This is a genomic window from Cohnella sp. GbtcB17 (assembly GCF_019091135.1).
Classification (GTDB): Bacteria; Bacillota; Bacilli; order Paenibacillales; family Paenibacillaceae; genus Cohnella.
The window spans coordinates 1-115,343 of record NZ_JAGXJW010000019.1 but is presented as its reverse complement, the minus strand read 5'-3'; the positions used below and the strand labels follow the sequence as shown (position 1 = coordinate 115,343).

94 protein-coding genes (1 of these 94 running past the window's edge) are annotated in these 115,343 nt (G+C 60.3%); 34 read left to right on the top strand and 60 right to left on the bottom strand.

Going from position 1 to position 115,343, the window contains the following annotated elements:
* Positions 1-176, bottom strand: partial view of a hypothetical protein gene (locus tag KVT38_RS12755; RefSeq protein WP_217594103.1) — the 5' portion only. It extends 172 nt beyond the left edge of the window; 176 of the gene's 348 nt are visible here — the first part of the coding sequence; the start codon lies at positions 174-176; its stop codon lies beyond the left edge, outside the window.
* Between the two features lie 149 nt (positions 177-325).
* Here KVT38_RS12755 and asnB point away from each other — a divergent pair, with 149 nt between their 5' ends.
* Complete coding sequence (gene asnB, locus KVT38_RS12750) at positions 326-2,179, top strand: asparagine synthase (glutamine-hydrolyzing) (protein ID WP_217594102.1); 1,854 nt, start codon at positions 326-328, stop codon at positions 2,177-2,179.
* Positions 2,180-2,993: 814 nt separating this feature from the next.
* Here asnB and rdgB read toward each other — a convergent pair.
* Together rdgB and rph are read right to left on the bottom strand one after the other, a co-directional pair.
* Positions 2,994-3,656, bottom strand: a complete 663-nt coding sequence (rdgB, locus tag KVT38_RS12745; protein ID WP_217594101.1) for an RdgB/HAM1 family non-canonical purine NTP pyrophosphatase — start codon at positions 3,654-3,656, stop codon at positions 2,994-2,996.
* Positions 3,653-4,399: a ribonuclease PH gene (gene rph, locus KVT38_RS12740; RefSeq protein ID WP_217594100.1), complete on the bottom strand. Its 747-nt coding sequence runs from the start codon at positions 4,397-4,399 to the stop codon at positions 3,653-3,655. The genes rdgB and rph overlap by 4 nt, the downstream gene beginning before the upstream one ends.
* A 184-nt stretch (positions 4,400-4,583) precedes the next feature.
* Here rph and KVT38_RS12735 point away from each other — a divergent pair, with 184 nt between their 5' ends.
* Genes KVT38_RS12735 through KVT38_RS12725 form a run of 3 tightly spaced genes read left to right on the top strand, consistent with a single transcriptional unit; the run spans position 4,584 to position 8,181 of the window.
* Positions 4,584-5,900: a spore germination protein gene (locus KVT38_RS12735; RefSeq protein ID WP_217594099.1), complete on the top strand. Its 1,317-nt coding sequence runs from the start codon at positions 4,584-4,586 to the stop codon at positions 5,898-5,900.
* A gap of 32 nt (positions 5,901-5,932) precedes the next feature.
* Entirely contained in the window at positions 5,933-7,087 is a 1,155-nt protein-coding gene (locus KVT38_RS12730) for a GerAB/ArcD/ProY family transporter (RefSeq protein WP_217594098.1), read from the top strand.
* Complete coding sequence (locus tag KVT38_RS12725; protein ID WP_217594097.1) at positions 7,084-8,181, top strand: Ger(x)C family spore germination protein; 1,098 nt, start codon at positions 7,084-7,086, stop codon at positions 8,179-8,181. The genes KVT38_RS12730 and KVT38_RS12725 overlap by 4 nt, the downstream gene beginning before the upstream one ends.
* 29 nt (positions 8,182-8,210) lie before the next feature.
* Here KVT38_RS12725 and KVT38_RS12720 read toward each other — a convergent pair whose 3' ends face one another.
* Positions 8,211-9,293 carry a GerMN domain-containing protein gene (locus KVT38_RS12720; RefSeq protein WP_217594096.1) on the bottom strand — a complete coding sequence of 361 codons (1,083 nt, stop codon included), beginning with the start codon at positions 9,291-9,293 and terminating at the stop codon, positions 8,211-8,213.
* 171 nt (positions 9,294-9,464) lie between these two features.
* On the opposite strand from KVT38_RS12720, the gene KVT38_RS12715 reads away from it, so the two are divergent.
* The 6 genes from KVT38_RS12715 to KVT38_RS12690 all read left to right on the top strand — a co-directional run bounded on the left by KVT38_RS12715 (position 9,465) and on the right by KVT38_RS12690 (position 16,630).
* Entirely contained in the window at positions 9,465-10,019 is a 555-nt protein-coding gene (locus KVT38_RS12715; protein ID WP_217594095.1) for a phosphatidylglycerophosphatase A family protein, read from the top strand.
* A 211-nt stretch (positions 10,020-10,230) separates the two neighbouring features.
* Entirely contained in the window at positions 10,231-11,598 is a 1,368-nt protein-coding gene (locus KVT38_RS12710) for a YheC/YheD family endospore coat-associated protein (protein ID WP_217594094.1), read from the top strand.
* A complete protein-coding gene (locus KVT38_RS12705) occupies positions 11,573-12,892 on the top strand; it encodes a YheC/YheD family endospore coat-associated protein (protein WP_217594093.1) in 1,320 nt (439 codons plus the stop codon). The genes KVT38_RS12710 and KVT38_RS12705 overlap by 26 nt, the downstream gene beginning before the upstream one ends.
* Entirely contained in the window at positions 12,801-14,174 is a 1,374-nt protein-coding gene (locus KVT38_RS12700) for a YheC/YheD family endospore coat-associated protein (protein WP_217594092.1), read from the top strand. The genes KVT38_RS12705 and KVT38_RS12700 overlap by 92 nt, the downstream gene beginning before the upstream one ends.
* A complete protein-coding gene (locus KVT38_RS12695) occupies positions 14,174-15,352 on the top strand; it encodes a YheC/YheD family endospore coat-associated protein (protein WP_217594091.1) in 1,179 nt (392 codons plus the stop codon). Before KVT38_RS12700 ends, KVT38_RS12695 begins: the two co-directional genes overlap by 1 nt.
* A gap of 63 nt (positions 15,353-15,415) precedes the next feature.
* Positions 15,416-16,630: a YheC/YheD family endospore coat-associated protein gene (locus tag KVT38_RS12690; RefSeq protein ID WP_254639186.1), complete on the top strand. Its 1,215-nt coding sequence runs from the start codon at positions 15,416-15,418 to the stop codon at positions 16,628-16,630.
* Positions 16,631-17,121: 491 nt separating this feature from the next.
* Here KVT38_RS12690 and KVT38_RS12685 read toward each other — a convergent pair whose 3' ends face one another.
* The 10 genes from KVT38_RS12685 to moaA form a co-directional block, all read right to left on the bottom strand.
* Positions 17,122-17,790, bottom strand: a complete 669-nt coding sequence (locus tag KVT38_RS12685; RefSeq protein ID WP_217594090.1) for an HAD family hydrolase — start codon at positions 17,788-17,790, stop codon at positions 17,122-17,124.
* 174 nt (positions 17,791-17,964) lie between these two features.
* Positions 17,965-18,534, bottom strand: coding sequence for a manganese catalase family protein (locus KVT38_RS12680; RefSeq protein ID WP_217594089.1), 570 nt, complete (start codon positions 18,532-18,534; stop codon positions 17,965-17,967).
* 15 nt (positions 18,535-18,549) lie between these two features.
* Positions 18,550-18,777, bottom strand: a complete 228-nt coding sequence (locus tag KVT38_RS12675; protein ID WP_254639194.1) for a spore coat protein CotJB — start codon at positions 18,775-18,777, stop codon at positions 18,550-18,552.
* A 98-nt stretch (positions 18,778-18,875) separates the two neighbouring features.
* Positions 18,876-19,097 carry a spore coat associated protein CotJA gene (locus tag KVT38_RS12670; RefSeq protein ID WP_217594088.1) on the bottom strand — a complete coding sequence of 74 codons (222 nt, stop codon included), beginning with the start codon at positions 19,095-19,097 and terminating at the stop codon, positions 18,876-18,878.
* 162 nt (positions 19,098-19,259) lie between these two features.
* Entirely contained in the window at positions 19,260-20,297 is a 1,038-nt protein-coding gene (gene ytvI / locus KVT38_RS12665) for a sporulation integral membrane protein YtvI (RefSeq protein WP_217594087.1), read from the bottom strand.
* Between the two features lie 55 nt (positions 20,298-20,352).
* Complete coding sequence (locus tag KVT38_RS12660) at positions 20,353-21,705, bottom strand: hemolysin family protein (RefSeq protein WP_217594086.1); 1,353 nt, start codon at positions 21,703-21,705, stop codon at positions 20,353-20,355.
* Between the two features lie 71 nt (positions 21,706-21,776).
* Positions 21,777-22,931, bottom strand: coding sequence for a radical SAM/CxCxxxxC motif protein YfkAB (gene yfkAB, locus KVT38_RS12655; RefSeq protein ID WP_217594085.1), 1,155 nt, complete (start codon positions 22,929-22,931; stop codon positions 21,777-21,779).
* Positions 22,932-23,039: 108 nt separating this feature from the next.
* A complete protein-coding gene (locus KVT38_RS12650) occupies positions 23,040-24,140 on the bottom strand; it encodes an HD-GYP domain-containing protein (RefSeq protein ID WP_217594084.1) in 1,101 nt (366 codons plus the stop codon).
* 245 nt (positions 24,141-24,385) lie between these two features.
* Entirely contained in the window at positions 24,386-25,828 is a 1,443-nt protein-coding gene (locus tag KVT38_RS12645) for a bifunctional metallophosphatase/5'-nucleotidase (RefSeq protein WP_368859090.1), read from the bottom strand.
* A gap of 13 nt (positions 25,829-25,841) precedes the next feature.
* Entirely contained in the window at positions 25,842-26,846 is a 1,005-nt protein-coding gene (gene moaA / locus KVT38_RS12640; protein ID WP_217594082.1) for a GTP 3',8-cyclase MoaA, read from the bottom strand.
* Between the two features lie 142 nt (positions 26,847-26,988).
* Here moaA and KVT38_RS12635 point away from each other — a divergent pair, with 142 nt between their 5' ends.
* From KVT38_RS12635 to KVT38_RS12625, 3 genes are all read left to right on the top strand, one after another.
* Positions 26,989-27,744, top strand: coding sequence for a molybdenum cofactor biosynthesis protein (locus KVT38_RS12635; RefSeq protein ID WP_217594081.1), 756 nt, complete (start codon positions 26,989-26,991; stop codon positions 27,742-27,744).
* Positions 27,741-28,799: a ThiF family adenylyltransferase gene (locus tag KVT38_RS12630; RefSeq protein ID WP_217594115.1), complete on the top strand. Its 1,059-nt coding sequence runs from the start codon at positions 27,741-27,743 to the stop codon at positions 28,797-28,799. The genes KVT38_RS12635 and KVT38_RS12630 overlap by 4 nt, the downstream gene beginning before the upstream one ends.
* Before the next feature lie 118 nt (positions 28,800-28,917).
* Positions 28,918-29,964 (top strand): HD-GYP domain-containing protein, encoded by a 1,047-nt coding sequence (locus KVT38_RS12625; protein WP_217594080.1) that lies wholly within the window; start codon positions 28,918-28,920, stop codon positions 29,962-29,964.
* Positions 29,965-30,024: 60 nt separating this feature from the next.
* Here the strand turns inward: KVT38_RS12625 and KVT38_RS12620 are convergent, their stop codons facing one another.
* The 9 genes from KVT38_RS12620 to KVT38_RS12580 form a co-directional block, all read right to left on the bottom strand.
* Entirely contained in the window at positions 30,025-30,996 is a 972-nt protein-coding gene (locus KVT38_RS12620) for a C40 family peptidase (RefSeq protein WP_254639185.1), read from the bottom strand.
* Positions 30,997-31,122: 126 nt separating this feature from the next.
* Complete coding sequence (locus KVT38_RS12615; protein WP_217594078.1) at positions 31,123-31,848, bottom strand: glycoside hydrolase family 73 protein; 726 nt, start codon at positions 31,846-31,848, stop codon at positions 31,123-31,125.
* An 844-nt stretch (positions 31,849-32,692) separates the two neighbouring features.
* Positions 32,693-34,090, bottom strand: coding sequence for a Fe-S cluster assembly protein SufB (gene sufB, locus KVT38_RS12610; RefSeq protein ID WP_217594077.1), 1,398 nt, complete (start codon positions 34,088-34,090; stop codon positions 32,693-32,695).
* A 54-nt stretch (positions 34,091-34,144) separates the two neighbouring features.
* The gene (gene sufU, locus KVT38_RS12605; RefSeq protein ID WP_217594076.1) at positions 34,145-34,600 is read right to left on the bottom strand and encodes a Fe-S cluster assembly sulfur transfer protein SufU; all 456 of its coding nucleotides are present in this window, start codon (positions 34,598-34,600) and stop codon (positions 34,145-34,147) included.
* Positions 34,597-35,814 (bottom strand): cysteine desulfurase, encoded by a 1,218-nt coding sequence (locus tag KVT38_RS12600; protein ID WP_217594075.1) that lies wholly within the window; start codon positions 35,812-35,814, stop codon positions 34,597-34,599. Before KVT38_RS12600 ends, sufU begins: the two co-directional genes overlap by 4 nt.
* Positions 35,815-37,113 (bottom strand): Fe-S cluster assembly protein SufD, encoded by a 1,299-nt coding sequence (gene sufD, locus KVT38_RS12595; RefSeq protein ID WP_217594074.1) that lies wholly within the window; start codon positions 37,111-37,113, stop codon positions 35,815-35,817.
* A gap of 24 nt (positions 37,114-37,137) precedes the next feature.
* Positions 37,138-37,917, bottom strand: a complete 780-nt coding sequence (gene sufC / locus KVT38_RS12590; RefSeq protein WP_217594073.1) for a Fe-S cluster assembly ATPase SufC — start codon at positions 37,915-37,917, stop codon at positions 37,138-37,140.
* Positions 37,918-38,109: 192 nt separating this feature from the next.
* Positions 38,110-38,685, bottom strand: a complete 576-nt coding sequence (locus KVT38_RS12585) for a DUF1802 family protein (RefSeq protein WP_217594072.1) — start codon at positions 38,683-38,685, stop codon at positions 38,110-38,112.
* A gap of 151 nt (positions 38,686-38,836) precedes the next feature.
* Positions 38,837-40,273 (bottom strand): NAD-dependent malic enzyme, encoded by a 1,437-nt coding sequence (locus KVT38_RS12580; protein ID WP_217594071.1) that lies wholly within the window; start codon positions 40,271-40,273, stop codon positions 38,837-38,839.
* 227 nt (positions 40,274-40,500) lie between these two features.
* On the opposite strand from KVT38_RS12580, the gene mtnK reads away from it, so the two are divergent.
* Complete coding sequence (gene mtnK / locus KVT38_RS12575; RefSeq protein ID WP_217594070.1) at positions 40,501-41,715, top strand: S-methyl-5-thioribose kinase; 1,215 nt, start codon at positions 40,501-40,503, stop codon at positions 41,713-41,715.
* A 38-nt stretch (positions 41,716-41,753) separates the two neighbouring features.
* Positions 41,754-42,833, top strand: a complete 1,080-nt coding sequence (gene mtnA / locus KVT38_RS12570) for an S-methyl-5-thioribose-1-phosphate isomerase (protein WP_217594069.1) — start codon at positions 41,754-41,756, stop codon at positions 42,831-42,833.
* Between the two features lie 62 nt (positions 42,834-42,895).
* Here mtnA and KVT38_RS12565 read toward each other — a convergent pair whose 3' ends face one another.
* A complete protein-coding gene (locus KVT38_RS12565; RefSeq protein WP_217594068.1) occupies positions 42,896-43,222 on the bottom strand; it encodes a YunC family protein in 327 nt (108 codons plus the stop codon).
* A 189-nt stretch (positions 43,223-43,411) separates the two neighbouring features.
* Here KVT38_RS12565 and KVT38_RS12560 point away from each other — a divergent pair, with 189 nt between their 5' ends.
* Positions 43,412-43,834 (top strand): hypothetical protein, encoded by a 423-nt coding sequence (locus KVT38_RS12560; protein ID WP_217594067.1) that lies wholly within the window; start codon positions 43,412-43,414, stop codon positions 43,832-43,834.
* 33 nt (positions 43,835-43,867) lie between these two features.
* Here the strand turns inward: KVT38_RS12560 and KVT38_RS12555 are convergent, their stop codons facing one another.
* From KVT38_RS12555 to KVT38_RS12545, 3 genes are all read right to left on the bottom strand, one after another.
* On the bottom strand, positions 43,868-45,694 hold the full coding sequence (locus KVT38_RS12555; RefSeq protein WP_217594066.1) for a putative bifunctional diguanylate cyclase/phosphodiesterase: 1,827 nt from the start codon (positions 45,692-45,694) through the stop codon (positions 43,868-43,870).
* A gap of 143 nt (positions 45,695-45,837) precedes the next feature.
* A complete protein-coding gene (locus KVT38_RS12550; protein ID WP_217594065.1) occupies positions 45,838-46,230 on the bottom strand; it encodes a DUF423 domain-containing protein in 393 nt (130 codons plus the stop codon).
* 331 nt (positions 46,231-46,561) lie between these two features.
* The gene (locus KVT38_RS12545; RefSeq protein WP_217594064.1) at positions 46,562-49,018 is read right to left on the bottom strand and encodes a DNA topoisomerase 3; all 2,457 of its coding nucleotides are present in this window, start codon (positions 49,016-49,018) and stop codon (positions 46,562-46,564) included.
* A gap of 264 nt (positions 49,019-49,282) precedes the next feature.
* Here KVT38_RS12545 and KVT38_RS12540 point away from each other — a divergent pair, with 264 nt between their 5' ends.
* From KVT38_RS12540 to KVT38_RS12510, 7 genes are all read left to right on the top strand, one after another.
* Positions 49,283-50,905, top strand: coding sequence for a response regulator (locus tag KVT38_RS12540; protein ID WP_217594063.1), 1,623 nt, complete (start codon positions 49,283-49,285; stop codon positions 50,903-50,905).
* A gap of 1 nt (position 50,906) precedes the next feature.
* On the top strand, positions 50,907-52,694 hold the full coding sequence (locus KVT38_RS12535; protein ID WP_217594062.1) for a cache domain-containing sensor histidine kinase: 1,788 nt from the start codon (positions 50,907-50,909) through the stop codon (positions 52,692-52,694).
* A 2-nt stretch (positions 52,695-52,696) separates the two neighbouring features.
* Positions 52,697-53,680 carry a substrate-binding domain-containing protein gene (locus tag KVT38_RS12530; protein ID WP_217594061.1) on the top strand — a complete coding sequence of 328 codons (984 nt, stop codon included), beginning with the start codon at positions 52,697-52,699 and terminating at the stop codon, positions 53,678-53,680.
* 288 nt (positions 53,681-53,968) lie between these two features.
* Positions 53,969-55,252, top strand: a complete 1,284-nt coding sequence (locus KVT38_RS12525) for an extracellular solute-binding protein (RefSeq protein WP_217594060.1) — start codon at positions 53,969-53,971, stop codon at positions 55,250-55,252.
* A gap of 128 nt (positions 55,253-55,380) precedes the next feature.
* Positions 55,381-56,775 carry an ABC transporter substrate-binding protein gene (locus tag KVT38_RS12520; protein ID WP_217594059.1) on the top strand — a complete coding sequence of 465 codons (1,395 nt, stop codon included), beginning with the start codon at positions 55,381-55,383 and terminating at the stop codon, positions 56,773-56,775.
* Between the two features lie 83 nt (positions 56,776-56,858).
* A complete protein-coding gene (locus KVT38_RS12515) occupies positions 56,859-57,764 on the top strand; it encodes a carbohydrate ABC transporter permease (protein WP_217594058.1) in 906 nt (301 codons plus the stop codon).
* Positions 57,765-57,776: 12 nt separating this feature from the next.
* Positions 57,777-58,622 (top strand): carbohydrate ABC transporter permease, encoded by an 846-nt coding sequence (locus KVT38_RS12510; protein WP_217594057.1) that lies wholly within the window; start codon positions 57,777-57,779, stop codon positions 58,620-58,622.
* A gap of 72 nt (positions 58,623-58,694) precedes the next feature.
* Here the strand turns inward: KVT38_RS12510 and KVT38_RS12505 are convergent, their stop codons facing one another.
* Positions 58,695-60,368: an ABC1 kinase family protein gene (locus tag KVT38_RS12505; RefSeq protein ID WP_217594056.1), complete on the bottom strand. Its 1,674-nt coding sequence runs from the start codon at positions 60,366-60,368 to the stop codon at positions 58,695-58,697.
* A 13-nt stretch (positions 60,369-60,381) separates the two neighbouring features.
* Positions 60,382-60,702 (bottom strand): phasin family protein, encoded by a 321-nt coding sequence (locus KVT38_RS12500; RefSeq protein ID WP_217594055.1) that lies wholly within the window; start codon positions 60,700-60,702, stop codon positions 60,382-60,384.
* A gap of 209 nt (positions 60,703-60,911) precedes the next feature.
* Between KVT38_RS12500 and yhbH the strand changes: the two genes are divergently transcribed.
* Positions 60,912-62,057 carry a sporulation protein YhbH gene (gene yhbH / locus KVT38_RS12495; RefSeq protein WP_217594054.1) on the top strand — a complete coding sequence of 382 codons (1,146 nt, stop codon included), beginning with the start codon at positions 60,912-60,914 and terminating at the stop codon, positions 62,055-62,057.
* 81 nt (positions 62,058-62,138) lie between these two features.
* Complete coding sequence (locus KVT38_RS12490; protein WP_217594053.1) at positions 62,139-62,318, top strand: hypothetical protein; 180 nt, start codon at positions 62,139-62,141, stop codon at positions 62,316-62,318.
* Positions 62,319-62,333: 15 nt separating this feature from the next.
* Here the strand turns inward: KVT38_RS12490 and KVT38_RS12485 are convergent, their stop codons facing one another.
* The 10 genes from KVT38_RS12485 to KVT38_RS12440 all read right to left on the bottom strand — a co-directional run bounded on the left by KVT38_RS12485 (position 62,334) and on the right by KVT38_RS12440 (position 78,174).
* On the bottom strand, positions 62,334-62,945 hold the full coding sequence (locus tag KVT38_RS12485; protein ID WP_217594052.1) for a hypothetical protein: 612 nt from the start codon (positions 62,943-62,945) through the stop codon (positions 62,334-62,336).
* Between the two features lie 219 nt (positions 62,946-63,164).
* Positions 63,165-66,056, bottom strand: a complete 2,892-nt coding sequence (locus KVT38_RS12480; RefSeq protein WP_217594051.1) for a DUF5107 domain-containing protein — start codon at positions 66,054-66,056, stop codon at positions 63,165-63,167.
* The gene (locus KVT38_RS34735) at positions 66,034-67,971 is read right to left on the bottom strand and encodes a DUF5696 domain-containing protein (RefSeq protein WP_217594050.1); all 1,938 of its coding nucleotides are present in this window, start codon (positions 67,969-67,971) and stop codon (positions 66,034-66,036) included. Before KVT38_RS34735 ends, KVT38_RS12480 begins: the two co-directional genes overlap by 23 nt.
* A 47-nt stretch (positions 67,972-68,018) precedes the next feature.
* Entirely contained in the window at positions 68,019-68,795 is a 777-nt protein-coding gene (locus KVT38_RS12470) for a hypothetical protein (protein ID WP_217594049.1), read from the bottom strand.
* 82 nt (positions 68,796-68,877) lie between these two features.
* The gene (locus tag KVT38_RS12465; protein ID WP_217594048.1) at positions 68,878-70,875 is read right to left on the bottom strand and encodes a carbohydrate binding domain-containing protein; all 1,998 of its coding nucleotides are present in this window, start codon (positions 70,873-70,875) and stop codon (positions 68,878-68,880) included.
* 214 nt (positions 70,876-71,089) lie between these two features.
* Positions 71,090-71,980: a carbohydrate ABC transporter permease gene (locus KVT38_RS12460; RefSeq protein WP_217594047.1), complete on the bottom strand. Its 891-nt coding sequence runs from the start codon at positions 71,978-71,980 to the stop codon at positions 71,090-71,092.
* 15 nt (positions 71,981-71,995) lie between these two features.
* Entirely contained in the window at positions 71,996-72,898 is a 903-nt protein-coding gene (locus tag KVT38_RS12455) for an ABC transporter permease (RefSeq protein ID WP_368859088.1), read from the bottom strand.
* 70 nt (positions 72,899-72,968) lie between these two features.
* The gene (locus tag KVT38_RS12450; protein WP_217594046.1) at positions 72,969-74,690 is read right to left on the bottom strand and encodes an extracellular solute-binding protein; all 1,722 of its coding nucleotides are present in this window, start codon (positions 74,688-74,690) and stop codon (positions 72,969-72,971) included.
* Positions 74,691-74,788: 98 nt separating this feature from the next.
* Positions 74,789-76,408 (bottom strand): response regulator, encoded by a 1,620-nt coding sequence (locus tag KVT38_RS12445; RefSeq protein WP_217594045.1) that lies wholly within the window; start codon positions 76,406-76,408, stop codon positions 74,789-74,791.
* The gene (locus tag KVT38_RS12440; protein ID WP_217594044.1) at positions 76,405-78,174 is read right to left on the bottom strand and encodes a sensor histidine kinase; all 1,770 of its coding nucleotides are present in this window, start codon (positions 78,172-78,174) and stop codon (positions 76,405-76,407) included. The genes KVT38_RS12445 and KVT38_RS12440 overlap by 4 nt, the downstream gene beginning before the upstream one ends.
* A gap of 179 nt (positions 78,175-78,353) precedes the next feature.
* On the opposite strand from KVT38_RS12440, the gene KVT38_RS12435 reads away from it, so the two are divergent.
* Complete coding sequence (locus tag KVT38_RS12435; protein ID WP_217594043.1) at positions 78,354-79,793, top strand: SGNH/GDSL hydrolase family protein; 1,440 nt, start codon at positions 78,354-78,356, stop codon at positions 79,791-79,793.
* A 1,018-nt stretch (positions 79,794-80,811) separates the two neighbouring features.
* Here KVT38_RS12435 and KVT38_RS12430 read toward each other — a convergent pair.
* The 4 genes from KVT38_RS12430 to KVT38_RS35545 all read right to left on the bottom strand — a co-directional run bounded on the left by KVT38_RS12430 (position 80,812) and on the right by KVT38_RS35545 (position 86,677).
* Positions 80,812-81,678 (bottom strand): carbohydrate ABC transporter permease, encoded by an 867-nt coding sequence (locus KVT38_RS12430; protein ID WP_217594042.1) that lies wholly within the window; start codon positions 81,676-81,678, stop codon positions 80,812-80,814.
* A gap of 12 nt (positions 81,679-81,690) precedes the next feature.
* Entirely contained in the window at positions 81,691-82,599 is a 909-nt protein-coding gene (locus KVT38_RS12425; RefSeq protein WP_368859087.1) for an ABC transporter permease, read from the bottom strand.
* 77 nt (positions 82,600-82,676) lie between these two features.
* On the bottom strand, positions 82,677-84,260 hold the full coding sequence (locus KVT38_RS12420; RefSeq protein ID WP_217594041.1) for an extracellular solute-binding protein: 1,584 nt from the start codon (positions 84,258-84,260) through the stop codon (positions 82,677-82,679).
* Positions 84,261-84,454: 194 nt separating this feature from the next.
* Positions 84,455-86,677, bottom strand: a complete 2,223-nt coding sequence (locus KVT38_RS35545; RefSeq protein ID WP_217594040.1) for a helix-turn-helix domain-containing protein — start codon at positions 86,675-86,677, stop codon at positions 84,455-84,457.
* Positions 86,678-87,053: 376 nt separating this feature from the next.
* Between KVT38_RS35545 and KVT38_RS12410 the strand changes: the two genes are divergently transcribed.
* Positions 87,054-87,386 carry a hypothetical protein gene (locus tag KVT38_RS12410; RefSeq protein ID WP_217594118.1) on the top strand — a complete coding sequence of 111 codons (333 nt, stop codon included), beginning with the start codon at positions 87,054-87,056 and terminating at the stop codon, positions 87,384-87,386.
* A gap of 136 nt (positions 87,387-87,522) precedes the next feature.
* Positions 87,523-88,887: an SEC-C metal-binding domain-containing protein gene (locus KVT38_RS12405; protein WP_217594039.1), complete on the top strand. Its 1,365-nt coding sequence runs from the start codon at positions 87,523-87,525 to the stop codon at positions 88,885-88,887.
* 81 nt (positions 88,888-88,968) lie between these two features.
* Here KVT38_RS12405 and KVT38_RS12400 read toward each other — a convergent pair whose 3' ends face one another.
* From KVT38_RS12400 to KVT38_RS12345, 13 genes are all read right to left on the bottom strand, one after another.
* Positions 88,969-90,360 carry an extracellular solute-binding protein gene (locus tag KVT38_RS12400; protein ID WP_217594038.1) on the bottom strand — a complete coding sequence of 464 codons (1,392 nt, stop codon included), beginning with the start codon at positions 90,358-90,360 and terminating at the stop codon, positions 88,969-88,971.
* A 115-nt stretch (positions 90,361-90,475) separates the two neighbouring features.
* Positions 90,476-91,474 (bottom strand): hydroxyacid dehydrogenase, encoded by a 999-nt coding sequence (locus KVT38_RS12395; RefSeq protein WP_217594037.1) that lies wholly within the window; start codon positions 91,472-91,474, stop codon positions 90,476-90,478.
* Between the two features lie 4 nt (positions 91,475-91,478).
* Positions 91,479-92,519: a dienelactone hydrolase family protein gene (locus KVT38_RS12390; RefSeq protein WP_217594036.1), complete on the bottom strand. Its 1,041-nt coding sequence runs from the start codon at positions 92,517-92,519 to the stop codon at positions 91,479-91,481.
* Between the two features lie 184 nt (positions 92,520-92,703).
* The gene (locus KVT38_RS12385) at positions 92,704-94,005 is read right to left on the bottom strand and encodes a class II aldolase/adducin family protein (RefSeq protein WP_217594035.1); all 1,302 of its coding nucleotides are present in this window, start codon (positions 94,003-94,005) and stop codon (positions 92,704-92,706) included.
* 98 nt (positions 94,006-94,103) lie between these two features.
* Positions 94,104-95,222, bottom strand: a complete 1,119-nt coding sequence (locus tag KVT38_RS12380) for a Ger(x)C family spore germination protein (RefSeq protein ID WP_217594034.1) — start codon at positions 95,220-95,222, stop codon at positions 94,104-94,106.
* The gene (locus tag KVT38_RS12375; protein ID WP_217594033.1) at positions 95,219-96,313 is read right to left on the bottom strand and encodes a GerAB/ArcD/ProY family transporter; all 1,095 of its coding nucleotides are present in this window, start codon (positions 96,311-96,313) and stop codon (positions 95,219-95,221) included. The genes KVT38_RS12380 and KVT38_RS12375 overlap by 4 nt, the downstream gene beginning before the upstream one ends.
* A 12-nt stretch (positions 96,314-96,325) precedes the next feature.
* Positions 96,326-97,798 carry a spore germination protein gene (locus KVT38_RS12370; RefSeq protein WP_217594032.1) on the bottom strand — a complete coding sequence of 491 codons (1,473 nt, stop codon included), beginning with the start codon at positions 97,796-97,798 and terminating at the stop codon, positions 96,326-96,328.
* A gap of 168 nt (positions 97,799-97,966) precedes the next feature.
* A complete protein-coding gene (locus tag KVT38_RS12365; protein WP_217594031.1) occupies positions 97,967-98,734 on the bottom strand; it encodes a TIM barrel protein in 768 nt (255 codons plus the stop codon).
* A gap of 42 nt (positions 98,735-98,776) precedes the next feature.
* Positions 98,777-99,595 (bottom strand): phospholipase D family nuclease, encoded by an 819-nt coding sequence (locus KVT38_RS12360; RefSeq protein ID WP_217594030.1) that lies wholly within the window; start codon positions 99,593-99,595, stop codon positions 98,777-98,779.
* A 72-nt stretch (positions 99,596-99,667) separates the two neighbouring features.
* Positions 99,668-99,790 carry a hypothetical protein gene (locus KVT38_RS35175; RefSeq protein ID WP_256454848.1) on the bottom strand — a complete coding sequence of 41 codons (123 nt, stop codon included), beginning with the start codon at positions 99,788-99,790 and terminating at the stop codon, positions 99,668-99,670.
* 23 nt (positions 99,791-99,813) lie between these two features.
* Positions 99,814-101,004, bottom strand: coding sequence for a Ger(x)C family spore germination protein (locus KVT38_RS12355; protein ID WP_217594029.1), 1,191 nt, complete (start codon positions 101,002-101,004; stop codon positions 99,814-99,816).
* Positions 101,001-102,104 (bottom strand): GerAB/ArcD/ProY family transporter, encoded by a 1,104-nt coding sequence (locus KVT38_RS12350; RefSeq protein ID WP_217594028.1) that lies wholly within the window; start codon positions 102,102-102,104, stop codon positions 101,001-101,003. The genes KVT38_RS12355 and KVT38_RS12350 overlap by 4 nt, the downstream gene beginning before the upstream one ends.
* A gap of 17 nt (positions 102,105-102,121) precedes the next feature.
* Entirely contained in the window at positions 102,122-103,573 is a 1,452-nt protein-coding gene (locus KVT38_RS12345; RefSeq protein ID WP_217594027.1) for a spore germination protein, read from the bottom strand.
* Between the two features lie 145 nt (positions 103,574-103,718).
* Between KVT38_RS12345 and KVT38_RS12340 the strand changes: the two genes are divergently transcribed.
* Together KVT38_RS12340 and KVT38_RS12335 are read left to right on the top strand one after the other, a co-directional pair.
* Entirely contained in the window at positions 103,719-104,492 is a 774-nt protein-coding gene (locus KVT38_RS12340; protein WP_217594026.1) for a hypothetical protein, read from the top strand.
* Between the two features lie 4 nt (positions 104,493-104,496).
* Positions 104,497-104,934: a hypothetical protein gene (locus KVT38_RS12335; protein ID WP_217594025.1), complete on the top strand. Its 438-nt coding sequence runs from the start codon at positions 104,497-104,499 to the stop codon at positions 104,932-104,934.
* A 383-nt stretch (positions 104,935-105,317) separates the two neighbouring features.
* Here KVT38_RS12335 and KVT38_RS12330 read toward each other — a convergent pair whose 3' ends face one another.
* From KVT38_RS12330 to KVT38_RS12315, 4 genes are all read right to left on the bottom strand, one after another.
* A complete protein-coding gene (locus tag KVT38_RS12330; protein ID WP_217594024.1) occupies positions 105,318-105,965 on the bottom strand; it encodes a transcriptional regulator in 648 nt (215 codons plus the stop codon).
* A 164-nt stretch (positions 105,966-106,129) separates the two neighbouring features.
* A complete protein-coding gene (gene recQ / locus KVT38_RS12325; RefSeq protein ID WP_217594023.1) occupies positions 106,130-107,977 on the bottom strand; it encodes a DNA helicase RecQ in 1,848 nt (615 codons plus the stop codon).
* Between the two features lie 68 nt (positions 107,978-108,045).
* Entirely contained in the window at positions 108,046-110,409 is a 2,364-nt protein-coding gene (gene helD / locus KVT38_RS12320) for an RNA polymerase recycling motor HelD (protein ID WP_217594022.1), read from the bottom strand.
* Positions 110,410-110,541: 132 nt separating this feature from the next.
* On the bottom strand, positions 110,542-111,777 hold the full coding sequence (locus KVT38_RS12315; RefSeq protein ID WP_217594021.1) for a GIY-YIG nuclease family protein: 1,236 nt from the start codon (positions 111,775-111,777) through the stop codon (positions 110,542-110,544).
* A gap of 145 nt (positions 111,778-111,922) precedes the next feature.
* Between KVT38_RS12315 and KVT38_RS12310 the strand changes: the two genes are divergently transcribed.
* The 4 genes from KVT38_RS12310 to KVT38_RS12295 all read left to right on the top strand — a co-directional run.
* Positions 111,923-112,471 (top strand): RNA polymerase sigma factor, encoded by a 549-nt coding sequence (locus tag KVT38_RS12310; protein WP_368859086.1) that lies wholly within the window; start codon positions 111,923-111,925, stop codon positions 112,469-112,471.
* Positions 112,455-113,222, top strand: a complete 768-nt coding sequence (locus tag KVT38_RS12305; RefSeq protein WP_217594020.1) for a hypothetical protein — start codon at positions 112,455-112,457, stop codon at positions 113,220-113,222. The genes KVT38_RS12310 and KVT38_RS12305 overlap by 17 nt, the downstream gene beginning before the upstream one ends.
* Positions 113,223-113,333: 111 nt before the next feature.
* A complete protein-coding gene (locus tag KVT38_RS12300; protein ID WP_217594019.1) occupies positions 113,334-114,734 on the top strand; it encodes a SpoVR family protein in 1,401 nt (466 codons plus the stop codon).
* Between the two features lie 86 nt (positions 114,735-114,820).
* Positions 114,821-115,343 (top strand): SDR family NAD(P)-dependent oxidoreductase (locus tag KVT38_RS12295; RefSeq protein ID WP_217594018.1); only part of this gene is annotated, 523 nt, incomplete at its 3' end.

Genomic DNA, 115,343 nt, shown 5'->3' with positions numbered 1-115,343 from the left:
AGATAGGAATCCTCCTTCATCACGCGGACGAGCTGAAGCCTGCCGTCGTCCTCCTTGCGGAAGTACGCCAGCAGCCGCGGCGCGCGCGCAAGGTCGGTATGCACCTCCACCTCGCCGTACAGCTGTCTGCCCCTCGCCAGCACTCTTCGAAAAGCGGCGTGCCTCACCGTCAACATGGCCGCATTCCTCTCCTTTCGGGCGCCCGTTCTTATGTTTTCCGCAAGGACAGACATTTTACTCTGAATTCCGCATACACATCTTTTGATTGGTTTTGCCCCATTCATAAGGCAGCCAGGCAATACCAGCGGGGAGGTTGCGATAGGCCATGTGCGGAATAACAGGCTGGATCGATTGGAACCGGGACTTGACGCAACAGGCCGACGTGCTCGAGCGCATGACGGAAACGCTGGAGCTGCGCGGCCCCGACGCCTCGGGCACGTGGCTCTCCCGCCATTGCGCGTTCGGACACCGGCGCTTGTCCGTCATGGATCCGGCGAACGGCGCGCAGCCGATGGTACGTCCGTCAAAGGAAGCGGAGGACCACGACTGCGTCCTCGTTTATAACGGAGAATTGTACAATGCGCCGGAGCTCAAAAGGGAGCTGCTCTCCCTCGGCTACGCGTTCAAGACGAGCTGCGACACCGAAGTGCTGCTGCAAGCTTACGTCGAGTGGGGTCCGGCCTGCGTGGAACGGTTCAACGGCATTTTTGCTTTTGCCGTCTGGCACTCGCTCGACCAGACGCTGTTCGCCGCGCGCGACAGGCTTGGGGTCAAGCCGTTTTTCTACCGGCACGACGAGGGCCGGCTGCTGTTCGGCTCCGAGCCGAAGGCTGTATTGGCGCATCCCGACGTGGAGCCGGAGATCGACGGCGAAGGCCTCGCGGAGCTGTTCGTGCTCGGTCCCGCACGTACGCCGGGCCACGGCATCTGGCGCGGACTGTCCGAGCTGAAGCCCGGACAGACGCTCACGTTCGACCGCAACGGCCTGCGCATCCGGACGTACTGGCAGCTCGAGAGCCGGGAGCACGAGCACAACGAAGCCGCGACCGCCGCGCGCATCGGCGAGCTGCTCGCGGATACGCTCGAACGCCAGCTCGCCTCCGACGTGCCCGTATGCACGCTGCTGTCCGGCGGGCTCGACTCCAGCGCTTTGACCGCCCTCGCGGTTAACTACTACAATCGCACGGGGCAGGGCAACGTCGATACGTATTCGGTCGACTACGTCGATAACGACAAGCATTTCAAAGCGCATGCCTTCCAGCCGAACGCAGACGCGCCATGGATCGAGCGGATGGTCGAGCATCTGCGTACGGTCCATCATCCGATTCAGTTCGATACGCCCGAGCTCGTCGAAGCGCTCGAAGCCGCCGTCCGCGCGAAGGACTACCCGGGGATGGCGGATATCGACGCGTCCTTGTACCTGTTCTGTCGGGAAATCAAAAAAGGCGCGACCGTCGCGGTGTCCGGCGAAGCGGCGGACGGAGGGTTCGGCGGCTATCCGTGGTTTCATCGCAAGGACGCACTGGAAGCGAACACGTTCCCCTGGTCGCTGTCCGTGGACCTTCGGGAGAGCATCCTGTCTCCCGGCGTACTAGAGTCGGTCCGGCCGCGCGAATACGTGGCGGACCGCTATGCGCAGGCCGTGAGCGAGGTGCCCGCGCTGCCCGGCGAAAACGAGGAACAGCGGCTCATGCGCCGCATGTCGTACCTGAATATCACCCGTTTCATGCCGACCTTGCTGGACCGCAAGGACCGGATGAGCATGGCCGCGGGGCTTGAAGTGCGGGTGCCTTACTGCGACCACCGCCTGGTCGATTACGTATTTAACGTCCCCTGGAAAATCAAACAGGCGGGCGACCGCGAAAAAGGCATCCTTCGCAAGTCGCTCGAGGGCGTCCTGCCGCACGATGTGCTGTACCGCAAAAAGAGCCCTTATCCGAAAACGCACAATCCCAACTACCTGTCCGCTGTGAAAACGCGCCTGCTCGAGCGTCTCGACGACGCCTCGTCGCCGCTTCTGCAGCTGATCGACGGCAAAAAGGTCCGTCAAATCGCCGAGACGGCCGATGCGAGCACGAACCTGCCCTGGTTCGGCCAGCTCATGAGCGGCCCGCAGCTGTTTGCCTACTTGCTGCAGGTTGACTACTGGCTGCGCACGTACAAAGTGCGACTCGTTTAGTTTTAGACGACAAAAAGGATGGGGCAGAATCCAATCTGCGCCATCCTTTTGCGTGTTGATCGTTGGTTATCAGGTTGCCGTCGCCCACCGGACCGAAGAAGTTCTGATGGAGACTTCTTACGGGCTCACGGTGTAGCGACGAGCTAAAGTAGTCCTGACCGAGACTTCTTGCGGGCTCACGGTGCAGCGACGGACGCAAGTAGCTTGACCGAGATTACTTGCGGGCTCACGGTGCAGCCGCGGGCTGAAGTAGTCCTGACCGAGACTTCTTGCGGGCTCACGGTGCAGCGGCGGACTGAAGTAGTCTTGACCGAGATTACTTGCGGGCTCACGGTGCAGCGGCGGACTCAAGTAGTCTTGACCGAGATTACTTGCGGGCTCACGGTACAGCGGCGGACTGAAGTAGTCCTGACCAGGACTTCTTGCGGGCTCACGGTGTAGCGACGGGCTAAAGTAGTCTTGACCGAGATTACTTGCGAGCTAACGGTGCAGCCGCGGGCTGAAGTAGTCCTGACCGAGACTTCTTGCGGGCTCACGGCACAGCGGCGGGCTGAAGGGGTCCTGACCGAGACTTCTTGCGGGCTCACGGTGCAGCCGCGGACTGAAGTAGTCTTAATCGGGACTTCTTGCGGGCCCACGGATCAGCCGCGGGCTGAAGTAGTCCTAACCGAGACTTCTTGCGCGCTCACGGTGTAGCGGCGGGCTAAAGTAGTCCTGACCGAGACTTCTTGCGGGCTCACGGTACAGCCGCGGGCTGAAGTGGTCATGACCGAGACTTCTTGCGGGCTCACGATCCAGCGGCGAGGCCGCGCGATCAGCGATCCGCCCCGGTCCCTCCCAGAAGCTCCAGCAGCTTCGCCAGCGCCTGGCCGCGATGGCTGATCGCATTTTTTTCGCCGACGCTGAGCTCCGCCATCGAACGTCCGTGCGAAGGGAGCCAGAACAGCGGGTCGTAGCCGACCCCGCCCGCGCCGCGCGGCGCGCCGGTCACGATGCCTTCGACGGCACCCTCCGCGCTCAACGTGTCGCCGTCCGGCTTGTAAAGGACGAGGCAGCTGACGAAGCGCGCCGTGCTCAGCGCGTCCTCTGCGCCGCCGGCATCCGCAGCCGGCACGGTTGCGCCAGCCGCGCGCAGCTCGCGCACCAGCTTTGCGTTGTTGTCCGCGTCTGTCGCGCCTTCGCCGGCGTACCGTGCGGAGTATACGCCCGGCGCGCCGCCGTGCGCGTCGTCGCACAGGCCCGCATCGTCCGCGAGCGCGGGCAGGCCGGTCGCGAGTGCGACCGTTCGGGCCTTGATCGTCGCGTTCGCCTCGAACGTATCGCCGTCCTCCACGATGTCCGGGATATCCCGACCGCCTTCGAATTCGGTCAGGTCGGCCACGTTCACGCCGAGCGCCGCGAAAGCCGCCCTGAACTCGGCCGTCTTGCCTTTGTTGCGCGTGGCGACGAGCAGCGTATCTCCCGGCGCGAGCCTCATGTCCGCACCGTGCCGATCCGCGCGCCCGCTTCGCCCAGCGCCTGCTTCTGCAGCTCGATCAGCCTCGCGATGCCCGACTCCGCAAGCGCCAGCATGCGGTCCAGCTCGGCCCGCGAGAAAGGCTGCTCCTCGCCCGTCCCTTGAACCTCGACGAACGCGCCCGCGCCCGTCATGACGACGTTCATGTCCACCTTCGCCTTGGAGTCCTCGGCGTAGTTCAGGTCGAGCAGCGCGGCGTCGCCCAGGACGCCTACGCTGACCGAAGCCAGGTAGTCGGTCAGCGGATACTTCGCGAACGCGTTCGTGCCCGCGAGCTTGTGAACGGCGAGCGCCAGCGCGATGAAGGCGCCCGTGATCGAGGTCGTCCGTGTCCCCCCGTCCGCCTGTAGCACGTCGCAGTCCAGCGTAATCGTCCGCTCGCCGAGCGCCTCAAGGTTCACGACGGAACGCAGCGCCCGCCCGATCAACCGCTGGATTTCCATCGTGCGTCCGACCTGCTTGCCCTTCACCGATTCCCGCTGATTCCGCGAATGCGTCGCCCTCGGCAACATCGCATATTCGGCGGTGACCCAGCCCTTTCCCTGACCCTTCAGAAAAGGCGGCACGCGCTCCTCCACGGTAGCCGTGACAAGCACCTTCGTATCGCCCATCTCGATCTGTACCGAGCCTTCGGCGTATTTGTTCGGATTCAGCACGACGGCCATCGTTCTCAGCTCGCCGGGTTCTCTTCCGTCCGATCTCATGATTGCCATTCCTCCTTGAGCTAAAGCGGCGGGACAAGTTCCCCCCGACAAATCCATCCCATTTTACCAGAGTGCACGGGCAAAAGCATCTACGGGCTCATCGGCGGCGCGCGGGCTTGTCAACGAATGAGCTGCCGGATTCAGGGCAACCTAGCCGGGATTGGAAATGAAAGGAGGTCCCGCCATGCTCGAGAAAATCAAGGAGATTCTCGGTTCGCCTGCCGATTTTACGGCCGAGACGATGGACAACGGTTATGCCGAATTGCAAATCTGTTTTTTTCCGGGCATGTGCGATATGGACCAGCTGAAAGACGGCATTATCATCCCGTTTTCTTACCGCTTCGACCCTGACGAATTCCGCAGAATGCTCCATACCAGCATCGGGTTCATGAAGGACGTCCCCGAGGAACGTTGGGTCGACTATTTGCTCAAAGGCTATATCCTTCTCGAATACGAGGGGGAAGTGTTCGTATTTCGCGCCATTCGCAGAATGCAGACCCAGCCCGACCAGACGCAAGTGGAAGCATCGCTGCAGGGTCCGCAGTCGGCTTTTACCGAAAACCTCGATCTCAATTTGACGCTGGTTCGCAATTTGTACAACGTTCCCGAGCTGACGGTGGAAAACTTCGAGCCGCAAAATCAGTCCAAATCCAAAATCGCCCTGCTGTACGATCGCACCAAGCGAAACGAAACGACGCTGGAGGAGGTGCGCAAGCGGCTGCGCCGATTGGACGACGGCCTTCTTCTGTCCGCCGGGCAGCTCGCTAAGCAGCTCACGCAGGCCAAATACCGGCTGTTCCCGATCGCGCAGGTCACCGAGCGTCCCGACCGCCTCAGCATCCATCTGAACAAAGGAAAACTGGCCATTCTGCTGGACGGCAGCCGGTTCGCCATCCTGCTGCCCGTCCACTTTTTCGATTTTATGTACGCGATGGACGACCACTACGAGCCTTCCTGGATGAGCCGTTTTCTCATCGGCCTTCGCTACATCTCTATGATGCTGACGCTTATGCTGCCTGCGCTGTACATCTCGATCGTGTCCTACAACCCTGAAGTGTTCAGAGTCCAGCTCGCCTTCACGATCGACGGGAGCCGCGCGGCCGTGCCTTATCCGTCGTTCATCGAGGTGCTGCTCATGCTGTTCATGATCGAAGCGCTCATCGAGGCAAGTCTTCGGCTACCGCGTTCGGTCGGTTCGACGGCCGCGACGGTCGGCGGTCTGATCCTGGGGCAAGCCGCCCAGCAGGCGGGCCTGGTCAGCAGCATCATGATCATTGTTACGTCCGTCGTGGCCATCTCCAACTTCGTCATTCCCAATTCGACCTTCAGCTATTTTATCCGCATCTTGAAGTACGCGTTCGTCCTCGTAGCGGTATTCGCGGGGCTTGTCGGCGTCGTCGTTGGGCTGTTCACGCTCGTCGTGTACCTGTGCAACATGAGAAGCTTCGGCGAGCCTTACTTCGCCCTGTTTCAGAGCAAAGCCAACAAAGCCAGCGACTAAGTCCAATAACCTTCGGAAGGGAGACGTTGCCGATGATCCGCTATTACTTCTATCACATCTTCTATGTCGGAATGATAAATATTATGGTGCTCGTTCCGTATGTGCTGATCAGCCACCGGTTCGACGGAGCGGTATCGTCGTTTCCGCTGGCCATCGCCGTCGGCACGCTATACAGCTATGTGACCTCCAGCTTTTTCCAACGTTTTCCGGGACTCGGCTTGCCGGAGATCTACAAGCTTTTCCTGCCGGTCTGGCTCGCCAATTGCCTGAATATGATCGGCGTCGTCATCTGGTGCACCGCCGGCATCATCGTCCTGTTCTCCTACTCCAATACGGTAGGCATCTTCTTCGATCCGGAGGCCAGCTCCTACTTGAACCTGGCGATCATGGCCGCAGCTTCGATGTGGGCCGCCTCCCGCACTTCCCGTTCGGTCCAGTTCACGCACGAGGTGCTGCTCATCGTCTGCACGCCGATCATCCTGTGGATTCTGTTCAAGGCGCTGTTCAGCAACTGGCTGGACTGGGACGCCATTCGACTTATCGCGGATGCGGGCATACGGCAGCCGCCATCGGCGGTTTGCCTGTTCGCCTCCTCTTTCGTCTTTTCCGGCCATATGAACATTACGCTGTTCAACAGGCTCAATCCGCGCGATCTGAAGTTCAGGCTTCGGTGGACGATCCCGATCGTAGGCACGTTCTTTTTGCTCGTTTCCTTTTTCGTGCCGATCGGCTTTCACGGGACGCAGGCGGTCGGCAACTATCTGTACGTCTGGAGCGTCACGACCGACAGCCTTCAGATGAAGTACGGCTTTATCCAGCGCGTGCTCTACCTGTTTCTGCTGCTGTATACGTTCCTGTCGCTCGTCTTCGTGATGAACACTTGGCATACGGGGATGGAGTTTTTTAAAGCCTGCTTCAAAAAATACAAGCCATATACTGACGAAGTCAACGTGCCCGCCATCAATTGGTGGGTCTGCGGCGTGCTTGCGGGATTGACGTTTGCCTATGCGTATTTTACAAATGACATCTTCAATCGCATAGTTGCGGAGATATGGCTGGTCACCCGTTTTATCATCGAATCCATCTTGATCGCGCTTCTGATCGTCTTTATCGTGATGAAAAAGAAGGGCTATATGAAGCGGTCCGACGAGCCGCGGCTTCCGCAGAGCGGCGGTGCGGGCGGATGATCCGAAAAAAAACGCTGGTCCTCTGTCTGATGCTGACCCTGCTCCCCGCGCTCGGCGGCTGCCAGCTGAAGGATATCGACAAGCGCTACTTCGTCGTATCGACGGGCTTCGACTATTCCGACAACCCCAAGACGCCGTATCGCGTGTCGCTGCGGCTGGCTCTCCCTTCATCCAAGGTCGAAGAGGGCGGCGCCATGTCCGTCGTGCAAACCGTGGACGCGGCGTCGATCGCGGAAGCCGTGCGTCATTTGAAGTCGACCGTGGACAAGGAGCTGGAGTTCGGACACTGCCGCGAATTCATCTTGGGACGTAAGCTGATCGAGAAGGACGGCTTCGACAACGCCATGCAATGGCTGTCGCGCCGCCGCGATATTCAAAGCGTCTCCAACGTCATGATCGGAGAACCCGATGCCTTCTCCGTCGTCAGCCTGCAGCCCAAGTCGGAACGCTACCCCGGCAACTCTTTGTTCCTGTCCTTCGGCAATGAAGGAACGGAGGCCGCCCACACGGTCACAACTTATTTGTTCGACCTGTACCGCAGACTGTACGAGACCGGACTCGATCCCGTGCTGCCCGTGGCCAGTCTATTCAGGGACGGCTACAGGATCGATCGCGCGGCCGTGCTGGACAAACAAAAAACGCGCCTCTACCTCGATCCGGACGAGACGCTCTTGCTCAATATGACGGCGTTCGGCGTGGACAATACGATTCTCGCGCTGCCCGACGAGCCTGTTAACGTCGTACTCGCTGCGACGCATACGAACTCGAAAATCAATCTGAAGGGCGGAGAGGACCCCGTGGCGATCGTCAACGTCCGCATCGAAGGCTTCCTCGAGCAAAGCCCTCCCCATCTGTTGGAAAAAGATTGGGGAGGGCTCGAGCGTAAAATGGGCAAGCACTTCTCGGAGGAAGCCGAAAAACTGCTGTACAAAATCCGCGATGCCGGCGTCGATCCTTACGGCTTCGGTCTCCATTACCTGGCCGATCATCACAACGAGAAAGGCCGATGGGAAAAATGGAAGCGTCTATACCCGGATATCAGGTTCGAGGTGCGCGCGAATGTGTCGATTCAAGGCTCCGGGTTGATCCGATAGCGGGCTTAGAGAAGCCGGGTTCGGCAAACTCAGCCGGTATATGCGTTAATTTGCGACGGGCGTTCCACCGGCTGCTCGTATGTCTCGCTGCCGCTGACAGTGAGCTTGCTGCTGCCGTTGACGGCGACCGCAACCTTGGGAGCGCCCGTCGCCTCGGTCAAGGTCAGCACCAAACCTTCCATCATCTCGGCCGGCATCGGCATGCCTGCGGCCCAGTCCTGCTCCTGCAGCTTGACCTGCACGGTGTCCGACTTCAGAGCGAGCTCTTCGACCTTCGTATTCGCGAGCATGACGGCTTCGAGGCTTTTGGTGTCCTGCGGCCCTTTAATCAGCTCGCCCAGCGCGGCGCGAGCGCGGTCGCTCTGCCGCTCGACAAGGCGCGTCACCGGCACGAAATAACCGTCGCCCTGCTCGTTTTTGGCGGAGAAATAAAGCGTCACGGCCATCGAATCGCTCACTTTGACCTGCGGCGAACGCTCCAGGTTGATGCCGATGCTGCGCGTGAGCACGCCGGGCACCGGCAAGCCCGACGCCGGAAGCTCCGTCATGTCCTGCCCCGCCACGGTGAGATGCACCTTGTCAATGCCCGGCAGCTCCGTCATCGTCCAGACGATGGCTTCCAGCGCCTTGCGCTCGTCCGATGCCGGAATGCCTGACAGCGGCTTCGCGAAGTCGACGGTGACCGAGCCGGCTTCGGGATTTTTAACGACCTTGGAGACGACCGTCCCTTCGGGCAGCACCGGCGTAAAGCCCGGAGGAAGCTGCCCCGCCAGCTTGGCGTCCGCGGTCATCCATGCCAGCGCTTCGATCTCCGGCGCGTTCTTCCCGGCCTGGCCCTCCTGCTTGGACCGGTCGAGCGTCATCGGCGCGACGTAGCCCCTGCTGTCCCTCAAGTACACGGTGAGACCGTCCGCGATCGCAGAGCTCCCAATCGGCGCCATGGCGTCGTCCGCGGCCTGGAGCATCTGATTTTCGATGGCGGCCGGCGGCGCGTCGATCGGATCCGTGGCCGTCTTTTCTACGCCGGCGATGCTGCACCCGGTAACCGCGACGGCCAGTCCCCCCGCGGCCAGCAGCTTCCATAACGGTTTGCGAAAATGAACAGGTATCATCTTTGCCAATTCCTCCCGCAGGGGCGCCGCGCTTTATCGCTTCCCTCGTATTGTAGTACTATGTATACGAGCCCCCGGGAGAAATATGTACGGTTTGTCCGGCTCCGGCAAGGAATATAATGATCGTGATCGCTCGCAAGGGAGAGCGACATCGGGAAAGAGGTGTGCGTCATGTCCAATCCGGCCAACTACCGGCTTAATAGCAAGGAGGTCGCCCAGGCGACGATGGAATGGCTCGGCAAGCGCGGAGTCTCGAAGGAACAGATCGGCCAGTTGGTCATGCTGCTGCAAAAGGATTACTTCAAGGATTTGACGCTCGACGAATGCGTGACGAACGTTGAAGCCGTGTTGTCCAAGCGCGAAGTCCAGAACGCCGTGCTGACCGGCATTCAGCTCGACATGCTTGCGGAGCAAGGCCAACTGCTGCCTCCGCTCCAGAACATGATCTGGCACGACGAGGGCCTGTACGGCTGCGACGAAGTGCTCGCGCTCAGCATCGTGAACGTCTACGGCAGCATCGGCCTCACGAACTTCGGTTACGTCGACAAGTTCAAGCCCGGCGTACTAAAGAAGCTGAACGAGAAAAACGGCAAGGACGTCCACACGTTCCTCGACGATATCGTCGGCGCCATCGCCGCTTCCGCGGCCAGCCGTATCGCCCATCGCAAGCAGGCGGAGCGCGAAGCCGTCGAGGAAGCGCTCGCCGAACAGGCGCAAGCCGACTAAGCCGCCGCCCAGCCAAGCACTGCACAGCCCAGCAACGCCTCCATGCGAGCGCCAAGACGCGCCGCAGGGAGGCGTTTTTTTAGGCGCTGTCGGCCAATCACCTACGGATAGATGTCCTCATATGATGGTGTATTCTCGCCTGCGTCCGCAAAGCGGCCTATCCCGGGCCGTTCGAGGGCGGACTGCGAGCACGTTGGAAGGAGCCGTCCACATGCCTACCCCAAAGGTCGACGTCCAGGTCGTAAGCTCCGGCATAATGGCCGATGACGTCCTGATGCTGGGGGATTCGGTGATAAAGGCAGCCAAAATCCCGGCCCAGCAGCAGCTCATCCTGCAGTTCGGTTCCTTTCGCCATTCGGTCACCGTGATCCCCGTGCCCCGATACGAAGGGCTTCGAATCGGGCACGCGCTGGCCAGGCGCATAGGTCTCGCTTCGGGCACGCCGCTGCGGCTTCAGTACCGATCGGGTTCTCGCACGCTGTCGCTCGGTCCCGTCATCGGCGTGCTCGTCAGCCGGGACTATCCGACGCAGCCCGACAAGCCGTTCGGCAGCATCACGATGTTTTGCCGGGAGCTAGTGGACGCCTGCCGCAGCCAAGGCGCGTTCGTGTACTTTTTTACGCCCGGCGGCATCGGTTCCCGGAGCGGCGGCGTAGAGGGCTGGGTGTACCATGGCGGCTGGCAGCGGGCTGTTCTGCCTGCGCCGGACGTCGTGAACAACCGGCTGACCTCGCGCAAGCTCGAGAACAAGTCCAGCGTCCAGCAATTTCTGATCGACATCAAGCAGCGCTACGGCGCCCAAGTGTTCAACGAGAAGTTTCTGGACAAATCCGAAGTGTTCGACGCGCTCAAGGGCGACGCCGCGGTGCTGCGCTATTTGCCCGAATCCCATTCGCTGCAAAGCTACGCGACGCTGAAAAACATGTGCGCAAGGTACGCGTCCGTCTTCCTCAAGCCGGTGCGCGGCAGTCTCGGCAAAGGCATCATCCGGCTCAGCCGCGCAGGACAGGAGGGATGGACGGCGTCGTTCACGACCCCCATGGGCACGCGCAAGCAAACGTATCCGAGCCTGACGAAGCTGTTCGCGGCGATCGGCGGCAAGATGAAAACCGTCCGGTACTTGATTCAGCAAGGCTTGACGCTCATTGAAATCGGCGGCCGACCCGTCGACTTCCGGGCGCTGACGCAAAAAAACGCTTCAGGGAAATGGGTCGTCACCTCGATCGTCGGCCGAATCGCAGGAAGCCAGCATTACGTTTCCAATCTGGCTCGCGGCGGCACGCTGTCAACGGTGAGAGAGGCGGTCGCCAGGTCGAATATGGCGCCGGGCGCACGCAAGGACGTATCGGCACGGCTGCATAAGGCGGCGCTCGATATTTCCAGAGGCGTCGACGAACGCATCCCCGCCCATTTCGGCGAGCTCGGCGTCGATCTGGCGCTCGACACGTCGGGGCGAGTATGGCTGCTGGAAGTCAATTCGAAGCCATCCAAAAACGACAATACGCCACTAAACGAGGGGAAAATCCGCCCGTCCGTGCGGATGATGATTCAATATGCCCGTCACCTTGCAGGATTCTGACGAAGCGGGCCGCGGCGCCCGGCGATCGGCGATCGGCGTCGGGCGCGCCCGCGTGCGAAGCGAAAGCCCGATAAGCGGCGGCCAGTTGCGCCCGATCGGCATCTTGGTCAGCGAAAGAAGCGAATATGTCCACGGTAAAGCGGCTGCGCCGTTCGCCGAAGCGGACTTCGTCCGGCGTCTGATGGCCGCCGCTCCCCGGCATGCGCTCGTCGCGTACGCCTTCGATCCCGCGTCGTGGGACAGCCGCACGAACGCAGTCGCCGGCTGGCGCTTCGACGCGGGCGGCTGGCGACGGGAGGTCGTGCAGGCGCCTTCCCTGCTCTACGATCGGCTATGGCCGGACGACCGCGCGTCCCGCGATCGCAGCTTCGCCGCGCTGCGCACGATGCGGGAACGCGGCGGCTTCAGGCTGCTGAACGGCAGCCTGCCGGGCAAGACCGCTTTGCTGCGGACGCTGTCCCGCTGTCCCGAGCTTCGCCCGCTGCTGCCGCCGTCCGCCCCTTACCGGGGCGAAGCTTCGCTCGTCGACTGGATCGAAGCCAGAGACGGCGGCGCCTTCCTGAAGCCGGCCGTCGGCTCGCAAGGAAAGGGAGCGCTCGCCATCTCGGAGTCGCCGGGCGGTCGCTGGACGCTGAGCGGCCGGGACGCGCTCGGACGTCTGGTGCAGGCGCGAAGGCTTCCGCGCCGGGAAGCGCTGCGCGAGGTTGCCGCCCGGATCGGCCGTCGGCCGTATTTGATGCAGCCCCTGCTCGAGCTTCGCGGGCCGGAGGGCGAGCCCTTCGACCTGCGCGCGCTCATGCAGAAGGACGGCGGCGGCGTCTGGCGAATGACCGGGATCGCGGTCAGAACGGGGGCGCCCGAATCCGTGACGGCCAATCTTCACGGCGGCGGCGTCGCCCGACCGCCCGGCCCGTATCTCGCCGGCTTGTTCGGCGAGCGGCAGGCGGCGCGGCTGCTAGAGCGTCTCAGCGAGGCTTCGGACAGCATCGTCGTCCGCCTTGAGCAATTGTACGGTCGCTTTGGGGAGCTCGGCCTCGACTACGGCATCGACCGCGAAGGCCGGATCTGGTTCCTCGAAGCGAACACGAAGCCCGGACGCGCGTCCATGTCCGCAGCCGGAGAAGCGGCCATGTCGAATGCGATTCACAACCCTTTGGCCTATGCGCGTTACATCCTGCTTGTATCATCTGGGAGGGTATGTCATGAGTTTGACCTTGTGCAACGTTCACTTCACGCAGCAGGCGGAGAAGGTCGTATGGCTGTCCAGCCCGCTCGCCAAAATGCTGAAAGTTGACGGCCGCAGAACGATCAACGTGAAGCTCGGCCGGGATGTCGTGCCCGCCGCCCTGAAGACCGTCAAGCGCAAGGGACACCACGTCTTCTTGTCCGCCGGGCTCAGGCGCTCCGTTCGCGTTCCTAAATCGGGCAACGTCTATTTGGCCGACGCGAACGGCGACGAGATCCAGCTCGGGCCGCTCATCGGTGTGCTGACGGACGGCAACCGCTCGCAGAACGCGCCGTTCGGCCCCAGGACCGGCTTCGTCAAGCAACTGCTCGCGATCGGCCAGAAGAAGGCGTACTTCTTCGCGTTCACCCCGAAGGATATCAACTGGCAGCAGGAAACGGTGCACGGCTGGTTCCTCGACGGCGGCGGCGGCTGGGTGCGGCGCGTCGTGCCGCTCCCGGACGTCGTATACAACCGGCTCCCGAGCAGGCGCGCGGAGACCGGCAGCTACATTACCTCGCTGCGGGAAAAGTTCGTCCGCAGGCGCATCCCGATTTTTAACTGGAGCTTCTTCAACAAATCCGACGTGTACAGCCTGCTCGACAACGATCCGGAGGCGCTCGCCCACCTCCCGGAATCGATCAACAATCCGACGTCCGAAAAAATCAAAGAGCTGCTCGAAAAGCATCACTTCCTTTACTATAAGCCGACAGGCGGCAGCCTCGGCATGGGCATCTACCGGCTGACGTATCACGCGAAGCGAGGCTATTTCGTTCGCTACCGGAAAGGCGCGAGCAACGTACTGCTGCGATTCACCAGCTTCTCGAGCCTGATCCGAATGCTCAAAGCCCGTCACGGCGCTCGCCTGTCCGGCTATGTCGTGCAGCAGGGAATCCGGCTCATCGAGATCGACCACTGCCCGATCGACTTCCGCTTCCACATGCACAAGAACGGCGAAAACAAGTGGGTCGTGGCCGGCATCGGCGCGAAAAAGGCGGGGCGCGGCAGCGTGACGACCCACGTTAAAAACGGCGGCCAGCTCATGACGCCCGAACAGGCGCTGAGCCGCACGTTCGGAGATCGCTCGTCGGAGGTGCTCCAAAACGCCAAGGACGTCGCGGTCAAGCTGTCCGAGGCGATCGAGCGCAACTATACGCATACGCTCGGCGAGCTGGGCCTCGACATCGGCATCGACAAAGACGGGGAGATCTGGATGTTCGAGGCGAATGCGAAGCCGGGACGTTCTATTTTTAAGCATCCCGCGCTCAAGGAGCAGGGCAAAGCCTCGCTCGAATATATTCTCGACCACTGTCTCTATCTCAGCAAATTCCGCAGGAAGGATGAGTCCTGATGCTACGACCAGCCGCAGCAGAACCTGGCGCGCTCGCCGTGGCGCCCGGAACCGCGAACGTGCAGGCGCAGGAGAAGCCCGTGCTCGCGATCTTGACGATCGACGACGACCTGCAGTTGTTCAGAGGCAACCGCCAGAACTTCGCCGACCTGCTCAAGACTGGCGAAGAACAGGGTTTTCTGACGTATGTCGTAACCGTCCGCAACCTGAAGCTCACCGCGCCTCGCGTGTTGGGCTTCACCTATAACGCTTCAAGGGATCTATGGCTCAAATCATGGTTTCCGCGCCCCACCCTCGTCTACAATCGCATACCGCTGCGCGAGGACGAGAGACTGCCCTGGGTGCGCAAAAAGCTGGCCAAGATCGCCAGTCAGCCCGATATGGCGTTTTTCAACCGCCGCTTTTTCAATAAATGGTCGTTGTTCAAATGGCTGAGCGAATATAAATCGACGCGCGGCTTCGTTCCCGAGACGAAGCGGCTGACCGAGCAGACCGTGCTGTCCGGCATGCTGCGCCGCCACCCGCTCGTGTATCTGAAGCCGGTCATGGGCAAGGCCGGCGTCGGCATCATGACGGTCAAGGTGTCGCCCGAAAAGACCCTGCCCTACCGTCTTCAGGTGCAGGATGAAAAGGGCAGCAGCACGTACCACTGTTCGACGCTGAACCGGCTCTGGCTACGGGTTCGGGCCAACGCGAAAAACCAGTCCGAACCGTACATCGCCCAGCAGGGAATCGCGCTCGCGAAGGTGAACGGACGGCCGTTCGATCTTCGCGCGCTCGTGCAGAAAAACGCGGACGGCGCCTGGGAGCTGACCGGCATCGGCGCGCGGATGGCAGGCTCGTCGAGCATCACGACGCATGTTCCCCGCGGCGGCTCGATCGAGGATCCGGAGCGGCTGCTCGCCGCCGTATTCGGACCGGAAAAAGCGCAGGAGGTATTCGCCAAGGTTCGCCGTACCGCAATCGTGCTGGCGTCCCGGATCGAACGTTCCTCGCGCTGCCGGCTGTTCGAAATGTCGATGGACCTTGGGATCGACGAGACGGGACATCTTTGGTTTTTCGAGGCGAATTCGAAGCCGATGAAATTCGACGAGCCGCATATTCGTCAAAAATCGCTCGAGCGTATTTTTCAATACGGCCACTATATCCATCGCCGGCGCCTTCAGGAGCGCAGATAAGGCGGCAAGCGCCGTTAGGCCGGGCGTGGCCCTTGCGGCACATATCGAACCGAGGTGACGAACTTGGCGGCGCAGCCGACGCTTGGCATATTGACGCTATACTTGAACGACCGCAAGCTGCTGGAGGAAAAATCCGTCTACGCGCGGATGACCGCGATCGGACGCAAGCACGGCCTCTCCGTATTCGTCTTCACGCCGGACGACGTCGACGACGCCGGCGACCGCATCTTCGCGATGTTCTACAGTCCGGAGTCGCGGAAGTGGGAGCGCAGATGGGTCCGATTCCCGCAATTGATCTACGATCGCTGCCGCATTCAGCGAAGCCCGCGATTTCAGCGGCTGCTCGCTTTCAGGCGGAAGCACGGCCATCTGACGTTCCTGAACCGTCCGCTGCGCAACAAGTGGACCGTGCACCGCACGCTGGGCAAGGTGGCCGCGTTCGCGCCCCATCTGCCTTCGACGCGATTCTATGATTCGCCGGACGACGTGCAGGCGATGCTGCGCAAGCACTCGCTCGTGTATGTGAAGCCGATCAACGGCACCGGCGGCCGAGGCATCCTGCGGGTCGAGCGGATGAAAGACGGGACGTATGCGGTGCAGGGCCGCGATCACGGACGCCGCATCGTAACGCCAAGACGGGTGTCCAAGGAGCAGCTGGCCGGCGTGCTGCGGTCGTGGGATAAACACGGGGACCGATATATCGTGCAGCAAGGCCTTCACATCCGGCTGCCGAGCGGTCGGGTGCACGATTACAGAATGCTCGTGCAAAAAAACGGCGAGGGCGAATGGACCGTGACCGGCTGCGCCGGTCGCGTCGGGCCGCCACGCAGCATCACGAGCAATCTGCATGGCGGCGGCAGGGCTGTGCCGATGAAGACGCTGCTGCGCGAATGGATCGGCAGCGAGGAGCGCATCGACCAGATCCGCAAAACCGGCGAGACGCTCGGCATCGGCGTGGCGCGCCACCTTGAGCGCACGTACGGTGCGCTCTGCGAGCTCGCGCTGGATCTGGCGATCGACCGCGAGGGCCGCGTATGGCTGCTCGAGGTCAATCCGAAGCCCGCGCGAGAGGTGTTCATCCAGGCGGGCGAGCGCGACGTGTACCGAACGGCGCTGTCGCGTCCGATCGAGTACGCGCTATGGCTGCATCGCCAGCGGAGGCTTGCGCGCACCAGCAAAAGCCACCTGCCGGCTGGCGCCGGCGCGGGCAGCGCGGGCGCCGGGTTGGTTGCGGACGCCTCCGGTGAGGGTGGCAGCGGCGGTGGCCCGAACTTTTGATTGGTGCGCCTTCTCTATGATAGTGAATTAGCCGGAATGACTTCCCTTCCCATCAATCGCCTTCTCTACAGCAGGGGATTGCTCGGGATGACGTCCCTTTCCGCCCATCGCCTTCTCTACAGAAGGGGATTGGCCTGGATGACGTCCTTTTCCGCCAATCGCCTTCTCTACGACAGGGGATTGGCCTGCATGACGTCCTTTTCCGCCAATCGCCTTCTCTACGACAGGGGATTGCTCGGGATGACGGCCGTTTCTGCCAATCGCCTTCTCTACGACAGGGGATTGGCCTGGATGACGTCCCTTTCCGCCTATCGCCTTTTCTACGACAGGGGATTGCCTGGGATGACGTCCGTTGCCGCCCATCGCCTTCTCTACAGCAGGGGATTGCTTGGGATGACGGCCTTTTCCGCCAGTCGCTCGCTCGCCGGCATTAAAAAACAGAGTAAGCTCCCCCGCGGAGCCTACTCTGTTTTTCTATGCCCAGTCCTGCTTCAGCGCACCAGCTTCAGCAGCTCCTTAAAGCTTGCGATTCGCACGTCCGCTCCGTCCAGCTCGCCCTCGCGGCGGAAGCCGGCATAGTCGCAGCCTACGGTAAACAAGCCGTTGCTCTTGCCTGCTTCAACGTCGGAATGGCGGTCGCCGACCATCCACGCTGACTTTACGCCGCTTCGCTCGAGCAGCAGGCGCACCAGCTCGACTTTGGAGCGGGTGTCGTATTCGCCGGCACTGTAGAAGCCTTCGAACAGTCCGCCGATGCCTCTCAGGCGCGGCACTTCCTTGACGTAGGATTCGAGCCCGTTGCTGGCCACGAACAGCCGCACGCCTCGCGACTTGAGCTCGCCCAGCACTTCGGGCACGCCTTCGTACAGATCGCCCCGTCCGCGCTCCAGCTCCTCGAGCTCGTACTGCAGAAGCAATTCGTTCGCCCGCTCCTGCGCGGCTTGCGAGCCGTCAGGCATCACCTGCTGCCATATATGCTCCAGCAGCATGCCGAGCGAACCCAGCAGGCGCTCGACGGGCGGTTCAGGCGCCAGGTACAGGCCCTCCTCCCGCAGCGTAGCGAAGACGCGGCGGTGCACTTCCTCCAGCAGCGTCTCGGTACGGAACAGCGTCCCATCCAGATCGAACAGCATGGCTTCCGGCAAATCGTACGGTTTCATAGTCGACTCCTCGTTTTTTTATCCATCATACCGGAAGCCCGGAGGCTGTGGCAACCTTTGCGGCGCGTCTATTAGTCGTCCCTTTTTTGCCGCAATGCAAAAAGGCAATCCCCTCAAGGCAACGTCGGCCCGAGGGGATTGATTTTTTAAGTATGGACCTGGCGTACGACGCGCTCAATACATCTTCTTCTGCTCCCGATCCGCCTTGATAATCTCCACAGCCTCGCGGAAGCGCAGCGAATGCACGATCTCCCGCTCCCGCAAAAACTTCAGACTGTCCTGGATATCGACATCGTCCGTCATATCGATCAGCCACTGGTACGTGGCTCTCGCCTTCTCCTCCGCCGCGATATCCTCGTACAAATCGGCGAGCGGATCGCCTTTCGCCTGGATGTAAGTAGCGGTCCAAGGCACGCCGCCCGCGTTCTCGTAGAACAGCGCGCTGTCATGGTTCGCGAAGTGCGGACCGAGCCCGGCCGCCTCCAGCTGCTCCACCGACGCGTCCTTGGTGAGCTTGTAGATCATGGTGGCGATCATCTCGAGGTGCGCGAATTCCTCCGTCCCGATGTCCGTCAGCAATCCGATGACTTTGTCGGGAATCGTGTACCGTTGGTTCAAGTACCGAAGCGCGGCCGAGAGCTCTCCGTCGGCACCGCCGTATTGCTCGGACAAATAGCGCGCCATACGGATATCGCATTTGCCGACTTTGACGGGATATTGCAGCTTTTTCTCATAAACCCACATATCGCGCCCCCTCTTCTACACTTGCCACGGCCACGGCGTATCGACCCACTGCCAGGGATACCGGCTGAAGCTGTTGCCGAAGTTCATCTGCGGCCCGTACTTTTGCTCGAACGAGGCCATCAGCTGTTTGCGGAGCTGTGCGAGCTGGTTGAACTGCTGGAGCGCCTGCATGTCTGCGGGATGGGTGTCCAAAAAAAGATTCAGCTCCACCAGCGCGAAGTCGACCTTCTGAATCTCCAGCAGATCCCGCTTATAAGCTTCTCCTCCCCGTGGCGGCGCTTGCTGCGCATAGACATGCTCGTTGCTGCGGCTCACGGCTTCTTCTCTGTCGGCCACGCCGATCAGCCTCCTTTGCGGTTGCAGCGCGACGTATAGGGGCTATACAGCGCGGGCCACAGCGTTCCCTTGAACAGCGCTTCGTCGAGCGAGAACTGGGGCAGGTTGGACGGTTGAAAATAAATGTACTGGTTCGGCGGCACGATATACCTTTTTACCGGCACGGGCGGACAGGGATCGTCGGGACTGGCGTAGGGATGCCACTCCCGCCACTGGTTGTCGTACACGCGGATTCCTCCTTAGACTCACCGTACGGCGTACTGCTCTAGCCTATGCGCCCAGAGACCTAATTCGAACGTCAACAACGGATAATTTTCGATAGCTAGTCTAGAAAAAAAGCCCTCCGCCAGTTAAAGGGCGGAAGGCTTCGAGCGCGGAGCCCGCGTCGGCTACAGCTTGATCTTAAGATTAATGAGCCCCACCTTGCGGGCGGCCATATAAACGATAACGACGACGGGCCCCAGAAAGACGCCGACGAGACCGACCAGCTCGAATCCGACGTACAGGCTGATCAGCGCCGGAAGCGCGCCGATACCGACGGCATCGCCGAGCACCTTCGGCTCCACGATCCGGCGCACGACGGTGATGACGAGGAACAGCAGGATCAGTCCGATACCGGTGTATGTATCCCCCGTCAGCATCATGTAGGCCGCCCAGGGCACGAGTACGGACCCCGTACCGAGAATCGGCAGGATGTCGACGACGACGATGAGCAGCGCGATCGCGAGCGGGTAGCCCGTGCCGATAATGAGCAGGCCGACGAACGAGATGACATACGTCATGAGGCTCAGCACGAACTGCGCGCGCAGGAAGCCGAAGATCGACTTGCGCAAATTTTCCATGACCTGCGTAACCTGGCTTCTGGATTCCTCCGCAAAAATAGAAAGAAACGAAGCCATCATCGTCGGCAGGCTCAGACTGAACAGGTAGACGGCGACGAAAAAGACGATCAGGACGACAAAAAAGCTCGGGATGCCGGCAGCGAAGCCGACGAGCGGCTTCGAGATCGACGTGGCGAGACCGGACAGCCAATCGGTCAGGTTGTTCGTCAGGCTCTCCAGCTTGATCGGCAGCTCGTTGTCCCCGCCGACGCCGTTGTAGGAGTTGCTCGCCTTTTCGAGCGCATCCTGGACGTAGCTGTTGGCGCTCTTCAGGTACGAAGGCAGGTTGCTCCAAAACGAGGTCAGCTCTTCGAATATCTTGATGCCAATGAGCCCCATAAGCCCGAGCAGTCCGAGCGTGAACAACGTACTCGTCACCGTAGAAGCGGCAATCCGATTCATCTTGAACTTGGTCATAAAAAACTTGGTCAGCGGTTCAAGGAAGATCACGACGATCAACGCCAGCAGGAACGGCGCGCCTACCGTAAACAGCAAATAAAGAAAGCCAAGCCCCAAAACCATCAGCAGTACTGTGCGCAGCGGCATGCATTCACACCTTTCGAGGATCGTTCGCCTTGCCGGCGAATCCGGGATACGTCACCTACAGGCCCGAAGGCGGGTCCGTACGGTCGTCCGCATCCGATTGTTTATACCGATAGATATGTACGCGCTGGACTCTTAGACGTTCCACTTCGGCGATCTCGAACACGTAGCCCTGCTCGACGATCTTGCGTCCTTCCGCGACGTTGCCGTCGAGGCTCTTGAACAGCCAGCCGCCGATCGAATCGACCTCTTCCTCCTCGATCTCGACGCCAAGCAGGTCGTCGATCTCCTCGATCAGCATGCGGCCGTCGACCGAATAGACGTCGCCTTGCAGCTCGACGGCCGGCGGCTCATCGTCGAATTCGTCCTGCATCTCCCCGACGATCTCCTCGAGGATCATCTCGGCCGTCAGCATGCCCGCCGTGCCGCCGTATTCGTCGATGACGATCGCGAGCTGCGACTTGTGGCGCTGCATGAGCTTAAGCACGCGGCTGATCTCCATGGACTCGGGGACGCTTAAAATGGGACGCAAGTATGCGCGCAGATCCTGCTCCTCGTCCGGATCGGCCGTGAGCACGTCGGTGATGTGCACGAACCCGATGATCTGGTCCTTGTCCTCGACGCCGACGGGATAACGGGTATGCTTGACGCGGTAGGCGAGCTTCATGTTCTCATCGAACGGCAGGTTGGTGAACATGCAGTCCATGTCGGTGCGCGGCAGCATGACCTCCCGGGCCACACGCTCGGAGAACTCAAACACGTTGTCGAACAGCGTCATCTCTTCCTTGTCGATAATGCCGCTCTTCGCGCTCTCGTTCATGAGGATGCGGATCTCTTCTTCGGTATGCGCCGCGTCGTGCTCGCTGGCCGGCTTAACGCCGATCAGGCGCAGCAGCAGGTTCGCCGCGTTGTTGAGCAGCCAGATGACCGGCAGGAACAGTCTGTAGAAAAGCAGCAGCGGAAGCGACAGCCACAGCGATACGCTCTCCGACTTCTGAATCGCGAGCGACTTCGGCGCCAGCTCCCCCAGGACGATATGGAGGAAGGTGATCGCGCTGAACGCGATGATGTACGAGATCGTGTGGATCGTCGTCTCGTTCGTCACGCCGTATTGGTGGAGCAGCGGGATAACGATCAGGTCCGCGATGGCCGGCTCGCCCGTCCACCCGAGTCCGAGCGACGCAAGCGTAATGCCAAGCTGCGTAGCCGACAGATAGACGTCGAGCTTGCGGTTGACCTTGAGCGCGTACTTCGCCCTCACATTGCCCTCGTTCGTCAGCTGCGTGAGCCGCGACTGGCGCACTTTGACAAGCGCAAACTCGGCCGCGACGAAAAATCCGTTCAGCAGCACGAGAAAAAGAACGAGGACGGCGTGCCAGGCGATCGAACCCCACAACAATTCCGTGTTCAAGCAGCTTCAGCTTCCTTTCGTACGGCGCGGCGGCGGCTTAAGGGCCGCGCTCCGCGTCCGCCTGCCGCGCGTCAAACGATCGCGCTGCGGCGGGTAAAGTCGACGTCCTTGTAATACATGTCGGTGACAAGAAGGTTGGGGCCGCAGCAGCCCGCGGCCGGGCAATGACAATTGAGGCCGCGCTGCATCGGGTGCTCCTGCCAGCGCCCGAACACGTCGTCGAGCCGTTCGGTCTTGACGTTGCCGAAGGGCGGGACGGCCGCGAAGTCGGTCACGTATACGTCGCCGCTGAACAGGTTGACGTTGACGCGGTTGCGGCCGTCCGGATCGTTGCGCACGGTGACGTTCGGCTCGGCGGCCAGCCTGCTCAGCAAGCGGCGCTCCAGCGGATCGTCTCCGCAAGCGTAGAAGGGCAGCGTCCCGAACAGCATCCACATGTCGCGCCGCCGGACGTCGAGCAGCTCCTCGACGGCTTCGCGCATCTGCCGCCTGGTGATGACGGGCAGCCCGGAGGCAAAGGAGCTCGGGTACATCGGATGCACCTCGTGCCTGCTGCAGCCCATCTCGCCGACGAGTCGGTGAATTTCTTTCATTTTGTCGTGCGTCCGGTAGTTGATCATCGACTCCGCCGAGACGAACAGCCCGCCGTCGGCCAGCCGCCTGGCATTGTCCATCATGCGTTCGTACATGCGACCCGAGGCCGCCGCCCCGACCTCCCGCCCGGTGCGCGCGAAGCCGATGCGGTGGAAGTCTTCGGCTTCCGTGTAATTGAAGGAAATATGCATGACGTCCAAATGCGGCGCGATCAGCTCGTACCGGCCGTAGTCCAGCGTGACGTTCGAATTGAGCTGCGTGCGGATGCCGCGCGACCGCGCGTACTTGAGCAGCGGGATCAGCACGTTGTTGACGGTGTTCATGCTGAACGTCGGCTCGCCGCCGGTCAGGCTGATCGTCTCCAGATACTCGACCTCGTCCAGCCTGCGGAGCATCAGATCGAGCGGCAGCGGTTCGGCTTCGGTCATCGTCAGGCTGTCGCCGACGGCCCAATGCTCGCATCGCATATTGCATAAATGAGTAACGGTAAATTCAACGCTCGTGAGCGCGTGCTTGCCGTACGCCTGCAGCGAACGGATCGGATCCCACGGATCGTACGCAGGCGACAGCGGCGTGAGATCGGCCGGCGGCGCGAAGGGGGCGCCCGTCCCGGCTTGGGCGGAGCCAATCATCGGTCATACTCCCTGTCTTGTCGAATGTAATGCTATTGTACCGGGTAAACGCCGGCTAACGCAAACGAAAGCCCCTGGAGACATGCCGCTCCAAGGGCTCGAATGCGTCTATGCTTCGGTTAGCGCGGGACCGCTCGTCACGACGCGGGAGATCATGACCGACAGATGCTTGGACAGATCCATGTCGTAAGGCGACTTCAGCTCCGCGCCGGCCTCGTCGGTCAGAATCCGCACGATCGGCCGGTGCAGCGTCAGCGTGTTCACGTCCACGATGACGCCGCTCTGTCCGCTCGACAGCTCCACGGTCATCCCGACAGGATAGATGGCGACCTTGTCCCGGAACAGTCGCAGCATCTCGGTGTCGTACAGCGTCTCGCTGCCCGCATACAGCAGCTCGACCGCCTGATGCGGCAGCATGGCGTTGCGGTAGATCCGGTGGCTCGTCATCGCGTCGTACGAGTCGACGATGCCGATCCACTTGGCATATTCGTGGATCTCGCTGCCGCGAATGCCGCGCGGATAGCCCGAGCCGTCCAGGCGTTCGTGATGCTGGAACGCGCAGTGCGCGACGATGAGCGGCAGGTTGGGTTCGTCCTTCAACAGCTGGAAGCCGCGTTCGGTATGGCGCTTCATCTCTTCGAACTCCTGCTTGGAGAGCGCGCCCGGCTTGAGCAGCACGTCGAGCGGAATCCGCGACTTGCCCACGTCGTGCAGCAGCGAGCCGAGCCCGAGCGTCATCAGCTCGTCCCGGCTGTAGCCGTTGGCGATGCCGAGTAGCGACGTGTATACGCAGACGTTGAGCGAATGAAGGTACAAGTAATGATCCACGCTCTGCAGGTTCAGCAGCATGATCATGGCATCGCGGTTGCTGTACAGATCGTCGAGGATCGTCGACATCGTCTCGCGCACGGCTTTGCCGACGTAGGGGTAGATCCCCCGCCGCGAGCTGTCCGCCATTTCGCGAAAAACGTTTTTGACCGTCTTCAGCGCGCGCCGCTGCGTCTCCTCGCTGATGAGCTCCGGAATCTCGATGCCTTCGGTCTTCGGGTCCTGAATATAAATGTAATGAATGCCCATGCTGCTTAGGCGATTCAACAGTCCCTGGGTCAGTTCGACTCCTTCAGCCAGCAGTACGACGCCATCTTCGGAGAATATTTTTTTACCAAGCCTCATACCGGGGAGGCAAGCTGTCACTGGCATCAAGCGCATAATTCTTTAACTCCCCCTTGGCGATACGCGTCCGCAGAAAAAGGCTCTGGCTATATCATCGGAATCCTCTTATGATAATGTAAGAGATTTGACGCCCATTGACAAGATATTCCTTCCTAAAAGTTCGACAGCATTCGTCAAAACCCCTTACGATTCCACATAAAAAACGTCCGACCATTCGTCAAAACGACGAAACGGCGGACGTTTTTTGTCCGATCGGCAGCCTTTATGCGCACGGACGGCGCTCAAAGAGCCGCGGAGGCCGCATCCTCCCTCCACCGGGGCCGCATGCAATCGAACACGGCGCGCTCGTCGCCGAGCGCCTCGGCAAGCAGGTCGCGGATGAACTCCGGCAGGAAATAACGCAAGACGCGGCCCTGCTTCAAGCCGACGTAGCCGATGCCGAACGTAAACATGTCCAGCGTGCCGACGGCGTAGACCCGCGACTCGTCGAGCGGCTCGCCGTTGACGAGGACGCCGACCACGCGGCCGTAGGGCGGCGCGGCGGGATCGAAGACCACCTCTGCGCCGTCCGTGCACAAGCGGCCCAGTACCTTGCCCCGGAAGCCGAAGCCGTGAAACTCCAGGTCGATGAACTCCGGCAGCAGACTCTCCTCGAACGCCTGCTTGAGCTGCGCGCCGGTCAGTTCGATCAGGCACGGATTGATTGGGGAAGGGCAGACCGCATGGATCGCCTCGCGGGTGACCGGCCCAGCCGCAAGCCCGTCAAGCAGCTGTCCTGCGTTGGTCAGGCCGATTTCGGCGCCGGTCTTGCGGCGCAGCGCGCCCGCGAGCAGCGTGCCGAGCGGGCTCTCGGCGGCGGCCTCGGCGGCGAGCGGGACGGTCAGCTCCGCGACAGGCTCGGCCATCGTCTCCTTCGCCTTGCGCAGCGCGGCGGCGACGATATCCAGCGTCTCGGCATCGGGCTGCCGGCCCTCGGTCGACACGGTGCGGCCCTCGATGTCGAGACCGCGTCCTCCCGGTCCGCGCCCGATCTCTACCGTGCCGACATAGCGGCCGAACTTGCCGGCGGCGCAGACGACAGCGCCCCCGATCCGGAGCGGCACCTCGAGCAGATGGTGCGTATGGGCGCCGACGATCACGTCGATGCCCGGCACGGCCGCCGCCATCCGTTCGTCCTGGCGAAGCCCCAGATGGGAGATCGCCACGACGACGTCGCAGGCGGACCGCAGCTCGGCGACGCATGCCGCCGCTTCCTCCAGCGGGTCGGACGCTTCCCAGCCAAGCAGGTCGTAAAATTCGTGGAACTGCACCGTTAGCCCGAACAGGCCGACGGTCAGCCCGGCCTTCTGCAGCGTCAAGGTGCGGCGCATCCAGGCAGGAGCCCTTCTCGTCGAGACCAGCTTCAAGTTCGCGCAGACGACCGGAAACGGAGCGTTCTCGTACAGCCGGCCGAGCTGCTCCGGCGTATAGGTCAATCCTTCGTTGTTGCCGAACGTGACCGCGTCGTAGCCGAGCTTCGCCAGCAGCTCCCGGTTCACGGCGGCGTCCGTCCCTTCCGTCTCGATCCGCACGCGGTCCAGATGGTCGCCGCAGTCGACGAGCAGGAGCCGGTCCGCCGGCACCGTCCTTTTGACCTCTTTTATATAATCGGCCGCACGCGCAGCCTCCTCGAAATGACTGTGGATATCGTTGGTATGAAGCAGAACCAGCTTGCCGCTTTGCACCACTATTCGCCTCCTACCCCCCGATTTGAGACATCCTGCGCCCCGTCGGCACATGCGACTGGGCGTCTCCGGCGAGCAGCGCCGCCATCTCGTGGTTCTCCGGCTTGATGCGCATCGCCTTCATGAACAGCTCGCGCATCGCCTCCGGTGAGCCGAGCGCCGGCCGGACGCTCAGCTCGTCCACCCAATACAAGCATGGCTTGAGATCTCCCTCCGCGGTCAGGCGGAGCCGGTTGCAATTGGCACAAAAATGATTGCTGACCGGATGGATCAGCCCGAAGGAGCCGGCGCCCCCAGCGATCCGGTAATTCTCCGACGGGCCGTTGCCTGCGGGTCCCTCGGGCAGCGGTTCGTAAGCAAGCCCGAGACGGTCGGCCTCCTCGGCCACGCGCGTCAGCGGCAGGTAATGGTCGCGCCAGCCCGCGTCGTCGTGCCCGATCGGCATATATTCAATGAAGCGGACGTGAAGCGGCTTCTCGGCGGAGAGGCGAAGAAAACGTCCGATCTCGTCCTCGTTGACGCCTTTGAGCAGCACGCAATTGAGCTTGATCGGCCCGAGCCCCGCCTCGGCCGCGGCCTCGATGCCCTCGAGCACCTTGTCCAATCTCCCTCTGCGCGCGATAAAGCGAAAGCGGGCGCTGTCAAGCGTATCCAGGCTGATATTAACGCGGTCGAGCCCGGCGAGCTTCAGGTCCGCGGCCTGCGGTCCGAGCAGCAGTCCGTTCGTCGTGAGCGAGATCTCCTCGATGCCCCGGATCGACTTCAGCTTCGCGATCAAGCCCGCGATGCCCGGCCGGACGAGCGGCTCGCCCCCGGTAATCCGAAGCTTGGATATGCCGAATCCCGCGGCGGTCTCCACCACTTCGGCGATCTGATCGTAGGTGAGCAGGCGTTCCTGGTCCATGAACGTCATGCCTTCCTCGGGCATGCAGTACAGGCAACGCAAATTGCAGCGGTCCGTGACGGAGATGCGCAGGTACGTATGTTTGCGGTCGTAGCGGTCCTTCAGTTCCGTCATGGCGTGGCCCTCCTTCAGGAAGCTTCAATCGTCTCCCTGTTATGCTAGCTGACATGGCTATAGCATAACATTTTCAGCGTCATTATGGTATGCTTGGACAAGGCAACCCCCTTGTGAAACGTATGGAAGGCAGGGCATTTTCATGACGACATACAGATGGAAAGTATATTTATTCGCCGGACTTGCGGAGCGTCTGGGCACGCGCCTGCTCGAGACGGAATTCGCCGAGGACAGGCTCGCCGCCGGCGAATTGAAGAGACGAATCGCGGCCGCCCATCCTGCGCAGGCCGACCTGATCGAGGTGTCCTTCGTCGCGCGCAATCAATCGTTTTCGCCGGATGAGGCCGAGGTCGGCTGCGGCGACGAGCTCGCGCTGCTGCCGCCGGTGTCCGGCGGCTCCGGGCTTGACGCGGGCGAAGAAGCCGCCGCGGCTTCCGCCGCCGAGCCGTATGCGATATCCGCTTCGGCGCTGTCGGCGGAAGCCGTGCTCTCGCTCGTGCATCATCCCGATCACGGCGCCGCGCTCCTGTTCGCCGGGACGACGCGGGGACTGACGGGCGAGCAGCGTACGGTCACGCTCGACTACGAAGCGTACGAGCCGATGGCGCTCGCGGCGCTGCGGCAGATCGGCGACGAGATCGGCGAGCGGTGGCCGGGCACGCTGTGCGCGATCCATCACCGCATCGGGCGGGTCGGCATTGGCGAGACGAGTGTGCTCATCGCCGTCTCCTCCCCCCATCGCGCGCTGGCGTACGAGGCGAGCCGGTATGCGATCGAACGGCTGAAACAGACGGTGCCGATCTGGAAGCGCGAAGTGTACGAGGATGGCTCCGAGTGGAAGGGACATCAGACCGGGCCCTGGAATCCGCTGGCGCCGCTGGCGGACGAGGCGCGATGACGGGGGCGCTTGCAGGCGGCGCGGACCGCTATGCCCGCCAGGTTCGCTTCGCCCCGTTCGGCCCCGAAGGCCAGGAGCGACTGTCCGCCTCTACGGCCGCGATCGTCGGCGTCGGCGCGCTCGGCTGCGTCTCGGCCAATCATCTGGCCCGCGCCGGCATCGGCCGCCTGATTCTGATCGACCGCGACGTCGTCGAGCCGACCAACCTGCAGCGGCAGCTGCTCTACGACGAAGCGGATGCAGCCGAGGGAACGCCGAAGGCAGTCGCGGCCGCGCGACGGCTGTCCGCGATCAACGGCGGCGTCGGGTACAGACCCTACGCCGTCGATCTCAACGCGGGCAATGTCGAGACGCTGCTGGCCGACGCCGACCTGGTCGTCGACGGCACGGACAGCTTCGGCGTCCGGTACCTGCTGAACGAGTGGAGCGCGAAGCACGGCAAGCCTTGGATCTACGGCGCGGCGGTCGGCGCATCGGGCATGACGATGACGATCCGTCCCGGCGCGGGCGGTCCTTGCCTGCGCTGCATCTTCCCGCAGCCGCCGCGCGGCGGCGCGCTCGACACCTGCGAGACGGCCGGCGTGGTGGGGCCGATCGTCGATCTCGTCGCTTCCGTCCAATCGATGGAAGCGATCAAGCTGCTCGGCGGCCGCGAAGACGCGCTGCACGGCGCGCTGCTGCAGACCGACCTGTGGCATACCGGCTGGCAGCAGCTCGGCATCGCGGGCGCGCGCAGGGCGAACTGCCCGGTATGCGGCGCCGAGCGCCGGTTCGAATGGCTGGACGGCGACGCGGCCGAGCCTCTGACCGCTTCGCTCTGCGGGCGGCAGACGGTTCAGGTTTCGCCCGCTGCTTCCGATGCGGAGCTCAACCTGCCGCGGCTCGCCGCCAGGTGGGCCCCTCTCGGGCAAGTCGAGCTGTACGACTACCTGCTTCGTCTTCGGCGGGATGACGGCATCGCCTTTGCGCTGTTTCCCGACGGCCGCGCGCTCGTATCGGGCACCGACGATCCCCTTCGCGCGAGACGCCTGTACGCCGAGCTGCTCGGAGTTTAGGCGCCCCGCTTCTTTTCGACAAAAATCAATTGCCCAGGCGGGCTTACTTTGGTAACATATGGTTTGAAAGCGGTTATCCGACGTTGATGCCGCACAAGATCATACGGCGAGGTGCGCGATGCGAATTCACATTACCGATTTGCTGGCTGGCGATCAGATCTCGCAAGATATTTTTAACGCATACGGCCTGCATGTGCTGTCCAGCGGCGCGATCTTGAACGAGCACGATTTGTCCCGTCTCTACCAGCACCGGATCGACTACGTCGATATCGAGCAGCGCGTCTCCCCTTCGTTCGAAGCGTCGGAGACCGCCGCCGATCTGTTCCCGCCCGAGCTCCGCTTCAAGTTCGAGGATGCCGTCGCGGGCTGCGAACTGCTGTTCAAGCAGGCGATCGCGCAAGGTACCATTTCCGAGGAGGACGCCAAGGAGAGCTTTCAGCCGCTCGTCAAGCATTTTCAGGAGGAACGGGACGTCGTATCGCTCATGCTGAGCATGCATACGCAGGACGAATACACGTACCAGCACTCGGTCCAGGTCGGCATGCTCAGCTTCTATATGGCCAAGTGGCTGGATTGGAGCGAAGAAGATCAGATCCGGGCGGGCATGGCCGGATTTCTGCACGATATCGGCAAGAGCCGCATTCCCGAGGAGATCCTGAAGAAGAGCGGGAGCCTGACCGATGCCGAGTTCGAGCAGATCAAGCAGCATCCGGTGCACAGCTATCGGATCTTGACCGACTCGTATTCGGACGACGCCATCGCCTTGGCCGCGCTCCAGCATCACGAGAGGCGCGACGGCACCGGATATCCCGAGCGGCTGAAGGACGAAGCGATCATGCCGATGTCCAGAGTCATCGCGATAGCGGATATTTACAGCGCCATGAGCTCGGACCGGGTCTACCAGGAAAAGCGGGATTTGCTCTGCGTGCTGAAGGAGCTGTACCGGCTCAGCTTCAACGAGCTCGATGCGGAGATGACACTGACGTTCATCAACCGGATGATCCCGAACTTCATCGGCAAACGGGCACAGCTGTCCGACGGACGATGGGGAACGATCATCATGACGCATCCGACCGATCCGTTCCGTCCCCTCGTCCACGTAGACGATACGTTCATCGACCTGTCCGTGGAGCACGATCTCGAGATCGACCGAATTTCGACATAAATACGGATAGTCCCGGCCCAAATCGGCCGGGGCTTTTTCATGCGTCAGCCCGCTGGCTGCCTAGAGCAGCCGTTTGGCGAACAGAAACGTATCCTGCCAGTACGCTTTGTCGATATCCGTGATTTGCACGCCGTCTTCGGGCGCCGGACTCGAATGGAGCATCTTGCCCCCACCCATATAGATGCCGACATGGCCCACCGTCTTGTCTGTCTTGAAGCGGCCTGGCACGTAAAAAAACATCAAGTCGCCTTGCTGCAGCTCGCTTCGGGAGACCGTCGTGCCGCGCTCGGCTTGATCCCTGGCGACGCGCGGCAGCTGAATGCCTTTATCGGCGAACAGGTATTGAACGAACGAGGAGCAATCGAACTTCCCCGTTTGCCGGTAATCGCCCGTCCCGAAGTCGTATTTGACGCCTAAAAACTTCTGTCCGTGGGCAATAATGTCGGCGGCGTCGCTTGAAGCGGATGCGATCCTAAGCTTCCCGCCGCCAGTACCGCCTGGCGTCGCGTCGGCGAAGGGCATCCCTCCGTGCCCCGCATCGTGGCCGAAGGCTCTGGGGAGCAGGGAGATGCTGTCCCCGTTCGCCCGCATCGCGAGTTCGTTCCCGAACAAGGCAGGCAACCCTGCTGCGGGAATGTACAAGCCTCCTTCTTCCTTAACCGCCGGCGCCGGCAGCTTGGTTTGCTTTCCGCCTGATTGCACCATGCTGTCGCCCGTCCGGAACGTCCACCTGGGGTCGTGATCGCCCAGTCCGTAGCTGCCGTCGGCCAGCCACTTGCCGTTATACCCCGCCGCCTTTGCCACGTCGGACAGCGATACGTATCCGGTCCGATGAATGTTGTGCAGCTTGATGACGCTGCTCTCTCCCTGTTCCCCGGCCTTTGTTTGCTCCGCCGACTTCACTCGGACCGGCGCGTATCTCTGGCTCAGGTTGGCCGTATCGCCCGGGTTGTCCGTGCATCCGGCGCTTGCCAGCAACGCGTACGCGACTATTCCGGCGCAAGCCGCCTTTACGAACATACGATTGCGCATGCTTTTACCATCCCTCCGAAGGTCCCGTCTAGGATTCCTGTCGTTAGGATGGTTGAAGGCGGGCGGAATTATGCCGATGGACATGTGCCGCTGGGGCCTGAACGCCGGAGCCGCGAGACGAACGAGTCAAATGATCTTTTTTCGATGCAGCACGGTGAGGAGCCGATAAAAGTCGTAGCTGCCGCCGAGCGGCGTGTCGATCAGCTTCGCTTCTACGGCGGCCTTCACGGCAGCTGCGGCCCATACAGGCGGCTCAGGGATCGCCTGCAGGCTCTCCGTTGCGGCCAGTCGGGCGTCGAGCGCTTTCATTTGCGCATTCTGCACTTGAACCTGTTGGCGAAGTTGTTCGAATTGTTCCCGCTCCTCCTTTGTCATCGGTTCGCCCTCCCCTTCGATGTCGTCGTATTTCGTGAGATTATACGTTTTGATCAGTTGAGTAATCTTGTTGCCATATGCCGGGTCGGTCGCGTAGCCGCTCATTTGAAGCGCCTCCGCTTGCTCCGAAGGCGTCTTGGCGGCCCGGACGCGGGCATAGCGGGCGCTCCCGAGCAATTGGTCCTGATCCTTGTAGAAGGCGTACATGCTGTCATAGGACCGCCATGTCCCCATTGCCTGGACCCTTTTGCCGTTCACGAACTCCCACGTCGGCGTCGTATACGTCTCCCCGCGCCACCACTGGTTAGGGCTCCCGCCACCCGCTTTGATGCCGCCCAGATTGTAGTGCTCGTCGATCTTGCCGCCGGTCTCCAGCAAGTTCTGCGCAAGCCTGACGCTTGGAAAAAGCGGCGAGCCTTCTTGCCGCGCCCGCTGCGCTTGCGGTCCAAGCAGGCCAAAGAATGTTTGCCTGTCCAACGTATCACCTCCTCCGCTCCCTGCATGATATTCCGGCGCGGTTTCCTCCTTCGCGGCACTTTTCCAATCCGGGCTATAACGCCAGTCGATACTGGCTGCCGGCCCGCGATTCAGCTGCCGTCAGAAGAAAGACCGTCAGAGGATAGGTCGACGGCGCTTATCAAATAACGGTCGAAACGCAGTTATTTCCCTTGATGGCGACTTTCTTGGACAAATAAGTGTTGAAGCGCAACTAATTTCTCACATTTGAACGTTTCGACTCGGTTCTGAACAAAATAATTGCGTTTGAACACTTATTCACTCCGAGGCCAGGATCAGCGCGCCGATTAACTGCTTTTCAACCGTTATCTCCCCCATACGCACGGTCACATCCCGGACGCACCGGGGAGCCCTTAATCTTGTTCCCATGGCGATTCGCGACCCGCTTTCGGACACAGCGGCCGTTATTGCTGAATTGCCCGCCTTCTCAAGCCTTGATGCGGTTCAATAGCGTCCATCCAGTCCGATACTATCCATTTATGACCGGTTTTTAAGAAATAACGTCTCTTGGGTCCGGTCACCCGCTTAACCGTCATTTAACTGCTGCCCGCAGTTCTGTTCTCTGTTGCACCAACACGCTTACCCTCCTGCTACATTCCCGACTATTGTCCCGCTTACCTTCCACACGTCCTTCCTGCTTATCCTTCCTCCGAGCGTCGCCGTAAGGTTAGCAAATAAAGCCACAATTTCTCGATGATTTTAAACATTCTTTGGATGTAAAAAAGAATCCGTAGAGAACTCTACGGATTCTTCGATGAAACATTAAGGCTATGACTTCGGGCCGAGCCCGGAATGGAGCTATCGGTTAGCCGATGCTGCCTTCCATTTCGAACTTGATGAGTCGATTCATCTCGACCGCGTACTCCATCGGCAGCTCCTTGGTGAACGGCTCGATGAAGCCCATGACGATCATCTGGGTCGCTTCGGCTTCGGACAGGCCGCGGCTCATCAGGTAGAAGAGCTGGTCTTCGGACACCTTGGAGACGGTCGCCTCGTGCTCGAGCGTGACGTTGTCGTTGAAGATCTCATTGTACGGGATCGTATCGCTCGTCGACTGGTTGTCGAGAATGAGCGTATCGCACTTGATGTTCGCCTTGGCGCCTTCGGCGTTGCGGCCGAACGAGGCGAGTCCGCGGTACGTGACCTTGCCGCCGTGCTTGGAGATCGACTTGGAGACGATTGTGGACGTCGTGTCCGGCGCCAGGTGAATCATCTTCGCGCCTGCGTCCTGGTGCTGGCCCTTGCCGGCGACGGCGATCGAGAGCACCATGCCCTTCGCGCCGCGGCCCTTCAGGATGACAGCCGGGTACTTCATCGTCAGCTTGGAGCCGATGTTGCCGTCGACCCACTCCATCGTCGCGTTTTCTTCGGCGACGGCGCGTTTGGTGACGAGGTTGTAAATGTTAGGCGCCCAGTTCTGGATCGTCGTGTAGCGGACGCGCGCGTCCTTCTTGACGATGATCTCGACGACGGCGCTATGCAGCGAGTTCGTGCTGTACACGGGCGCCGTGCAGCCTTCGACATAGTGAACGAAGCTGCCTTCGTCCGCGATGATGAGCGTGCGCTCGAACTGGCCCATGTTTTCCGAGTTGATGCGGAAGTAGGCTTGCAGCGGGATCTCGCACTTGACGCCCTTCGGCACGTAGATGAAGCTGCCGCCGGACCATACGGCGCTGTTCAGCGCGGCGAACTTGTTGTCCGCTGCCGGAACGACGGTCGAGAAGTACTCCTTGAAAATCTCCGGATGCTCGCGCAGCGCCGTGTCGGTGTCGGTGAAAATGACGCCTTGGGCTTCAAGATCGGCCTGCATGGAGTGATATACGACCTCGGACTCGTACTGGGCCGAGACGCCGGCCAGGAACTTCTGCTCAGCTTCGGGAATGCCCAGCTTGTCGAACGTCGCCTTGATCTCTTCCGGCACTTCTTCCCATGTCTTGCCTTGCTTCTCCGACGGCTTGACGTAGTACTGGATGTCGTTGAAGTCCAGTTCGTCCATGTCGCCGCCCCAACGCGGAACCGCCATCTTGTTGAACTGCTCCAGCGATTTGAGACGGAAGTTCAGCATCCATTCCGGCTCGCCTTTCATCTCCGAGATCGTGCGGACGATCTCCGGGGTCAGGCCTTTGCCGGATTGGAATACGGCCTTGTGCTCATCGCGGAAACCGTACTGGTACTCTTCCATTTCGGGCATTTGCTTCGCCATGACGATTGTCCCTCCTTCATAGTGTTCGTGCTGTATAGTAGGCGCAATGCAAGCTCACTGCTCGACGTTTTCTTCGACCTTGCCGTGCCCCTCGTGCTCGACGCCCTTGCGCAGCGCGTTCCAGGCAAGCGTCGCGCACTTGATGCGCGCCGGGAACTTGCCGACGCCCGACAGCGCGTCGATGTCCTCGTACTCGTCAAACTCCACCTGCTCTCCCTTCATCAGGGAAGAGAACTTGCCGGCGAGCGCGAGCGCTTCTTCGGTCGACTTGCCCTTGACCGCGTCCGTCATCATCGACGCCGACGACATGCTGATCGAGCAGCCTTCGCCGGTAAAGCGCGCGTTCTTGACGACGCCGTCTTCGATCTGCAGCTGCAGCGAGATGCGGTCGCCGCAGGTCGGGTTGTTCAGGTTGACGGTGACGGATTCGTCGTCCATCGTTCCGCGGTTGCGCGGGTTTTTGTAGTGATCCATAATGACACGGCGGTATAAATCGTCCAACTGGCTCATAACTGGAAAAACTCCTTTGTCTTGACCAGCGCGTCCACCAGCCGGTCGACGTCTTCTTCGGTATTGTAAAGATAAAAGCTCGCTCGCGCCGTCGCGCTCACCTTCAGCCAGCGCATGAGCGGCTGGCAGCAGTGGTGGCCGGCGCGGATGGCGATGCCCTCGGTGTCGAGCACGGTGGCGACATCGTGCGGGTGCACATCGCCGAGGTTAAACGTGACGAGTCCCGAGCGATTGCCCTTCGGACCGTAGATCGAGATGTCCTCGATCTCCGACAGACGGCCGTACGCGTACCGGGACAGCTCACGGCCATGACGATCGATCTCGTCCAGCCCGACGGACTCGAGGAAGTCGATTGCGGCGCCAAGGCCGACGGCTCCGGCGATGATCGGCGTGCCGCCCTCGAACTTCCACGGGATCTCTTTCCAGCTCGAATCGTACAGCTCGACGAAGTCGATCATCTCGCCGCCGAATTCGATCGGCTCCATCTTCTCTAGCAGCGCCGTCTTGCCGTACAAGGCGCCGATGCCGGTCGGGCCGCACATTTTGTGTCCGGAAAATGCATAGAAATCTAAGTCGAGGTCGCGTACGTCGACCTTCATATGCGGCGAGCTCTGCGCGCCGTCCACGACCATGATCGCGCCGTGCTTGTGGGCGATGGCGGCGATCTCCTTGACCGGGTGGACGGTGCCCATAACGTTGGAGACGTAGGCGATCGACACGATCCTGGTGCGCTCGGTGACCGTCGCCTCGACGTCCGACAGCTTCAGGCTGCCGTCCTCCTGGAGCGGGATGAACTTCAGCGTCGCGCCCGTCGCCTTGGCGGCTTGCTGCCAGGGAATCAGGTTGCTGTGGTGCTCGGACTGCGTGATGACGATCTCGTCGCCTTCGCGCAGCTGCTGGCGGGCGTACCCGCCGGCCACCATATTGAGGCCGGTCGTCGTGCCGCGGTTGAATATGATCTCGCGCGCTGAAGCGGCGTTCAGGAAGCGGGCCACCTTCTCGCGGGCGCCTTCGTAGGCGTCCGTCGCACGCGAGCCGAGCGTATGCACGCCGCGGTGGACGTTGGCATTGTCGAACTCGTAGTAACGCTTCACGGCGTCGATGACGCTGCGCGGCTTCTGCGAGGTCGCGGCGTTGTCCAGATAGACGAGCGGATGACCGTTAATCTCCTGATCCAGTATCGGGAATTCGCTTCTTAGTGCGCGAGCGTCCATTTAACCCAACTTCCTCTCTAAAATGCGTTGCAGCTGCTCGCGGACGCTCTCGAGCGGAATCTCGGATACGACCGGATCAAGGAAACCGTAAATGATCAGGCGCTCCGCTTCCGTCTTCGAGATGCCCCGCGACATCAGATAGTGCACCTGTTCCGCATTGACCTGGCCAACGCTGGCGGCGTGGCCGGCTTTGACGTCGTCCTCGTCAATGAGCAGGATCGGGTTCGCGTCGCCGCGCGCCTTCGGGCTCAGCATGAGCACCTTCTCGGTCTGCTGGCCGTTGGCGCGGGTCGCGCCCTTCTCGATCTTGGTCACGCCGTTGATGACGGCGGTGCCTTCTTCCTTCATCACGGCGCGCGTGATCATGTCGCTCTCCGTGGAGAGGCCGAAGTGCACGGCGCCCGTCGTCAGGCTCATGCGCTGCTTGCCCGAACCCACCGTGATGATCTTGGCGTCGGACACGGAGCCGTTGCCCTTCAGGATCGACTTGGTGTCGGACAGGATGTGGCCGTCCTGCAGCTCGCCGACGATCCATTCGATACGCGCGTCCTGCTCGAGGACGGCGCGGCGGTACGAGACGTCGACTGCGCCCTTCTCAAGGCTGTGCACGGCCGCGTAGCGGACGTGGCTGCCGGCCTTGGCGAACACTTCGACGGCGCCATTCAGCACGATCGCGGCTTCCCCGACCGCCGTAGCGGCATTCTCGACGACCGTCACGCGGCTGTTCGCCTCGGCGACGATCAGCACGTGCGGCACGAACGTCGCTTCGGCATCGTCCGCGAACAGCAGCGCCTGTACGGGCTCTTCGAGCTCGACGCCGCGCGGCACGTACAGGAAGACGCCGCCGTTCCACAGCGCCGCGTGCAGCGCGGCGAGCTTGTGCTCATCCGGCGTATAGGCGGTCATCAGGTGCTTGCGGACGAGGTCCTCGTGGCTGCGCGCGGCCTCCTCGAGGCTCGCCAGCACGACGCCCTTCGCCTTCAGCTCGTCGGACAGATGCGTATAGACGACGGAAGAATTGTGCTGCACGATCAGCGCGCCGCCGGCTTCGGCGGGCAGCAACTTCGTGAGCGCTTCGGGAAGCTGCGAGGCGGATTCGACCTTGGCGCCCGGACGATCGGTGCCGTACAGGTCAAGCGGCCAGCGCTGGATCGGGGTCTTCTCCGGCTTGGGCAGCTCAAGCTTGGCTGCCAGTTCGCCGGCGTTTTCGCGCCAGGCGACGAGCCAGGCGGGTTCGTTTTTGCTGCGGGCGATGCTCGATGCTGCATCGCGGCCAAAAGAGGCGGTAGGCGTACTCATGGTTGTATGACCTCCCTTATCCTCTTAGGCTTGGCCGACCGTCTCGTCGACGATGCCCAGTTCTTCTTTGACCCATTCGTAGCCTTCGGCTTCGAGACGCTCGGCCAGCTCCGGACCGCCGGACTTGACGATACGGCCCTGCATCATGACGTGAACATGATCAGGCGTAATATAATTCAGCAGGCGCTGATAGTGCGTGATGATCAGGAAGCTGCGCTCTTCGGAACGCATCGCGTTGACGCCCGCGGCCACGATCTTCAGCGCGTCGATGTCAAGACCGGAGTCGATCTCGTCAAGAATGACGAGCTTCGGCTCGAGCAGCATCATCTGCAAAATCTCGTTGCGCTTCTTCTCGCCGCCGGAGAAGCCTTCGTTCAGGTAACGGTGCATGAACTCGGGATTCATCTCGAGCTCCTTCATCTTCGCTTCCATTTGGCGGACGAACTTGATCAGGGAGATCTCGTTGCCCTCGCCGCGGCGCGCGTTGATCGCGCTGCGCAGGAAGTCGGCGTTGGTCACGCCAGTAATCTCGCTCGGATACTGCATTGCCAGGAACAGACCGGCAAGCGCGCGCTCGTCGACGCCCATCTCCAGCACGTCTTCGCCGTTCAGCAGCACTTGTCCGTCGGTTACTTCATATTTAGGATGGCCCATGATCGAGGAGGCGAGGGTGCTCTTGCCGGTGCCGTTCGGGCCCATGATCGCGTGCACTTCGCCGGCCTTGATCGTCAGATCGAAGCCCTTTAGAATTTCTTTGCCTTCGATTTCCGACTTCAAGCCCTTGATTTCGAACAGATTGGACATTGTTTTCCCTCCAGGTTTTACGGACGCCAAGTGGGGTTGACCCCTTTTTAAGCAACCTGCGGTCGCCACTTAAGATCCATTTCTTATTTATAACTATTCTAAAGTGATTCTCAGTGATTCTCAACCACCATTTTATGAAAATGTCATGAAAATTGCAAACCGGCCACCCCAGCCGCGACGCCGATCGGCCGTCTAGCGGCCCCCAGCAAGCGCCTCGCGAATTGCCTGGACCTCTTGGGCGAACGCTTCGTCCTCAAGTGCGGGACGCGCATCAAGGGCGGACATGGGCTCCGCCAAGTTAATCCAGGACTTGCAGCCGCCGTAGCGCTCGTCGTTCGGTATCGCGACCGGCCGATCCAGCACATAAACGCGGAGCAGCAGCACATGCAGCGGCTTCGTTCTTTTCCACTTGAGCCGTTCCTCCGCGTAGTTCTCCGTCCATAAATGGAAAGGCTCCAGCTTGCGCAGCGTCTCGCCGTCCGTCACCTCGATGTCGTCGACGACCTCCGCGTAGGAAGAAACGACGACCGTATTCGGATCCGCCTCGAACGCCGCTACCGTGTCCGCCACGCTCGGGCTCGTCCCCGGCTTGACCAGGTGCCCGCGCTGATGCTCGTAAGAAGGGAATAAAAAAAACGAAGGACTTTCCAGCCGAAATTCCTTGGTCTCCTCCGCGATGCCGCCCTTGCGCAGCACGATGATCTGTCGGCCCGCCTCCAGCGCCTTGACCGCCACCGCCCATTCCCGAAGCGCTATCGGATTGTCCATCGGCGTCCATCCTCCTGTCGAATTCTGCTGTCCCTATTATAACATGGGGGGCGGGGAAGCCAAGCCGAGCAAGCAAAGGGATTGTCGCTCAGGAGCGATCCGGCGCCCGCGAATTCGCGGTCCGCAAATCGTGGAAGCGGGGTGAACGGCTTCAAGCTCCCGTTTCCGAGGCAGCGGCCTTATCGTCGTCGCCGTGGCTGCGCTTGTCCTGCCTGCGGGCGACTTTGTCCGCGTACGCGGCCTCGATGACGGCCTTTCTCACGTTCTCGACGACGGCGGCGTTGAACACGCTCGGCACGATATATTCGCTGCTGAGCTGCTCGTCCGTGACGACGGCGGCGATCGCCTTGGCAGCGGCCAGCTTCATGCCTTCGGTGATGCTCGACGCACGGCAGTCGAGCGCGCCGCGGAAGATGCCGGGGAAGCAGAGCACGACGGTGATCTGGATCGGGTAGACGCTGCGCCCGGTGCCGATGACGGCGGCGATGCCCTGAATCAGATCCGGACGAATCTCGGGCTCGGGATTGGCCATGGCGAACACAATCGGGTCGGGGGCCATCGACTTGACCTGCTCGACGCTGAGCACGCCGGGGCCGGAGACGCCGATAAAGACGTCCGCGCCAGCGATCGCTTCGGTCAAGCCGCCCGTGCGGCCTTCGGGATTCGTATGCTGCGCGCACCACTGCCAGGCCGGGTTGGCGTATTCCCGGTCGGCGGACAGGATGCCTTCGCGGTCGACGGCCACGACCGACGGTACGCCGGCCGAATGGAGCATGCGGACGATCGACATGCCCGCCGCCCCGATCCCGCAGACGACGACGCGGAGCGAATCCATCCGCTTGCCGACGCACTTCGCCGCGTTCATGAGGGAGGCGATCAGCACGACCGCGGTGCCGTGCTGGTCGTCGTGAAATACCGGGATATCGAGCAGCTCCTGGAGCCGGCGCTCGATCTCGCAGCAGCGGGGGGACGAGATGTCCTCGAGATTGATGCCCCCGAACCCCGGTGCGAGACTGCGCACGATCTCGACGATGGCGTCCGAATCCTGCGTGTCGAGGCAGATCGGGAAGGCGTCGACGCCGGCGAGCTCCTTGAACAGCATCGCCTTGCCCTCCATGACGGGCATCGCCGCGGCGGGCCCGATGTTGCCGAGGCCGAGCACGGCGCTGCCGTCGCTGACGACGGCGACCGTATTGCGCTTGATCGTAAGCGAGAAGGCGGACGATGGATCCTCGTGGATCGCCATGCATACCTTCGCCACGCCCGGCGTATAGACGCGGGAGAGATCGTCGCGTGTACGGATCTTAATGCGGGGCGACACCTCGAGCTTGCCGCCGAGATGGATCAGCAGCGTCTGGTCCGAGATGTTAACAATTCGGACGCCGTCCACGGCGCGGATCGCCGAAGCGATCGCCTCTTGTCCCGCATCGCTGCGGATCGTCAGATCGCGAATGCTTTTCTGCCCCGGCCGAATGACGTCGATGGCGACGATATCGCCTCCGGCCGCGCCGATCGCGGTCGCGATGGCGCCGAAGACGGCCCTGTCCGTATCCATTTCGAGACGCACGATGAGATTTGAACCGTTCATCCATATCCCTCCCGGTATCTTCTTTCGGATTTACCTTAACATGCCAGGTCGGCGGACTTCAAACCGTTCTCCGATCCGCTATTCCGCCGACTCGTTTTTCCATTATAATAGTAACCGGATCGAGACCGTTCGCATTCGCCATGCAGAGCGAATTGTTCTATACTGTCTTGTAGATCGTCCGCGCCATGCCGGACAAGCCGCGTACATTATTCGGAGGTGCCCTGTTCATGAGCAAGTATCACCCGCTTAGCGAAGCGGAAGCCGTCGAGATCGCCCGTTCCTTCGCCGAAGTATTCCCGACGGGCGAGGAGCTCGTCTCCCGCGAAATCGGGGACGGCAATTTGAATCTCGTGTTCCATATTACGCAGCCGGCGACCGGCCGCAGCCTGATCGTCAAGCAGGCGCTCCCTTACGTTAAAATTATCGGCGACTCCTGGCCGCTCAGCCTCGACCGCGCGCGCATCGAAGGCGAAGCGCTCATCAAACAGGGCGAGCTCGCGCCGGGTCTCGTACCGGTCGTATATCGTTCCGACGCCGACATGGCCCTCACGATCATGGAGGACCTGAGCGATCACGTTATTATGCGCAAAGGTCTGATCGAAGGCGGCGTTTATCCCGATTTTGCCGAGCATCTCGCGGAGTTCCTGTCGCGCACGCTGTTTTTCACCTCGGATCTGGGCATGAACCAGCAGGACAAGAAGGTGCAGCTCGGACGCTTCATTAATCCCGACCTGTGCAAAATTACGGAAGACTTCGTCCTTAATTTCCCTTATTTCGATGCGGAATCCAACAATATCGAGCCTCATCTGCGCGACGCGGCAGAGGCCGTGTGGCGCGACCAAGAGCTGCTGCTCGAAGCCGCCAAGCTGCGCGAGAAGTTTCTGACGCAAGCCCAGGCGCTGCTTCACGGGGATCTGCACACGGGCAGCATTTTTGTAACGCCGACTTCGACGAAGGTCATCGACCCCGAATTCGCCTACTACGGTCCGATGGGCTTCGATATCGGCGCGATCGTCGCCAACCTGCTGCTGAACTACGCGGGGCAGGAGCACTGGAGCCCGGACGAGGCTAGCCGCCGCGACCGCAGAGCTTATTTGCTCTCGACGGTGACGGAGCTGTGGACCCGGTTCGAGCGCAAATTCCGCGCGCTTTGGGACGCGCATGGCGTCGACAAGCGCTTTGGTGTCGCCGGCTATCAGGACGATTATATGAAGCGTCTGCTGCAGGACACGATCGGCTTCGCAGGCGCCAAGGCGCTGAGGCGAGTGTACGGCCTGGCGCAGGTCGCCGATATCGCGACCATCCCCGACCGCGAGGCGCGGGAACGGGCGCAGCGGCTGGCGCTTAACATTGCGCGGAACCTGATCGTGTCCAATCGCAGCACGTCCTCTATCGAGGACGTCGTCCGGATCGCGGAGACGGCTGCCGGAAGCCGAAGCTAGACAGACAAGACTAACCTAAAGCGTAAGGAGATCGATCGATGAGCGACAATCAGCATGGAGCTGCCCCGATTCAAGGCGTGCTGGAGCCGATCCGTTGGAAGGAAGGGACGCTGGAATTGCTCGATCAGCGGCTGCTGCCCGAGCAAACGGTCTATTTAAACCTGACGACCGTTCAGGAGGTTTGGGATGCCATTCGCAATCTGGCGGTGCGAGGCGCGCCGGCGATCGGCATCGCCGCGGCATTCGGCGTCGTGCTTGGCGTGCAGCGCTTCCCGGGACCTCCGGTGGCGCTGGCCGACGAGGCACTCCGCCACGCGGCGCATCTCGCGACGTCCAGGCCGACGGCCGTCAACCTGTTCTGGGCGCTTGACCGCATGAAGGAGCGCGCGAAGGCGCTCGCTTCGTCCGTCGGTTCGACACGCGAAGCGGTAGAGGCGCTGCTCGCCGAGGCGAAGCAGATTCAAGCGGAGGACATCGAGACGAACCGTCAGATCGGCGAGCATGCGCTTACGTTGTTCAAGGACGGCATGGGCGTGCTCACGCACTGTAACGCGGGCGGGCTGGCGACGTCCAAGTACGGAACGGCGCTGGCTCCCTTCTATCTGGCGCTGGAGCAGGGCATCGCACTTAAGGTATACGCGGACGAAACGCGTCCGGTATTGCAAGGCGCCCGCCTCACGGCGTTCGAGCTGCAGCAGGCTGGCGTGGACGTTACCTTGATCACCGACAACATGGCTGCGCACGTCATGTCCAAAGGCTGGGTGCAGGCGGTCATCGTCGGCACCGACCGGGTGGCGGCGAACGGCGACGTCGCCAACAAGATCGGCACGTACGGCGTAGCTGTGCTCGCCAAGGCGCACAACATTCCGTTCTACGTCGCATGTCCGATGTCCACGATCGACCTGTCGACGCCGACAGGCGAGAGCATCCCGATCGAGGAGCGGCACGCGGACGAAGTGACGGTCGGCTTCGGCAAGCGGACGGCGCCCGAAGGCGTCAAGGTGTATAATCCCGCCTTCGACATTACGCCGAGCGAGCTCGTGACGGCGATTATCACCGAAAAGGGCATCGTCACCGCGCCTTACGACGTCGGCCTTCGCAAGCTTTTCGAACAATAAAAGCAATGACGGACGGCCAAATGCGGTTACTCCCCGAGTAACCGCATTTGCCTTCGATCCTTCTAGCCGTTCGATCCGGCGGACAACGAAGCCATGCGGGCGATCGCCGCCCGGCCCTGCATGCCGGGCACGATGCCGGCACGCTCCGCTTCATGGGTGACGGATTCCAGCGGTGCGTCCAGCAATTCTTCGAGCGTCTTCACGCCGACGGCGCGGCCGGCGAGGATGCCTCTATCCTTCAGCTTGTCGTTCAGCAGGGCCACGTCAAGCGCGCCGCACATAATGTAACCGTTTCCGGCGGTTACGGCGAGCAGCGTCGTTTTTGGAAGCAGCACCTCGACGCCGAGGGCGGTATAGCCGTCGATGACGATCGGAACGAGTTTGATCAAGTTCGTTCACCTCCAACGGATACGATGCAGTACGCGGCTTTTCTGATTTCAGCATATGCTCCCGAAGACCTATCGAACTATAGGCCGGTACCCAAAATAATACTATGTCGAGCCAGGCATTTATGATATATTATTCCTGGCAAACCTGATCCTTACGATATAAACCGCCAGATAGATAGGAGGAAAATCATGACTAAAGTTTCAGACGACAACTCAGAACGTTCCTATCTGTTTTCGGTAGATATCCTGGTGAAGGCGGGAACGAACGGCGAAGCATTGGAGACGCTGCTGAGATCTTTGAACGTGGGCGGCTTCGCCGACTTTCGCATTCAGTCCGGCATCGTGCTCGGCGAGACGATTCAACGAGAATTAAAGACGGCGAAGTCCAAGCATCAGGTGCTCACCGATTCGCTCGATTCGCGGATTCGAGACTATATTAAGACCTCCCGCTTGATACGCATTACGGTAAACCGGGCCAAGGGCGCCAAGCTGAGCGTCCCCTGCCGGGTCGTGAACTTCGATCCCGACAACGAGCTGTTGACGGTCTACCATGTCGATGAGAAAAGCGTCTACTCGTTTCGTTTGAACGAGATCGACGATTTTGCCGAATAAATGTTTTTGGCGCAATGAACAACGCCGCGACCCTTAATGGGCCGCGGCGTTGTTGTTTTCCGGATCGGATATCGATAAGCCGTGATCGCGATTGAGCATGGCGCCGGCTTCCTCTGCGGGAAGCGGAGGACTTCCATAGTACCCTTGCATCTCGTCGCAGGCATGCTGCTGCAGGAACAACACCTGCTCCTCGGTCACCACGCCTTCGGCGATGACGCCGATCTGCAGATTATGCGCCATCGCGATGATCGCCGCGACGATCGCTCGGTCATTCGGGTCCTGGTGGATGTCGCGCACGAACGTGCGGACGATCTTGAGGCAGTCGATCGGCAGCCTTTTGAGATAGCTGAACGAGTTGTAGCCCGTGCCGAAGTCGTCCACGCTGATGCCGACGCCGAGGTCGCTGAGCGACTCGAGAATCGCGGTCGCCCGCTCGACGTCCATGGCGATGCTCTCGGTAATCTCGAGCTTCAGATAGGGAGCCGCCAGCCCGGTCTCTTCCAAAATCTCGGCGATTCGTTCGACCAGATTCGGCTGCGCGAACTGCCGGATCGACAGATTGACGGATATCGGATACGAAGGAAGGCCCGCGCGTTGCCAAATGCGGTTCTGTCTGCATGCCTCCTGGAGCACCCAGTCTCCAAGCGCCATGATGATCCCGCTCTCCTCGGCCGCCGGTATGAAGTGAGACGGCGCAATCATCCCACGTTCGGGATGCCGCCAGCGAATCAACGCTTCGAAGCCGACGAGGCGCCCGCTTCGCAGATCGTATTGCGGCTGATAATACAGCAGGAATTGACGGCGGCTCATCGCCTCCATCAGCTCGTGCTGGAGCGTCAGCTTGTTAATGGCCGTATGCTCGAAAGCCGGCTCGTAGAGCAGGCATCCGTTGCGGCCGTTTTCCTTCAATCGATGCAGAGCCGTGTCGGCTCGCTTGAGAAGCCCGTTCGCGTCGGGACAATCGCCGCTGCAGGTTGCCAACCCCACGCTCACAGTCACATGTATCATGACGCCGCCGAGCTCGAACGGCGCTTCGAATTGCTTCATCAGCCCTTCGATCTGACGGATCGCCTGGTCGTCCTGCTCGAAGTCCGCGAACATGCCGACGAACTCGTCTCCCTCGACCCGGGCGATATTGGACGAATCGGGGAACCAGCGCGTCAGTCTCTCCGCGACCTGAAGCAGCAGCATATCGCCGTAATCCCGTCCGTAGGAGGCATTGACCAGCTTGAACCGGTCGATGTCCATATACCAGACAGCGACGCTGTTGCCCGACTGGGCGGCCGCGTGCATCCGCTCGGTCAATCTGTTCATGAAGAAACGGCGATTCGGCAATCCGGTCATGTCGTCGTAATAGGCCATGTAGCGGATTCGTTCCATCGAACGCTTTTGATCGCTTTGGTCCTGGGTGAACACGACGATGCCCGCGATCTCGCCTTCGCGCATGTACGGACTCGTCTCGACATGCGCCTCGATCGCCACTCCGTCCGCACGAAGCAGCTTGATGTCTTCGACGCATTTCTCCCCGCGCAGCGTGCGGGCGAAGATGGAGGCAGCTTGACCGGCCGAATCGGCATGGATGATATCTCGAAAATGGAGACCGAATACGCGGTCGGAGGAGGTGCCCAGCATAGGAAGGAGCTGTCTGCTGATATTTTCGACGACGCCCTTGCTGTTAATGATCGTGAGCGAGATCGGACTGTCCTTCAACAGGTTGATCCACTCGGAATCGACGACGCTTGCGATCGCTCGCGAGCGCTGTCGTTCGCGACGAAGGAGCCCAAGCAAGACGGCGGCGGTACCGAGCAGCACTGCCCCAATGACGGCCGCCGCGAGCGCGGCTGCCCTCCAATGATCCATGATGCGCCCCCTCTTTCCCTATGGAAGATCGTCCGCTTGCAGCTAGCTCTAGCTATCATTATAGTGCAAACTTACCAATCGTACAGCATTATTCCATAGAAGAAAGTTGCGCTTCGTCAGAAAAGAGGCGAATTCGCGGCGATTCAGGCCGCGCTTCGTCCGCCTCTGAGAGCCGCGATCGCAAGACAAGCCCAGCCGGCCAGAAAACCGACCCCGCCGAGCGGCGTAATCGCGCCAAGCCAGTCGATGCCGCTGAGCGACAAAATGTACAGGCTGCCGGAAAACAGTACGGTACCGATGAGCAGCAGCCGCGCGGACCACTGCATCAGCTTCGTCGCCGACGGAAATCGCTCGGCCAGCAGCGCCACAAGCAAAATGCCGAGCCCGTGATACATCTGATAGCGCACGCCGGTCTCGAACACTTCTAAATAATGCTCCGATAACGTCTCTTTGAGCGCATGGGCGCCGAACGCGCCGAAGGCTACGGCCAGACCGGCGACGATGGCGCCGATGCCGACATATTTTTTGAGTAACATGCTCTTACCTCCATTGAATAGCTGGCAAAGCGGTTGCAGACCGGGCCGTTTTTTGGGGCAGCTTGGGCAAATAACATCGCAACCGGTTAGCGAGGCTGTAAAGTAACTTTTTGCCCTTGCAGCACCATTTAGACCATTCCGCTAGACTGTAGAGTAACTTTTTGCCTTTACAGCAACGTTTTGACCAGTTCGCAAGACTTTAGAGTAACTTTTTACCTTTACAACACCCTTTAGATCATAATGCGAGACTGTAGAGTAACTTTTTGCCTTACAGCACCCGTATTACAAGCAGGCAAATATCTTTTGGCCGGCTGCACTGTGCACATTCGCCTCAATCTTCGAGCGCAAGCCTGCCGGTGGCGGGATCGGCCAGCACGATTCGCGCTTCGCGTGTCGCTCCGGATTCGTCCCGAACGTGCAGCGTGGACGACGTGCGGCCGGTACGGATCAGCTCGGCGGCGAGCCGGTCGTCCAGCGTCAGGCCGAAGCTGTCCCGCCAGATGACGAAGCCGCAGCCGGACTTGTAGGCGCTGCAGCCATAGCCTTTGCGGCCCATGAAGATGGAGCCGTCGCAGCCCGGACTAGGGCATTTGGCGATGACGGCGGGCCGCGGAGATGCCGCAGCGGACGGCTCGGGAGTCCGCTGCGGCGTCGCCAAAGCGGTCGATGCCGGGCCGGAAGCGGCTGCGCGCGATTTGGCGCTCGCCGCGGTCGTTCCCGCGCCGCTTTTCGCCCGCGGCGAACGGCCGGCCGCCGCCCCGCTAGCGCCGCCGTCCGCGCGCTTGCTCCCCGCGCCGCTGGCCCGGCCGCGCGATGCGCTGCCGCCCGCGCTCTCGCCGCCTTCTGCAGCGCCGCTCCTGCCTCGCCCGCGTCCGCGGCCTCCGGCCGGCTCCGGCTTCGCGAACGCTTCCTTCGTCGCCGGCGGCTGAACCCGCACCTTGTCGACGATGAGCCGCGTGAACTTCTGCACGTTGGCCATGAATACGTCGGCCGAGGCTTGTCCGCGCGAGATCTCGGCGAGCCGCCGCTCCCACTGCCCCGTCATCTCCGGCGAGGCGAGCAGCTCGACGCCCGCTCCCCGGATCAACTGGATCGCCGCTCGCCCCTTCGGCGTGATGACGATGCGCTTGCCCTGCATGTCGACGTAGCCGACCTGCTTCAGCCGCTCGATCGTCGCCGCGCGCGTAGCAGGCGTGCCGAGCCCCGAATCCTTCATCGCGTCGCGCAGCTCCTCGTCCTCGATCTGCTTGCCCGCGCTCTCCATCGCCTTGAGCAGCGTCCCCTCGGTGTACGGCTTCGGCGGCTGCGTTTCCTTCTCCTTGGCCTCGGATTCGACGCATCGCACCGGCGATTCGGCCTGGAGCGAGAAGTCCCCGCTCGTCTCCACCTCTTCGCCGCGCTCGGATTCCGCGTCGTCGTCCTTGCCGGAAGAAGACGAATCCGATTTCCCCTTCTTCGCGCCCCCGCCGGAAGCAGCCCCGCCGCCGGCGTCCTCATAGACGACCTTCCAGCCTTTGGCGATCATCTGCTTGACCGTCGTCTTAAACGTCTCGCCGGACACCTCGGTCAGCACCGTGTGCACCTTGAACTCCGCCGGCGGATAAAAGTGCGAGACGAACCGCCGCACGATCATATCGTACAGCTTGCGCTCGTCCGGCGACAGCGCGCCCGCCTTCTTCGCCGTCGGCATGATCGCATGGTGGTCCTCGACCTTGGACGGATTGCAGACGCCCCGGTTGCCCGTGTGAACGAGCCGCTTGTTGCCGCCGGCCGCGATCGCCTCGAACTCGGTACCTCGCAGCGCGTCCAGCGCCTTGTGCATCTCCGGAATATTCTCGTTGTTCACGTAGTTGGAGTTGGTTCGCGGATACGTGATCACCTTGTGCTTCTCGTACAAAGACTGCGCGACGTCCAGCGTCTTCTTGGCGGAAAAGCCAAGCTTGCCGTTCGCCTCGCGCTGCAGCAGGGTCAGATCGTAAAGCCGCCAGGGATACTCCTTCGTATCCTTTACTTCGTAGCTCGCGATTCGCCCCTCCTTGCCCCGCACCTTGTCCGCGATCGCCTTCGCCTTGTCGCCGTCCGAGATCCGCTCCCCCTGCCACAATCCGCGATATTCGGTCTCTCCCTGCGCGAACTGCGCAGATACCTCGAAAAATTTGAGCGAATCGAACGATTCGATCTGGATCTGACGATCGTAAATAAGCGCCAGCACCGGCGTCTGTACCCGACCGACGGACAGCAGCTCGTTGTGCCGCGTCGTGAACGCGCGCGAGCCGTTCATGCCGATGAGCCAGTCCGCTTCGCTGCGAGCCCTGGCGGCGCGCGTGAGATTCTCGTATTCGGCCCCGTCCTTGAGTTCGGCGAAGCCCTTGCGGATCGTCTCGGCCGTCAGGTCCGAGATCCACAGCCGCTTGACCGGTTGCGTCAGCCCGAGATGCCGCTGGATCAGCGAAAAGATATGCTGGCCCTCGCGTCCGGCGTCGCACGCGTTGACCAGCCGGTCGCAACGCTTCGCCACTTCGCGGATCGTCTCGAGCTGGTCCTTGGTCCGCGGGTTGGGCAGCAGCTTGAACCGCTCGGGGATGATCGGCAGATCGCCGAGCCGCCACTTCTTGTACTTTTCGTCGTACAGATCCGGCTCCGCAAGTCCGATCAAATGCCCGATCGCCCAGGTGATGATATATTGCTCTCCCTCCAGGTAGGAGCGTCTGTTCTGGGCCTTCGGCTCGATGACGGCGGCGATATTGCGGCCCATGTCCGGCTTCTCGGCGATGACCAGTGTCTTCAACGGCGCTCTCCCTCCTGCCTGACGATTGTCGATGCGCAAAGCGAACCCCCGGCTGACAGAGGACCGTCGTCCGGGGGCGTGCTTCGCCGCGCTCGCGCTACTATCCAAATGATAACACGCCGGCGGCATTTTGCGCCACAGCGCGGCGGTCGCAGCCAAAAAGTCGATTTTTTACCCTTGATTGTATATTTTTACCCCTTCGCCCGACGACGCTTCGATTTATGATGAGAGCGAGGATTCGAAGAGAGAGGGGGCCAGCACGCCATGTACAAAGTCATTCTGGTCGACGACGAGTCCGTCGTCCGCGACGGGTTAAAAAATACGATCGACTGGCAGAAGCACGGCTTCGCGCTCGTCGGAGACTACGCCAACGGCCGGGAAGCATGGGACGCGATCGAAGACGCGAAGCCGGACCTCGTCATCTCCGATATCAGCATGCCCTTCATGGACGGACTCGAGCTGACCGGCCTGATCGCCGCCAACTATCCTTATATTAAGGTGATAATCCTGACCGGCTACGACGAGTTCGAATACGCGCAGCAGGCGATCCGGCTGAAGGTGTCCGATTTCCTCCTGAAGCCCATCACGGCGGCGGAAATCCGGGAGCTGCTGGACAAGGTTCGTGCGGAAATGGACCAGGAGAAGCAGCGCCGCGAGGACCTCACCCGCCTGCACAGCCAGCTGCATCAGAGCCTTCCGCTGCTCAAGGAGCGTTTTTTGGAGCGCCTCGTCGCGATCGGCCTCTCCCGGCCGGAGATCGAGGAGCGCTTCGCCTACTTCGGCATTCCCGCCGTTTCTCCGCCGTATCTCGCCATGGCTGCGGACATCGACGACTTCGGCGACCGGGAGACCCACTTCAGCGACGCGCACGACGCAGAGTTTCTCCGCTTCGCCGCTTTTAATATTTTCGAAGAAACGGTACAGCACCGCGAAGACGTCCTGCTGTTCCGCACGCGAGAGGAACGCATGGTCGCCATCCTGTTCGGCCACGAGGACGAGAGCGCGCTCAGCGAGCAGGCCTTCGGGATCGCCGAGGAGGTGAGGCATCTGGTGAACCGCTTCCTCGGCTTCACGCTTACGATCGGCATCGGCAGGCCGTGCGCTTCGGCGGAGCAGCTGCCGCAATCGTACCGAGGGGCGCTGTCTGCGCTGGACTACCGTTTCCTAATGGGCAAAAACCGCGTGCTGGGCATCGCCGACCTGGAGGGCGAGCCGGCCGCGGCGCGCTCCCCGGACGAAGGAAGCCGCCGTCTCGCCGCTGCCGTGCGGACGGGTTCCGCCGCCGAAGCTTGCGCGCATATCGAAGACAGCGTACGCGAGCTTAAAAGATCGCGGCTGCCGATCGAGGCCTGCTTTCTTCATATGCAGAAGCTTGTCCTGACGCTGATGGACGTCATGCAGGAGCTGGGAATCCGAAGCGACTCTGAAGCGCTCCCGCTCTGGCTGACCGACGTCTACAAGTTCAAGACGCTCGACGAGATCGAGCGCTGGCTCAAGGAAATCGTGACGGCGCTCACGGACGCCGCGGCGAGCAGCCGCAGCCGGTTCATTCGAGAGCAGATCGGCAAGGCAACGGCTTATATCGAGGCCAACTATGCGAGCGACAGGCTGACCTTGCAGGAAATATGCAGGCATGTGCTGATGAGCACGAGCCACTTCAGCCAAATGTTCAAGCAGCATACCGGAGAGACGTTCGTCGAATATTTGACCCGGGTACGGATGGACAAGGCCAAGACGCTGCTCCGCACGACGCCGCTCAAGTTCTACGAGATCGCCGGCCAGGTCGGGTACGCCGATCCGAACTATTTCAGCCTGCTGTTCAAAAAGCACGCCGGCCTGTCTCCCCGGGACTTCCGCGACCTTCCGGCCGGGGAGGCGTCTCGCTGACATGCTTCGAAACCGCAGGCCCTTTGTGCCGTTTTTTCCGCTCAAGAGCATCCAGTCCAGCATCGCCGTCGCCTTCTCGTGCCTGATTCTGTTGACGATCGCCGCGACGACCTTCTTCAGCTACCGGTTATCCGCCGGCGCCGTCCGGCAAAACGCCGAGATCTACATCGAGGAGGTCATCAAGCAGGTCAACACGACCATTCAATCGTACGTCGACAATATGGAAAATATCTCTCTGCTCGCGCTGACGAACAAGGATGTCAAATACTATATTTCCAGCAACAGCTTTATCACCGACGAAGAACGCAGGCCGTACGAAAAACGAATCTCGGATCTGTTCCAGTCCATCTTGTATACGCGCAAGGACATCGCCTCTATCATGGTGTTCGGCTACAACGGACGGTACGTGAGCGATCGCCGCATCACGACGCTGAACCCGAACGCGCCGCTCCGGGAGCAATCCTGGTATATCGGCGCCCGGCAAGCCGGGGGCAAGTCCGTCATCTCCGCGCCGCATGTGCAAAACATCATCAAGGACGAATACCGCTGGGTCGTATCGCTCTCGCGCGAGCTGAAAAATACGGATGGGATTACTGCGGACGGCATTTTCCTCGTCGATCTGAACCTGAGCGTCGTGAGCGATCTGCTCCGGCAGATCGATATCGGCAAAAAGGGCTACGTGTTCATCGTCGACCGCGAAGGCGACATCGTTTACCATCCGCAGCAGCAGCTCATTTACAGCAGCCTGCGGACGGAGCGCATCGCCGACGTTCTCCGCGCGCCCAGCGGCACCTCATTCGCGGTAGACGACGAGGACGGCAAGCGCTTCTACTCGGTGCAGGACACGAACTTCGGCTGGAAAATCGTCGGGGTCGCCTATGCGGACGATCTGATCGGATACAAGGAGACGCTCCGCAATACGCTGCTCATCTCCCTGATCGGCATCGCGGTCGCGCTTCTGCTCTCGCTGGCGCTCTCCCACCGGCTGTCCCGCCCGATCCGCAACCTGCAGCGAAGCATGCGGCTGTTGGAAAAAGGAAATTTCGAGGTCAAGGCGCCCGTCCGGCAGATGGACGAGATCGGCCAGCTCAGCCGAACCTTCAACATGATGGTCGGCCAGATCAAAAACTTGATGTCCGAGGCCATCTCCACGCAGGAAAACAAGCGCAAAAGCGAGCTGGCTCTGCTGCAGTCGCAGATCAATCCGCACTTTCTGTACAACACGCTGGATTCGATCGTCTGGATGGCCGAGCAGAAGCAGCACGAAAAGGTCGTGCTCATGACATCCGCGCTCGCCCGCCTGTTCCGCGCGAGCATCGCCAAAGACCGGGAGCTCGTGACGATCGGCGTGGAGCTGGAGCATATTCGCAGCTACATGCTGATCCAGAAAATGCGCTATGCGGACCAGCTCGAATACCGGATCGAATTCGATGAGGCGATTCTGAAGTACCGGACGCTCAAAATTTTGCTCCAGCCGTTCGTGGAAAACGCCATCTATCACGGCATCCGCCATCTGCCCGAAAAAGGAACGATCGTCGTCACCGGCAAGGAGCAGGACGACGCGATCGTCTTCGAGATTGAGGACGACGGCGTCGGCATGACCGCCGAGGCACTCGAGAAAATCTGGCAGCCCAGGCCGGTCGAGGACGGCTTCGCCAAAGGGATCGGCGTCGGCAACGCGCATGAGCGCATTCGTCTGTTCTTCGGCCCTTCGTACGGGGTCTCCATCCGAAGCGAGCCGTACGAAGGCACGCGCGTCACGATCAAAATACCGAAGGTGGAAAACTAGCGATGCACAACCACAAATTCGCCTGGGCATCGATCCTGCTGCTGGCTGCAGCCGCGCTCTGCGCAGGCTTGTACATCAAGCTGTACGCTTCCGCCGGGAGCGACGGCCGCTCCGTCTCCGTCGTGCTCAAGTCTAGCAGCGTGCGCTCGAACTTCTGGCAGGCCGTCAGCGCGGGCGCTGCCGCGGCTGCCAAGGAAGCGGGCGCGGCGATCGATATCCAGGGCCCGCTCGAGGAGACGGATGCGGATACGCAGGTCCGCCTGCTGCAGGACGCGCTGGCGACACGTCCCTCCTCTGTCGTCGTCGCCCCGGTCGACGACCCGCGCGTCTCCAAGGCGGTGCTGGCGATCCGCGACGCGGGCATCCGGGTCGTCGTCATCGACATGCCGCTGCAGTCGGGGAAGGCGCCGGTGTCCGTGCTGAACGATCACCGCGAAGCCGGCAGGCAGGCCGGCCAGACCGCAGCCGAACTGACGGGCGGACGGCCGAACGTCGCGATCGTGAGCGACTTCGAGCGCTCCCGCGTATCCGGCGAGCGCAAGGCCGGCGTCGAGGAGGCGGTCGGTGCGTATCCCGGCGGCACGACGCAGATTTATTATTGCGAGGACTCGGAGGACAAGGCATATGATATTATGCGAGCCGTGCTCGACATGCCGGAGCCGCCGAACGTCGTGGTCGCGTTAAACGAGACGGCGGCCCTCGGCGCGGCCCGAGCGATCGGCGAGGCCGGAGAGCAGCGGATCAAGCTGATCGGCTTCGACAGCTCGATCTACGAGATCCGGCTGCTCGAGGACGGCGTCATGAGCGCGTTGATCGTGCAAAAGCCGTTCAATATGGGCTACCTGGGCGTGAAGGCGGCGCTGAAGCGCGCGGAGCTGCGAGGCGCGCGCCGGGTCTCGTATACGGATTCGATCGTCGTGACCAAGTCGAATATGTACGCGCCGGAAAATCAAAAGCTGCTGTTCCCTTTCGACGGCGGCAGCTAGCGAACGCATCGTTGACGGGGGGCGGTGTAGCCTGAGATAGCCGGACATATCCGTCATCTCCGCTTGGGGGAGGGGGACATATCGGCTTGCGATAACCGACTCTTTCAGTAAACTACGCGTAGGCGAGATCGATCCGGTTTGCGATAGCCGAGAATTTCGGTCGTGGACTGGACCGATCTCCGGTTGGCCACGCTGCCGGCGTTAACGGAACTTTTTGCCGCTATGGCCACCTGCCGCCGCTCTTCACCGAGCCGATTAGTACACTTGAACCGAAAGGAAGCTACCGATATGCCCAGCCCGCATCGCGCGGCGACCGTTGGATTGATCGCCGCCGCCTGCCTCGCGCTCCCGCTCGGCGCCTGCGCCAAGCGGGAGCCTGCGCCCGCCTCGCCGGCGGAGCCCAGGCAATCGCTCATCCGGTTCGTCGCCGCGGAATACAGCACGGAGACGAAGGCCCACCTCGAAAAGCTCGTCCACGAGTTCGAGCTCAAAAATCCGGACATCATCGTCGAGCTGCAAGTCGCCAATTGGAACGTGCTGGACGGCATTTACACCGCGATGATCAGCCGCAACCAGCCGCCCGACTTGCTCAATACGAATGTCTACGCGCACTTTTCCAAAGCCGGCATCCTGAACGATCTAAACGAGATCGTCTCGCCGGAGCTGCTGTCCAAGTTTTATCCGAATCTGTCCGCTATGGACAGGCTGGAAGGCAAGCAGTACGCGATCCCCTACGTCGCTTCGGTCCGCAACTTGTACTACAACAAAAAGCTGTTCGCCGCCTCCGGCATCAAGCAGCCCCCGGTCACCTGGTCCGAGCTCGAAGCGAGCGCACGCAAGCTCGTCTCCGCCGGGAAGTCCCGCGGCTTCGGCGTCGACCTGACGGACGACGAGGTGCAGGCCTATCTTTCCTACTTTTTTTTCGGAGCGGGAGGCGACTGGATCAAGGACGGGCGCTGGGCCGTCAACTCGCCGGCCAACGTCGAGGCGCTGACCTTCCTCAAGCGGCTGTACGACGAAGGGCTGACCGACGAGGAGCCGACCGTGACGACGCGGGACGAGAAGCAACGCATCATGGGCGACGGCAAGCTCGGCATGATGATCTCCGGCAACTATTTCTCGTCCGTCGTGCCGCGCGAATTTCCCGGCTTCGAGTGGGGTTCTGGACCGATCCCGGTGAAGGACGGCCAGGCGCCCGTCTCGTTCGGCGTGCAGGACGTGCTTGTCTCGTTCAAGACGGACCATACGGACCCGGTCGCCCTGTCCAAGTTCCTCGACTTCCTGTACGACGACGCGAACTATGCGGACATGGTCGTGCGCGAAGGCTTCATTCCGGTCACGTCGACGGTCGGCGATACGCTCTCGGCCGCCGATCCTTCGATGAAGCGCGATATCGCCTCCCTGGCGTCCGCCAAGTTCTATCCGATTCAGGAGCCCGCCTGGCAGGCCGTCCTGGACAAGACGCGCAAAATGGGCGATGCGGTGCTGTACGACCATCTCTCGCCCAAAGCCGCGCTGGACCAGCTGCAATCGTTCGCGATCACCCGCAGCGCAGCCTACGCCGCCGAATAATACAATCGTAAGATCCTCTAGATTTCCCGGAATATATTCGATAGAGCCCCGACGCCCTCCCCGGTATGATGATTGCAGGCGCCAAGTTAAGCGACCGTATCATCCATATCCGGGGAGGGTTTTGCTGCATGGGAACGACTTTGAACAGAAAGATGGCGGCCGTAGGCCTGGCCGCCGCGATGGCGGTGCTGCCGCTCGCGGGCTGCGGCTCGAACGACAAGGACAACGGCGCGGGGAACGCATCCTCGGCCGCGCCAAACGCTTCGGCAAGCGCATCGGCCGCTCCAAGCACTTCCGCCGACGCTAGCGGCGAAGCCGCGCCGGCGAAGCTGACCGGCGACTTCGAGATCCAATACTTCGTCGGCGGCTACGGCGACAAATGGTGGAAGAAGGTCATCGCCGACTTCAAGGCGGCCAATCCCGACCTGAACGTCATCGAGAGCGGCGGCCCGAAGATCAACGAGCAGAACAAGCCACGCTGGATCGGCGGCAATCCGCCCGACTTCGTCTACATCGACGGCGCGGGCCTGAACGACCGCCAGATGGTCGAGGACGGCCAGGTCGAAGATCTGACCGAATGGTTCAAGACGGCGAAAAACGTGGACGGCACGCTCATCAAGGACATTCTCGCGCAGCAGCCGCAGCAGTACGACGGCAAAATTTACAACATCCCGCTCGTCCTGAACTCCTGGGGCATCTTCTGGGACAAGGCGCTGTTCAAGGAAAAGGGCTGGACCGAGCCGACCGACTACGATTCGTTCATCGCGACCGCTGATACGATCAAGGCCGCCGGCGTCACACCTTTTATTCATACCGGCAAATACCCCTACTACATCCAGGACGCCTTCCTCTTCCCCGCGATCGTGTCGGCGAACAACGACGACTATTCGATCCTGCAGGACATGGCGGATTCGAAGGTCGATGCATTCAAGAGCCCGGCCGTCATGGACGGCTTGAACAAGATCGTCGAGCTGCGCGACAAGGGCTTCATCGACAAAGCGTCCATTCAAATCAATCATACCGATTCCCAAATGTCGTTCCTACAGCACAAGGACGCGTTCATTCCTAATGGCCTCTGGCTGCCCAACGAGATGAGCAAGGACATTCCGTCCGGATTTGACTTCGGGTTCATCCCTTCGGTCACGCAGAAGGCCGGCGGTAAAGTCGTCGCCAACACGTCCACCGCATCGGTCGCTATCGCGAGCAAGGCGAAAAACAAGGAAGCGGCCAAGGCGTTCCTGTCCTTCATCTTCTCCGAAGCGCAAGCTTCGCAGTGGGCCGAGCTGAGCGGCGCGCCGTCCAACATCAAGGGCGACATCTCCAGCTCCAGCGCGCCGAACTTCGTCAAGGACGCGGCCAAGTTCCTGACCGATCCGAACACGGTCGTCATCCCGATGATCACATTTAACGCGGACGTCGAGAAAGTCATGTGGGACGCGACCGACGCGCTCTCGATCGGCAAGATCACGCCGGACGAATGGGTAAAGCGCGTGACCGACGCCGCCGCCAAGGTCAGCAAATAAAAATAACATCCATGCATTAGGCTCAAGGAGGCCCGGCAGCCGGGTCTCCTTCGGCTCATGGATAGGAAAGGACGGGGGCCCACTTGAAGACATCCGGTACCGCCAAATGGCAGCGCGGCTTGTTCATCGCCAGCTTTACGATTCCGACGCTTGCCTTTTTCTGCGTCTTTACCATCTACCCGGTCATCAAAGCCTTATACTACTCGCTCTTCGACTGGTCCGGCATGTCGGATCATATGGACTTTATCGGCCTGCAAAATTTCAAGGACATGCTGCACGACCCGATCGTCTGGCAGGCGCTCGGCAACGATTACTTCCTCGTGGCCGGCAAGATCGTCGGCATCATGCTGCTCGCGACGTTTTTCGCGGTAGCGCTCACCCGATTCGGCTTCCGCATGTCCGGCTTTTTCCGCTCGATCTACTTTATCCCGAACGTCATCTCCGTGGTCGTCATCGGCGTCCTCTGGAACTTCATATACAATCCGCAGATCGGCTTCCTGAACGCCTTCCTCTCCCTCTTCACGAAGGAACCGGTCGCGATTACATGGCTCGGCTTCACCTCGCATACGATCTGGATGCTGCTGCCGCCGTCGATCTGGGCGGGAATCGGCTTCTACATGATCCTGCTCATCGCGGCGATCCAGAACGTGCCGGACTCCCTGTACGAGGCCGCCGAACTGGAGGGCGCGAACCAATGGCATCAATTTTGCCATATCACGCTGCCGCTCGTCTGGGAACAAATGAAGGTGTCGATCATCAATATCATGATGACGACGTTGAACGGCTCCTTCGTCATCGTCTGGATCATGACCGAGGGCGGCCCGGACAATACGACGCAGGTCATGGGTTCGTATTTGTACCAAATGGCGTTCCGGCAATACCACTTCGGCTTCGGCGCCGCGATCGGCGTGCTCATCCTGGTCACGTCGCTGATCACGACCGTCGCCTTACAGCGGCTGCTGCACCGGGAAACGATCGAGATGAGTTAGGGGGATACGACGATGAAACTGGGACTTCGCAACCCGGCCGCCAAAACGATATTTTACGCGATTCTGCTCGTATGGAGCCTCGCGGTGCTGTACCCGCTGGCATGGACGCTGCTGGACGCCTTGAAAAACAACGCCCAGTTTCTGGCCAATGCGCCTTGGGCGCTGCCGAAGCTGCCGCTGCTCTGGTCCAACTTCTCGTATGTATGGGATAAATACAATTTCGATGCGTACTTCGTCAATTCGCTCGTCATCACCGCCGGATCGACCGCGCTCGGGCTCTTGCTCTCGGCCTCCACGGCGTACGTCCTCGCCCGCTATTCCTTTAAGGGCAGCGGCCTACTCTACCTGTTCTATATCGCTTCGATGATGGTGCCGTTCGTGCTGGCGCTCATCCCGCTGTTTTTCCTGCTGAATTCGCTCCACCTGATCAACACGTGGTTCGGTCTTATCCTCGTATACGCCTCGAGCGTGCTCGCCTTCGGCGTGTTCGTGCTCGTCGGATTTTTCAAATCGCTGCCCAAGGAGCTCGAGGAGTCGGCGGTTATCGACGGGGCCTCGTACTACGGCACTTTTTTCAGGATCATGCTTCCCCTTTCGCAGCCCGGGCTCGTCACCGTCGCCATCATCAACGTCCTGAACATCTGGAACGAATACGTCGTGGGCACGGTGCTGATCAACGATCCGAAGCAATACACGCTCCCCGTCGAGATCGGCGTCCTGCAGGCCGAGATGCAATACCGCACCGAATGGGGCCCGCTGTTTGCCGCGCTGCTAATCACGATTATACCGGTGCTCGTCGTCTACATTTTGTTCCAGCGCAAGATCGCGAGCGGCATTACGGCCGGCGCGGTCAAATAAGCGAATGACAGACAGCCTCGGAGGCGTCCTGCCATGTCGCAGGATGGTCCCCGAGGCTGTGACTTGTCCAAGCTAAAATCTGCCGGAACGAATAATTGCGTAAATGAGCCAGCCGAACATGAGCGCGGCGATGACGAAACCCGTCTCGATGATGGGAAATCGCCAGATCGACGTCTCGGCATGTCCAAGCGCGGCGCCGATGATGAGCCCCGCCATAATAATGCTGAGCGCCAGCAGCACGATGCTGAACGACAGCCGGTTGCTGATCCGGTTCAGCTTGCGCGTCATCGCGTCGAGGTTCCCGATCTCGACCTCTGCGCGAACCCTGCCTTTGTGGACGAGCGACGCCCATTGCCGCAGGCCCGCCGGCACGTCGCGGATCAGCTCCACGAACTCCGGCGCTTCTTCGATCCACGCTTTGGCGATCCGCGTCGGATTCAGCTGCTCGCGAAGCAGCCTCTTGCCGAACGGCTCGGCCACGTCGAAGATGCTGAAGCCGGGTTCGAGCGCGGACACGACGCCTTCCATCGTGAGCAGCGACTTGCCGAGCAGCGTGAGCTCGGTCGGCACGCGAATCTGATGCCGGAACGCGACGGCGAACAGATCCTGCACGGCTTCGCCCATCGAGATTTGATTAAACGGGACCTTGTAGTATTTCTCCCGCATCTCGTCTATATCGGCGTACAGAAGCTCCTCGTCCGCGGACTCGGGAATGACGCCCATATTGCCGATCGCCCGGACGACGCCTTTTGTGCTCTGGTTTTTGAGCGCGATCACGAAGGCGGCGAAGTTGCGCTTGGCAGTCGGCGTCAGCCGTCCGACCATGCCGAAGTCGAGCAGCGCGAGACGGCCGTCCGGGAGTGCGAGCACGTTGCCCGGATGCGGATCGCCGTGAAAAAAGCCCTCAACGAGCGCCTGCTCGAAAATAGACTCGGCGTAGCGTTCGGCGAGCAGGCGTCGAGGCAGCCCCGCGGCGTCCAGTTGCACCCGGTCCGACAGCTTGATCCCTTCTATGTAATCCATCGTCAGGACCCGCCTCGAGCAGAAGTCCCAATGAATATTCGGCACTTCGACATGCGCCCACTTCTCGCTCATGCGGGCGAACCGCTCTCCATTGCGCGCTTCGGCGCCGTAGTCCAGCTCGGTCCGCAGCGCCCTCGCAAGCTCCTCGACCATATCCCGCAGCCGATATTGCCGCGCCCATTCGAGACGGTGCTCCGCGAGCCGGGTCAGATCCGCCAGAATCTCGAGATCCGTCTCCATCTGCGCCGAGATGCCCGGCCGCTGCACCTTCACCGCGACCTGCGTCCCGTCCGGCAGCGAAGCGCGGTACACTTGTCCGATCGAAGCGGCCGCGATCGGCGTCTCGTCGAATTCGGCGAACAGCGTGCCGACAGGGGCGCCCAGCTCCCGCTCGATAATGCGCGCCGCCTCCGCGAACGCAAAAGGCGGCACTTGATCCTGCAGTTGCTCGAGCTCCTTCAGAATCGGCACCGGGATCAGATCGGGACGCGTGCTGGCGAGCTGCCCGAGCTTCACGAAGGTCGGGCCGAGGTCCTCGAGCATATGGCGAAGCCGGACGCCGATGCTTTTGGCCTTGATATCCTTGCGCTCGGCCACGCGGAAGATCGCCAGCTTGTCGACGAGTCCGAGCTCGTCGGACACATAGCCGAAGCCGTTGCGCGCGAGCGCCGCTGCGATCGTCCGGTAACGCCGAAGCTGCCTTATTCTTTTTCCGGCGCTCATAGGGACACCGCGCTCACATCTGTTCCGGACGCGTCTCGAACTGGCGCATCTTCTCCTCAAGCGCCTCCAGCCTGAGCTGGATCGCGGTCAGCTCCTCGCGAGTGACGAACCGGCCGTCGCCGCGGAAGGCGCTTGCCTTCTCCTGCGCCATCGACTCGATCTTGCTCCTCGCCTCCGCGCCTTTGCGCAGCAGCTCGTCGACCAGCCCTTTGGACTCCTCGCGGCCGACCTCGCCTTTTTTCACCAGCTCGTCTACCGTCTTCTCGATCTGCTCCTTGCTCGCGACGACGACGCCCAATCCCAGCGAGATCATTTTATCGATCGTATCCTTCACCCGTCTCATCGCTCCTTTTCGTTTATCATCATTTTCATGATGATTCAAAACATTCTTTTTCATCCCTTTACCCTATTGTATGCGCGTCAGAATCGGAAAATCAAACCGCTCGCGCGGACGTTGCTCCAATTCGCACACATCGTATGGCCGAAGCCGAATATATTAAATGCATACCGGAGCAAAAAGGCTGAAAAGGGGTGCGAAAAATCGTGAACAAGCCGTCCTTTATTTTGTCGCGAGAAGATTGGTCGCTTCACCGCAAAGGCTACCAGGATCAGTCGCGCCACCAGAAAAAAGTGCGCGAGGCGCTCAAGCAGAACCTGCCCGACCTGCTGTCCGAAGAAAACATCGTCATGTCGAACGGCAAGCAAATCATCAAAATCCCGATCCGCAGCATGGACGAATACCATATCGTGTACAACCATAATAAGAAGAAACACGTCGGCCAGGGGGACGGCGACAGCCAGGTCGGCGACGTGCTCGGCACCGATCCGGCGCCGAAAGGCGGCAAAGGCGAAGGGGCGGGAAGCGAGCCCGGCGAGGATGTCGTGGAAGCCGAGATCTCGATCGCGGAGCTCGAAAACATGCTGTTCGAGGAGCTGGAGCTGCCCTATCTCAAGCGCAAAGACAAGGAAATCATCGAGTCGACCGAGATCCGGTTCACGGACGTGCGGCGCAAGGGCATCATGTCCAACATCGACAAGAAGCGGACGATCCTCGAAAACCTGAGGCGCAATTCCCGCGACGGACGTGCCGAGATCGCCGGCATCTCGCCGGACGACCTCCGGTTCAAGACGTGGGAGGAGATCGTGAAGCCGCAGAACAACGCCGTCATCATCGCGATGATGGATACGTCGGGATCGATGGGCACCTTCGAAAAGTACTGCGCACGTTCGTTCTTCTTCTGGATGACCCGCTTCCTGAGGCGGCAGTACGAGAAGGTCGAGATCGTCTTCATCGCGCACCATACCGAAGCGAAGGAAGTGACCGAGGAAGAGTTTTTCACACGCGGAGAGAGCGGCGGCACGATCTGCTCGTCCGCCTACCTGAAGGCGCTCGAGATTCTCGACAGCCGGTATCCGACGTCGAGCTACAACATTTATCCGTTCCACTTCTCCGACGGCGACAACCTGACGAGCGACAACGAGCGCTGCGTGCGTCTGATAAAGGAGCTGCTCGGCCGCGCCAACATTTTCGGCTATGGCGAAGTCAATCAATACAATCGCTCGAGCACGCTGATGTCGGCCTACAAGCATCTGGATCATCAGCAGTTCCTTTATTACGTCATCCGCGAGAAGGCCGAAGTGTACAATGCGCTGAAGACGTTTTTCAAGAAGCGGGAAGCTGTCGTATAAACGGGAAAAGCGATCGCACCCGAGCCGGGGCGGTCGCTTCTTCGTCGTACACTTGAACTCATATTAAAGGAGATGAGCCCCATGATCGCCTGGAGCCGAATCATTCGCAGCTTAACAGTCGGGATCGTCGTCGCCGCGCTCGCAATCGGTCTTCTGCCCTTCCTGTTCGCCGATCTGATCGGCGACCTGTACAGATTGGCAGAACCCGAATCGAGCCCTCTTTACGCGTTAATCAACAAGTTCATTCGTTGGGGAAAGTAGCCGGCTAGTCGATAATTATTTTTTAGAATCCAGCGCTTTTACATCTGCGACCGCTTCTTTGAGCATTTTATCCGATTCTTCTTTGGTGACTCCGATCTTTGAAAGAAGGATAACCCTATTACTAGAAATAGTCGTGGCTGCTTCGGTAGCCCTTTGGATTTGCACCCTCGCGTTGGACAAGTCCTTCGTAGCATTTGAATCCAAATATTTAATGATGCTTTTAGCGGCAGTCTGATCTGCTAATGCAAAAGTTTGAAAGGTAGAAAGATACGTTCTCTCATCCTCTGTCTTTGCGTAGTTAAAACTAATAGAGGCTTTAGCAAACCAGCCTTCTAAATCTTTACAATAATCGTAAAAGTCCAATTTGGATATTTTGCCTTCGGAGTAAGCACTCATATTTTTCATAAAGGAGTTATGCGTCTCGTACATCGTTAAATAATCCTTCCAAGCTTGTTCGTCAAACTCCAGCCCTTGTTTCTTCAATTCTTCAGCGCTTACCTCAGCTTTGCCCGCATTCTGACCTGTACTTGTCGGATCAGAATTTCGGGATACGTTTACAATAACCCCAACTAATATCACAAACAAAATCAAAACCAGGCACCCAAGACCTCTTCTTCTCTTTTTCAACAAAAATCGCCCTCCATGTAATATTTTCTACATATTACCACAAAAATCATGTTTTATGCGTTTATTTTTAGTTCTAGGGACATAGGTAACGTCCCGGCCGGCGCCCTCGAGAAAATAGGATAGGTTGCGAAAATCAAAAGGACGAAGCAGAGGAATTTCCTGCATCGCCCTTTTGATTTTCCGATCGCGGCTCATTTCTTGGTCGCTGCTCTATTGAAGCTACGGCCGAATTCGACGCAGCTCCGCAAGACACTGCAGGCTGTATTGCCTGCTTCGTTCGGTCTTTGGAATTTCCTCGCGCTCCAGTTCCCGATAGCCGTCCAGCCAATAGTTAGCCGCTTCCTCCGTTCGACCGAGCGCGGCACTCACTTGCCCCCGTACGCAGTTCACCTCGGAGCGAGACAGGTAGACCGGCTCGCCGTAAACCAGATTGTCCGGATAGCGGTCGATCCGGTCCGCCCAATCCGCGGCGGCGGCGATATCGCCGTTCGCCATCGCCTTGCGGACCAGCGACAGCACGGTGTCGCGGTAGCAGGGTCCGCTGATTTCCTCGCCCTCCCAGTTTTCGAACGGCTCGGTCCGAAGCAACTCCAGCGCGCGCTCCTCCTGTCCGGCTTCCCGCAGCATGTCGACCATTCGCACGACGACAAGCGTCCGGTTGCCCGCCCGCTCCATATACGGCAGCAGCGCCAGCCGCGCCGCAAGATCTCCCCGTTGCTTGTAAATATCGTCGAGCAGGCAGAGCGTTCCCTCGTTTTTACCGCCGTTGACGGCCACATCCTCCAGAAGTACGTCAGCTGCGCCCGACAGGTCGCCCTGCGCAGCCAGCCGGACGTAGCCGAGGCTCCGCAGCAGCGCCGTATGGCGCAAGCCTTTCCGGTAGGCGGCCAGCAGCAGGTCCGCTCCGCGCTCCCGATCGCCCGTGGCATAGTAGGCTGTGCCGAGCAAATAATCGGCAGCGCCGACGGTGTCAAGCGGACGCACTCGCTCGAGCGCCCGCAGCAGCGGCCGCTCCTTCAAAAATACGCGATCGAGGCTGCCCGTGCGCAGCGCCTCCAGCAGCAAGGCAGAGTCGCCGGCGCCCGCCAGGCGCAGCAGCCCTTCTGCGAGCCGCGTCTTCATGCCCGGCCGCCGCACAAGCTTCAGCAGCGACGCCGCGTCCGCCGTCAGCCCCAGCTCTGCGTAGATAAGGGCGACCGGAAGCAGGGACGCCTCCTCGCCCCGCGTCAGCTCGAGCAGGGCTTCCTTCGCGGCATCGGAGCCGTCCGCTAGATAGCATTCCGCCAGTCCTTGCGCATCGTCCGGCAGGCTCATCCGCTGCGCGCCAGCCGGCGCGGCTCCCGTGTCGGTCAATACCCGGCGGCGCGCGATCGCGGCAAGGAGGCGTCCGTCGGCATTCCCCTCCGGCAGCAGCGCGCAGGCCGCCATCGCGTCAGAGAACCTTCCTGCCGCGATGTCCATTCCGGCGAGCTCGATCAATGCTGCGTCGAAGCACTCCGCGTCGGCGCCGATATCGGCGAACAGCCGCTCCGCTATGCGCGTATGGCCGCGTTCCCGCTCCGTCACGGCCAAGTAGTAGCGGGCCCAGCCGTTGCGGTTGTTATCGCGCAGCAGCCGCTCGAAGCAGTCCGCCGCCCGCTCGTAGCGGAAGCTTTTCAAATACAGCAGACCGAGCCGCAGCAGCGACTCCTGGCAGTCCGGACGGATCGCCAGCTGTTCGCCGTACAGCGCGATCGCGTCCGCCGTCAGCCCGAGCGACTCGCTCCACTGCGCCCGCTTCAGCACGCTCGCCGATTCGTCCTGCAGCACCGTTACGCGCGCGTCCTCGTACAGGTCGTGATCCGGATATTCCGCGTCGCATGCCGGATCGCCGTCGATGTCGAGCAGCAGTCGCTGCCCGCAAGTGAGAAGCAGCCTAAGGCCGCCGTCCGGATCGGACCAATCGCCCGGTACCTTAACGATCGTCGGACGCTCCGCGGACAAATCTACGGCAAATTCCTGCGCCGCGCTCCCGCGGCCTACGACGAGCAGACAGCCGGGCAGCGCTTCGGTTGCCGACAGGACGATCGTTGCCTCCCCCTGCCCCGGACTCCAGCGAATCGCTACGGCCTCCGACGCTTGATGGAAGCCTCCCGTTCCGAAAACGGGATACCAGTATTCGGTCCATTGGAGCCGGCCGTGCGGCTTCAGATACTTATAAACGTTCTGGCTTTCGTACGGGCCGCTCTGCACCTCGATATATTGATCGTCGTTCTCGGTCAGCGCCCGGTTCCACGCCTTGGCCTTGTCGTCGTTGCCCCAGACAAAAAACTTGGCTCCCTTCAGCTTGCGGCGGTCGGCGACGTGGACGAGTCCGGCGTCTTTGTTGCCGTTATAGGCGCCGAAGCTGTCGCCGGTCATGCCTTTGCCGAACGTCTCGTAGGCGTAAGGGATCTGCTGCGGCAGCCGGCAGTCGATCTCCTTGTAGTACGGCCATTTGGCGTACCGGTCGTCCAGATTGACGCACCAGTCGAACGGGTAGGCGAGCCGGATGCTGTCGTCGTAAGCGACGGCCGTATTCGTCCAGAAATAATACTTGTGCTCCATCGCGGTCGGATTGCGCAGCGTCACCCGCTGCTCGAGACGAGCCTGCCCCGGGTGCAGCCGCAGCTCGACCTGCCAATGCATAAAGGACATTTGCTCGATGCCCCCGATCAGCACCGACGCGCTGCCGTCCTCGTTGCCCCGGGTCTGACAGTCGACGCGCGACATCGTCGTCGGCGAATGGCTGATCGGGAAATTGAACTCCATGCCCCCGGCGAACCAGGCGCCGCGCGTGCCGATCATCCGCGGCCGGATGACGGGATTGCGATACAGCGCTTCTTCGCCGCTGCGCTTGTCGAGCATGCTGTACAGCCGTCCGCCCAGCTCGGGCAGAACGATCAGGTGCAAATAATCGTTTTCGAGATGAACGGCCTCGTACAGCACTTCTTCCTTCTCGCGTTGCATCGCGTTTTGCATCGGATACGGATACGGATCGAGCCGCTTGTCCAAAATCGGGTTGATGTCTTCTTCGAGCAGCCGGTACGTGGGAATCGCCAGCTCTGACCTATAGACGCGGACTGCGGACATCGGCCGTCTCCTCTCCGTACCGGACGGCGTATTCCTTCGTATCCAGGTCGATCTCGACGACCGTGCCGTCGGCGTAGACGGCACGCTGCCTGCGGACATTGCCGTCGATAAAGCTGTGTCCCGTCATCTCCAGGCAGCCGACCCGGCTGTGCAGCTCGGACATTTGACGGGCCAGCGCAATCTCCGCGTTGGTAGGCTCGATATTCAGGCACGGCAGTCCGGCGTTCAGCAGGCCGTGCAGAAACCCCCAGTCCTCCGGCGGAATGCCCCACTCCCCTTCGCCCGGGAACCAGGGCAAAAACACCGCGTCGTGATACACGAGCGAAAACAGCGGAACCGGTATGCCGACGACGGGTCCTTTGCCCGGATTCGGATTGCGCGCGTACGGACCGTGATGAACGAGATCGAGCGCCGGAAGCGCCCAGTCGACCGGCTCTTCGGAGCTGGCGATCATGCCGCGCGAGCGTATGGAATGGAAGCACGACAGGCGGTGCTCCATGCACGACTTGCGGGTCATCGGATGAGCCGGATGATAATCCTCCTCCAGCGCGATGACGGCGAAGACGTCCAGGTACGCCCCATCCGGCAGGACGCCCTCCGTCTCGAGCTGCTCGTAATTGCGTTCGACGTACCCTTTGGCCAGACTCGCGCTCAGAAAATGATGGGCGCCGCCGGGCCATATCGTGCACAGCTCGTTGTTGCCGTCGCGATCCATCACCGCCTGCTCCGCTCCGTAGCTCGGCGCGTCGTGGTAGAAATCGCGGTATTGATCGTGCAGCGCCAGCAAATAACCGAGCTCCTCGCACCGCTGCCGCAACAGCCGCATCCCCTCCCAGCCGCCGTTGACCGGGCTCGGCGGCAGCACGTCGGGATGCAAATTGTCGTAGCCGCGCTGGCCCCATCCGTCCAGATGGACGTAAACGGGTCCGTCGTAAACGTCTTTGAGCTTAGCCAGCTGCTCGGCCCGAAGCGCGAACGAATGCCGCTCGTCGTTTTTCTCGGGATGGTCCGGATCGTAATAGTCCGATTCCGGCACGGCGTAGAAGTGAATGAGCGTATTGACGACCGCCGCTCCGAGCAGCCGGCCGACGCGCGGATTTTCGGCGATTTTCTCCGCCATCGAACGGAATCGGCCGATCGATTTGACGTAGGACCGGTAGACTTTCGCCATATCGACATAGTCCATTTTCGAACCGAACCGGTACCTCACGCTGCGGTTGTCGTCGTATCGGCCAAGCGAGGGCAGCCAGCGGACGCCGAAATGCGAATGCAATCGCGGCGCATGGTCGAAGCGGCCCTTGGCGTCCCAGAACGTATCGACGATCGCCGTGTACCCGTGCTCTCCGTCGGTCTGACCCCACCAGGGCATATAGGCGTCGCGGCCATGGAGAAAGCCGTCCTCATAGCGGACGATCTCCGCTTCCCAGTCGGCCGGAACGAGAAAGCCCTGCATCATCGGCACGGCCGTATAAAGCCCCGGCGCTTCTCCGCCGAACCCGAACGGAGCGGGCCAGGCGATATGCACGATGTCTCCCGCATCGCGTTCCAGCGGGTGCAGCTCGCACACAAGCTCGCCCGTATGCGTGTACAGCAGCACGGACAGCCGAACGGACAAATGCTGCTGCGCGGCGCCGATCGCGCCGTCCGCATCGGGGAAGCCCGACAGCGTCGCATAGACGCCTTCGTAGTAGCCCGAGCGTCGAATCTCGAATGTCTTCACGGCGGCGTCGGCCAGCCGGACGAGCCGCTCTCCCGCCTCCGTCCGAAGCAGGATATGATCTTCGCCCCGGACGGTCGTCCATCTCCGGCCGGTGGTCGTATCGGTCAGCGTCAGGACAAGCATATTCGTATCGATCTCAAGCTGCCGGTCCGCCGCCCGGACGATCCAGGCGCTTCCATTTTCGTGTATAGTCACGGTTTCGGTTCTCCTTTAAACGCTGCTTTTCATTTGTTTCTCGCTATTCAATAGCCGAGCTTGCTATAAACGTTCTCGTCGATCTCGATCTTGGCGGCCGCAGCCGCCTGATCAGTCCATTGCTGAAAACGGGAAGACCAGTAATCGCTTCGCACGACGTCCCTGATTCGTTCAAAGGACAAATCGGCCGAGCTGTCGCTTCGGTAGCGCGTGTCCTTGACGGAATCGTAATAGGCCAGCAGGGTGTCGTCGTCGGCCGGCCACAGCCGTGGTCCCATGACCTCGATCAGCCGGTTGCTCAGGTTCGACATCGAATAATCGTAATAGTCCGCAACATTGTACTTGATCGGACCGTATACGATGCCTCCCGTCGCGACAAGCCGCTCCCGCCTTGCATTTTCCTTTTCCAGCCGCTTCAGAAAAGAAGCATACGAATCGCTGTCCAGCAAGCCGTAAGACACCGCCGCCCGCTGCTGCACCTTGATTCGCGTCAGCCGCGCAAGCGCCCGCCGTTTGGCCGTATCGAGCGGCTTCGAGCCGTCCAGCACCGTCGTCCAGAACGCCGCACCGCCATCGGCTTCGATGCCGTAGCGTTCGCCGTATTCGGCGATCGTCGGCGCACGCTCGTTCTCCAGCAGCAGCAAATACTCCGCCGCCTCGACCTGTTCGCCATCGATGCGAAGCGGAATCGCCGCCTTCGCCCCGTCTTTGGCTGACAGGACGATCGCAACGGCCGCCACGCACAACACAGCCAGCACAACCAGCGCGATCGTCGGCCGGACCAACCGTCCGCCGGACCTTCTTTTGCCGGAAATCGTCTTCAAGACCTCGCCCCTCCCGCCGCCGGAGCGGGCAGGGAAAGGAGCGCCGCTCCTTCCCCCTTGTGCCGCCCGGTCCGGTCGGCCGTTAGTTTTTGGTCAGCTCGATATCGTCGATCAGCGCATAGTCGGCGCCGCTCACATAGTTGACGTACACCTTGACGGAAGTCGTGGAAGGTCCGGTCGTAAAGGTCGTAATCGCCGGCTTCCAGACAGCGATGCCGATCTCGTAATAGCCGTTCAGCGAGGGATTGGCGGCATCCTGAAGGCCGATCCACACCTGACCGGGAAACAGGCCCGTGCCCGTCGGCTTCGCCCAGCCTTTGAGCGTGTACGTCGTGTTCGGCTGGACCGTCACCGTCTGCTCGAGATAAGCGCCGGGATAGATCTTGGCGGCGTAGGCACCGGCCCGGACGTCGCCGCTGGCGACGGAAGCGGGGCTCGAGCCTGCGCTCACGGTCGTCCAGCCGCTCAGGCTGCCGGTCTCAAAGCCAGGATTGACCGTCAGGTTGGGCGGCGTCACGCCCGCGCCGTTGTACGCTCCGATATTCGGCGCCGCGGAGGAAGAGACCGCGTTGCCCCAATAATCCGCTCCGCCGTTGCCGGCCACGAGCTTGCCGGCGCCAAGGGCGGGAGAGCCCGTCTTCAGCTTGTAGCCGTCCAACGTATCCATGCCGTCGCGGCCGCTGCCGGGACTGACGAACTTTGGATCGGCCGTTATTTTGTTCGCGTCCGCCGGTTCGTTGGAAGGATGATAGCCGTAAAAAAGGTTGTGCTCGAACGTATTGGTCGATCCGTTCATCAAGTAGCTGACCTCGCCGAGGTTGTAAAAAATGTTGTTCGTCCAGTAGGCGCTGGCCCCGGAGGAACCGACGGCGATCAAATAAGGTGCCGTATCGGGATGGACGAAGACGGTGTTGTTGTAAATTTTCGTATTTTCGGAGTCCGCGCAGAAGCCGAATATTTGCGTATTGTCGTTCTGGCTGACGTTGTAGCGAATGACGCTGTCGCGCACAAAGCCGGCCGCCGGGTCCTTGCAGACGAGCACGAAGCCGCCGTCGTTGTCGTGGCTGTAGTTGTACTGAACGACCGTGCCGGTCTGCCCGTGGTCGATGTCGAAGGCCATGCCGTCCATCGGCGTATTGCCGTTGTACACCTCATTGTGCTGCATGACCGCATGATCGCTGGCCCACGTCCATATGCCGGCATTGAAGGTGCCCGAGCGGACGTTGAAGCCGTCCACCACGTTGTATTCGATGAGCGCCCCGTCCGTCACATGAGGCGTGATGCCGTCGCCGCCCGTATCGCTGACGAAATTGTTGCGGATGACGACATGGGTGAGCGGCACCCAGGCCGGTCCGGAATACCCGATGCCGGCGCTGTACCGCCAGCTGGAAAATGTCGCGATGCCGGTACGGTCCACGGACGAGACCCGATTGTTCTCGATGACGACATCGTCGAACGACGTCTCCGTCGTCGTGCCCTTCACCTCGACGAGAATGCCCGCGCTGCCGCCCGCATCCTTCGTATTGTCGCCCTTCACCCGATGCACGTACAAATTGCGCAGATGAATCGCGTGCAGCGTGCCGGCATCTTCACCGACGACGTAGACGCCTCTGCGATTGGAAGCCGTCGCGCTGTCGTTCGTCACTTCCAGATCGCCGATGTCCCAATATTGCTGGTTGTACAAATAAACCGCATTCGCCGCGCCTGCGCCATTAATGAGCGGCGCGCGCCCGCTGCCGTATTTGCCGATTGTGATCGGATTCGCGGCATCGCCCGAGCCTTTCGGCCAGAGCGTGCCCGTCCATACGCCGCCGGCCTTGAACAGAATGGCGTCGCCGGGATCGAACGTCTTCGCGTTCACCTTGGTCAGTGTCTTCCACGCCGTCGCCGGCGACAAGCCGTTGCCGCTGTCGCTGCCGGCGGCGGAATCGACGTAATAGACGGTGCCGGCGAACGAAAGCGCTTTGGCCTTGGGCGGCGCCTTGGCGTCGGCGGGAGCGGCATGGCCGATTGGAAGCGCCAGCGCCAGCAGCAGGAAAATCGTGGTCAGAAGTCGCCATGGGGAAGTGCGGATACTCATTATAGTCCTCCTCAGGGGATCGGCCGTCATGCGGCGCGATCTTTATTTTGCAAAAAAGCCGCCGCCCCGCCTCTTCTTTCGCCTCCTCGTACGGCATTCTGGACGGCTAGCTTTCCTACAAGCGAACCTTTTCTCCGCCGAAGCGCTGACTCACCCGGACCGAACGGCTGTCGCGTGCCATGTTCGGCCCGGCGCCCCTCCATGCGCTTCGTCGCTATTCCTTGACGCTTCCGAGTACGATGCCTTTTATGAAAAACCGTTGTAAAAACGGATATACGAGCAGGATGGGGAATGCCGCTACGACGATTTGGGCGGAATGAACGGTTCTGTCGGAGATGAGCGCCATCGCCGCCGCGTCCTGAATGGATGAGAACTGCGCATCCTTGGCGATGACAATCGTCTGCAGCAGCGTCTGCAGCGGATAATTGTCCTTGGCGTTCATATAAATGAGGCCGTCAAACCAGTTGTTCCAGTGTGCCACCATCGTGAACAGCGTCGTCGTGGCGAGCGCCGGCAGCGACAGCGGCAAATAGATCCGCAGCAGCACTTTAAAATGGCCGGCGCCGTCCAGCTTCGCCGATTCCTCCAGCCCGCGCGGCAGCCCACGGAAAAAATTGAGCAGCAGCAGCACGTTGAACACCGGCACGGCGCCGGGAATAACCAACGCCCAGATCGTGTCGAGCAGATGCGTATCCTTGACCGTCATATAAAGCGGAATGAGTCCGCCGCCGAAAAACAGAACGAACGCAAAATACCAGGCATACAGCGTCCTGCCGGCAAATTCGCGCGGCTCGCGCGACAGCGGATAAGCGGCCAGTCCGGTCAGTACGAAGCCGACCGCCGTCGCCAGCGCGACCCGCTGCGCGGAGATCCAGGCCGCCTCGAGAAACTGCCGCTGGCGGAAGACGAAGCGGTAAGACGACAGCGTCGCCTCCTCGGGCCACAGCACGACGCTGCCGGATGCCGCCGCGTGCGAGGAGCTGAACGAGACGGCGACCACATGGACGAGAGGGAACAGACAGAGCAACGACGAGACGAGCAGGATCGCATAGAGGATGCCGCCCGACCAGCCGCCTTTCCATTTCCGAGCTGCTAACAGGAGCATTCACCCCGCTTTCGTTCAAAATAGCCGGTAATTGGCGAACCGATAGGCCAGACCGTACGAGATGACGATAAAAAACATGGACACGAGCGACTTGAACAGGCCGACCGCCGTCGCGACGCTGTATTGCGCCTGCTCGAGGCCGATCCGGTACACCAGCGTATCGATGACGTCGCCGCTTTCGTAGACGAGCGCATTGTACAAATTAAAAATTTGCTCGAAGCCCGCATTCAGCACGTTGCCGAGACTGAGCGCGGCCATCAGGACGATGATCGGGGCCATCCCGGGGAGCGATACGTAGATCGTTCGCTTCCAGCGGCTCGCCCCGTCGATCTCGGCGGCCTCGTACAGCGCCGGGTTGATCGAAGTCAGCGCGGCCAGATAGATGATGGTCGCATACCCGAATTCCTTCCAGACGTCGGAGGTGACGAGCACGAACGGAAACCAGCGGTTGTCGGTCAGAAAAAACACCGGCTGCAGGCCGATCCCGGCGATCGCCTTGTTGACGATGCCTTCGGACGGCGACAAAATGTCGATCAAAATGCCCGACAGAATGACCCAGGATAAAAAATGGGGCAAATAAACGAGCGTCTGGAATGTTCGCTTGACCGCGGCGACCCGCACCTCGTTCAGCATGAGAGCGAAGGCGATCGGCACGAGCAGCCCGGCGACGATTTTCATCGACGCGATGTAGACGGTGTTGAACAGCACGCGGCCCATGTCGGGCATGCTGAAGATGTACCGGAAATTATCCAGCCCCACCCATGGCGAAGCGAACACGCCCTTGGCCGGATTAAATTTCTGAAATGCCATAAACAGGGCGCCGGCGATCGGCACGTAGCTGTATACGAACAGGAGCGCGACGGCCGGCCAGATCATGAGATGAAGCGGCCATTGATTTTTCCATCTCGAAGCTTTCACCACATTACCTCCCGCTGCCGTTCGGGGAACGCGCCTTCGCCCGCCCCCGACGACAGACTTGCCGCTATTGTTAATGCGCCTGCAGCCAATCGTTCACTTCCTGCGTAATCTGCGCGCCGCCCAGCGTCTTCCATTGCTCGACGTACTTGTCGAATTCGTCGACAGACGCGCCGTTCGTGACGATCTTCGTGAACACTTCCATCTCCTTCGCCTGCAGCGTCGCCCAGCGATCCGCCATCGTGGCGGTCGGCGGTCCCGAGTAGGCGTTGGTCAAATAGCGTCCCTCTTGAGAATACTGATACAGCAAAGGCTGCGAGCCGCCTTCCTTGAAGGCCATATAGGCGCCGTATTGATTGGCGTCTCCGGCCTCGAACTTCATCACGTTTTCGTAGTTGATTTTGTTCTCGTTGTTCAGCATGGAAGGATCCTTCGCCTTGATCGCCTTGGGCATCATCTCGCCGGAATAGAGTTGCGCGCCGATGTTGTAGACGAGCACCGGATTTAACGTATAATACGCCTGCGGCTTGTCCTTCAGCGACCCCTGCGAATACTTGGCGACGTCCTCCGCCGGGTCGTTGCGCGTCAGCGCCGTCACCCAGCGGTTCAGCAGCTTGAACACCGCCTCCGGATGCTTCGCCTTTTTGGAAATGACGTAGTAGCCGGTGACGCCGAGATCGACGGGCTGCAAGGCGGGCTTGTCGTCGATCGACGGAACGGCGTAAATGCCCCAATCCTGCACGACCTTGCCGTCCTTGACCGCGCCGCCCTGCAGCGGCCAGCTGGGCATCCAGAACGGACCGTACACCATGCCCGCTTTGTCGGAGACGAGCAGCTCCGCGCTCTTGCTGCTGTCCTTGACCATGAACTCCTTGTCCAGCTCGCCGGCCTTGAACATGTCCTGAAGCTGCTTCAGCGCCGTCTTCACTTCCGGCTGGATGCCGCCGTATTCCACCTGACCCGAGGCGGTTTTGATCCATTTGCCGGGATAGGCATGATAGCTGCTGAAGTAGCCGATCAGTCCGGAATCGCTGGCCAGTATTTCTTTTTGCAGCGACAGGCCGATCGTGTCCGCCTTGCCGTTGCCGTCGGGGTCCATCGTCGCGAACGCATGGGAGATATTCAGGACGTCCTGCATCGTTTTCGGCGCCTGCAGGTTCAGCTTTTTCAACCAATCGTTGCGGATGTACAAAATTTGCGCGGGGACGTATGGCGCGTCCGTGCGCGGGATGGCCATCAGCTTGCCGTCCGCTTTGGCTGAATCGAGCTGCGCCCCGCCGTCCGCCGTCAAAAACTTTTTCGTCTCGGGGGTTGCGTACTTCTCGTACAGCTCGGTCAAATCCATCACCATGTCGGACTTGACCAGCTGGTCCAGATCGGCCCGCTGCACGTACATAAAGTCGGGCAAATCGTTGGAGGCGATCGTGATCTTCACCTTGGCGTCGTACTGGCTGGTGTCGACCGCCCATTTGTTTTTGACTCGAATGCCCAGCTCCTGCTCGTAGTTGTCGTAGACGCTGTTCTTGTCGATGCTCTCGCCCGGATTCCAGACGACCGTCGGATTGACCGAAGCGCCTGTCGATATTTCGATCGGCGGATCGTACTTGGCCATGATGTCCTCCGGCTGTGCATCGGGACTTGGGTCACCGCCCGTCTGGCTCGGAGACTGAGACGCGCCTGCCGACGCTTCCCCCTGCCCTTCGTTTTTGTTCCCGCCGCCGTCGCTGCATGCCGCCGTCGTCCCGAGCGCCACGATCAGCAGCGCGGCGAGCCACGTTCTTTTTGCTTTTGTCAACCTTTTTCGCCCCTTCCGAATAAGTTGAGCTGCTTTACGATTTCATTATAAAAACGGAAAGGAAGCCCTTCCACGCTCATCTGATGACATGACGACCACTATTGTTTACATGAGGAGCCGTCCGGGAATTGACGATATTCCTGAGGCGTAACGCCCGTCTGGCTTTTGAAAAAGCGCGCGAAAGCAAACGATGAATTGTAGCCGAGGGCCGCCGCGATCTCGTGGACCTTCAGCGAGCTCTGGCGCAAATATTTGCGCGCCGCCGCAAGACGCCGCTCCGATATGTAATCGTACAGCCCGCGGCCGGTCAATTCTTTGTAAAGCCGAGACAAATACGAAGGGTGCAATTGAACGAGATCGGCGAGCCGGTTCAGCGAGATATCGTCGCCTAGATGGTCGTCGATATGACGGTGGATCGTCGCCAGCACCTCCGATTCCCGCTCCGCCTGCCCTTGACGACGCCGCTCGAACAGCCGCGTCGCCTGTTCGGCGAAGTCGGCCAGCTCCTCTTCCCAGCCGGGCTCGTCGAGATTGGCGAAGCTGCCGCCGGGCTGACGGTCTTCGTCGCCGGCGTCGTAGGCGAGCAGCAGCGCCCGCAGGCCCAAGCGGAGCGCCGTCCGCTCCTCCGCACCGGCCTCCGAAGCGGCTGCCGCCAGCTCCCGCAGCGCCGGGAAGAACAGGTCCCGCCGATTGTTGTCGAGCAGCGCGGACAGCTCCGCCAGGCCGTCGAAGCGAAAGCGCGGCCGCACCTCACCCGCGCCGCTTTCCGGAACGGCAGCGTCCACGCCGGCTTGCGTCTCGATCAGCAGCGCGCCCGGACGAAGACCCATGCCGCGGCCCATCCGCGCGCTCAGCCGCCGGAACGCATCCGCCGCATCCCGCCAGGCGGTCTCCTGCCCGGCGAGCATAAACGATACCGTCGCTTGCAGCGTCCGGCGACAGGCCGTCTGAACCGATGCCAGCGTTTCCGCGAGGAACGGCTGGATGCCGCCTTCTCCCTTTTGCTGAACAAACCAGACTATTCTAAAGGAATCGTACGACAGCGCAAAATGAGTCAACCGATCTCCCGCCATCTCGGCCACGATCCGCTGGACGGACAACGGCAGCAGCGTCCGGTCGGCGTATCGCTCGTCAGGGGGCCGCTCGTCGATCCGGCCGATCAACAGATGCAGCGGCTCGTCCGCCGCCAGCGGCGAGCCAAGCTCCTCCAGCCGTTCGGCGAGCCGCTCTTCTTCCGTCCAACGGCCTTGAAGCAGCTCGCGGAAAAACTCCCTTTGCAAGGTCGGCCGGTACGTCTCAAGCTGACGTCTGGCGTCCTCGATCGCATGCGCCATTTTCTCCTCTTCGCGAAGCGCCTCCGCCGCTCTGCGAACGGCGCCGACGATCTTGTCGTCGTCTTCCGTCTTCAGCAAATAATCGAAGCCGCCGGACGCGATCGCCCGCTTCGCATATTCGAACTCGTTGTAGCTGGTCAAAAAGATGACCTTGCAGCGCGGCCAGCGGCGGCGGATTTGATCGAGCAGCTCCAATCCGTCCATCTCCGGCATTTTGATGTCGGTGAGCACGATGTCGATCCGGATCCGGCCCAGCAGCGCAAGCGCCTCCGGCGCCGAATACGCCTTGTAGCATTCCAGCTCCAGCCCGGGCAGCTCGTCCATCAGCTCGAACAGGCTGTCCACGATAATGGCGACGTCGTCGACGATCAGCAGTCGGTTCAAGATAGCTCCTCTCCCTTCGTCGGCTTTAGAGTCAGCTCCACCAGCAGACCGCCAAGCGAGCTTCGCCCGAAGCGCAGGCCCGAAGGCGCGCCGAGGCGAATGCGGAGCCGCTGATGGATGTTGACGAGGCCGGTGCTTTCCGCCGCATCGTCCGGCGAGATCGCGAGCCGTCGGTTCAGCTCTTCGATCGCGGCGTCGTCCAACGAATCGCCGCTGTCCTCTATCAAGATGCGGACGAGGCCCTCCTCCTCCGCCGACGCCTCAAAACGCATGCCGAGCCGCCCGCCCGCAATTTTGCGCTCGAACGTATATTTGTACGCGTTCTCGATAATCGGCTGCAAGATAAGCCGCGGCACAAGAAGCTGTTTTGCCGAATCGGGCAGCGGACCGACGTCGACCGCTACCCTGGAGGCGAAGCTGAACGTCTGCAGCTCGATATAGACGAGCGCATGCGCCACTTCGCGCTCCAGCGTGATCTCCTCGGCCGCATCGCGCGTGATGAATTGCAAATATTCGCCGATATAACGCGAGAAGCGCTCGGCGGTCTCGTAATTTTGCGACTTGATCAATCGGGATAAGATGAAGTGATTGTTGAACAGAAAATGAGGATTGATTTGCGACTGCAGCCTTTTCAGCTCCGACTGCTGAAATCGTATTTTCGCCTTGTACACGTCCTGGATCAGGTTGCCGAGGCGTCCGACCATGTCGTTGAAGGCGGCGTACAAATAGCCGAATTCGTCCTTTTTCCGATGCTGAATCGTAAAATGGAACGATCCGTCCTCCAGCCTGCGGAACGCAAAGCCCAGCTTCACGAGCGGCCGGTGAATGAGACGGTAAATGCGAAGCGAGAAAAAAAGAATGACAACGGCGGAAATGAGCGAAAAAAACCAGAACCACCGCTCGTACAGCTTCAGCGGGCCGACGACGCGCGACTCGGGAAGAACCGCGACGATCGCTTTGCCCAGATAAGGCGAATAGTCGGCGACGGTCAGACGGCCGTCTCCCCACTTCGTCTCCGTCCGCGCGGCGCCGCCTCGGCTCCAGCTTCGGACTTCGACATCCAGCTTGCCGGCCGTTCCTTCTTCAATCGACTCGCCGCCAAGGGCGTTCGCGCCGGTGGCGCCGTCGATCAGCAGGCTGTAGCCCGCCGGTCCGCCGTCCGTATCGAACGCGCGGTTCATCGCCGCTCCGATGCGGTCCGACGACAGCTCCGCCACGATGACAAAAATCGTTTTCGAAGGTCCGTCTCTCGGCAGGCTGTCGTAGGGCAGCCCGACATACAGCCGTCCGTCCCGAACGAGCAGCGTCTTGGCGTTGTCCGGACGCCGGAACGCGGCGAATTGCGATTCGTCGATCTGCGTGTCGTAATGCAGCGCGGAGACGGTCCGGTTCATGACCGGAATGAACAGGCGGACATCAACAATATACGGACTGGACGCGCTCATCACCTTGAGCCGCTTCTGCAAATTGAGTACCGCCCGGTTCCGCTCGTAATCGCTCATCTGCGCGGCCGCCATGCTCAGCTGGAGCAAATCCTCGTCCACGATATAATCCTGCTCCAGCTCCACGATCCGCTGCACCTCAAGCTCCAATCCGTCCGAGAATGCCTGCACCTTCGACGACAAAGAATTCGCGATTTCCCGCCTGTTCTGCTCCGCTCCCATCCGGTTCATCAGCAGCGTCATGGCGTAGAGCGGCGTAATGACGATCAGGAACGTCAGCAGCAGCCGCGTGAAAATGGAAAAAAACAAGGTGTCCGGTTTCATGGAAAAGTCCGTCCCTTCTCCCCTCAGGTTCTAGCGTACTAACTGGGCGGCGGACTCGCTACGCACTTTTTTTGAGGTACAGGCCACAATTATCGACTCTGCGTTGCCGCCTTATTTCTCTTCATTATACTGAAGTTAAAATCGGCCATAGGCAGGAATATACGAGGAGGATTTTGTCGATGAGAGAGACTGGTTTGGAAGATTCGCTTGGCGGGTTGTCTTTTTTGCGCCGCTACGGGAGCCGCTTGACCGCCGCCGCGTTTCCTGTATTGGCGGACAACCGGCGGCAGCGCCGAACGACCTGCCGGGAGATTGTGCTGTTCGGCGACAGCCACAGCTGGGGGCAAGGAAGCGCCGATTACGACGGACATGCCCACTATTCGACGCATATGAGCTTTCCGTACAGCAAGGGCTACTATGCCCGGCTGGAGGCTCATGTGAAAGAGCGGCTGGCGTTTAACGCGGAGCTGCGATTCCCGGATGGCGGCGGCGCGCTAAGCGAGCTCGGGCTGGCCGGACCCGTGAGCGCGACCGGCTTTTACGGACCCGCGGCATATAGGGACCGCGCACGGGAGCATTTGGGGTATTTGGCCGAGAGGCAAGCCTTTGGCCCGGCGATCTGGACGATCGAAAGGAAGTCCGGAGTTGGCGGCGAAACGGTGTCTGAGGAACAGGAATTGCGGTTTCCGCTGCGCGGGCATGCAAGCATGCTGTTTGTCGGCGTCGTCGCCGATCCCAACGGGGCGATGCTGGAGGCAGGACTCGAAGCCCCTTATTATTACGCCGCGCCCCCGGGATATCCGAAATTGTATCTGGTCGAGGCTGGCAGGCTGAAGGCGCTTGACGAGCCCCGAGCGGGTGACGGGGACGGCTTCGGTACGGTCCTCATCGATACGTATGCGCCGGTCGCGGAGGAACGGGTATACGGCATTGATTTCGGCATGCGGCAAACGGGCGAAGTCGTTTTTCGTCTGGCGGCCGAACGAGGGAAAAACGGGCCTCGAGCGCATGAGCCGTCTGCGACGTGCGGGAAGTCGGAAGGCGGCAGAGCGATTTTGCGCGGGTTCATCCCCGATTTGAATCGCATCCGCAACTTTGCGATGGGCGGGCATACGGTCGGCCAGTGGCTCGGCGACGGAACGGCCAGCTTCAACGACGGTCCTTACGACCATGTAGACGAGCTGCTCCGCTATGTCGCCTTTACGCCGACGCTTGCCGTCATTCAGGCGCCCGTCGTCAACGAGTATTTGAGGCAGACGCCGATCCGCGACTTCGAGGCCGCGCTGGAGACGCTCGCGCTGCGGCTGAATCGTCATTTGAACCCCGAAGGCGGCCGGCGGACCGATATGCTGATGTTTACGACGCTCGGCGATCGCAGCATTGCGTTTGAAGGCGCGCCGTCTTATGCCATCGCCTACGAGGACTATTATGAGGCGATTCGCCGATTCTGCGCCCGGCGGTCATTCGGTTTGATCGAATTCCACCGCTTTTTCGAAGATGCCGTCCGGGACGGGCTCGTCGATGTCGAGCTGCTGTTCGACGACGCTATTCACCCCGGTCCGTTCGCTAACGAGATGATCGCGCAAGGATTGATCGCGGCTTTCGATCTCGTCTGGTAGCCGTCTTCTCGCGCTCCATTTTCCGGCGGATCTGCTATGCTAAAGCCAGCGCTACCTGTGATGCGAAATCATTGGTATTCGTTCGCAACCGCTCGAAGAAGAATGATTGGCTCGTCGTTCTGAGGACAGATTTGACGCTCTGTGTTGAGGACGTTATCCGAATTTACGCGATCCGCTGGGCTGCTCGCTGGAGCAAGGCGCTTCGAAGGGTAACAACTTTGCAAACATTGTCCGCTGGAGCAACGATGGGAATATTTCCGTTTACAACAGCCTAATGAAGAAGCTCAATGCAATGCTCTCCAAGTCCCGAGAAGTATTCAGAGCGTACCATCCCCCTTCTATTCTCATCAGAAGAGTTGATACGAACGAAAACTGGTTAATTGGAATAATTCCACTTTCATGCATATTTTGAGCCCAAGACAGATGATAGACTAAGCGGGAAATCGTCGTATAAAAGAAAAAAGCGATTGCACCTGAGCCGGGGCGATCGCTTCTTCGTCGTATGCCTTATTTCAAATAGTAGGAGATGAGCCTCATGATCGCATGGAGCCGCTTGGTTCGGAGCTAGACGGTCGGGATCGTCGTCGCCGCGCTCGCGATCGGTCTGCTGCCCTTCCTGTTCGCCGACCTGAACGGCTTGACCGATCTGGATTCTAGCTCCTTTTACACATTAATCAACAAGTTTATCCGTTGGGGGAAGTAGCAGGCAGCTGCTTACTTCAGGCCTTTCTTCTGAAGGTCGGCCATATGGCGCTGATACATGACCTTCTCGACCTTCTCCGCGCCCAGAGATCGGATCCGGGGGCCTCTTGCTTGCAACGAGGTTAACCTTGAATAATCAAACGGCTCAGACGATGCCGCCTTCGCCCAGAATCCGCATGCTCTTTTCCTTCCCCTCATCCCCTTAACGTTCGGTAAACAGCGTATCATACGTTATACGCGCGCGTTTAAGGAAAGATATGACCGATCGATGCGAATATTTTGACTTTTTCTCTCCGTCCAGCGGCGGTCCGCGGCGTCATCCCTTCACCGAGCCGATCAGCACGCCGTTCACGAAGTGGCGCTGGATGAACGGATAGACGACCAGAATGGGGAGCGTGCCGACAAGGATAAACGCATACTTGAGCGATTCGAGCACGATGCCCTGTTGCTCGCTGGCCGCGCTCGTGATCGCGTCGCCGATCTGGCCGACCATGACGATATTGCGGATGACGAGCTGCAGCGGGTACAGGCTCTCTTCCCGCAGATAGAGCAGCGCATGGAAGAAGTTGTTCCAGATGCCGACGGCGTAAAACAGCCCGATCGTCATCAGCACCGGCTTGGACAGCGGGAGCACGATGCTAAAGAGCGTGCGAATGTCGGATGAGCCGTCGATTTTGCCGGACTCTTCGATCTCCGCGGGTATGCCTTGGAAAAAGGTGCGCATCACGATGAGATTCCAGGTCGATATCAGGCCGGGCAGCACCATCGCCCAAACGGTGTCCATCAGGTGGTAGCTGCGCACGACCAGGTACGTCGGGATCATCCCGCCGCTGAAGAGCATCGTGAACACGATGAACAGCATGATTTGTTTGCCGAACGTGAGCGTCCGCTTCGAGAGCGAGTATGCGCCCATGGACGTGAAAAAAAGCGACAGCGCGGTGCCCAGCACCACGTAAATGATCGTATTTTTGTAGCCCACCAACAGACGGTTATCCCGAAGCACCTCGCCATAGACATCGAACTGCACACCCTTCGGCCAGAAGCTGACCTCGTTGCGGACGACGTAATGCGCCGAACTGAGAGAGACGGATGCCATGTGGATAAACGGAAACAACGCCACTGCCGCGACGAAGGCCAGAATGAGGACGTTGACGATATCGAAGACACCGATGCGTTTAGTCATGAGAGTCGCTCCTTACCATAGGCTGGTCTCTCCTAGTCTGCGGCTCACCTGGTTGGCTGAGTAGACGAAGACCAGGCCGATGATTCCCATGAACAAGTCGATCGCCGTCGCGTAGCTGAAGTTGCCTTGAATAATCCCCATGCGATAAACATAAGTCGCGATAATGTCGGACGTCTCGTAGGTGGCCGGGTTGGAGAGCAGGTACACCTTATCGAATCCGAACTCGAGGATTTTGCCGATTTGCAATATAAACAGGATCACGATCGCCGGCGCTATGCCTGGCAGCGTCACGTGGAGCGTCTGCTTCCACCGGTTCGCGCCGTCGATGCGCGCCGCCTCGTACAGCTGCGGATCGATCGCGGTGAGCGCAGCCAGGTAGATGATCGAGCCCCAGCCGATCTCCTGCCAGATTTCCGAACTGATATAGACCGTCCTGAACCAGGACGCTTGCTGCAAGAAGTTGACCGGCTCGAAGCCGAAGCTTTGGATGACATGGTTAATCCAGCCGGTGCTCGGCGACAGCAGCATGATAATGATGCCCGAGGCGACGACGGCGGATAAAAAGTGCGGCAGGTAGCTCACCGTCTGAACGAAGCGCTTGTAAGCCTTCCATCGCAGCTCGTTAAGCAACAGCGCCAGAATGATCGGCGCGGGGAACCCGAATACGACTTTGTAAATGCCGAGCACGAACGTGTTTTTGATGATGTCGTAAGCGTCGGGGTTCTGGAAGAACATCTTGTAATATTTCAGCCCGACCCAGTCGCTTTTCCATACGCCTGCGAACAGATTGTAGTCCTTGAAGGATACGATGATCCCGAACATGGGGACATACTTGAACAGCACGTAGTACAGCAACACGGGGGCGAGCAGCAGGAAGTAAGTCCGGTCTCGCTTCAGATTCCGGATTAGCGTCGGCTTCACGGCTTCATCCCCTTTCCGCAATATGGAGAGGGCCGTCGGTCGATGCTCCGACGACGGCCCCGCTCTTGGATTCGTAATTATTTGGACGCGTTCTGGCGGTCGAGCCCGACCTGATACGTCTGCAGCACCTTTTGCAAGCCGTACTTATCCAGCTCCTTGAGGAAGTTGTCCCACTCGGTGAGCGGCGTCTCGCCCATGATGAACTTGCTGATGGAAGTCTGGAAGTATTTGAAGATCGCGTCGGTCTGCGTAGCGATCGAGTCCGTCTCTTCCTTGGACAGGATCGGCAAGGTGCTGCTGACCGGGAACTGATACTTCGGCGACTCGATGTAAGCTTCCCGCTCGCTCTCCTTGATCAGGGACAACGGCGCTTCGAAGTCGAACCAGCCGTACGTGCCTGCCGACAGAATGCCCGATATGCGGCGCAGGTCGTTCGATTCCTTATACACATCGTTCAGCTTGCGCTTGCCGTCCACGATCGTGTACGTTTCGCCTTCCTTGCCCCAGCTTTGGATGTCGCGTCCCTTTTCCGAATAAATATAGTCCAGGTAACGAAGCGCGGCGTCGAGATTTTTGGTATTCGAAGCGATGGAGAAACCGTAATCCTCGTATCCGCCTTGAGGCAGGTAGGCTTTGTCGCCTGCGCCGAGCGGAGGAGCCATGAACTTTAGTCGGCCTTCGGTCAGTTGGTTGTTCATCGTCTCGATCTGGCCGATATACTGAACGCTGATGAACGATTTGTTCGTGGCCATGAACTGCGTCCACGCTTTGTAGTCCATCGATAGCCAATCCGGCGGGAACAGCCCTTCTTTGTAGAACTTGTTCAAGTATTCGACCATTTTCTTGTAGTTCGGGTTGAACGGCGCGTACGTCATCTTGCCGGTCGCCGGATCCTTCATGTAATCCGGCAAGACGCCGAAGGACGGGCCGAATATGGACAGCGTGCCGATGCCGTGCCGGAAGACGAGCGGGTAGCTGTCCGGGTACAGCTCCTTCAATTTTTTGGACGTCGTATAAAGTTCATCCCAGGTTTTAGGCGGCGTCAGTCCGTTTTTGTCGAAGATGTCTTCGCGATAGAACCAGACCAGCTGGTTGCCGGCGCCGGCGCCGTCGTTGATGATATTCAAAATTTTACCGTCCGGCTGCGTCACTCGCATTTTGATGGTTGGGTGACTATCCAAGTAAGCTTTGACGTTCGGCATTTTGTCCATATGCTTCGACAGATCGAGGAAAGCGCCCTGTGAGCCGAACTTCACGACGTCGCCGGGAAATACGGACATGACGTCTGCCATTTCGCCGGAAGATACGGCGAGCGCCAGCGCTTCCGAAGGCGTGGTGGTCGTCGCCGTCTTTTGTTCGACGGTGATATTGGTCTCTTCCTTCACCCATTTCCAGACGCCCCAGTCCGCCTTGGGCGGCCATGCGTTCGAATATTCGGTGAAGATGGTAATCTTGGCCGGATCCGGCAGCGCCGCGCTCGGCGATGCGGATGCGGAAGACGTGCCGCTAGCTGTGGCGCTGGCGCTCGGAGACACCGCAGCCGAGCTGGGCGCTCCCGCATTATTATTGTTGTTGCCGCTGCAGCCTGCCAGCATGGCCGCGGTCAGCGCGGAGGCGACCAGCGCGCCGGCGGCGCTTTTGCCCGTCGTTTTCTTTTTCATAGGAAACCCCTTCCGAATGGTTTGCTAAGCCGGTGTTACTGGCTGCGTTTACAAAGGCGGCAAGGTGCGTTTGCTTTCGTCCGCTGCCTTATGCACCCCATCGTAACCAGCGTCCGCCGGTCCGTAAATCACCGGAATACGGCCATTTTGCAGCTTTTTTCGGATAGTCGAAAAAAAGCCCACTTTTCTAAACATCAGCCTAAGCGCGAGCCCTCCGCGCCGGGTTTCCTGCGGAATTCGCTCGGCGTGAGTCCCATGTACTTTTTGAACATGCGGTTGAAGGAGGTGATGTTGCGGTAGCCGACCGCTTCGGCCACGTCTTGAACCTTATATTTGCTGTCCGCGAGCAAGCTCGCCGACTTCATGATCCGGGTTTCGTTGATGAAGTCGACGATGTTCATCCCCGTCTTCTCTTTGAAATAGGAGGACAGGTAGCCGCCGCTCAGGTTGAGCCGTTCGGCCAGCGTGTCCAGGTAGATTTCTTCCGACAGATGCTGATTGACGTATTCGACGACAAACGTCGTGATCGGATCCCGGAGCTGCTTTTTCTCCCGGAACGCCTCGGCGGCAAGCGCCGTCTTGGTCGTAAGCAACGCCTCCAGCTCGGACACGGCAATACAGCGCCGCATCTGACGATCGATGTCCAAGAAGATCGCCTGCAGACGATCGGGCGCGATGACGAGCGGGCTGGCCTCGCTCTTGATCTTGCCGATCAGCCCCTCGCCGAACGCGAGCCAGGCGGCCGCCGTCGCCTCCGTGCCCTGCCATTTGGCGAAGAAGCGCTTGATCAGGCTCGTCAGCTGAGCCTCGTTGCCTTCGCGCAGGTTCGATTGGAACTCCTTCCATTGATCCGGCGTAAAACCGATGGCTTCCGCCCCCGCCGTACGATCGGTCACGATCTGCATCCGGTCAGCCAGCTTGCGCTCGAGTACCAGATCCTGCGCTTCCTGATAGGCTGCGCCGATGCGGCTCGCGCTGCCGAATACGGAGGATACGGCGACCGTCACCGTGCCGAACGCCCGATCCTGCTCGAACAAAGGCTCCATCTGCTTCAGGCGAATGATGACTTCCTCGCGCTGACTCGTATAGACGAGACTCAAGATTTGATTGGCCTCGATGTGAAAAGTCATCGATTCGGGAAAGGCCCGGCCAAGCCGGTCTTCCATATGTACCTTCATATAACTGAGCCACGTCCGGAAAAACGCCTGCTCGTCCTCTTCCTCCCGCCTGCTCATCGCGTGGAACAGCACGATGACGAACGGCTCGTCTTTAAAGGCGGTTGGCGGCGGGGCACCGTGGCTGGGAATCTCCTTGAGCTGCTGCAGGAACGCGAGCTGCTTCTGCATCTTGTCCTTGTCCTGCAGCTGGCGGCGAATAATATTAAACTCGCGGATCGAAGACCGGAACGAAGCGCTGCCGGATTCGCCCCGGATAGCGCCGATCACTTTCTGAAGCGGGTTGTTGATGCCGGCCGCGAACAGCCAGGAGATGACGATGCCGAGCGCGATCGACACGCCTGCCGAGACGATCAGCGTGACGTTCATTCGGGTTTGCGACGCGATCCGCTCTACCGGCACGCGCTGAACGTAGGTGAATCCGGACTGGGCGCCTTTCGACTGAAAATAGTATTTGCCGTTCGATACGTACTCTCCGCCGCTTGCGGAGCGCAGCACAGTGGGGTCGATCTCCGGCGTTTGGCCGAAGCTGCGGAAGATCGTGCGGCCCGTATCGTCCAAGATCATAAAATCGTCGCCGGCGGCCTGATGGAGCGCCTGATATATTGTCTCGGCGTCCAAAAAGACGATCATCAAAAAGTCATGGCTGCTCTTGGTCTTGAAAACGATCGGTACGAGCTCGCCGATGGTCGACGTCGCTTCGCGGAACATATGATTGCGGAAAACGGCGGCGGGCAGCACGCGGGTGCTGTAATCTTCGTCGAACTGCTTTTCCCAGAACGCCGCATCGTACGCCTCGCTCTCGTAAAACACGTTAAACATCGAATCGGCACGAGCGCTCGTGCCTTTTTCGACGATCAGATTGTTGGACTTGCTGTAAAAGACGATATTGTTCATGTACATCTGCACGTCCGAGGTCCATCCGTTGATTTCTTGCTGCAGAAGCGGAATCTCGCGGTAATTCGGCGTCGTCCGCAGGCTCTGCGCCTTCTCGCTGAGCAGGAATACGAGCATCTGGCGTTTGACCATGTCCAGATGCTTTTCATAGCCTTCCGTCGTATGCTGGAGCATCAGCGTGTTGTACTTCACAATCTGGTCGCGGACGTTTTTTTTCGATTCGGCGTAAAAGTAGAGCACGAGAGAGCTCATCAGAAGGATAATGCAGAGGAAGCCAGAAAGAAGCCGCAAAAACAAAGAGGTGGACCGGTCTTTGAACAGAGGGATCGGATTGAATTTACTCACGCGACTTCCTCCTTTTTTCCTCTGATCGTACCATTAGATGGTTGAGTCGGGGATCATAAAAAGCTTGATCTGCCCCATGATTTATCTACATCATATAGATATGGACGATTGGGGGAAATGAGCGGTATCGCACATGTTGCAATTTCTTTCAGGTTCATTAAAAAAAGATCAAAATCTATAAAAAAGCACAGGCAAATGGCGCTGTTCGACGACGCCATTCACCCCGGTCCGCTCGCTAACGAGATGATCGCGCAAGGCTGATCGCTGCTTTCGATTTCGTCTGGTAGCCGTCTTTTCGCGCCCTATTTCCGGCGGATCTACTATGCTAAAGCCAGCGCTACCTATGATGCCAAATCATTCTCGTGAAGAGGAGTACATGCCCGATGAACGATACGATTCGGAAAGCCGAGTTTTATTCCTTTATCCATTTTGGCATCAATACGTTTACCTGTGCGGACCCGACGTCCGCTGGTGCGGCAATGAAGCGGGCCATACGCGGGAATCCGAGTGGAGCGTCGTGCCGGCTTTTCTCCGGGACATCGAGCGGGGAGACAGTTGGCAGCCGCTTTACCGACATACGTTCGTAGGCTACAAGCGCATTTGCCGGTTTCCGGAGACGACGGCCAGGCGGATACGGCTGACGATCGAGGCGAGCCGCTGGTGCCCGACAGTGTCCGCGTTCGAAGTGTACCTGAGCCCGGGGCGCTGATCGGCAATCGATGGCTCATCGGCTGGCACTGCGAGCGATAGACGATGCAGAATGTTGTGCGCGCACCCTGCATCATGGTTTTAAACCCTTATGCTATAATAACGAAATTAGCTAACGATTGGAGGCTTCATACGCGTTGTCCAAACTGGGAAGAAACGATCCCTGCCGATGCGGCAGCGGAAAAAAGTATAAAAAATGCTGTCTGGAAAAGGATGAAGCGCAAAAGGTCGTCGCTTTAAAAACCGCATTTGTGGAACCGTCGCCCGTGGAACGGATCGAGAGGGAGCTGACTTGGCCGAACGAAGTAGTCAAGTTGGTCGCGCTGCATTTTGCCAATCGGACAAACGGCCTCTATCCGCCTAAGGAAGTCAATACGGTGCTCGCCATGTGGAGCGACTATGCGAATAAGACCGAACCGCTGATCAAAAAAGCGGGCGTATTTACGGCGGCGCTGGAATACGTCCTGTGTCAGGCATACGGCTACGAAATGACCCAAACCGGGCTGGCTCTGAAGTACGGCGTATCCGCCGGCAGCATCTCGCAGCGCGTCGGACAACTGCATGCGTTTTTAGAAGACGACTTGCCCGCGCAATCGAACGATGCCGGTCCAACTTCTTTGCCGACGCCGAATTCCCGGATGTCGATAGAAAGAGACTTGCAGAAAACGTTTGGCTTGCTTGCCGACTGGGATATCACCTCGCCCGAAGAGATCGACGTCTTTACTCAGATGCGCTTGCAGCAATCTAAAGGACAAGCCGGCCGAAGGAAGCAGTCTCCTCAGGAGCGGGCCCAAGACCTCGCTTACGAAGCCTGGGAACAGCTGGATCCTAAAAAGCGGAGCAAGCTGGCGCAGGACGCGCTGCTGCTCGATCCGGATTGCGTCGATGCCTACAATGTGCTCGCCGAGTCGATCGCTTCGACGCCGAAGGAGATGGCTTATTACTACCAAAAAGGAATGCTTGCGGGGGAACGGGCATTCGGAGCGTCGTTTTTTGAGGAGCACAAAGGACATTTCTGGTTGTACACGCCGACTCGCCCCTATATGCGAGCCAAGAAAGGCTACGCAGAGGCTTGCGCCGAAATGCATCAAATGACGGAGGCGATCAAGCATTACGAGGAGCTGTTGGCGCTTAACCCGAACGATAATCAGGGCGTTCGCGAATTGCTGGCGTTAGCTTACCTCGAGATCGAAGATTGGAAAGCTGCGCACGAGCTTCTGGAGCGCTACGAGGACGGGTCCGCTGCCGCCAACTTTAACCGCGTTCTCGTCGAATACGCGCGCGATCGCCGGGCACCCGAATTGCAGCAGCTCGTGCGGTCGGCCATCACCCAGAATCGCCACGTCGTCCCTTACTTGCTCGGCAAAAAGCGTCTTCCTCGCGAAATGCCGCCATATATCGGATACGGCGACGAGAACGAAGCCGTCGTGTATGCCATGACGCACGCCCACCTTTGGAAGGTACGACCGGAACTGCTGAAGTTGTTGGAGAAAACCCGTTAAGCGAGCGCTTCTAAGACGGCTCGATTCTCGCTTGCGATGACTGCCTTCGACTTTCCCCGATCGGCGCATGAAGACCTGCGATTATGAAAACCGTCCTTCCGCTTCGACCTTGTCGCAAAACGCCTCCTCCGATTGAAGGCCGGAAAGATACAGCATAACCTCGGGCAAAAGCCGGTTCCACTCCCGCTCCTCAAGGCCCAGCGCATCGCCGAACCGGTACGTCGGAATGATCTCGCGGTACATGCCGAAGCGGGAAGGCCGGGAAGCGACGTCGCCCGAGCCGTCGACGCCCGCTTCGTCGATCGCCCCTCTCGCCGCGGGCAGGGTGAGCGTATCGCGGCGGATGATCGCCTGCGCGGCCGGGCCCGTCAAGTATTCCGCCAGCAGCCGCGCTTCCGCCGCGCGAGGCGAATGCCTGTTCACCGCGAGACCGATGGCGATGACGAGCGTCACCGGATCGGCCAGCCGGGGAAGCGGCGCGATGTCGTAGTCGATGTCTGTCTGACGGAGCGCGTTCAAGCCGTAATACGTCGTCAGCATCATCGACAGCTTGCCCTGCGCGAACAGCTCCTCGATGCTGAAGCCGGCATCGCGCTCGGACATGAGCGGCGCCATCCGGTCCGTGACGATCTCCTTGTAGCGCCGAATGCCCGCCAGCATCCGCGTGCCGCGCAGGCGAAGCCGGCCTTCCGCGTCCCGCTCGGCCTTCGCGCCGTTTTGCAGCAAAAATACGGCAATGCGATTGCGCTGGGCGGCCGAAAAATGAAAGCCTGCCCGCTCCTCGGGCACCGTCAGTCGATCCGCGGCAGCGAGCAGCTCGTCCCACCCCCAGCCGCTGTCCGGCTCCCACAACTCCCGCTCGCGAAAATGCGCTCGATTATAGCACAAAATCGTCGGGCTGAACGTGAAGGGTCTGGCGAGCAGATTGCCGTCCGACGTCATCGCTTCGTTCAGAAACGGATAACACTCCGGGTCCTTCGCGAGGGACAGCAGCCCGTCCGCGTTCCCCCTCTCGGCGAAAGCCCGCAGTTCGGCATCGTTAAGCGTCAAGACGTCGATCAGCCCGTGAGCCAGGTAGGGCGCAAGCGCTGCCGGGTCGTGGCCCGGCAGCGTGATATCCTGCACCCGGATGTGCGGATACGCCGCTTCGAAGCCGGCCAGCAGCGTCTTCAACGCCGTCTCCCGCTCCGTCGATCCGTGATGTCCAAGCTTGACGACGATACGCTCCGGCTCGCTTCGCCGCAAGACGACGCTGCCGATTCGCGGCTTTTTCTCGATCCATCCTTCCGCCGCCAGCTCGGCCAGCACGTCCCGCACGATTTTATTGCTGAGCGCGAACCGGTCCGACAGATCCTTCTCCGAGGGCAGAAACTCTCCCGGCTTGCGAACGCCTTCGAGGATGTCCTGCCTCAGGCGGTTCAACATTTCTTCCTGGCGCACCCGGAACGTTTTGCGGCTTTGCTTCGTTTTCATAGCGCTCTCCCTGCCGCCTCCAATAAATAAAAAGGATTCGCGTACCCGCGGACGAGTCGGAATCCGATGCTCTTCTTATCTTAGTAGTGCGCTTCGTACAGTGTCAATACGACCGTTAGGCCAATCTGAACAGCTGGGATACGTCGACCTCTCCCCGGAGCGGCGAGCCCGCCGCGTACTTTTCGACCTCGCTTGCGATATAAGCGCCGATCCGGCGCAGGCCGTTGTTCTCGGCGCCCGCAATATGCGGGAGCAGCGTGACGTTCGGCAGCGAGCGAAACGGATGGTCGGCTGCGGGCGGCTCGGGATCCGTGACGTCGATGCACGCCCATAGCCTTCCTTTGCGCAGCTCCGTCGCCAGCGCCTCTTCGTCGACGAGCGAGCCTCGCGCCGTATTGATCAGAATCGCATCGTCCTTCATCAAGCCGAGCGTGCGCGCGTTCATCATGCGCTCGGTCTCCGGGACCGACGGCGCATGGATCGAGACGACGTCCGACCCGGTCAGCAGGTCGTCCAGCTCGACTTTTTCAGCGCCCATGCCGGCGATGTCGGCTGCGCTCACGAACGGATCGTAGACGAGCACCCGAACCTCGAACGCCTGAAGCAGCTTGATCAGGTGGCGGCCCGACAGCCCGGCGCCGATGACGCCGACGGTGACTTCGTACAGCTCGCGCACGCGCTCGCGCTGCTTGTCCCATTCGCCCTCGCGCGTATTGCGGGCGAGCTGCCACATGTTTTTGAGCGACACGATGGCAAGGCCGAGGGCGGTCTCCGCCACGCCGCGGGCGAGCGCTTCGTTCGCCGTGCCGAGACGGACGCCCCGCGCGGGAAGCTCCGGGCTCACAATCGGCTTGACTGTACCGGCCGCGTGCAGCGCGATTCCGAGCTTCGGGCAGCGGTCGAGAATGTGCGCGTCCAGCGGCGGACAGCCCCAGGACGTGATGATGACGTCCGCGCCTTCGGCCAGCTCGGCCGCTTGCGCCGGCGTCGGATTGCCTACGGTATCGTTGACGACCAGCTCGCCGAATTGCCGGATTCGCGCCAGATGGGCTTCGGTAAAGATGCGGTCCGTAAAATGACGGCTTTGCAGCATGACGATTTTCAGCGGGTGCATCGGATCATTCTCCTTCTTTGTTCAGCCAGCGGTCCAGGAAACGATAAGCCAGCAAGCGAATCTCTTCTGGAAAATCGTGTATGCCTTCTCCGAGATAGAACCGGAACCGGTCCTCGCGGCCGAGCAGACCGTAAAGCTTCGCCAGTTCCCCCATCCCTTCGGCGACCGAACGCCAATGCGGGAAGATCGCGTCCTGCTGTCCGGCGTAGTTAAAGAAGGGCACGGGCGCGCACAGCGCGGCGATCTCGTGGAAGTCGAACGGAATCCGGTCCTCCTGCAAATCCGCGCTCACCTTCGGGATGTGCGTGTACGGATAGTCCCGGTAGCCCCAGTGATCCGGGTGCGGGTCGCCCGCGAAGGGACTGAAGCCGCAGCTCGATACGACGGCGCGGACGCGATCGTCCAGGCCGGCGAGAAAATAAGCGTTGTAGCCCCCGAAGGAATGGCCGATCGCTCCGATCGCTCGCCGGTCGACGAACGACAGCGATTCGAGGACGTCGATGCCCTGCATATGATCGGTCGCGTTTTTGGCGACGGTCGACCATTCGGGATGCGCCTCGTAAAAGGCGGTGCTGTCGAACGCGGGATAGCCGGGATACACCCGCTCGCCCGCCGTGAGTGCGTCCGGCGCAAGCACGACGTACCCGCGAAGGACGAGCTCGACGGCATAGCCGCGGTTCGGCCTGCCGGGGACGATCGCGATGTCGTCCTTGCCGATCTCGTGCGTGGGATGAAGCGCAAGGACGGCCGGATAGCCCGCCTGCGGCCGGGAGCCTTCCGCCGGCGCAGCCGGCACGAGCAGGTACGCGGGCACCGTATCGCCGTAAACCGTATCGTATGTGACGCGGTGCCGGGTGTAACCTGCTTCCTCCGTCGCAGACAGATAGCGCAGATTGGCCGCCGGCCGCTCCGGCAGCGCTCCGATGTACGAAAGCCAAGTTTCCCGAATGCGCTTCCGCTTTTCCAGCCATTGGGTCTTGTCGGCTATCCCCGCCAGCAGCGGAGGCAGACCGGTTTTGTTCACTTGGGATAATATATAGGCCATGACGCACAGGCTCCTTTTTCGCCGATTGCTCCATTTATTAACTTATATCTGAATGATATTATCGACATTATATCTTCCATTCGCGTGTTGGTCAATCCATTTATGAGTTAGATATAAATCAATATAACATTAAAAAGCGCTGCCGAAGCGGATGCTCCGACAGCGCTTTTGGTTGGCGAAAGGCTCAGGTGGACGGCTGCAGACCGAACGCCCGCTCGATATCCCGGATGCTGTCGTCGTCCATATGAACGATCGCGCCGAGATTCGCCGATTCGATGATCGATTTGGCGCTGTACTCCGCGACCTCGAGCCGGTCGAAGGCGTTCAGCAGGCTGCTGCCCGTCGCGATGACACAGTTGTTTTCGACGAGTGCGAGCGGCACGTCCGGCGTGAATCGCGCCGCCGTCCCCTCGATCGCCTCATAGACGGATTCGAACGGCAGCTTCGGCATGCCTCGCAGCAGGATATAGGCTTCGGGAATCGTCTTCGATTCGAACGGCCGGTCCGTCAAGGCAAACGCCATCGTGTAGGGCGAATGGGCGACCAGCACCGATCCTGCATGAGGCTGCTGCGCATAGATCGCCCGGTGCAGCAGGACCGAGCGGCTCGGCTGCTTGCCCTGCTCCGCCGCGCCCTCGCGGACCAGCACAAGATCTTCGGGCTCCAGGTATTTGCGATCCAGTCCGTGCGGCGTAATCAGGAATGCGTCGTCCGCCAGCTTCACGGAAAAGGTGCCCTGCGTGCTCGTGAACAGGCGCTGCTCATAGGAGCGGCGGATGAAGTCGCGCATCCGCACGCGCGCCTCTCGCTCGGCGGTCGGCATCGGATCGCGGCGCGGCGGGAGCTCGGGCAGCGCCGCGGCGGCCGACGCCGCAAGCGCCTGCTGCGCAGCCGTCAGGGAGCGAGGACGGCCGAGGCCGGAAGCCTGAATCTCCATGCGGGCGCAAAACTCCAGCGTCTCGAACGCTTTGTAGGCGTCGGCCAGCGATACGCCGCCGACGACGATGCCGTGGTTCTCGAGCATGACGCAGCGCTTGCCTTCGGCGAAGACGGCGGCGATGTTCGCGCCGAGCCGCTCGCTTCCGGGCAGCGCATAGGGAGCGATCCCGACTTCGCCGCAAATCTCGCGCTCGCCCGGCAGCATGTCGACGTTCGGAACTTTGCGGACGATGCTGAACGAGACCAGTGCGGGCGGATGCGCATGCACGACGGCGCGAAGATCCGGTCTCGCGCGGTAGATCGCCTGATGAAACGGAAATTCGCTCGATGGCTTGTGCAGGCCTTCATGGCGTCCGTCCGCGCGCACGCGAACGATGTCCTCCCTGCGCAGCGTGCCTTTGTCTACGCCGGCTGGCGTGATCCATATATCGCCGTCGTCGTCCCGGACGGACAGATTGCCGCCGGACGTCGTCGTCATGCCGAACCTGTAGATCCGGCCGATCATCTCGAGAATCTGATCGGCCGGGGGAAGATCGTCAAACTTCATGGGGTTTCCTCCTCTAAGAGACCGCTATCCGTCCTTTTACCCCACAAGCTTGCCACAATTCGCCTGTTCGGGCAATGACTTTCGTCACACTGGACGCGCTATGCGTTGGCGTCGATCAATCGGCCGTAATCCCGGATCTTGACGTCAGCCACGACTTTGATGTCCGCTTCCGCGAAGGTTTCATTCCAATTCAAGGCCTTCCAGTCGGCATAACGCATCTTGTCTCGCACGAAGCTGCCGAGCCCGATCGCATCCGCGCCGGGCTTTTGCATTTCACGGATCAGGCGCCGACATCGGTCGGCGACGTATTTCTCCATGGCCTGCTCGAGCGCAGGCTGACTGGCAAGATTGTTCATCTGCAGCAGATCGTCGTATTCCATCAATGATCCTTTGAGCTTAAGCTCGACGACGATCCGCGCCGGCTTGTTGTTATTCGGATCGGGCGGCGACAACATTTTGATCTTGCGTTTGCCGGTCACGTTGGCCATCGCAATGCTGCCGGTACCGCGAGACGTATCGACCTCGTCCATATACAAGGCCATATTTTTGGCACCCCCGCGAAGCAGCGAAAAGTACATGGCGTCGTCCGCGCGTATTTTGGCCACGTATCGGTCCCGGACGAACAAGGCGATGCCGTTTATCTTCAGGCCCGATTCCGTCTCTCCTACGATCGTGGCGATCGGCTCTACGCCATCGTCGTAATAATCCCGCAAAAACGTATGCAAATTGGTATCAAAATGGCCCCGAGTGGCGGGATCCGAGCGCACCAGGTTATCGAGGTATTCGCCCATTGTGCCGCCCTGCAAGTAGCTTCTTCGGACGAAGTGCCCGATGTCTCCCTCGGCGACGATGACATGCGTGCGAATGCCGATCGCGGGATCGCGAAAGACCGACTCCATCGGCAACCAGACGCCTTGGCGCGCCAGGGATTCTCCGAAAATGACTTGTCTCAGCTGACCGAGCATGATTTTGCGGTCGTTTTGCATGTCGAAGTGGATTTTCGCCTGCTTGAAGCTTTTTGCGGTATCCGAATACACAATTGCTTCGGTCTGGTTCGTTTTCGGTATACTGATCGTGACCTTCAACGCTTTGTCCTGACCCTCGACCTGTTCCAGAACAATCGAGCGTACGAATCCGATTTTCTCGAGTATTTTCTGATCGTCGCAGCCGCTTAGCAACGCGATGGCGAGCAACCAAACGACGCCTGTTTTTCTCATCGTCCTGAAGCCTCCCTATACGTGTTGCCGCCGAACTTGAGGAGCAAAAGCAAGAGCAGGGGCAGCGCAAACGCGACGCCGGTCTCCGTAAAGTACGTCAGCCGAATCAGCGCTGCGGCCTCCCTGAAGATCGAAGGCAAGAAGCCGAGCGCGAACAGGACCGCCGCAAGCGGAAGCGCGAACCGCTTGGCTTCGACGCGGGGCAGCATGCGACCGAGCGCGCTGCGGGCGGCGAACGCGAACATGACGGTCGTAACCAGATTGGAGTACAGAAAGAAAGGAAAGACCAGGTTTTCAACGCGATTGATGAACGGCAGCTCGATGTACTCCAGCGTATGAATAACCGGAAACTGCAAAATCTTCACTTCCTCGAAGCTGAAAAAACCGAAGGAAATCAAAATCGCAATCAAGTTCGTCAATGTGATGAGCGCATGGCCGGCGAAAACACCCTTAAACAGCTTCGTCTTGACGTCCGACAAGGGAAACAGGAAAACGCAAAGTTCGTAACCGATAAAGACTGTGTACACGTCGAGCAGGCCGGAAAAGCTGAAGCCGTTTTCCGTTCCCTTGAATAAAAACGTCGTAAACCGATGGTAGCTCCAATCCTTGAAAAAGTAGGGCGCCAACAAAATCATCCATATAGACAGCAGAAAAAATACGGTCGAAGCCTTCACGATGCTGTAGAGATCCTTGCCAAGGAGCAAAAAAACGAGCACGCAATAGATGGCAAAAATCTGCATCGGCGGGCTGGTCTGAAAGCTCAACGTTTGAAACACCAGCACAAAGCTCTTGCCGGCGAACGCGCCGAGCGCCAGCCAAAGGAGGGACAGCATCCCGTAGACCGGGAATAACACGAACTTGGGGAGGACGGCTTCGGAGATGTCGAATACGGATCGCCCTCCTCCTGCGCGGTAAACAAGACGATAGAGCCAAATATTAAAAACCGCAATGAGCGACAAGCCCAGATAGCCGATCCAACCGTTCGTGCCGATGTGGACGGCGACCATGCGGGGCAGCATGAATACGGTGACGTCGAGCTCGATCATGTAGATCAGGAGCGCCACATGAAAGCCGTTCAGTTTTTCCTTCAAGGGATGCCTCCGCTACTTTTTGATTTTCGTGCGCGTCTCGTTCGGCGTTCGGCTTAAGCTCGGCCGCTTCTTGAGCGCCCAAAAAGGACCTCTCACCAAGGTGTCCAGCAGGTCCATAAACTTCGCAGGTGCGATTGGCGTTAAATAAGAAGCCCCAAGGTTAGTCACGCCGGCCATATGGATGACCAGGAAGCCGATGCCGAAGATAAGGCCCAGGTTGCCAAGTAAGCCCGCGAGTACGATCAATCCGAAGCGGATCAGGCGCAGCGACGCGCTCATAATGTAGCTCGGAATGACGAACGAGGCGATCGCCGAGATTGCGACCGCGATAATTAAAATATTGCTCGTAAACCCCGCTTGGACGGCGGCTTGTCCGATGACGATACCGCCGACGATGCCGATCGTCTGGCCGATCTTCGTCGGCAAGCGCGCGCCGGCTTCCCGCAGCAGCTCGATCGTCGTCTCCATGAGGAGCGCTTCGATGAGCGGAGGAAACGGCACTTTGCTCCTCGACTCGGCGAGATTGAGCAGCATCGTATGCGGAATCATCTCGTAATGAAACGTCGTGACGGAAACATAGAAGGCCGTAAAACAGATCGTGATCAAAAACCCGATCAGCCTGAGGATGCGCAAAGCAGTGCCGATCGGCCATCGTTGGTAATAATCGTCCGGCGAAGAGAAAAATTCGAGAAAAGCGGTCGGTGCCGAGAACACGCTTGGGCTCCCGTCCAGGATGACGGCAATGCGGCCGCCGAGGAGCTTGGAGACGACGGCGTCCGGACGCTCGGTCGTCAGAAACTGCGGGAAAACGGAATTCGGATTTTCGTCGATCAGCTGCACGAGCATGTTGGCGTCGGATACGCCGTCGATCTCGATCGCCCGAATGCGCTCGGACAGCATGCGCACGAATTGTTCGTTGGCAATTCCCTCCATATACATGAGGACGGCGCGGGTGTTGGCAACTTCTCCGACCTCGAGCTCGATCGACTTCAGCTTCGGGCTGCGGATCCGTTTGCGAAGGACGCCGACATTTTCCGTCAGGCTCTCGACGAATCCGTCATGCGGGCCGGTGATGATCGTCTCCGTTTCCGACTGCTCGATCTTCCTGCCGATCGACTTCGGCGCGTCATAGAGGTAGGCGTCGGCGCCATCGAAGATGACGGCGGCACCGTCCATGACGGCCTTCAGGCAAGACTTCAGCTCCGTCGCGGCCCTGTATGGAGCCCCGGAGAGCAGCGTATGCAATTGTTCGGCGGAAGCCTGGGACAGCGGACGTACCACGTCGCGCTGCAGGGCGTCCAGGTCGACGAGCGTCGGGAAATAGATCAGGTCGGCGCCGCTGCCCTCGAGCTTCGCATGGAGACAGTCTGCGCACTCCTTCACCGCATCGGTGATGGCCGGCAAGGTCACGCACGCCTTTTCGTCCGTTTGAGCCGTCGTATCGTCCTTCGCCACCCGATGTTTAACCCCCGTTTCCGCTGGCATTCTCCTCCATTTTGCCCGGCCGTCCCCAGCGTCATACGCCGCGATCCGACGGACTACCGCGATTTTGCAGGCCGCTTGCAGCCATTTTGTCGACAAAAAAAGCCCCCGTTGGACGGAATCGCCAAATTCGGGGGCGGCAAACGCCAATATAAGGTTGTGAAGCCCGGGTCACCCGATGCGGGCGATGACTTCCTCGTGGAATTGCTCGACCGCTTCGTCGGGATCGATCGTAAAGCCGCATTCGAGTCCGACAAAGCCCTCGAAGCCTGTCTCCTTGATCGCTTTTAAAATGTTGACGTAGTTCAGCTCGCCGGTGCCGGGCTGATGGCGGCCCGGATTGTCCGCGATATGGTAGTGGTTGATGCGGTGGCGGTAGGCCGTCGCATTGCGAATGACATTGCCTTCGGTAATCTGCTGATGATAAACGTCGAACACCAGCTTGACGTGGCTGCTGCCGACCTTGTCGACGATCTCCGCGCCTTCGTCTGAGCGCTGCAAATAGTGGCCCTTGTGGTCGACCAACCCGTTGAGCGGCTCAAGCTCCAGCACGATGTCCGCCGCCTCGAGCAGCGGCGCCGCCCGCTTCAGCGTCTCGACCATCGTGTGCTGCTGAACGTCGCGCGATACGCCTTCAAGCTCGTTGCCCGTCTGCGAGATAATCGATCGGGTGCCCAGCGTCTTGCAAGCCTCGATGGTCCGGACGATCCCGTCCAAATAATCGTCGCGCAGCGATTCGTCGACGAGACTGATGAACGGCGTACACGTCGCGATGATGCCGACGCCGATCCGCTCCTGGGCACGAGCCGTCCGCTTCAGATCGTCGAGCTGCCACCAGGCGTAATACTCCAAACCGTGGAATCCGAGCGCCTTCACTTTTTCGAGATGATAAACTTCGTCTTCTCCCGGATATGCGCCGATGCATAAAGAAAACTTCATGGCTAGCCCCCCTGGCTCGAATCTGATATTCGTTCTGAACGTCTAGCCCGCCGCCTTGCGAAAGCCCGCCGCTTCGGCTTCCGCCTCGGAGCAGAACCACTGCTCGGGCTTCGTGCGTTCGTAGCTCTTGCCGCCGGGCACGTGGTAGAGCTTGTCCCCCTTGGCGTTGATATTGCCCTTGATCCGAGGCGATTCGCACGCCTTGACGGATGTTTCCGCGCCGTCCTTTTCCGCATCCGGCTGCTGCGCCGATGTCTCCTGCCCGGCTTGCTCAGGCGGTTCGTCCTTGGCAATGGCCGCGGACAACGTCTCGTACCCTTCGCGATCGTTCCATGCGCGCTCGAACGCTTCCTCGAACGACGCGGCGGCCGTCTCGTCGCGCAGGACAACCAGCATCTCGTCGTTCGTCGTGCTCGCCGCCTTGGAATAGTTGAACGAGCCCGTCGTTGCGACCGTACCGTCCGCCACCGTCATTTTCAAATGCATCAATCCGCTGTGGCTGTTGATCTTGATCGGAACGCCTGCGCTGCCGAGCAGCTTAAGCGCTTCCTTCTGCGTCTTGCCCGATGCCTGGATCCGGTCCGTGAGCAAGCGAACGGCAACGCCGCGCCGATGGGCGTCACGGATGGCGGCGACGATGTCCGGATAGGTCAGGCTGTAGATCGCGACGTCAAGCGTCTCCTTGGCGCCTTGAATGACGCCGATCAACAGCTTCTCCGGGTGCTCGCCGCCCTGCGTGAACGCCCACTGTACGTTGTTCTCGCCAACCTTCGACGACGATGCGGGCGCAGAAGATAGCGCGCATCCGCCCACTGGCAGCAGCAGCAAGGCGGCGAGAAGGGCACTTGCTCCCCATTTCATGCTGTCGTTTCCCCCGCTTCCGCTTTTGGTTATCCCAATTGTATGCCAGACGGGCATTGCGGGCAATACGCGTTAAGGCTTCTTTTTCCAAGGGGGGTCCGACTTCTCCTGCAGAAAACGGTTCAATTTGCCGGCCGCGTAGGGTACGGCCGCGCTAAGCAAAAGTCCGGTCAGCATTTCTCCGGTGAACAACACCGCTCATCCGCTCCTTGCGCTCATTATTCCCGCTCCGTCCGATCGACGGTGCCGTTCAACCGGATGCTCACGGTCACATGCGGCCTGACTTCGCAGGCGGACAAAAAATGCTTGCCCTGATCCCAATCGTTTTTTACCTTTTCCCACGTTTGATGATGATTGTGCTTCAACGCCTCGCCAAGTCCAAGCGCGTCCTTGCCGATGTCGTGCTGTACGACGCGAACCGCGTCCTTGATCATCGATTCGATCTCGATGGCCGCATCCCGCTGAATCCGTTCGACCACGGACTTCGTCATCGGATCGATGATGCCCGCGGTCTCGCGAATGGCGACGATGACATTGACGGCCGCGTCGAACACGATATGCGCCGGATCGCGAACGTCCGCGCTCAGGCGGGTCCTGATCTCGTAGACGTTAAGCGAGACTTTCGCCCCGGCGGCCTGAAGCGTGAGCATGCCCCTCATTTTGTATCCGCGCAGAAAATTCATTCCCGCGGTCTCTCTCGCGCTCAGCTTCCCCCATTGGCGGTTCGTTTTGCCGTCGAAGATTGCGCTGCCGGATACGAGTACGGATTTGTTCGAGGTTTCGAGCGATTGCACCGCATAGCTCGTTTCGTTCATCAGCCTTTCGTGAATATACCCGATTTGCGTTGCGGGGAGCTTTTCCAGACTGCTCCGGTTGCCGGCTATTTTCTCGATATCGCTGGCAGGCAAGCCTTCGTTCGGAGAGTCGGCATAGAGCGCTTCGGCGGCTTCGCCTCTTGAGACCATGATCTTGGTGGATCTCCGGACGCCGGCGCCCCGGATAAAAAAATCGAGTATATCCGCGAATCCCGTTCCTTTGCGGGCGACCTGGTCCGAGATGAGAATCACCTTGAGATGATCGTAAAAGGGCGGCCTGCTGAGCTTGTCGGTGGCATACTGGTGGAATGCGGACAAGCTCGACGTCCTGCCGCACAGATTCGAATAGCCGACGCTTCCTTTCGTCCCTTCCCCGTCGTTCTGTCCGCCGGGCACGACGATCTGGTAGCAAATGCGGTAATTTCGAGCATGCTGCATTTCCGCTTCGTTGTCCTCTTCTTCGGGCTGCGCGTCGATCGATATGCCTACCACGAAGCCCCGGTTGTTAATCTCTACGCGGTCCCAACAGCCGGTTATCGTCGCAAGCGAGAGCGACGCTGCCAGCAACGCCGCGCACCGTCTCGACAGCATCATAGGCGACGTCCTCTTCTGAACCGCGCCACCGTCAGGAGGGCGATCGGGATCGCCGCGGCGGTCGCATAGCCGATGTTGCTGACGATCAAGCCGAGCTGCTTGTACTGAAGCATCGTCTCCGGCAGCATGTTGATGAAGTATGCGAACGGACACAAAATCAGGATGCTCCGCGGCTTGCCAAGCTTGGGCGCGATCGATTGCAGACAGGAGACGCTGGCCTCCATCGCCATGCAGGTCGTATTGAAGATGGTCATGATCCAGACGGTGAAAAAAACCGATTCCAGCCTTTCGAAAAACTGGCCGGGCAGGCGGACCTCCTTCGCGATCTCGACCGTCGGAAACAAAATTTGCGCGGTCGCCTCCGTCGTAAAAATCGCAACCGAGTACAAATACGTGATCAGGCAGAGGAACACCGGGATCGCGATGCCGACCAGCATCGCCCTCTGTGTACGAACGGCCGGCTTCAACAGCGGCCCATAGAATAGCAACACTTCGAACCCCGTTAAGGCAAAGGTCGTGTCCTTCGTTCCCGAAGCGAGCTCGAGCGGCGCGGTCGTCATGAACGGCTTCAAGTTGTCCAGGTTCATCAACTGGATGCCGAAGAGCAGGACGGCGGCGGAGACCAGGAGCACGATCGGCAGAAACATCGTATTCAACCGGATGACGGCCGCCGTCGAGCCTGAGACGCCGTATACGACGACGAGCAAAAAAGCGAGGGAAATAAACGCGATCGGCGTGTTTTCGAACAAGTACATCCTGGAAATCTTCGCGATCGATCGAACCTCGTAGGCGACATAGAGCAGAAAATAGACGCCGTAAATAGCAGATATGAGTAGGGCGACGGGACCGGCCGTGATGCGTGCCGTAAAACGATGGAACGTATCGCCCTGGAATCGCTTCAGCAGCTTGCAGACGACGATTCCGAAGACGGAGGCCAGCATACCCGCCGCCACAATCGATACCCAGCCGTCCGATGCTTGAATATGCTTCGCGAGCATGCCTGGCAACGTCAAAATGCCGACCCCGATCATGAACGACGAGACCGTCATCGACACTTCGCGAGCGCCGATCTGATTGTCTCCGTATTCGAATGTTTTCATAGAGGCCGCCCTTTCGTTTACTTCAAACGATTTTTGTCCTTCGTGCGCATCATTTGCGGACGACCGGTCATCAAGCTTAGCGGCGCGCGCAAAATGAGATCTTTCCAATCGCTCAGGAACGTCGGGGCGAAAGGCGTCGAATACGGAATTCCGAAGCTCTTGAGATTGGCGATATGAATATTCAACATGATATAAGCCAGCACGATCCCGTACAGACCGAACAGCGCGGCCGAGAGCATGACCAAGAAACGCAGCAGTCGAAGCGAAATCGCAAAGGTATAGGATGGCAGGGAAAACGAGGAGATCGCTGTAATGGCGACGACGATGACCATGATCGGGCTCACGATGCCCGCTCTGACCGCCGCTTCCCCGATAACGAGCCCGCCCACGATGCCGATCGTCTGTCCGATCGGTTTGGGCAGCCTGATGCCCGCTTCCCGCAGCAGTTCGAGGGTCGCTTCCATGGCGAACGCCTCGACGACCGACGGGAACGGCACCCCTTCTCTGGAGCCTGCGATCGAAAAAGCGAGCTCCGACGGCAGCATGCCGTGATGGTATTCGGTTAGCGCAATGTAAAACGCGGGCATAAACGTAGCCAGAAAAGCGGCTCCGAGCCGCATGACCCGTATGACGGTCGAGATGATCCAATTTTGATAGTAATCCTCAGGCGACTGGAAAAAAGAAAAGATGGTCATCGGCATGATGAGCTGGAACGGCGTATTGTCCACGATGATGCCGATCTTGCCCTGCAGCAGTGCCGCCGACAGCTTGTCGGGGCGCTCGGTGCTCATAATCTGGGGAAACGGGGACATTTGATTGTCCGTCAGCCACTGCTCGATAAAGCCCGAGCCTGCCACTTCGTCCACGTCGATCGTATGGATTCTTCTGCGAACCTCTTGCAGCAGCTTGTCGTTGACGATACCTTCGACATAAACGACGGCTATGTCCGTTCGCGATCGCCTGCCGAGCTGGAAGGTCTCGAAGCGCAAATTCGGGTCGCGAAGACGCCTTCGGACAAGCGCGGTATTGGTGCGGAAATCTTCCGTGAAGCCGTCTCGCGGACCGCGTATGAGCGCTTCGGTCTGCGGCTCCTCGACCGATCTTGAATTCCAAAATTTCGTGCCGACGATTTGCGCGCAGTCGCTGCTCTCGGACATGACGGCGGAGTCCCCGGATAAGATCCCGATCAGGACTTCGTCCAGCAAGCCCGTCGTCCTGACTTCCTGGACAGGCAGCTTCGCTTTGTCCGCATCCGAGCCGATCAACGCCTCGAGCAGATGCTCCTGTATAATGAGTCGGCTGGAGAGGCCGTCGATGCAGAAAACGGCATAACGGACGCCGCTCTTTGAACGATGCTCGCTGATGAGAAGATCCGACGCATTCCCCAGCCTTGAACGGATGAGTGCAATATTTTTGTCTAAGTCCGCGCTCAGCATCGCCGGTGGAACCGTCGATTGCGACTCGTTCATGGATGCTCACCGCCCGAAGTCTGTTATGCCGAATGGGATATCTTGCCGGAGCGACTGCCGACGTGCCAAGTATATCCATTCGAATGAATTTCTACTCCGAGCTGGAAGGACGCATAATTACTGTAATAATTTGCAAACTAGTTCCATGAAAAAGATAAGCGCTCGCAACCGGTATCCGTTCGTTCGCATGAGTTTGCTCGGCGTCACGTTTACGTCGGTTCCCCGCCCCGTCATGGTCGCCTGGTGGTCGGCAGCTTTTCCGGGCTTCGGGCATTTCATCGTCAATCAATACGCGCGCGGCATTCTGCTCACGCTGACGGAAATGATCGTCAACAAGCTGTGCAGGCTGAACGAAGCGATCGTATTCACGTTCTGCGGCCGCTTTGAAGAAGCTGCCAAGGCGATCGACGCGAATTGGGCGTTCGGCTACGCGACGATTTATTTGTTTGCCGTTTGGGACAGCTATCGGACCGCCAAATATCAAAGCAGCCTTCGTTCGTTGGCGCAAGAAGGACCGCCTATACGCCGCATGCTGATCCATCCGCTGGAGGTGCAGTACATCGAGCGAAAAAATCCGCTGGCCGGCCTTTTTTATTCGCTGCTGTTCCCCGGGCTCGGACAGATGTACAATCAGCGATTTTGCCTGGGCTTCTACATTATGTTCTGGTGGTGGGTATACATCGGGATGTCCCACGCGCCGACGGCCGTCGTTGAGCTGCTGTACGGCTCGGTCGCCCGTTCGACCGACATGCTCTCGCAGCAATGGTTTATGTCCATGCCTTCCGTAATCGGAGGCGCTTCTTACCAGGCTTACCGGGGAACGATCGAGCAGAACAAGCTGTTCCGAGAGGAGCAACGCGCATATTTGAAAAAAACGTACGAGCGGGCCGAAATCACGATAGAACGGAAGTCGGGGTGAAAGGATGCTGTTGATCGGATGCTTCTCCCATTCGATAGAGTTGGAGCATGCGCTTGCCGATATCGAGCGGAGCGGCATCGAGCGCAAGCATATTTTGGCGGTGGTCATGAATCTGCGCTCGGAGCCGGATCCCGAATCCAGGCAAAGCGACGCCATCGAGCTAGGCGCAGCCTGGGCAACGGCTTGCGCCGTGATCGGCGTCGCCGCCGGCTTCGGCCTCGCCTGGGGGCCGATCGTATGGGGGCTGATCGGCACGGCCGTCGGCTTCGGCATAGGCTTCTGCCTGCATCGACTATGGCTGCGAGGCCCCATACGCTTCGGCGCTCGCACGAATACGCCCGAAGTAACGGTCATCGTACAATGTCCCGCCAGCCTTTCCCACGACGTCCGCCTTGCCATGTACCGCCGCGGCGCCCTCTCGGTCGGCGAGAGCGGTGCTTGAGCCCGTACAGATCTCTATCGCCAGCGGACTCCGGATGAACTCGCACTCCCTTGCTTCGCGCCGGTGGACGTATCTGTCTCACGCTTTCTTGCCTCCGCTCACGTTCCGGCGGACGCATCGTGTCCCACGCTTCCTTGCCTCCGCTCACGCGCCGGCGGACTCTACGTCCGTTATTTTGTCATTCGGCTGCCTTTTTCGTATGTTCGCGGACCTGGGAGCCCTTATTTTGCTCTTTCACGCACGTTCCTCCCACTTTGGCGCGAATAGCGGCACCTGAGTCCGCGAACCCCAGCCAAGTAGCTGATTCCTGCGAAATAGCGGCTGTCGGGTCCAATTCGCGATACCCTCAACACGTGACCATATTGACGACACATTTAATGCGCTTAAGTTCTGAGCCTGTAAGCTCGCACGCGTTCGCTTCCGCCGGCCGGTTCCAGCAACTGAAGCGAAACCAGCCTTCGCAGCAAACGTCTGGCATGCCGATCCGTCACCCTGAGATGGTCGGCCAACTCCAATGGCTTGATCGGGCGCAGCAGGCGCCGTGCCAGCCGAACTGTCTCCGCCTCCAGCCAATCGAGGGAAGCGGACGCGTCCGATGCGATAAAATGACCGATAAACGCAAGCACAAGCTGCTGGCATTGGCCGGGCTCCTCGACGATGGACGGATAAGCGATCGGCAAAATGGTCCACCCTTCAAGCGCCATCAGACAATGTCTTCGGCATAAATCTTTAAAGCGCCTCACGTCGAGGTCTCTGGCATGCGGCCCATAACCCTGAATCTCGATGGCCCCCTTCGCGCCGCCGGGCATATAGGCGAGGTCGATGTACCGATATCCGCCGCCTAAGTCGCGAATCTCCCATTCCGGATACAAGTGGTCAAAGTTGCCGACCCTGGGAAACCAGATCGTTCGTAAAAACTCGACCGTGCCGTGCCCCAGTCCTTTTTCGAGCCGCTCTTTCCGACGCGGGTTGGTCTCCCCGTCGATATGCGACTGCAGCCAAGCTTCATACATTTCGTCGAATCGGGACACCGGTTCACGTCTCCTTATACGGCGAAAAAACAAAAGCCGCCTTCCTGCGGCATCCGGTCTTAGAACCGAATACGCATGAAAGCGGCGTGTGCTTCACGTCGTTTTATTTTAAAACTATTATAGCTGTGAGCGGCCTCGTTTGTCTACGCGCCGACTACCTGTTATCACTCCGCGTACGTTCTTATCGCCTCCGCGAACGCCTCGCCGTACTTTTCCAGCTTGGCGTCGCCTACGCCCTTGACGCGGCGCATCTCGTGCTCCGACGTCGGACGCAGCGCGCACATCTCGCGCAGCGTGGCGACGCCGAAGATGATGAACGGCGGCACGCCTTCGCGCGTCGCGAGCGCCTTGCGCACCTCGCGCAGCCGCTCGAACAGCCCGGCGTCCGCCGGCGGCAAGGCCGGCGCGCCGCCGCCCGACCGCGAGCGGCTGCTCGTCCGCCCGCCGCTCTGCTGCGGTTCGATCCGCTGGAACACCTGCTCGCCCTCGCTCATGACGCCGCGTACTTTGGCCGCCAGCTGAACGACCGGGTATTGGCTGTCCGTCAGCTTGAGATAGCCGTCGGCGACGAGCCCGTGGATCAGTTGCACGATTTCCTTTTCCGACAATTGATTTAGCCTGCCGTACCAGGGTAGACTGTCGAATCCGAACTGCCGCACCTTGGCGTCGCTCGCACCCCGCAGCACCTTGGCTGTCAGCGTGATGCCGAAACGCTGCTTCATCGCCGACACGCAGGCGAACACAAGCTTCACCCGATCGGTCACGTCGAGCAGCTCGCGCTCGTCGGTGCAGCTGCTGCACCGACCGCACGGCTCTCCGCCGTCCTCGCCGAAGTACCTCACGATCGCGCGCTGAAGGCAATCCGACGTGTGCGCATATTCCACCATATCGTTCAGCAGCCGATAATCGTTCCGCTTGCGCTCGTCGTCCGCTTCGCTCCGTTCGATAAAAAACTTCTGCGTCACGACGTCCTGCGCCGAGAACAGCATCACGCACTCGCCGGGTTCGCCGTCGCGCCCCGCGCGCCCCGCTTCCTGATAATAGACCTCCAGGTTTTTCGGCATATTGAAGTGCACGACATAACGGACGTTGGACTTGTCGATGCCCATGCCGACCGCATTGGTCGCCACGATCAGTTGAAGATCGTCGCGGATAAAAGCCTCCTGGGTCCGCGCGCGTTCCTCTTCCGGCAAGCCAGCATGGTACATCCCGGTCGGAAGCCCCAGCGAGGTCAGGAAGCCGGCCAGTCCCTCGACCTCCCGCCGCGTCGCCGCGTAAATAATGCCCGACTGTCCCGCGCGCTCGCGGATGTAGCTCACGAGATAGTCCCGCTTGTCCGCGTTTTTGACGACCGACAGCGACAGGTTCTCGCGCGCGTAGCCTGTCGTGACGCGGGCCGGCGACGCCAGCTTGAGCCGCTCGACGATGTCGTCCTTCACGACGTCGGTCGCCGTCGCCGTGAAGGCCGCCATGACCGGGCGCGGCTCGATATCCTGAAGCATGCGGGAGATGCCCATGTAGCTCGGCCGGAAATCATGCCCCCACTGCGAGACGCAGTGCGCCTCGTCGACGGCGACGAGCGGCACCTTGATATGGCGCAGCATGCCGCGGAACCGCTCCGATTCAAGCCGCTCCGGCGCGACGTACACGAGCTTGTAGTGACCGTAGTAAATATCGCGAAGCCGATCGTTGGTCTCCTTCGCCGACAACGTGCTGTTGATGAGCGTCGCTTCGATGCCCGCCGCGTTCAAGGCGTCCACCTGGTCTTTCATGAGCGAGATCAGCGGCGATACGACGATCGTCACGCCCGGCAGCAGAAGCGCTGGCACCTGGTAGCAGATCGACTTGCCCGCGCCGGTCGGCATGACGCCGAGTGCGTCCCGTCCGCTCAGAATCGCTTCGATCAGCTCCTCCTGCCCGCGCCGGAACGCATCGTAGCCGAAGAAGCGCTTCAGCACGCTTCGCGCCTCGCCCATCGACCGGTCGATGTCCTTGTCTAACGTATCAGGCATGTTTGTTCCTCCTTGTATTCCTCGGCGCCCATTCTCAACTGTCCGGGCTAGGCTTGCCGGCCCGGACGTTAGGCCAGATAAGGCGACAGCTCGCCCGTATAATAAATGTGCAGCACATGCAGCGCCCTTGTGCTCACCGTATACAGCAGCTTGCGATGCCGCTCCTGTCCGTAACGCTGCGCCGATGCGTCCCACACAAGAACCGCGTCGAATTCGATGCCCTTGGACAAATAGGAAGGCAGCACCGAGACGCCCTTCGGCAGATTGGCAGAAGCTCCGCTCACGAGCGTCACGGGCACGTCCTCGCCAAGCCGCTCCTTCAGCAAAGAGCTCGCGTCGCCGGCCTCCTGGGCCGTCTTCGCGATGACGCCGATCGTCGCGTGACCCGCCGCGATCAGCGCGGTCACATCCGCCGCGGCCAGGTCCGCGAGATGCGCGCGGTCCCGGCAATGGATCAATCTCGGCGCCTCGCCTTCGCGATTGAACGGACGGATCCCTTCGGCATCCTCCGGACGCAAGATCCGCTTGGACAGCTCGACGATCGGCTTCGTCGAACGATAGCTCGTCGTGAGCCGCCATACGGCCGCGTCGGACGGATCGGCGAGTCGCGTCCAGCCTCCGAAGCCGCCGCTGTCCTCCGCTTGCGCGTAGATCGCCTGATTGAAGTCGCCCAGCACCGTCATGCGCGCACGCGGGAACCGCCTGCGCAAATAAGCCGCCTGAAACGGCGAATAGTCCTGCGCCTCGTCCACGAACAGATGCTTCACTTCGCCCTCGACCTTGCGGAAGCCTTCGAGTGCTTCCATTAAATAGAGCAGCGGCGTCGCGTCCTCGTGATCCAGCTCCTTGCGGCCGAGCTTGTCTTCGACCCGCTGCGCCATCCACTCCCAGCCCTCGGGCAGACGTCCGTCCGGCGCGCAAGATACGAACAAGGTGCGGCTGACGAACAGCTGACGATACGTTTCGGGAGCATCCATAAAGCGGAACCCCTTGACCGCACGGCGCAGCGGCCCGATCGCATTTTCCGCGGCCTGCCGCAGCAGGAGCTCCGTCATCTTGTCCTCGTCGTCGAATGCGTCCTCGTGAAATCCGCCCTGGCGCCTCACGCTGACGTAAGCCCGCTGAATGTCTTCTTCCTCCATCAGCTCGGCGGCTTGTTCGACCCAGGGCTCATGCAGTTGATCGTCCACCCACGCCGTCAGCCGGCCGTTCAGCCATCTGCGCAGCTTCGCAAGCCGGTCGCCGAAGCTGTCTTCGCCGTACTCGACATAAAATTGACGGCTCATGTCCTCGGCGGACACGATCGTAACGCCCTTGAAGCGGAGCTGCCGAAAGACGACGCCCTCCCGCCTGAGTCGGTCCAAATAAGCCGCGACCGTCTCGAAGAAATGCTCCGAACCCTTGTACCGCACCGCGCGCGCCCGCGCTTCGCCCTCCGGGGTGCCCTCGGTCGCGGCCAGATCTTCGGTCTGAGCGAACAGATCCTCCGCGTCGAACCGTCTGCCAAGACGCGCCTCGATCAGCTCGCGGAACGTCATCTGGCGCATGTTCGCTTCGCCCAGATCCGGCAGAACGCGCGAGATGTAGCCCTTGAACACCGGGTTCGGCGAAAAAAGAACGATCTGCTCGGCCGTGAGGCTGTCCCGGTACCGATACAGCAAATAGGCGACGCGCTGCAGCGCGGCAGAAGTCTTGCCGCTGCCGGCCGCCCCCTGTACGACGATCAGACGATGGCGTTCGTCGCGAATGATCCGGTTCTGCTCCTTCTGGATCGTGGCGACGATGCTCTTCATCGCCGTATCGGACTTTTCGGACAGCACCGCCTGAAGAATCTCGTCGCCGATCGTCTCGTCCGTATCGAACATATGACGCAATCGTCCGCCGCGAATGACGAACTGGCGCTTCAGCGTCAGCTCGCCCGCGATCTCTCCGCCCGGCGTGTCATAGGACGCGGGACCCGGCTCGTGATCGTAAAAAAGGCTGGATACCGGCGCGCGCCAGTCGTAAATGTAGAACGTCTCCCCATCTTCGCCGACAAGAGACGCTCTGCCGATATAGATAACTTCAGGCTGTGCCGCGCCGCTCGCCGCCGGCTCCGCCCTTTCCGCAAAGTCGATCCGCGCGAAATACGGATTGTCATGCTGCCGCGCCAGCCGCTCGGCCGCCTCGGAGGCGACCCGATGGCTCCGCTCGCGCTCCGCCAGCAGCTCGGCCTGCTGAACGATGCTGCTCCACGTCTCCCCGAGCTCCGTCGCATCGGAGAAATTGATGGCCAGATCGTCCCAGAATTCCTGCCGAATGCCGACGACGTCGCCCCGCCGCTCGCCCTGTACGGACAGCTCCTTCAGCAGCTTGCGGTCAATGATCCTGATCACCTCGGCGAGGCGCTCGGTCTCGCCGGTCCGTGCATCCGTCCGTTCGTGTTCAGACACCTGTCTTCTCCTCCGCATCGCACTCGTTGCGTTTTCGTTATCCACCTGTTGTAACATGACCTTAAGTCCCGTGCAAGTAAGCCTATTCGCGAAAAAAATGCAAATCGCACGAACGGCGGACCGTCGTGCGACTCATCCTTTGGCGCGCTTCGTCTCCTCGAGATTGCGCCTGCACAAGCCAAGCAGGTCGCGCTTCATGCCGCGCTGCGGCACCGTGATGCGAACGGCCGGCTGTCCCCGCCTACGCAGGGCCGCGCGCAGCAGGCGCGCATCCCCGATCTCGCTCGCGATGATCTCGTCGGGACGCGTCAGCGTCTTGTACCGCTCCATCAGAAAGCGGTCGCACGCGGCCGCTCCTTCCTCCCCGCGCGACCAGGGGATGCACTCGAGCCGGTGCAGCATCCCCTCGTGCAGTTGCGCGATGCAGACGTCCGATTCGCCGAAGTAGACGGCCTCCTGCGTGCCGTCTGTCTCCGTATCGACGATCTGCCGCTCCGGCGTGCGCTCGAGGATCCGGATATGGCGCAGCATATGCTCCGCCTTCTCGAAGGCGAGCCGCTCCGCGTACGCCTCCATCTGCCGGTACATCGCGCCGGCGAGCCGGTCGCCGCCGCCGGCCAGCAGTCTGGCCGCCGCGCGCGCCGTCTCCCGGTATTCCTCGTGCGAGATGTGCCCGGCGCAGACGCCGCTGCACTTGCCGAGGTGATACTCGAGGCACGCCCGCTTGGGCAGCGTGACGCAGGTGCGCAGCTTGTAATGCTCCGTCACGAAGGCGATGACCGCCTCGCGGAACCGGCTGCTCACGAACGGTCCGAACCGCTCGGCGGGCTGTTCGTCCGCGGCGGAGGCGGACGGCGGCACCTGCCGCTTCGGCGAGTGCGCCGCCGGGGCCCGTACCTCCGACCCTGCCGCCGTCTCTGCGCGGGCAAGGGCCTGTCCGCCAATTCCTGCCGCGCCGCCAAGCGTCCGTATGGAAGCGGCATCGACGTTCTCCTCGCGCACCGCGCGCCGGTCGCGATAATGCGCGATCAGTCTCGGCAAAGGCTCTCGAGTCAGCTGCAAGTACGCATATCCGCTATTGTCCTTTTTCAGCGCGCGATTGTACGGAGGCTTGTGGATCTTGATGAGATTGTTCTCCAGGACCAGGCTCTCATGCTCGTTGTTCACGACGATGAAGCCGATCTCGGCGATCTCCGCGGTCAGGGCGGGAATCCGCCTGCGCTTGTCGGCACCGTTGAAGTACGCGCGCAGCCTGTCCCGGATGCACTTGGACTTGCCGACGTAGAGCACCCGGCCTTCGTTATTCTTCATGATGTATACGCCCGGCTGCTCCGGGTATCTGGCGGGCTCGAATAAGAATGCGGGCAATGTCGTCTTCCTCCCGAACATACATTCTATCTATTAGTCTAGCAAGCCGAACGGATTAACGCAATTACGTAAAATTCCCGATTATTACCTCAAAACAGTGAACCTTACGCCCCTGTCGCTTGTCTATATGCCGAGGTGATCAGTCGTGGACAAAGAAGACCTGGCTCACCGGGTCAATCCGGACCAGGCCATGCTCGGGGAGTTGATGGACCGGTACGGGCAGGACGTATGGAACTACGCCTATTTCCTCGTCAAGCATCGCGCGATGGCCGACGATATTGCCCAGGATACGTTTATCCAGGCGTATCGCCATTTCTCCGGTTTCCGGCAAGAAGCGTCGTTAAAAACCTGGCTGCTGCGGATCGCGCGCAACGTCAGCTTCAATTACCGCAACGCCGCCTTCTTCCGCAAAGCGCTGCTGATGGACATCGTCTCGCCCCGGCACCCCGGAAGATCGGCCGAACAGGACTATCTGGAACGAGAGGCGGCAAGCGAGATCTGGCGATGCGTCATGGAATTGCCCGTGAAGCTGCGGGAGACATTGGTACTCCATGCAAGATACGAGCTGTCCGTCGCGGAGATCGCCGACCTGCAGCGAATTCCGGAAGGGACCGTCAAGTCGCGATTATTCGCGGCAAGGCGTCGCATGGAGTCTCTATTAAAGGAGGATTATGAAGATGGTCCAGCCTACTAATCCGCAATGGTACGAAGAGCTAAGGGGAGAACCGCTGAAGGAGCGCAACTTTACGGATACGCTTGCGGCGCGGATTAAGGAAAGGGCGACGCAGACGCCGAAGTTCGCATGGATGCGCAGCCGAGTCGCTGCCGCGGGACTCGCGGCTGCGGTCGTGGCGTCCGGCGCGATCTTTTACACAGGGCTCTCCGACTCTCAGTCCCATAAATTTATAGACGCCCCCGGCACGGACACAATTAGCTCGGCTATAGGAACGTCAGACGGCCCGATCAGAGTCAAGTTCGGCTCTGGCAGTACCGAAGCAGAGGCATACAACGAAAAAAATCGCCGCGACCTGACGTGGATACAGCCTGACGATCACGCCAAATTCCAGTTCTGGACGATCCGATACAAGGACGGCTCCTATAAATTTGGCGGTGATTATTATGTAAAGGTAGGAAGCGCGCAGGACTGGCAGCGTCAAGGCTCCTCGACGTTTACAGAGGTGGCGGGCGAATCCCGTCTGAATAACCTTGGCTTGTTTTCCCATGCCTTTGGCCACGATCAGTTCACCGTGCTCGCAGGACAATTGACGGATGACGCTATCGCCTCGGCTTATTTGACGAATACGAACGACGAACGGACGGACGCTTCTATCGCGCAAAATGCGGACGGACGCTTCTGGGTCGCGATCGTTAATGGCAGGCTATCGGATTTTACGCTGCAAATGATCGATCGCGAGGGCCGCCCTGTAGGGGAGCCCCTCCGCTAATCCCTCGATTCGTATGCCGGACGGCTCCCGCACAACCCAGTCAAGCCGCGCCCCCTCCCCGCATATACATGAGTATTCATGCCATGCCAATCCGAGGGGGAAAACAAGCCCATGTCCCATATCGAATATCAGCGCCAGCTGGAGCTGGCCATCGGAGAGATCACGGAGATCGCCCAGGGCTTCGGCCTCGACTTCTACCCGATGCGCTACGAGATTTGCCCGTCCGACATCATCTACACGTTCGGGGCGTACGGCATGCCGACGCGCTTCAGCCACTGGAGCTTCGGCAAAACCTTCAACAAAATGAAGCTGCAGTACGACCTCGGGCTCAGCAAAATTTATGAGCTCGTCATCAACTCGAACCCCTGCTACGCCTTCCTGCTCGACGGCAACTCGCTTATCCAGAACAAGCTTATCGTGGCGCATGTGCTTGCGCACTGCGACTTTTTCAAAAACAACGCCCGCTTCTCCACCTCCAACCGCGATATGGTCGAGAGCATGTCCGCGACGGCCGAGCGGATCAGCCAGTACGAGCTTGAATACGGCAGCGAAGAGGTCGAGAAATTCCTCGACGCCGTGCTCGCGATCCAGGAGCATGTAGAGCCGGGCGTCGTGCGCCCGCAAGGCCTCGACAAACGCCGTTATATGGAGATGCAGCAGCGCGACCAGAAGCTCGGGCGCAAGTCCGCGCCGACTTCGGCTTACGACGATATTTGGCTGCTCGACGACGAAGAGCGCGCGGAGCGGCTGCGCATTCAGGAGCACAAGCCGGAGCTGCGCAAGTTTCCGCCGGAGCCGGAGAAGGACATCCTGTGGTTCATTCAGGAATATGCGCCGTTCCTGGAGGACTGGCAGCGGGACATTCTGTCCATGCTCCGCGACGAGATGCTGTACTTCTGGCCGCAGATCGAGACGAAGATCATGAACGAGGGCTGGGCGACCTTTTGGCATCAACGCATCATCCGCGAGCTAAACCTCGACTCCGAAGAGACCATCGAGTACGCCAAGCTGAACGCCTCCGTCGTCCAGCCGTCGCGCAGCTCTCTGAACCCCTACTATCTGGGTCTCAAGATGTTCGAGGATATCGAGAAGCGGTTCGGCCGTGAGGCCATGTTCGAGGTGCGCGAGCTCGATTCGGACCCCTCGTTCATCCGCAACTACTTGACCAAGGAACTGACGGAGGACCTGGACCTGTACGTGTTCGAAAAAAAGGGCGCGGACTGGACGATTACCGACAAGGAATGGGAAAACGTCCGGGACCAGCTGGTGTATTCGAGGGTAAACGGAGGATTTCCGTATCTGGTCGTGACCGACGGCGATTACCACCGCAATGGCGAGCTGTACGTCAGCCACCGTTACGAGGGCGTCGAGCTGGACGCCAAGTATACCGAGCGCACGCTGCCTTTCATGGCCAGGCTCTGGGGCAAGCCGGTCCATCTCGAATCGGTCGTCGACGGCAAGCCGGTGCTGTACACCTGCGACGGCGGCAAGACGACGCGCAAAAATCTGTAAGTTCGCGCCAAATTCGGAGAATCGTGCGTAGAACGGCGGCGTTTGGTTTAACTTACTCCTAGACACCTTTTAAGGAGTGATACGCCATGACGCCAACCAACCAGACGACAAGCCCGACCGAGACGCCGACGCGTCCGTCCCATGTCCCGCCGCAGCATCAGGATCAGCAGCCCGGCATTCAGAGCGATATGTATCCGGCCCCCGAGGTCGAATCTCCGACATACAAGGCCGCGGGCAAGCTGCTCGGGAAGGTCGCGCTCATTACGGGCGGGGACAGCGGGATCGGCCGGTCCGTCGCCATCACCTTCGCCAAGGAAGGCGCGGACGTCGCGATTCTCTACCTCAGCGAGTACACCGACGCGCGCGAGACGCAGCGCCAGGTCGAGGCCGAAGGACGCAAATGCATCATTCTCGACGGCGACGTCGGCGACCCGGCGTTTTGCAAGCAAGCCGTCGAACAGACGGTGTCCCAGCTTGGCAAGCTTGACGTGCTCGTGAACAACGCCGCCGAACAGCATCCGCAGAAGACGATCGAAGATATCTCGCCGGAGCAGCTGGAAAAAACGTTCCGCACGAACGTCTTCGGCATGTGCTACCTGACGCAGGCGG

What these genes read in the sequence shown, in the direction of transcription:
- KVT38_RS12370 (WP_217594032.1), bottom strand. Translation starts at nt 97,798, where the DNA reads ATGCCAGCGGAAACGGGGGTTAAACATCGGGTGGCGAAGGACGATACG.
- KVT38_RS12550 (WP_217594065.1), bottom strand. Translation starts at nt 46,230, where the DNA reads ATGTTACTCAAAAAATATGTCGGCATCGGCGCCATCGTCGCCGGTCTG.
- KVT38_RS12410 (WP_217594118.1), top strand. Translation starts at nt 87,054, where the DNA reads ATGCCCGATGAACGATACGATTCGGAAAGCCGAGTTTTATTCCTTTAT.
- yfkAB (WP_217594085.1), bottom strand. Translation starts at nt 22,931, where the DNA reads ATGATTGGCTCCGCCCAAGCCGGGACGGGCGCCCCCTTCGCGCCGCCG.
- rph (WP_217594100.1), bottom strand. Translation starts at nt 4,399, where the DNA reads ATGAGATCGGACGGAAGAGAACCCGGCGAGCTGAGAACGATGGCCGTC.
- KVT38_RS12305 (WP_217594020.1), top strand. Translation starts at nt 112,455, where the DNA reads ATGGTCCAGCCTACTAATCCGCAATGGTACGAAGAGCTAAGGGGAGAA.
- KVT38_RS12380 (WP_217594034.1), bottom strand. Translation starts at nt 95,222, where the DNA reads ATGAGAAAAACAGGCGTCGTTTGGTTGCTCGCCATCGCGTTGCTAAGC.
- KVT38_RS12480 (WP_217594051.1), bottom strand. Translation starts at nt 66,056, where the DNA reads ATGTCCGCAGTCCGCGTCTATAGGTCAGAGCTGGCGATTCCCACGTAC.
- asnB (WP_217594102.1), top strand. Translation starts at nt 326, where the DNA reads ATGTGCGGAATAACAGGCTGGATCGATTGGAACCGGGACTTGACGCAA.
- rdgB (WP_217594101.1), bottom strand. Translation starts at nt 3,656, where the DNA reads ATGAGGCTCGCGCCGGGAGATACGCTGCTCGTCGCCACGCGCAACAAA.
- mtnK (WP_217594070.1), top strand. Translation starts at nt 40,501, where the DNA reads ATGAGCAAGTATCACCCGCTTAGCGAAGCGGAAGCCGTCGAGATCGCC.
- KVT38_RS12720 (WP_217594096.1), bottom strand. Translation starts at nt 9,293, where the DNA reads ATGATACCTGTTCATTTTCGCAAACCGTTATGGAAGCTGCTGGCCGCG.
- KVT38_RS12560 (WP_217594067.1), top strand. Translation starts at nt 43,412, where the DNA reads ATGACTAAAGTTTCAGACGACAACTCAGAACGTTCCTATCTGTTTTCG.
- KVT38_RS12600 (WP_217594075.1), bottom strand. Translation starts at nt 35,814, where the DNA reads ATGGACGCTCGCGCACTAAGAAGCGAATTCCCGATACTGGATCAGGAG.
- KVT38_RS12695 (WP_217594091.1), top strand. Translation starts at nt 14,174, where the DNA reads ATGCTACGACCAGCCGCAGCAGAACCTGGCGCGCTCGCCGTGGCGCCC.
- KVT38_RS12635 (WP_217594081.1), top strand. Translation starts at nt 26,989, where the DNA reads ATGACGACATACAGATGGAAAGTATATTTATTCGCCGGACTTGCGGAG.
- KVT38_RS12490 (WP_217594053.1), top strand. Translation starts at nt 62,139, where the DNA reads ATGATCGCCTGGAGCCGAATCATTCGCAGCTTAACAGTCGGGATCGTC.
- KVT38_RS12435 (WP_217594043.1), top strand. Translation starts at nt 78,354, where the DNA reads ATGAGAGAGACTGGTTTGGAAGATTCGCTTGGCGGGTTGTCTTTTTTG.
- sufD (WP_217594074.1), bottom strand. Translation starts at nt 37,113, where the DNA reads ATGAGTACGCCTACCGCCTCTTTTGGCCGCGATGCAGCATCGAGCATC.
- KVT38_RS12705 (WP_217594093.1), top strand. Translation starts at nt 11,573, where the DNA reads ATGCCCGTCACCTTGCAGGATTCTGACGAAGCGGGCCGCGGCGCCCGG.
- KVT38_RS12685 (WP_217594090.1), bottom strand. Translation starts at nt 17,790, where the DNA reads ATGAAACCGTACGATTTGCCGGAAGCCATGCTGTTCGATCTGGATGGG.
- KVT38_RS12730 (WP_217594098.1), top strand. Translation starts at nt 5,933, where the DNA reads ATGATCCGCTATTACTTCTATCACATCTTCTATGTCGGAATGATAAAT.
- KVT38_RS12525 (WP_217594060.1), top strand. Translation starts at nt 53,969, where the DNA reads ATGCCCAGCCCGCATCGCGCGGCGACCGTTGGATTGATCGCCGCCGCC.
- moaA (WP_217594082.1), bottom strand. Translation starts at nt 26,846, where the DNA reads ATGACGGAACTGAAGGACCGCTACGACCGCAAACATACGTACCTGCGC.
- KVT38_RS12390 (WP_217594036.1), bottom strand. Translation starts at nt 92,519, where the DNA reads ATGGCCTATATATTATCCCAAGTGAACAAAACCGGTCTGCCTCCGCTG.
- recQ (WP_217594023.1), bottom strand. Translation starts at nt 107,977, where the DNA reads ATGCCTGATACGTTAGACAAGGACATCGACCGGTCGATGGGCGAGGCG.
- KVT38_RS12460 (WP_217594047.1), bottom strand. Translation starts at nt 71,980, where the DNA reads ATGCTCCTGTTAGCAGCTCGGAAATGGAAAGGCGGCTGGTCGGGCGGC.
- KVT38_RS12555 (WP_217594066.1), bottom strand. Translation starts at nt 45,694, where the DNA reads ATGGATCATTGGAGGGCAGCCGCGCTCGCGGCGGCCGTCATTGGGGCA.
- KVT38_RS12710 (WP_217594094.1), top strand. Translation starts at nt 10,231, where the DNA reads ATGCCTACCCCAAAGGTCGACGTCCAGGTCGTAAGCTCCGGCATAATG.
- KVT38_RS12650 (WP_217594084.1), bottom strand. Translation starts at nt 24,140, where the DNA reads ATGCGCTTGATGCCAGTGACAGCTTGCCTCCCCGGTATGAGGCTTGGT.
- KVT38_RS12350 (WP_217594028.1), bottom strand. Translation starts at nt 102,104, where the DNA reads ATGAAAACATTCGAATACGGAGACAATCAGATCGGCGCTCGCGAAGTG.
- KVT38_RS12355 (WP_217594029.1), bottom strand. Translation starts at nt 101,004, where the DNA reads ATGATGCTGTCGAGACGGTGCGCGGCGTTGCTGGCAGCGTCGCTCTCG.
- KVT38_RS12535 (WP_217594062.1), top strand. Translation starts at nt 50,907, where the DNA reads ATGCTTCGAAACCGCAGGCCCTTTGTGCCGTTTTTTCCGCTCAAGAGC.
- KVT38_RS12680 (WP_217594089.1), bottom strand. Translation starts at nt 18,534, where the DNA reads ATGTGGGTTTATGAGAAAAAGCTGCAATATCCCGTCAAAGTCGGCAAA.
- KVT38_RS12510 (WP_217594057.1), top strand. Translation starts at nt 57,777, where the DNA reads ATGAAACTGGGACTTCGCAACCCGGCCGCCAAAACGATATTTTACGCG.
- KVT38_RS12345 (WP_217594027.1), bottom strand. Translation starts at nt 103,573, where the DNA reads ATGAACGAGTCGCAATCGACGGTTCCACCGGCGATGCTGAGCGCGGAC.
- KVT38_RS12505 (WP_217594056.1), bottom strand. Translation starts at nt 60,368, where the DNA reads ATGAGCGCCGGAAAAAGAATAAGGCAGCTTCGGCGTTACCGGACGATC.
- mtnA (WP_217594069.1), top strand. Translation starts at nt 41,754, where the DNA reads ATGAGCGACAATCAGCATGGAGCTGCCCCGATTCAAGGCGTGCTGGAG.
- sufB (WP_217594077.1), bottom strand. Translation starts at nt 34,090, where the DNA reads ATGGCGAAGCAAATGCCCGAAATGGAAGAGTACCAGTACGGTTTCCGC.
- KVT38_RS12300 (WP_217594019.1), top strand. Translation starts at nt 113,334, where the DNA reads ATGTCCCATATCGAATATCAGCGCCAGCTGGAGCTGGCCATCGGAGAG.
- KVT38_RS12440 (WP_217594044.1), bottom strand. Translation starts at nt 78,174, where the DNA reads ATGAAACCGGACACCTTGTTTTTTTCCATTTTCACGCGGCTGCTGCTG.
- KVT38_RS12385 (WP_217594035.1), bottom strand. Translation starts at nt 94,005, where the DNA reads ATGAAGTTTGACGATCTTCCCCCGGCCGATCAGATTCTCGAGATGATC.
- KVT38_RS12625 (WP_217594080.1), top strand. Translation starts at nt 28,918, where the DNA reads ATGCGAATTCACATTACCGATTTGCTGGCTGGCGATCAGATCTCGCAA.
- KVT38_RS12540 (WP_217594063.1), top strand. Translation starts at nt 49,283, where the DNA reads ATGTACAAAGTCATTCTGGTCGACGACGAGTCCGTCGTCCGCGACGGG.
- KVT38_RS12465 (WP_217594048.1), bottom strand. Translation starts at nt 70,875, where the DNA reads ATGAGTATCCGCACTTCCCCATGGCGACTTCTGACCACGATTTTCCTG.
- KVT38_RS12715 (WP_217594095.1), top strand. Translation starts at nt 9,465, where the DNA reads ATGTCCAATCCGGCCAACTACCGGCTTAATAGCAAGGAGGTCGCCCAG.
- KVT38_RS12400 (WP_217594038.1), bottom strand. Translation starts at nt 90,360, where the DNA reads ATGAAAACGAAGCAAAGCCGCAAAACGTTCCGGGTGCGCCAGGAAGAA.
- KVT38_RS12335 (WP_217594025.1), top strand. Translation starts at nt 104,497, where the DNA reads ATGCTGTTGATCGGATGCTTCTCCCATTCGATAGAGTTGGAGCATGCG.
- KVT38_RS12395 (WP_217594037.1), bottom strand. Translation starts at nt 91,474, where the DNA reads ATGCACCCGCTGAAAATCGTCATGCTGCAAAGCCGTCATTTTACGGAC.
- KVT38_RS12340 (WP_217594026.1), top strand. Translation starts at nt 103,719, where the DNA reads ATGAAAAAGATAAGCGCTCGCAACCGGTATCCGTTCGTTCGCATGAGT.
- KVT38_RS12360 (WP_217594030.1), bottom strand. Translation starts at nt 99,595, where the DNA reads ATGAAATGGGGAGCAAGTGCCCTTCTCGCCGCCTTGCTGCTGCTGCCA.
- KVT38_RS12580 (WP_217594071.1), bottom strand. Translation starts at nt 40,273, where the DNA reads ATGAACGGTTCAAATCTCATCGTGCGTCTCGAAATGGATACGGACAGG.
- KVT38_RS12530 (WP_217594061.1), top strand. Translation starts at nt 52,697, where the DNA reads ATGCACAACCACAAATTCGCCTGGGCATCGATCCTGCTGCTGGCTGCA.
- KVT38_RS12725 (WP_217594097.1), top strand. Translation starts at nt 7,084, where the DNA reads ATGATCCGAAAAAAAACGCTGGTCCTCTGTCTGATGCTGACCCTGCTC.
- KVT38_RS12420 (WP_217594041.1), bottom strand. Translation starts at nt 84,260, where the DNA reads ATGAAAAAGAAAACGACGGGCAAAAGCGCCGCCGGCGCGCTGGTCGCC.
- KVT38_RS12620 (WP_254639185.1), bottom strand. Translation starts at nt 30,996, where the DNA reads ATGCGCAATCGTATGTTCGTAAAGGCGGCTTGCGCCGGAATAGTCGCG.
- ytvI (WP_217594087.1), bottom strand. Translation starts at nt 20,297, where the DNA reads ATGCCGCTGCGCACAGTACTGCTGATGGTTTTGGGGCTTGGCTTTCTT.
- sufC (WP_217594073.1), bottom strand. Translation starts at nt 37,917, where the DNA reads ATGTCCAATCTGTTCGAAATCAAGGGCTTGAAGTCGGAAATCGAAGGC.
- KVT38_RS12430 (WP_217594042.1), bottom strand. Translation starts at nt 81,678, where the DNA reads ATGACTAAACGCATCGGTGTCTTCGATATCGTCAACGTCCTCATTCTG.
- KVT38_RS12585 (WP_217594072.1), bottom strand. Translation starts at nt 38,685, where the DNA reads ATGGACAATCCGATAGCGCTTCGGGAATGGGCGGTGGCGGTCAAGGCG.
- sufU (WP_217594076.1), bottom strand. Translation starts at nt 34,600, where the DNA reads ATGAGCCAGTTGGACGATTTATACCGCCGTGTCATTATGGATCACTAC.
- KVT38_RS12365 (WP_217594031.1), bottom strand. Translation starts at nt 98,734, where the DNA reads ATGAAGTTTTCTTTATGCATCGGCGCATATCCGGGAGAAGACGAAGTT.
- KVT38_RS12630 (WP_217594115.1), top strand. Translation starts at nt 27,741, where the DNA reads ATGACGGGGGCGCTTGCAGGCGGCGCGGACCGCTATGCCCGCCAGGTT.
- KVT38_RS12735 (WP_217594099.1), top strand. Translation starts at nt 4,584, where the DNA reads ATGCTCGAGAAAATCAAGGAGATTCTCGGTTCGCCTGCCGATTTTACG.
- KVT38_RS12520 (WP_217594059.1), top strand. Translation starts at nt 55,381, where the DNA reads ATGGGAACGACTTTGAACAGAAAGATGGCGGCCGTAGGCCTGGCCGCC.
- KVT38_RS12700 (WP_217594092.1), top strand. Translation starts at nt 12,801, where the DNA reads ATGAGTTTGACCTTGTGCAACGTTCACTTCACGCAGCAGGCGGAGAAG.